101 protein-coding genes and 1 pseudogene (2 of these 102 cut by a window edge) are annotated in these 115343 nt (G+C 62.5%); 46 read left to right on the top strand and 56 right to left on the bottom strand.

Annotated elements, in window-relative coordinates; genetic code table 11:
- Together DSC91_RS04085 and DSC91_RS04080 are read left to right on the top strand one after the other, a co-directional pair.
- A protein-coding gene (locus DSC91_RS04085) for an MFS transporter (protein ID WP_115776947.1) crosses the window boundary here: on the top strand, positions 1-645 show its final stretch. The gene continues 657 nt to the left of window position 1, outside the view; the window shows 645 of its 1302 coding nt (coding positions 658-1302); its start codon lies off the left edge, out of view; the stop codon is at positions 643-645.
- Between the two features lie 160 nt (positions 646-805).
- Positions 806-2497: an MFS transporter gene (locus DSC91_RS04080; RefSeq protein WP_115776946.1), complete on the top strand. Its 1692-nt coding sequence runs from the start codon at positions 806-808 to the stop codon at positions 2495-2497.
- A 23-nt stretch (positions 2498-2520) separates the two neighbouring features.
- Here the strand turns inward: DSC91_RS04080 and DSC91_RS04075 are convergent, their stop codons facing one another.
- The 5 genes from DSC91_RS04075 to DSC91_RS04055 form a co-directional block, all read right to left on the bottom strand.
- Positions 2521-2793, bottom strand: coding sequence for a hypothetical protein (locus tag DSC91_RS04075; protein ID WP_115776945.1), 273 nt, complete (start codon positions 2791-2793; stop codon positions 2521-2523).
- Between the two features lie 66 nt (positions 2794-2859).
- Positions 2860-3291: a DoxX family protein gene (locus DSC91_RS04070; RefSeq protein WP_115776944.1), complete on the bottom strand. Its 432-nt coding sequence runs from the start codon at positions 3289-3291 to the stop codon at positions 2860-2862.
- Positions 3292-3572: 281 nt separating this feature from the next.
- The gene (locus DSC91_RS04065; RefSeq protein ID WP_115776943.1) at positions 3573-4037 is read right to left on the bottom strand and encodes an RbsD/FucU family protein; all 465 of its coding nucleotides are present in this window, start codon (positions 4035-4037) and stop codon (positions 3573-3575) included.
- Positions 4031-4417: a hypothetical protein gene (locus DSC91_RS38145; RefSeq protein WP_229758287.1), complete on the bottom strand. Its 387-nt coding sequence runs from the start codon at positions 4415-4417 to the stop codon at positions 4031-4033. The genes DSC91_RS04065 and DSC91_RS38145 overlap by 7 nt, the downstream gene beginning before the upstream one ends.
- Before the next feature lie 29 nt (positions 4418-4446).
- Entirely contained in the window at positions 4447-4815 is a 369-nt protein-coding gene (locus tag DSC91_RS04055; RefSeq protein WP_115776942.1) for a nuclear transport factor 2 family protein, read from the bottom strand.
- Between the two features lie 292 nt (positions 4816-5107).
- Here DSC91_RS04055 and DSC91_RS04050 point away from each other — a divergent pair, with 292 nt between their 5' ends.
- The 7 genes and pseudogenes from DSC91_RS04050 to flhC all read left to right on the top strand — a co-directional run bounded on the left by DSC91_RS04050 (position 5108) and on the right by flhC (position 9221).
- Positions 5108-5479: a type II toxin-antitoxin system RelE/ParE family toxin gene (locus tag DSC91_RS04050; RefSeq protein ID WP_115776941.1), complete on the top strand. Its 372-nt coding sequence runs from the start codon at positions 5108-5110 to the stop codon at positions 5477-5479.
- On the top strand, positions 5476-5778 hold the full coding sequence (locus DSC91_RS04045) for an addiction module antidote protein (RefSeq protein WP_115776940.1): 303 nt from the start codon (positions 5476-5478) through the stop codon (positions 5776-5778). The genes DSC91_RS04050 and DSC91_RS04045 overlap by 4 nt, the downstream gene beginning before the upstream one ends.
- A 166-nt stretch (positions 5779-5944) precedes the next feature.
- Positions 5945-6823, top strand: coding sequence for a helix-turn-helix domain-containing protein (locus DSC91_RS04040; protein ID WP_115776939.1), 879 nt, complete (start codon positions 5945-5947; stop codon positions 6821-6823).
- Positions 6824-6913: 90 nt separating this feature from the next.
- Positions 6914-7444, top strand: coding sequence for a GNAT family N-acetyltransferase (locus DSC91_RS04035; RefSeq protein WP_115779683.1), 531 nt, complete (start codon positions 6914-6916; stop codon positions 7442-7444).
- A 12-nt stretch (positions 7445-7456) separates the two neighbouring features.
- Positions 7457-7822 (top strand): annotated as a pseudogene (locus tag DSC91_RS04030) (YeeE/YedE thiosulfate transporter family protein); the annotation flags it as partial.
- Positions 7823-8316: 494 nt separating this feature from the next.
- On the top strand, positions 8317-8637 hold the full coding sequence (gene flhD / locus DSC91_RS04025) for a flagellar transcriptional regulator FlhD (protein WP_028194930.1): 321 nt from the start codon (positions 8317-8319) through the stop codon (positions 8635-8637).
- Between the two features lie 14 nt (positions 8638-8651).
- Positions 8652-9221, top strand: a complete 570-nt coding sequence (flhC, locus tag DSC91_RS04020; RefSeq protein ID WP_115776938.1) for a flagellar transcriptional regulator FlhC — start codon at positions 8652-8654, stop codon at positions 9219-9221.
- Positions 9222-9370: 149 nt separating this feature from the next.
- Here flhC and DSC91_RS04015 read toward each other — a convergent pair whose 3' ends face one another.
- The 10 genes from DSC91_RS04015 to DSC91_RS03970 all read right to left on the bottom strand — a co-directional run bounded on the left by DSC91_RS04015 (position 9371) and on the right by DSC91_RS03970 (position 23500).
- A complete protein-coding gene (locus DSC91_RS04015; RefSeq protein ID WP_115776937.1) occupies positions 9371-10699 on the bottom strand; it encodes an Nramp family divalent metal transporter in 1329 nt (442 codons plus the stop codon).
- A gap of 60 nt (positions 10700-10759) precedes the next feature.
- Entirely contained in the window at positions 10760-11929 is a 1170-nt protein-coding gene (locus DSC91_RS04010; RefSeq protein ID WP_229758286.1) for an acyl-CoA dehydrogenase family protein, read from the bottom strand.
- Positions 11930-11969: 40 nt separating this feature from the next.
- A complete protein-coding gene (locus DSC91_RS04005) occupies positions 11970-12626 on the bottom strand; it encodes a methionine ABC transporter permease (RefSeq protein ID WP_115776935.1) in 657 nt (218 codons plus the stop codon).
- On the bottom strand, positions 12619-13773 hold the full coding sequence (locus DSC91_RS04000) for a methionine ABC transporter ATP-binding protein (RefSeq protein WP_115776934.1): 1155 nt from the start codon (positions 13771-13773) through the stop codon (positions 12619-12621). Before DSC91_RS04000 ends, DSC91_RS04005 begins: the two co-directional genes overlap by 8 nt.
- A gap of 13 nt (positions 13774-13786) precedes the next feature.
- Positions 13787-15199, bottom strand: coding sequence for an LLM class flavin-dependent oxidoreductase (locus DSC91_RS03995; protein WP_115776933.1), 1413 nt, complete (start codon positions 15197-15199; stop codon positions 13787-13789).
- A gap of 42 nt (positions 15200-15241) precedes the next feature.
- Positions 15242-16081 (bottom strand): MetQ/NlpA family ABC transporter substrate-binding protein, encoded by an 840-nt coding sequence (locus DSC91_RS03990; protein WP_115776932.1) that lies wholly within the window; start codon positions 16079-16081, stop codon positions 15242-15244.
- 396 nt (positions 16082-16477) lie between these two features.
- The gene (locus DSC91_RS03985) at positions 16478-18115 is read right to left on the bottom strand and encodes an efflux transporter outer membrane subunit (RefSeq protein WP_115776931.1); all 1638 of its coding nucleotides are present in this window, start codon (positions 18113-18115) and stop codon (positions 16478-16480) included.
- Between the two features lie 13 nt (positions 18116-18128).
- Positions 18129-21314 (bottom strand): efflux RND transporter permease subunit, encoded by a 3186-nt coding sequence (locus DSC91_RS03980; protein WP_115776930.1) that lies wholly within the window; start codon positions 21312-21314, stop codon positions 18129-18131.
- A 74-nt stretch (positions 21315-21388) separates the two neighbouring features.
- Positions 21389-22600 carry an efflux RND transporter periplasmic adaptor subunit gene (locus DSC91_RS03975; protein WP_115776929.1) on the bottom strand — a complete coding sequence of 404 codons (1212 nt, stop codon included), beginning with the start codon at positions 22598-22600 and terminating at the stop codon, positions 21389-21391.
- A gap of 45 nt (positions 22601-22645) precedes the next feature.
- Positions 22646-23500 carry an alpha/beta hydrolase gene (locus tag DSC91_RS03970; protein ID WP_115779682.1) on the bottom strand — a complete coding sequence of 285 codons (855 nt, stop codon included), beginning with the start codon at positions 23498-23500 and terminating at the stop codon, positions 22646-22648.
- Between the two features lie 173 nt (positions 23501-23673).
- On the opposite strand from DSC91_RS03970, the gene DSC91_RS03965 reads away from it, so the two are divergent.
- Together DSC91_RS03965 and DSC91_RS03960 are read left to right on the top strand one after the other, a co-directional pair.
- Positions 23674-24678 (top strand): LysR family transcriptional regulator, encoded by a 1005-nt coding sequence (locus tag DSC91_RS03965; RefSeq protein ID WP_115776928.1) that lies wholly within the window; start codon positions 23674-23676, stop codon positions 24676-24678.
- Between the two features lie 223 nt (positions 24679-24901).
- Entirely contained in the window at positions 24902-25210 is a 309-nt protein-coding gene (locus DSC91_RS03960; protein WP_115776927.1) for a DUF4148 domain-containing protein, read from the top strand.
- Between the two features lie 1076 nt (positions 25211-26286).
- Here the strand turns inward: DSC91_RS03960 and DSC91_RS03955 are convergent.
- From DSC91_RS03955 to DSC91_RS03930, 5 genes are all read right to left on the bottom strand, one after another.
- Entirely contained in the window at positions 26287-27342 is a 1056-nt protein-coding gene (locus tag DSC91_RS03955) for a purine-nucleoside phosphorylase (protein WP_115776926.1), read from the bottom strand.
- 295 nt (positions 27343-27637) lie between these two features.
- Positions 27638-28543, bottom strand: coding sequence for a cation diffusion facilitator family transporter (locus DSC91_RS03945; protein WP_115776924.1), 906 nt, complete (start codon positions 28541-28543; stop codon positions 27638-27640).
- A 156-nt stretch (positions 28544-28699) separates the two neighbouring features.
- Positions 28700-33541 (bottom strand): NAD-glutamate dehydrogenase, encoded by a 4842-nt coding sequence (locus tag DSC91_RS03940; RefSeq protein ID WP_115776923.1) that lies wholly within the window; start codon positions 33539-33541, stop codon positions 28700-28702.
- 144 nt (positions 33542-33685) lie between these two features.
- Entirely contained in the window at positions 33686-34462 is a 777-nt protein-coding gene (locus DSC91_RS03935) for an alpha/beta fold hydrolase (RefSeq protein ID WP_115776922.1), read from the bottom strand.
- Positions 34459-35493, bottom strand: a complete 1035-nt coding sequence (locus DSC91_RS03930) for a M14 family zinc carboxypeptidase (protein WP_115776921.1) — start codon at positions 35491-35493, stop codon at positions 34459-34461. Before DSC91_RS03930 ends, DSC91_RS03935 begins: the two co-directional genes overlap by 4 nt.
- Positions 35494-35784: 291 nt before the next feature.
- On the opposite strand from DSC91_RS03930, the gene phnC reads away from it, so the two are divergent.
- The 4 genes from phnC (at position 35785) to DSC91_RS03910 (ending at position 39673) form a co-directional block, all read left to right on the top strand.
- Positions 35785-36702 (top strand): phosphonate ABC transporter ATP-binding protein, encoded by a 918-nt coding sequence (gene phnC, locus DSC91_RS03925; RefSeq protein ID WP_115776920.1) that lies wholly within the window; start codon positions 35785-35787, stop codon positions 36700-36702.
- Positions 36703-36744: 42 nt separating this feature from the next.
- Positions 36745-37722, top strand: coding sequence for a phosphonate ABC transporter substrate-binding protein (phnD, locus tag DSC91_RS03920; RefSeq protein ID WP_115776919.1), 978 nt, complete (start codon positions 36745-36747; stop codon positions 37720-37722).
- Positions 37719-38561: a phosphonate ABC transporter, permease protein PhnE gene (gene phnE, locus DSC91_RS03915; RefSeq protein ID WP_115776918.1), complete on the top strand. Its 843-nt coding sequence runs from the start codon at positions 37719-37721 to the stop codon at positions 38559-38561. Before phnD ends, phnE begins: the two co-directional genes overlap by 4 nt.
- A gap of 275 nt (positions 38562-38836) precedes the next feature.
- Positions 38837-39673: a DMT family transporter gene (locus DSC91_RS03910; protein ID WP_115779681.1), complete on the top strand. Its 837-nt coding sequence runs from the start codon at positions 38837-38839 to the stop codon at positions 39671-39673.
- 102 nt (positions 39674-39775) lie between these two features.
- Here the strand turns inward: DSC91_RS03910 and pdxR are convergent, their stop codons facing one another.
- Complete coding sequence (pdxR, locus tag DSC91_RS03905) at positions 39776-41287, bottom strand: MocR-like pyridoxine biosynthesis transcription factor PdxR (protein ID WP_115776917.1); 1512 nt, start codon at positions 41285-41287, stop codon at positions 39776-39778.
- A 138-nt stretch (positions 41288-41425) separates the two neighbouring features.
- On the opposite strand from pdxR, the gene DSC91_RS03900 reads away from it, so the two are divergent.
- Positions 41426-42709: a 4-aminobutyrate--2-oxoglutarate transaminase gene (locus DSC91_RS03900; protein ID WP_115776916.1), complete on the top strand. Its 1284-nt coding sequence runs from the start codon at positions 41426-41428 to the stop codon at positions 42707-42709.
- An 843-nt stretch (positions 42710-43552) separates the two neighbouring features.
- The gene (locus tag DSC91_RS03895) at positions 43553-45013 is read left to right on the top strand and encodes an NAD-dependent succinate-semialdehyde dehydrogenase (protein WP_115776915.1); all 1461 of its coding nucleotides are present in this window, start codon (positions 43553-43555) and stop codon (positions 45011-45013) included.
- 177 nt (positions 45014-45190) lie between these two features.
- Here DSC91_RS03895 and DSC91_RS03890 read toward each other — a convergent pair whose 3' ends face one another.
- A complete protein-coding gene (locus DSC91_RS03890; RefSeq protein ID WP_162831330.1) occupies positions 45191-46114 on the bottom strand; it encodes a class I SAM-dependent methyltransferase in 924 nt (307 codons plus the stop codon).
- A 556-nt stretch (positions 46115-46670) separates the two neighbouring features.
- Between DSC91_RS03890 and DSC91_RS03885 the strand changes: the two genes are divergently transcribed.
- Positions 46671-47507, top strand: coding sequence for a methyltransferase regulatory domain-containing protein (locus DSC91_RS03885; RefSeq protein ID WP_229758285.1), 837 nt, complete (start codon positions 46671-46673; stop codon positions 47505-47507).
- Between the two features lie 139 nt (positions 47508-47646).
- Here the strand turns inward: DSC91_RS03885 and DSC91_RS03880 are convergent, their stop codons facing one another.
- The 5 genes from DSC91_RS03880 to mdlC form a co-directional block, all read right to left on the bottom strand.
- A complete protein-coding gene (locus tag DSC91_RS03880) occupies positions 47647-48540 on the bottom strand; it encodes a hypothetical protein (protein ID WP_162831329.1) in 894 nt (297 codons plus the stop codon).
- A 727-nt stretch (positions 48541-49267) separates the two neighbouring features.
- Complete coding sequence (locus DSC91_RS03875; protein WP_115776911.1) at positions 49268-50404, bottom strand: porin; 1137 nt, start codon at positions 50402-50404, stop codon at positions 49268-49270.
- Between the two features lie 210 nt (positions 50405-50614).
- Positions 50615-51886, bottom strand: coding sequence for an MFS transporter (locus DSC91_RS03870; protein WP_229758292.1), 1272 nt, complete (start codon positions 51884-51886; stop codon positions 50615-50617).
- 354 nt (positions 51887-52240) lie between these two features.
- Entirely contained in the window at positions 52241-53692 is a 1452-nt protein-coding gene (locus tag DSC91_RS03865; RefSeq protein WP_115776909.1) for an aldehyde dehydrogenase, read from the bottom strand.
- Positions 53693-53747: 55 nt separating this feature from the next.
- Positions 53748-55367, bottom strand: coding sequence for a benzoylformate decarboxylase (mdlC, locus tag DSC91_RS03860; protein WP_115776908.1), 1620 nt, complete (start codon positions 55365-55367; stop codon positions 53748-53750).
- Between the two features lie 102 nt (positions 55368-55469).
- Here mdlC and DSC91_RS03855 point away from each other — a divergent pair, with 102 nt between their 5' ends.
- Positions 55470-56378: a LysR family transcriptional regulator gene (locus tag DSC91_RS03855; RefSeq protein ID WP_115776907.1), complete on the top strand. Its 909-nt coding sequence runs from the start codon at positions 55470-55472 to the stop codon at positions 56376-56378.
- A gap of 146 nt (positions 56379-56524) precedes the next feature.
- Here the strand turns inward: DSC91_RS03855 and DSC91_RS03850 are convergent, their stop codons facing one another.
- Both DSC91_RS03850 and DSC91_RS03845 read right to left on the bottom strand, forming a co-directional pair.
- Entirely contained in the window at positions 56525-56851 is a 327-nt protein-coding gene (locus tag DSC91_RS03850; RefSeq protein ID WP_115776906.1) for a DUF4148 domain-containing protein, read from the bottom strand.
- Between the two features lie 275 nt (positions 56852-57126).
- Positions 57127-58143 carry a GlxA family transcriptional regulator gene (locus DSC91_RS03845; RefSeq protein WP_167470488.1) on the bottom strand — a complete coding sequence of 339 codons (1017 nt, stop codon included), beginning with the start codon at positions 58141-58143 and terminating at the stop codon, positions 57127-57129.
- Positions 58144-58504: 361 nt separating this feature from the next.
- On the opposite strand from DSC91_RS03845, the gene DSC91_RS03840 reads away from it, so the two are divergent.
- The 5 genes from DSC91_RS03840 to DSC91_RS03820 all read left to right on the top strand — a co-directional run bounded on the left by DSC91_RS03840 (position 58505) and on the right by DSC91_RS03820 (position 63131).
- Positions 58505-59458 carry a choline ABC transporter substrate-binding protein gene (locus DSC91_RS03840; protein ID WP_115776905.1) on the top strand — a complete coding sequence of 318 codons (954 nt, stop codon included), beginning with the start codon at positions 58505-58507 and terminating at the stop codon, positions 59456-59458.
- Between the two features lie 101 nt (positions 59459-59559).
- Positions 59560-60489: a 3-dehydrocarnitine:acetyl-CoA trimethylamine transferase CdhC gene (cdhC, locus tag DSC91_RS03835; RefSeq protein WP_115776904.1), complete on the top strand. Its 930-nt coding sequence runs from the start codon at positions 59560-59562 to the stop codon at positions 60487-60489.
- Between the two features lie 76 nt (positions 60490-60565).
- Positions 60566-61531 (top strand): L-carnitine dehydrogenase, encoded by a 966-nt coding sequence (locus DSC91_RS03830; protein ID WP_115776903.1) that lies wholly within the window; start codon positions 60566-60568, stop codon positions 61529-61531.
- A gap of 99 nt (positions 61532-61630) precedes the next feature.
- The gene (locus DSC91_RS03825) at positions 61631-62155 is read left to right on the top strand and encodes a thioesterase family protein (protein WP_115776902.1); all 525 of its coding nucleotides are present in this window, start codon (positions 61631-61633) and stop codon (positions 62153-62155) included.
- Positions 62148-63131, top strand: coding sequence for an alpha/beta hydrolase (locus DSC91_RS03820; protein ID WP_115776901.1), 984 nt, complete (start codon positions 62148-62150; stop codon positions 63129-63131). The genes DSC91_RS03825 and DSC91_RS03820 overlap by 8 nt, the downstream gene beginning before the upstream one ends.
- Here DSC91_RS03820 and DSC91_RS03815 read toward each other — a convergent pair.
- From DSC91_RS03815 to DSC91_RS03805, 3 genes are all read right to left on the bottom strand, one after another.
- Positions 63125-63646 (bottom strand): cupin domain-containing protein, encoded by a 522-nt coding sequence (locus tag DSC91_RS03815; RefSeq protein ID WP_115776900.1) that lies wholly within the window; start codon positions 63644-63646, stop codon positions 63125-63127. The genes DSC91_RS03820 and DSC91_RS03815 overlap by 7 nt on opposite strands.
- A gap of 3 nt (positions 63647-63649) precedes the next feature.
- A complete protein-coding gene (locus DSC91_RS03810) occupies positions 63650-64492 on the bottom strand; it encodes an alpha/beta hydrolase (RefSeq protein WP_373291912.1) in 843 nt (280 codons plus the stop codon).
- Between the two features lie 224 nt (positions 64493-64716).
- A complete protein-coding gene (locus DSC91_RS03805; RefSeq protein WP_115776898.1) occupies positions 64717-65493 on the bottom strand; it encodes an NAD(P)H-dependent oxidoreductase in 777 nt (258 codons plus the stop codon).
- Positions 65494-65563: 70 nt separating this feature from the next.
- Here DSC91_RS03805 and DSC91_RS03800 point away from each other — a divergent pair, with 70 nt between their 5' ends.
- Positions 65564-66478, top strand: a complete 915-nt coding sequence (locus DSC91_RS03800) for a LysR family transcriptional regulator (RefSeq protein ID WP_115776897.1) — start codon at positions 65564-65566, stop codon at positions 66476-66478.
- A 22-nt stretch (positions 66479-66500) separates the two neighbouring features.
- On the opposite strand, the gene DSC91_RS03795 is transcribed toward DSC91_RS03800, so the two are convergent.
- The 3 genes from DSC91_RS03795 to DSC91_RS03785 all read right to left on the bottom strand — a co-directional run bounded on the left by DSC91_RS03795 (position 66501) and on the right by DSC91_RS03785 (position 68719).
- Positions 66501-67205: a hypothetical protein gene (locus DSC91_RS03795; RefSeq protein WP_115776896.1), complete on the bottom strand. Its 705-nt coding sequence runs from the start codon at positions 67203-67205 to the stop codon at positions 66501-66503.
- 118 nt (positions 67206-67323) lie between these two features.
- A complete protein-coding gene (locus DSC91_RS03790; RefSeq protein WP_115776895.1) occupies positions 67324-68328 on the bottom strand; it encodes an aldo/keto reductase in 1005 nt (334 codons plus the stop codon).
- A gap of 64 nt (positions 68329-68392) precedes the next feature.
- Positions 68393-68719, bottom strand: a complete 327-nt coding sequence (locus DSC91_RS03785) for a carboxymuconolactone decarboxylase family protein (RefSeq protein WP_115776894.1) — start codon at positions 68717-68719, stop codon at positions 68393-68395.
- 153 nt (positions 68720-68872) lie between these two features.
- Between DSC91_RS03785 and DSC91_RS03780 the strand changes: the two genes are divergently transcribed.
- Positions 68873-69790, top strand: a complete 918-nt coding sequence (locus DSC91_RS03780) for a LysR family transcriptional regulator (RefSeq protein ID WP_115776893.1) — start codon at positions 68873-68875, stop codon at positions 69788-69790.
- 43 nt (positions 69791-69833) lie between these two features.
- Here DSC91_RS03780 and DSC91_RS03775 read toward each other — a convergent pair whose 3' ends face one another.
- Entirely contained in the window at positions 69834-70715 is an 882-nt protein-coding gene (locus DSC91_RS03775; RefSeq protein ID WP_115776892.1) for an aldo/keto reductase family oxidoreductase, read from the bottom strand.
- A 116-nt stretch (positions 70716-70831) separates the two neighbouring features.
- Between DSC91_RS03775 and DSC91_RS03770 the strand changes: the two genes are divergently transcribed.
- The 3 genes from DSC91_RS03770 (at position 70832) to DSC91_RS03760 (ending at position 74588) form a co-directional block, all read left to right on the top strand.
- Positions 70832-71725, top strand: coding sequence for a LysR family transcriptional regulator (locus tag DSC91_RS03770; protein WP_115776891.1), 894 nt, complete (start codon positions 70832-70834; stop codon positions 71723-71725).
- A gap of 564 nt (positions 71726-72289) precedes the next feature.
- Positions 72290-74134, top strand: coding sequence for a S10 family serine carboxypeptidase-like protein (locus DSC91_RS03765; protein WP_115776890.1), 1845 nt, complete (start codon positions 72290-72292; stop codon positions 74132-74134).
- A gap of 49 nt (positions 74135-74183) precedes the next feature.
- Positions 74184-74588 carry a 2-oxoglutarate dehydrogenase gene (locus DSC91_RS03760; protein WP_115776889.1) on the top strand — a complete coding sequence of 135 codons (405 nt, stop codon included), beginning with the start codon at positions 74184-74186 and terminating at the stop codon, positions 74586-74588.
- An 82-nt stretch (positions 74589-74670) separates the two neighbouring features.
- Here the strand turns inward: DSC91_RS03760 and DSC91_RS03755 are convergent, their stop codons facing one another.
- Together DSC91_RS03755 and DSC91_RS03750 are read right to left on the bottom strand one after the other, a co-directional pair.
- Entirely contained in the window at positions 74671-75066 is a 396-nt protein-coding gene (locus tag DSC91_RS03755; protein WP_229758283.1) for a hypothetical protein, read from the bottom strand.
- On the bottom strand, positions 75063-76028 hold the full coding sequence (locus tag DSC91_RS03750) for a hypothetical protein (protein ID WP_115776888.1): 966 nt from the start codon (positions 76026-76028) through the stop codon (positions 75063-75065). Before DSC91_RS03750 ends, DSC91_RS03755 begins: the two co-directional genes overlap by 4 nt.
- 540 nt (positions 76029-76568) lie before the next feature.
- On the opposite strand from DSC91_RS03750, the gene DSC91_RS03745 reads away from it, so the two are divergent.
- Positions 76569-77855: a metallophosphoesterase family protein gene (locus DSC91_RS03745; RefSeq protein WP_229758282.1), complete on the top strand. Its 1287-nt coding sequence runs from the start codon at positions 76569-76571 to the stop codon at positions 77853-77855.
- Positions 77856-78097: 242 nt separating this feature from the next.
- Positions 78098-80353, top strand: a complete 2256-nt coding sequence (locus DSC91_RS03740; RefSeq protein WP_425272031.1) for a patatin-like phospholipase family protein — start codon at positions 78098-78100, stop codon at positions 80351-80353.
- A gap of 22 nt (positions 80354-80375) precedes the next feature.
- On the opposite strand, the gene DSC91_RS03735 is transcribed toward DSC91_RS03740, so the two are convergent.
- From DSC91_RS03735 to DSC91_RS03725, 3 genes are all read right to left on the bottom strand, one after another.
- Positions 80376-81506 carry an ATP-binding protein gene (locus DSC91_RS03735; RefSeq protein ID WP_115779679.1) on the bottom strand — a complete coding sequence of 377 codons (1131 nt, stop codon included), beginning with the start codon at positions 81504-81506 and terminating at the stop codon, positions 80376-80378.
- Positions 81507-81956: 450 nt separating this feature from the next.
- Positions 81957-82742 (bottom strand): alpha/beta hydrolase, encoded by a 786-nt coding sequence (locus tag DSC91_RS03730; RefSeq protein WP_162831328.1) that lies wholly within the window; start codon positions 82740-82742, stop codon positions 81957-81959.
- 185 nt (positions 82743-82927) lie between these two features.
- Positions 82928-83632: a response regulator gene (locus tag DSC91_RS03725; protein WP_115776884.1), complete on the bottom strand. Its 705-nt coding sequence runs from the start codon at positions 83630-83632 to the stop codon at positions 82928-82930.
- Between the two features lie 267 nt (positions 83633-83899).
- On the opposite strand from DSC91_RS03725, the gene DSC91_RS03720 reads away from it, so the two are divergent.
- Both DSC91_RS03720 and DSC91_RS03715 read left to right on the top strand, forming a co-directional pair.
- Positions 83900-84904 (top strand): DUF535 family protein, encoded by a 1005-nt coding sequence (locus tag DSC91_RS03720; protein ID WP_162831327.1) that lies wholly within the window; start codon positions 83900-83902, stop codon positions 84902-84904.
- Positions 84905-85151: 247 nt separating this feature from the next.
- Positions 85152-85532 (top strand): DUF2917 domain-containing protein, encoded by a 381-nt coding sequence (locus DSC91_RS03715; RefSeq protein WP_115776882.1) that lies wholly within the window; start codon positions 85152-85154, stop codon positions 85530-85532.
- 225 nt (positions 85533-85757) lie between these two features.
- Here the strand turns inward: DSC91_RS03715 and DSC91_RS03710 are convergent, their stop codons facing one another.
- From DSC91_RS03710 to DSC91_RS03670, 9 genes are all read right to left on the bottom strand, one after another.
- Positions 85758-86330: a hypothetical protein gene (locus DSC91_RS03710; RefSeq protein WP_115776881.1), complete on the bottom strand. Its 573-nt coding sequence runs from the start codon at positions 86328-86330 to the stop codon at positions 85758-85760.
- Positions 86331-86891: 561 nt separating this feature from the next.
- Complete coding sequence (gene pcaF, locus DSC91_RS03705) at positions 86892-88094, bottom strand: 3-oxoadipyl-CoA thiolase (protein ID WP_115776880.1); 1203 nt, start codon at positions 88092-88094, stop codon at positions 86892-86894.
- 460 nt (positions 88095-88554) lie between these two features.
- Positions 88555-89535, bottom strand: coding sequence for a D-erythronate dehydrogenase (gene denD / locus DSC91_RS03700; RefSeq protein ID WP_115776879.1), 981 nt, complete (start codon positions 89533-89535; stop codon positions 88555-88557).
- Positions 89536-89563: 28 nt separating this feature from the next.
- A complete protein-coding gene (gene otnI, locus DSC91_RS03695; protein ID WP_115776878.1) occupies positions 89564-90352 on the bottom strand; it encodes a 2-oxo-tetronate isomerase in 789 nt (262 codons plus the stop codon).
- 69 nt (positions 90353-90421) lie between these two features.
- Positions 90422-91756 carry an MFS transporter gene (locus tag DSC91_RS03690; protein ID WP_115776877.1) on the bottom strand — a complete coding sequence of 445 codons (1335 nt, stop codon included), beginning with the start codon at positions 91754-91756 and terminating at the stop codon, positions 90422-90424.
- 68 nt (positions 91757-91824) lie between these two features.
- The gene (gene otnC, locus DSC91_RS03685; protein WP_115776876.1) at positions 91825-92487 is read right to left on the bottom strand and encodes a 3-oxo-tetronate 4-phosphate decarboxylase; all 663 of its coding nucleotides are present in this window, start codon (positions 92485-92487) and stop codon (positions 91825-91827) included.
- Positions 92484-93794 (bottom strand): 3-oxo-tetronate kinase, encoded by a 1311-nt coding sequence (otnK, locus tag DSC91_RS03680; RefSeq protein ID WP_115776875.1) that lies wholly within the window; start codon positions 93792-93794, stop codon positions 92484-92486. Before otnK ends, otnC begins: the two co-directional genes overlap by 4 nt.
- A gap of 15 nt (positions 93795-93809) precedes the next feature.
- Complete coding sequence (ltnD, locus tag DSC91_RS03675; RefSeq protein ID WP_373291915.1) at positions 93810-94739, bottom strand: L-threonate dehydrogenase; 930 nt, start codon at positions 94737-94739, stop codon at positions 93810-93812.
- A gap of 10 nt (positions 94740-94749) precedes the next feature.
- A complete protein-coding gene (locus DSC91_RS03670) occupies positions 94750-95454 on the bottom strand; it encodes a FadR/GntR family transcriptional regulator (RefSeq protein ID WP_115776873.1) in 705 nt (234 codons plus the stop codon).
- Between the two features lie 279 nt (positions 95455-95733).
- Between DSC91_RS03670 and DSC91_RS03665 the strand changes: the two genes are divergently transcribed.
- The 4 genes from DSC91_RS03665 to DSC91_RS03650 all read left to right on the top strand — a co-directional run bounded on the left by DSC91_RS03665 (position 95734) and on the right by DSC91_RS03650 (position 102706).
- Entirely contained in the window at positions 95734-97239 is a 1506-nt protein-coding gene (locus DSC91_RS03665) for an efflux transporter outer membrane subunit (protein ID WP_115776872.1), read from the top strand.
- Positions 97240-97358: 119 nt separating this feature from the next.
- Positions 97359-98510: an efflux RND transporter periplasmic adaptor subunit gene (locus DSC91_RS03660; RefSeq protein ID WP_115779678.1), complete on the top strand. Its 1152-nt coding sequence runs from the start codon at positions 97359-97361 to the stop codon at positions 98508-98510.
- 12 nt (positions 98511-98522) lie between these two features.
- A complete protein-coding gene (locus tag DSC91_RS03655) occupies positions 98523-101591 on the top strand; it encodes an efflux RND transporter permease subunit (RefSeq protein WP_115776871.1) in 3069 nt (1022 codons plus the stop codon).
- Between the two features lie 290 nt (positions 101592-101881).
- Positions 101882-102706, top strand: a complete 825-nt coding sequence (locus tag DSC91_RS03650; RefSeq protein WP_115776870.1) for an IclR family transcriptional regulator — start codon at positions 101882-101884, stop codon at positions 102704-102706.
- A gap of 7 nt (positions 102707-102713) precedes the next feature.
- Here the strand turns inward: DSC91_RS03650 and DSC91_RS03645 are convergent, their stop codons facing one another.
- Together DSC91_RS03645 and DSC91_RS03640 are read right to left on the bottom strand one after the other, a co-directional pair.
- A complete protein-coding gene (locus tag DSC91_RS03645) occupies positions 102714-104015 on the bottom strand; it encodes an MFS transporter (RefSeq protein ID WP_115776869.1) in 1302 nt (433 codons plus the stop codon).
- A gap of 108 nt (positions 104016-104123) precedes the next feature.
- The gene (locus DSC91_RS03640) at positions 104124-105314 is read right to left on the bottom strand and encodes a M20 aminoacylase family protein (protein WP_115776868.1); all 1191 of its coding nucleotides are present in this window, start codon (positions 105312-105314) and stop codon (positions 104124-104126) included.
- A 129-nt stretch (positions 105315-105443) separates the two neighbouring features.
- Here DSC91_RS03640 and DSC91_RS03635 point away from each other — a divergent pair, with 129 nt between their 5' ends.
- A complete protein-coding gene (locus DSC91_RS03635; protein ID WP_115776867.1) occupies positions 105444-106352 on the top strand; it encodes a LysR family transcriptional regulator in 909 nt (302 codons plus the stop codon).
- Between the two features lie 6 nt (positions 106353-106358).
- On the opposite strand, the gene phnN is transcribed toward DSC91_RS03635, so the two are convergent.
- The 3 genes from phnN to phnF are packed head-to-tail and all read right to left on the bottom strand — an operon-like array spanning position 106359 to position 108513.
- Positions 106359-106949 (bottom strand): phosphonate metabolism protein/1,5-bisphosphokinase (PRPP-forming) PhnN, encoded by a 591-nt coding sequence (gene phnN, locus DSC91_RS03630; protein ID WP_115776866.1) that lies wholly within the window; start codon positions 106947-106949, stop codon positions 106359-106361.
- A 2-nt stretch (positions 106950-106951) separates the two neighbouring features.
- Positions 106952-107758 (bottom strand): DUF1045 domain-containing protein, encoded by an 807-nt coding sequence (locus tag DSC91_RS03625; protein ID WP_229758281.1) that lies wholly within the window; start codon positions 107756-107758, stop codon positions 106952-106954.
- Positions 107755-108513: a phosphonate metabolism transcriptional regulator PhnF gene (gene phnF, locus DSC91_RS03620; RefSeq protein ID WP_115776865.1), complete on the bottom strand. Its 759-nt coding sequence runs from the start codon at positions 108511-108513 to the stop codon at positions 107755-107757. Before phnF ends, DSC91_RS03625 begins: the two co-directional genes overlap by 4 nt.
- A gap of 180 nt (positions 108514-108693) precedes the next feature.
- Here phnF and phnG point away from each other — a divergent pair, with 180 nt between their 5' ends.
- The 7 genes from phnG to DSC91_RS03585 all read left to right on the top strand — a co-directional run bounded on the left by phnG (position 108694) and on the right by DSC91_RS03585 (position 114704).
- Positions 108694-109179, top strand: coding sequence for a phosphonate C-P lyase system protein PhnG (gene phnG, locus DSC91_RS03615; protein ID WP_115776864.1), 486 nt, complete (start codon positions 108694-108696; stop codon positions 109177-109179).
- The gene (gene phnH / locus DSC91_RS03610; protein ID WP_115776863.1) at positions 109179-109790 is read left to right on the top strand and encodes a phosphonate C-P lyase system protein PhnH; all 612 of its coding nucleotides are present in this window, start codon (positions 109179-109181) and stop codon (positions 109788-109790) included. Before phnG ends, phnH begins: the two co-directional genes overlap by 1 nt.
- Positions 109790-110977: a carbon-phosphorus lyase complex subunit gene (locus DSC91_RS03605; protein ID WP_115776862.1), complete on the top strand. Its 1188-nt coding sequence runs from the start codon at positions 109790-109792 to the stop codon at positions 110975-110977. The genes phnH and DSC91_RS03605 overlap by 1 nt, the downstream gene beginning before the upstream one ends.
- Positions 110974-111897, top strand: a complete 924-nt coding sequence (locus DSC91_RS03600; protein WP_115776861.1) for an alpha-D-ribose 1-methylphosphonate 5-phosphate C-P-lyase PhnJ — start codon at positions 110974-110976, stop codon at positions 111895-111897. Before DSC91_RS03605 ends, DSC91_RS03600 begins: the two co-directional genes overlap by 4 nt.
- Positions 111894-112664 (top strand): phosphonate C-P lyase system protein PhnK, encoded by a 771-nt coding sequence (phnK, locus tag DSC91_RS03595; RefSeq protein ID WP_115776860.1) that lies wholly within the window; start codon positions 111894-111896, stop codon positions 112662-112664. The genes DSC91_RS03600 and phnK overlap by 4 nt, the downstream gene beginning before the upstream one ends.
- Positions 112665-112672: 8 nt before the next feature.
- Entirely contained in the window at positions 112673-113464 is a 792-nt protein-coding gene (gene phnL, locus DSC91_RS03590; RefSeq protein ID WP_115776859.1) for a phosphonate C-P lyase system protein PhnL, read from the top strand.
- Positions 113465-113570: 106 nt separating this feature from the next.
- On the top strand, positions 113571-114704 hold the full coding sequence (locus DSC91_RS03585; RefSeq protein ID WP_115776858.1) for an alpha-D-ribose 1-methylphosphonate 5-triphosphate diphosphatase: 1134 nt from the start codon (positions 113571-113573) through the stop codon (positions 114702-114704).
- A 9-nt stretch (positions 114705-114713) separates the two neighbouring features.
- Here DSC91_RS03585 and DSC91_RS03580 read toward each other — a convergent pair whose 3' ends face one another.
- Positions 114714-115004, bottom strand: a complete 291-nt coding sequence (locus DSC91_RS03580; RefSeq protein ID WP_115776857.1) for a hypothetical protein — start codon at positions 115002-115004, stop codon at positions 114714-114716.
- Between the two features lie 94 nt (positions 115005-115098).
- Between DSC91_RS03580 and DSC91_RS03575 the strand changes: the two genes are divergently transcribed.
- Positions 115099-115343 carry the 5' end (the start) of a glycosyltransferase family 2 protein gene (locus DSC91_RS03575; protein WP_115776856.1) on the top strand. The gene runs 526 nt beyond the window's last position, so the window shows 245 of its 771 coding nt (coding positions 1-245); its start codon is at positions 115099-115101; the stop codon falls past the right edge of the window.

Here is a 115343-nt window from a genome sequence, read left to right as displayed (position 1 = left end):
CTGCATGAGACGCCTGTGTTCGCCGAGCTCAAGCAACGCAAGGCGATCGCCGCAGAAGTGCCGCTCAAGGCCGTGTTGCGCGATCACGGCCGCGCCGTGATCGTGTCGATGCTGCTCACGTGGATGTTGTCCGCCGCGATCGTCGTGGTGATCCTGATGACGCCGACGCTGCTGCAGAAGCAGTTTCATATCGCACCGGCCACCGCGTTGCTGGCGAATTGCGTGGCGACGCTGTGCCTGACGATCGGCTGCGTGATGGCGGGCTCGATCGCCGGCCGCATCGGCGCGGGACGCACGATCTTCATCGGCGGCCTCGCACTGGCCGTGACGTACTACGTAATGTTCCAGCAGCTCGCCGTCGATCCGTCGACGCTGGTGCCGCTGTACGCCGTGGCCGGCCTGTTCGTCGGTGTGATCGGCGCGATTCCGTTCGTGCTGGTCAAGGCGTTCCCGCCGGTCGTGCGATTCTCGGGCATCTCGTTCTCGTATAACGTCGCTTACGCGGTGTTCGGCGGCCTTACGCCCATCGCCGTTTCGCTGATGATGAAGTCGAACCCGATGGCCGCACCGCTGTATGTCGGCGCGATCTGCATTGTCGGCGCATTGACTACGCTGTTCATCAAAGACGCGCCGCACGCGCGTTAATCGATCTGCCTCCAACAGCGCACCGCGCGGTGCGCTGTTGTTTCCATCGGCTTCACGCCCCGCCTTTCCGGTAAATTCGACAATTCCGGTAATTCCGGCAATTTCGACACTTCACGCCGGACCGAAACGTCGTGCGTCGCATCGGCCTACGATGTGCCTCATGAACGCTTGCACTCCCCCTGTCTCGCCCGCCCTCGGCCGCGTCCTTGCGACCGTCAGCGTCGGCTTCGTCGTCACGCAACTCGACGTGACCATCGTCAACATCGCCCTGCCGAAGATTGGCGCCAACCTGCACGCGAATGTCGCGGGCCTGCAATGGGTCGTCGACGCGTACACGCTCGTGTTCGCCGTGCTGATGCTGTCGGCGGGCGCACTCGGTGACCGGCTCGGCGCACGACGCATGTACGCGGCCGGCATCGTGCTGTTTGCGTTCGCGTCGCTCGCCTGCGGATTGGCGCTCGATGCCACCATGCTGGTCGCCGCGCGCGCGGTGCAAGGCATCGGCGCCGCCGCCATGCTGCCGAATTCGCTGGCGCTGCTCAATCAGTCATACGGCCACGATCCGAAGCTCCGGGCGCGCGCAGTCGGGCTGTGGACCGCCGCGGGTGCGATTGCGATCGCGGCCGGACCGGTGCTCGGCGGCGTGCTGATCGCGGCGTTCGGCTGGCGCAGTATCTTTCTCGTCAATCTGCCGATCTGCGCAGCCGGTTTGCTGGCGACTTTGGTCTGGCTGCCGCGGCCTGAGTCCGCGCGCAAAGACGCGCAGCAAGTGGTCGGGGCTAAGGCTGGCGCCATGAGTGAGGCTGGCGCTGTGACAAGGGCTACGACCGGGCCTACTTCCGGCGCCATGACTGGGGCTGGCGCTACGACGAGAACTACGACACAGGCTGCAACAAGGGCTACGACCGGGCCCACGGCCGGCGCTACGACAGGGACTACGACAGGGACTACGACACAGGTTTCAGCAAAGGCTACGACCGAGCCAACAGTCGCCCCCACGGCTGAGGCGACCCCGCGCGGCATCGATCTGAGCGGTCAGACCCTTGCGATCGTCGCGCTCACCGCCTTCGTCGCCGCGGTGATCGAATGGCGGCCGCTGGGGCTGAGCCATCCGCTGGTCGCCGGGGGTTTCATACTCGCGCTGATCGCGACCGCCGCCTTCATCGTCGTGGAATCGCGCGTCGCGGCACCGATGCTGCCGCTCTCGCTATTTCGCAAGCGCACGTTCAATGCGGCGGTGTTGTTCGGCATCTGCGTGAATCTGACGTACTACGGCATGGTGTTCGTACTGAGCCTGTATCTGCAGCGCGTACGCGGCTATTCCCCGCTGCAGGCGGGTCTCGCATTCCTGCCGTTGACGGGCGGCTTTCTGATCTCCAACGTGGCGAGCGGCTGGGTGGTCGGGCGCTTTGGCGTACGTGTGCCGATGATCGCCGGCGCAATCACCGCGGGGCTCGGTTATGGCCTGCTGCATTTCGTGGATGCGTCCACGCCGTTGATCGGCTTGCTGCTGCCGTTCCTGCTGATTCCGTCCGGGATGGGCCTCGCCGTCCCGGCGATGACGACCGCCGTGCTGGCCTCCGTCGAAGCGAAGCGCGCGGCCACTGCGTCCGCCGTGCTGAATACCGCCCGGCAAGCAGGCGGCGCGGTAGGCGTCGCTGCCTTCGGCGCGTTGGCGAGCGGCGCGGCCGCCACGCAGATCGTCGTGGGGATGCAGGCCGCAACGGCTATCTCAGTCGGTCTGCTGGTGATCAGCGGCGTCATGGGCTGTCTGGTCCATCCGGAGCCGCACGCGTCGTCGGCCTCGAAACCTCGCATGACGGGTTCCCGGCACGTGGGTGAATCGCGCTGATCGTCCCACCCCGCGTTGCCGTATTACAGCGACGCTTCCTGAATTGTGCCAGTATCGATCGCGCGTTCGATCAACCCTTCGCTTTGCGCCTTGGCGATCGCGTCCGCGATCAGCTTTTCCGGCTGTTCGATTTCGGCCTTGATCGTGCCGATAAGACCGGATGCATCCAGGACGACCAATGTTTTCGCCGAGTCGGCAAAGCTGATGATGACGCGATGCGGCGTAGACCCTTCGCCAAGACTTGCGCACAACTGCGTAACCTTGCCACCAATGATTTGCTCGAAACTTTGAATCATCACTTGCTCCCTTGCTGCCGGCCGCAACCCAAAGCGGCCGGCACAGACTACGTCACAATTGCGTGATCAGAGATTCAGGCCGCCGCGTGGCGCACGCGCGCCGTCGATACTGATACGGCCCGCTCCGGTCACGAACAGCAGCAGGAAACCACCGGCAATACCGATGTTCTTCCAGAAGTGGATCACCATATCGCGTTGCAAAGCGGGATCGGTCACGTTCCAGAAATCGTGGCCCAGCACGGCGGCCGCCACGGTGTAGACGGCCAGAATGAGCGCGAGCGGGCGGATCTTGAAGCCGACGATCAGCAGCAGACCGCCGAGTGCCTCGATCACTGTTGCAATCGGCGCGGCGATCTGGACGAACGGCACCCCCTTCGCATGCAGATAGCCGACGAAGCCCGCGTAGCCCAGCAGTTTCATCACACCGCCCCACAAAAACAGCACGGCAAGCGCAATACGCGCGATGAGGATGACGCCGGAATCGACGGGACGCGTCATGAGGGGCTCCTGTAAATGAATAAGCAGCAGACCCGGCCGGGCGGCCGCAGTTCCCCACTTTGCACCTGAGCATAGGTGCGTTGCCCGCCTTTTCCAAGCACAGGCCGGTGTGAACCGCGCAATTCGTGTCGTGTCGAGGGGACGGAGAAGGTGTCCGGGCGCTCAGCGAGCGCCCGCTCTGGCCCGGCACGGACGGCGTGCCGGTTGTGCTTATGCAAGAGGACAGGTCGCGATTTCGATCGGATTGCCGCGCGTCATCGCCACGCTACCGGTGCGCGATGCTATTGCTGCGGCGCATCCGGCGCGAGCAAGACACCCTTGGTAAATACGAAGCAGCCATAACCGCGCTCTTCGCCGGTGGCGATCACGCAATAGGCTTTGCGCGCCCGCTCATAGAAAGCGAACCGTTCGACCGAAGCAAGCGGCACCTCGCGCCCTTCCGCCGCATCGATCTCGATCTGCGCTTCGCGCTGAACGGCCGGGATCGTATTCGGCTCGCCCACCACTTCCATCCGCGATGCCGGGCGTTCGATAAATGTATCCAGCGGCATCACCGACAGAATCGCGCGAATGGCACGCGGTGCGTTCACGCCATCGAGTCGCAGCAGCTTGCCCAACACCGTCTCCTGCGCGACGGACGCGCCCGGGAAGTTGGCGTCGCACACCACCAGTTCGTCGCCATGGCCCATCGAACGTAGCGCATGCAGCACGTCGGCATTCAGCAGCGGGTCCAGATTCTTCAGCACGGTGTCTCCTTGAGGTTCGATTGACGGCCAGCCGCCCGGGTTCGGGCGGATTGTCCCTGTGGCGCGTTGCGGCCGATTGTAGCAAGCCCGCGACGCACGGTCCGTTGCCCGCGGTTCATCGTCAAGCCGCTGTGCCGCACGATGCGGCGAGCGGCATCCCCACGACACTGCCACCGCAGCCATCCGACCAACGCGAGCAGCACGAGACCCGCGCCACCCAGCACCGGCTCGCGCCAGGCCAGCAACGCAGTGAAGGTGAACGCGCGTGCGCCGGCCAGCAGAGCGAAGCCGGCGATCGCGCTGCAGAGCGCGTCGACGGCGCCCGACAGGCGCGCGATCGTGAGGACAGTACCGGGAGCCGTGGCGGCGGACTCGTGCATGATCGTCTCCTTGAAAACACTGCGGGTGCTCAGGTGGCGGCAGGCACCTGGTCGAGGAAACCTGTCACCGCCTGCAGGCGGCCATGCGTGTCGAGCACGCCGAAGTCGGATCCCTTGACGATCGCCTCGCCGGCCGGCGTGGTGAGTGCCCACGAAAAGCGCAGGCGGTTCGCGAAGCCGTCGACCTCCGTCGTGCGGCGAAACGTGTGATGCGGAAAGCGTTCATGCACCGCGCGGATCATCGCGTCGATGCCGTCATGGCCCGCGCCGGCAAGCAGCGGATCGCGATAGTCGGCATCGGCAGCCCACGTCGCGGCGATCAGTTCGCGGCGGCGCAACGCATCCGTTTCATTCCATGCGTCGAAATAACGGTCGATCAGATCGGTATGCGCATTCATCTCAGACTCCTTGATTGGCATGACTGAGCACTACGCTCGGCAGACACGTTGTATGCGGCGGGCTCGGAGTGAAGATTGGCGGTTGGAGCGCGGCGAGTCGATTACGTGGGAGGTAAGCATCCGGGTGCGCCGTCGCGCGGAACCGCGCCTTTTTACCGTCGGATTGGCCATCTGGCCGAATCGTCAGGGGCGGCATCAGCCGCTAACCTCATGGCGGAAATGAGGGCCGCGCGGCGTTGACTCGCGGCATGTGACGAACTGAACGGGTGCGGACACGAGCCGCTTTTCTAATATGGTTTTTACACTTGCACGATCGTATCCAAAAGGATACACTCATCAACAAATCGGTTCACCGCCTGTGTACACGGTCAACCGCACCGAAGAATTCGACCGCTGGCTTGCCGGCCTCGCAGACTTGCGCGCGAGGGCGAAAATCCTGGTGCGGGTCCGGCGTGCTGAGCGAGGTCATTTCGGTGACGTCAAGCTGCTGGAAGACGGTGTGTCCGAGATGCGCATCGATTGTGGTCCCGGCTATCGGGTCTACTTCGCGCGCGAAGGGAGCATGGTGTACCTGCTGCTCTGCGGTGGCGACAAATCCACGCAGCCAGCCGATATCAGGCATGCCAAATCAATGTGGGCAGACATCAGAAAGGAACTGTCATGAGCAAAGTCAAAACCGCACGGTTCGACGCATCGCATTACCTCGATAGCGACGAGATGATCGCCGAGTATCTCAACGCAGCGCTTGAAGAAGGCGACGCCGATCTCCTTCTCGCCGCAATTGCCGACATCGCAAAAGCCCGCGGCATTGCGAAGGTCGCGGCCGACGCGGGGCTCGGGCGTGAAAGCCTCTATAAAACACTCGCACCCGGCTCCAAACCGCGCATGGATACAGTGTTCAAACTGCTGCGCGCGCTCGGCGTCAAACTCAACGCAGTGCCGGAAGGCGTGGCGCCCGCCTGATTCGCGACTGCCGTGTTGCCCCTTGATTGAACGCCCTGAATGAGCGGCGTATTCGTGAATGCTCCTACGCTTTCCCGGATATTCCCTGGTATTCACGGGTATTCTCGAGTATTCCATTACCTGTCAGGTAATGGATCGCTGACACGCTTTGGCTATCATCGGCAGCATGAACACACTCTCTCCAGCGCATACCCTCCCGTCGAACGGGCCAACGGCAAGCCGCACGGTCGGCGATCTGCTGCGCGAATGGCGGCAGCGGCGAAGAATGAGCCAGTTGTTGCTCGCGGCTGAAGCCGACATTTCAACGCGGCATCTGAGCTTCGTTGAATCGGGCCGCGCGGCGCCTAGCCGGGAAATGGTCATGCACCTCGCCGAGCGGCTCGACGTGCCTCTGCGCGCACGCAATGCGCTGCTGATCGCGGCGGGCTATGCACCGCTGTTCCGCGAACGTCCTTTGACGGACCCGCAACTGGCCGCCGCACGCGAGGCAGTCGAGTTGGTGCTCAAAGGCCACGAGCCGTATCCGGCACTCGCGATCGACCGTCACTGGACCATCGTTGCCGCGAACAATGCGCTTGCACCGCTGCTTGCAGGCGCAAGCCCGGAACTTCTGAAACCGCCGGTCAATGCGATGAGACTGAGCTTGCATCCGGAAGGCATCGCAGCGTCGATCGTCAACTGGCATGCGTGGCGCGCGCACGCGCTGTCCCGGCTCCAGCGACAAGTCGACGTGAGCGGTGACGACACGTTGAGCGCACTGCGCGACGAACTCGCCGCCTATCCCGCTCCGCCCGGCGCGGAAGCGGCCGACCAGGACGACGCCGCAGGCAGTCAGATCGCAGTGCCGCTGCGCTTGCGCACGCCAATCGGCGTGTTGTCGTTCTTCAGCACGACAACCGTATTCGGCACGCCGGTAGACGTCACACTGTCGGAGCTTGCTATTGAAGCGTTCTTTCCCGCCGATCAGCAAACCTCGGCGGCATTGCGCGAGTTTGCCGCGAGCCAACGCGCCGAGGGCCAAGAGGTTCAAGCCGCGAAACCATAGCAGGACCGCATAACCGCAGATACCCGAGCAACATCGAAAACGAGATTATTGCCGCTTGCGGCGCCATTCAAACAGAACGGACATACACATTTGATCGACAACGCCCCACTCATCCGCCAACTCGGTCCTGCCGACCGCGACGCCTACTTTCAGCTTCGCCTCCGTGGACTGAAAGCGCATCCGGAGTCCTTCGGTCAAAGCTACGAGGAAGCGGTGGCCAAAGGCGCCGCGCAACACGAGGCGATGTTGCAGGGCGCACGCGCAGCCGAAGGCGACTTTTTGCTCGGTGCCTATGAATCGGCGAATGCGCCGTTGATCGGCGTGGTCGGATTGCTGCGTAGCCGGAGCGACAAGGAACGGCACAAGGCCTCCGTCATCGGTATGTATGTCGCACCGGAAGCCGCCGGCCGCGGAGTCGGGCGCGCCTTGCTGAATGAGTTGCTGGCGCGGGCGGCACGGATAGAAGGCCTGCGGCAGATCCAGTTGATGGTGGGTAGCCGGAACGAGGCGGCACGCAAACTCTATGAGTCGCTTGGTTTTCGCAAATATGGCTGCGAGGCCGGCGCGTTGAACGTCAGCGGGGTGTTTCACGACGCCGATCTGATGGCGCGCTTCCTGTAGCAGCGATCGGCGGCGGCCCCTGTTACACATGACGTCATCACGGTGATGAACATCGGCATCACCCTCCGCGCAGCGCAATGACAGCCGCCATACTTGCCGCGCCATTACGCGCCGGTGTGGAAGGTGCCGGCCCGCTCACCGATCGCAGCGATAGTCGGCGGCCCGATGCGCGGCTACGGAGCCCGCCTGGCCTGCGGTTGTAACATCGGCGCCTATTTCAGCGGCAGCGTGTCAGGCAGCTTGAACAGCTGGCTGTGGCTGTTCGTCGCCCACGCCCGCAACGTACTCGACAGTCGCCTTCGCCCGGCGTTCGGCCTCGAAGCCGGACGGCTCCGCGCAAACGGTTGCCAGAAGTTACAAATGCGACCTCGTTTGTAACTGGGGCCGCACCAACCTGTTACACGCCTGATTTGTCCCCACAGCAGTGCCAATGAACGGTATTTATTACTTTCAATTGGACTCGCTTTCTATTCCCTTTCTGATTCAGTCCTGATTTTCCGGCTCTCGACCGGACATGCGCCATTACTCAGATGAAAGACGCAGGAGCCCACCACACAAGGGTTTTCATGGATCAGACGAAATTCTCAGACGACCAAAAATCTGCTAAGCATCGTCTATTACAGGACTGTGAAAGAGTTACCGAAATTCGATGTATCTTTTTGGGATATTTTTTTGAGAAGGGATTGATTTCTTGTTTTGCCCTTCATACAATTCGTCCCAAGCTGTTACGAAATGTAACGCGATGTATCAAAAAGTCGCCCTCTGTATCAAGTGGTGACATGTAGCCGGAGGACAACGTTTCCGGTGAGGCACAAAAGACATAACGGCAAAAAAAGCCGACATAGTAATTCGGGGCTTCGGAAACACAAAAAATGGACCGTAGCAGCGAGACGCTGGATTCAATCCGCGAGATCAACTTGTCTTACATCATGCTCGCGCAACGTATGTTGCGTGAGGACAAACCGGTCGGTATGTTCCGACTGGGACTGTCGTCGGAACTGGCTGATTTGCTTGCCGGGCTGTCGCTCGCGCAGATCGTCAAGCTGGCCGCTTCCGATCAGCTTTTGTGCTTCTTCCGCTTCAACGACCACTCGATGTTGTCGGCGTTGACGCAGACGACGAAGCATGCAGCCGTTGCACCGACTCACGCGGCGATCCTGCTTGCAGGCCAGCCTGCAGAGCAATTTGCTTAATCGAGGTGACCGCGATGCTCAAGCGTAGCCTGACGGAAGACGCACAAGAAGTTTTCCGTGCCATCGCGCTGATCGAACTCGGCGCGCGCATGCAGGTGCTCGAAAGCGAGTTGACGCTTTCGCGCGACCGCATGATCCGGCTGTACCGCGAGGTCAAGGGTGTGTCGCCGCCCAAGGGCATGTTGCCGTTCTCGGCGGACTGGTACATGACGTGGCTGGCGAATATCCACGCGTCGTTGTTCTACAACACGTACCTGTTCCTCAAGAACGAAGCGCGTTGCTCGCACCTGGATGCGCTGACCAAAGGGTATCGGCTGTATCTGGAACATTGTCAGCATAGCGACACCGAACCGGTGCTGGATCTGACGCGTGCATGGACGCTGGTGCGTTTCTTCGACGCCGATATCCTGCAACAGACCAAATGCTGCCGTTGCACCGGCAAGTTCGTCGCGCACAAGCACGACCTGCAACACAACGTGGTGTGTGGCGCCTGCCAGCCGCCGTCACGCGCGGGCAAGACCAAGAAGGCCGCCGCCGCTCGTCAGGAAGCGCTCGAAGCAGCGCAGATTGCGCAAGCCGCCTGAGTCGAGCGGAATCGATGAAGGCCGGTCCAGCCTGATTCGAACCGAAGCACCCAGAAAAAAGTCCGCGCGGTGCGCGGACTTTTTCATTTGACCTTCGCCATGACAGCCGGCATCGGACACCCGCCAGCTCAACACCGCCTACCCCCGCGTCAATCCACCAACCCCACCGTCTGCGCCACCAGCCACAGGTTCGCCGCACTGATCACTACAAACAGCGACCACGCGAGGAGCCGCGTCGGCAGCCTGTTGGCAAATTCGCCCATCAGCGAACGATCGTTGGTCATGCGGATCAGCGGATACAGGGCGAACGGCAGTTGCAGGCTCAACACGACCTGGCTTGCGACCAGCAGCTTGCCGACTGCGCCGTTGCCCATCATCTGCACACCGATCAGCGCCGGAATCAGGGCAAGCGCCCGCGTGATGAAGCGCCGCTGCCAGCACGGAATTTTCAGCTTCAGGAAGCCTTCCATGATGACCTGTCCCGCCACCGTGCCGGTGAAGGTCGAACTTTGTCCCGACGCCAGCAACGTGATCGCGAACAGCACCGCCGCGAAACCGGTGCCGACGATCGGCGCCAGCAGCTTGTACGCGTCTTCGATTTCGGTGACCTGATTGTGGCCGGTCGCATGGAACGCGGCGGCCGCGAGAATCAGGATCGCCATGTTGATCAGCAGCGCGATCACCAGCGAGACGATCGTATCGATGCGCGACATGCCGATCGCCGACCGGATGCTGGCCGGATCGCGCTTGACCGCGCGGGTCTGCACGATCGACGAATGCAGATAGAGGTTATGCGGCATCACGGTCGCACCGAGAATGCCGATTGCCAGATACATCGGCTCGCGGCTGCCGAGCGCCTGCCACGAAGGAATCAGTCCGTGCGCGACTGACGGCCAATGCGGCCCCACCAGCGCCAACTCGATGATGTAGCCGACACCGATAGTCGCGATCAGGCCGAGCATGATCGCTTCGAGATCGCGGAAATTCTTGCCCTTCAGGCCCAGCACGATCAGCGTGTCGAACGCGGTCAGCAACACGCCGGCGGTCAGCGAGCACTTGAAGAGCAGATGGAAAGCCAGCGCGCCGCCGAGCACTTCGGCCAGGTCGCAGGCCACGATCGACAGTTCGGCGAGCAGCCACTGAAAGCGCGCGACACCGGGCGAATAACGCAGCCTCGACAATTCCGCGAGGTCCCGCCCGGTGGCGATGCCCAGGCGCATGCTCAGACATTGCAGCGCCATTGCCGCAAGACTCGACAGCATGACGACGAACAACAGGCTGTAGCCGTAGCGCGAGCCTGCTTCGATATCGGTGGCCCAGTTGCCGGGGTCCATGTAGCCGATCGAAATCAGCAGGCCGGGCCCCGCGAATTGCAGGATTTTTTTCCAGAACGGCGCGCCTTGCGTGACGGCGACCGTGCCTTGCACCTCGGATGGGCAGAACGGCGCCGTTGCGGTGGTCGGTAATTTGAACTGCAAGCCGATGGTCTCTCGAAGGGGATAAACCGCGACGCCTCATGCCGGCCGCCGCGAACCGCCTCAAGTGTACAAAGAAACCTCAGGCAATGTCCCGCTCAGCGCATAACGGCCGACGTCGCGAACGCGATAGTCGAGCGGATCGTGCAGCGTATGCACGCGAGCGTTGCGCCAGAAACGGTCGAGCGCGAGCGGCGCGTGGGTGGCGCGCGCGCCGCAGGCGTCGAACAGTTTTTCGCTGACGTCGAGCGCGGCGCGGTGCGCGACGATTTTCGCCTCCGAGGTGGCGAGCGCCACGTGCGCGCGGGTTTGGGCGTCCAGCGCCGGGCCTTGTTGCCATGCGTCTTCGAGTGCGTAGGCGGCACGCGCGGCTAATGCCTCCGCGCTCACCGCCTGCAGACGCATCTCGCCGAAACGCTGGATCAGATACGGGTCGTCGGTGGCTTTGTCGACGCCGGAGGAGATCCACGGTTTGCCGTGCTGCGTGACGTATGCACGCGCTTCTTCGAGCGCGCCCTGTGCGATGCCGACGAACAGATTGGTCAGCACCTGCTGCGAGATCAGCGTGCGCAAACTCGCGTAGGGCGTGTCGGCCCGCTCCAGCACCTCATGCGGCTCGACCTTGACTTGCGCGAAGGAGACGCTGCCGCTATCGGTCTGCCGCTGGCCGATCGGATTCCAGTCTTCGTGAACGGTAATGCCCTCGCGCGTGGTCGGCACCACGGCGAACACCGCTTTGCCGGTGGACGGATCGTGCCCCGACACCGTCATCATGTGCGAGCCGCGCGTGCCCGAACAAAATCCTTTCTGGCCGTCGAGACGATAGCCGCCGTCACCGGTTGCGCTTGCAACGAGTCGCGTGTCGAGCGGATTGACCGCATTGCCCCACCACCAGCGCCCTTCCACAGTACCGCCCAGATAGCGCGCGCGTTGTTCCGGATTGCCCCACACATTGACGCTGACCACCTGCAGGCAGGTGAAGCCGAGCAGATGCGCGAGCGCGCTGTCGACTCGCGCGATTCGCCGGATCGTTTCGTAGATTTCAGGCCAGCGCGCGCCGGAACCGCCGAATTCATGCGGCACCGCAAGCGCGAGCAGACCGGCATCGGCGATCCATTGTTTTTCCCCGGCAGCATGGCCGCCGTCGCGATCACGCTGGGCCGCGCTGGCGCGCAACGCGTCGAGCAAGCCGGCGAGATCGCGTACCGTCGGCGCTGAAAGTGGGGGCCACATGTGCGTATTCGTCATGCAAGTTGCGGTCTGAGGGAGACGATCATGTGCGTTGCAAAAGGCGTCGCACGAAGCGGTCGCCGACGAACTGCACCGCCGTCACGATCGCGATCAGCAGCGCGATCACCGTGACCATCACGGTCGTATCGAAACGCTGATAGCCGTAGCGGATCGCCAGATCGCCGAGGCCGCCGGCGCCCACCGCGCCCGCCATGGCAGACGAACCGATCATCGCCACCACGGTGATCGTGAAGCCGCCGAGAATGCCTGGCAGCGCTTCAGGCAGCAGCACATGCCAGATGATATGCCGGCGCTGCGCGCCCATTGCCTGCGCGGCTTCGATCAACCCGCGGTCCACTTCGCGCAAGCTCACTTCGGCCACGCGCGCAAGGAAAGGAATCGCCGCGATACTGAGCGGCACGATGGCGGCCCATACGCCGATCGTCGTGCCGATCAGCAAACGCGTGAGCGGCAGCAGCGCGACCAGCAGAATGATGAAAGGCGTGGAGCGGAACGCATTGACGAGTGCGCCGAGCGTGCTGTTCACCGCACGCTTTTCAAAGATGCCGCCGCGCGTGGTGGTCACCAGCACCAATGCCAGCGGAATGCCGACCAACGCCGCGATGACGGCCGATACGCCGACCATGACGAGGGTGTCGCGAATGGCATCGGCGAGTTCCGAGAGCCAGAGATCAGACATAGCCGAGCACCTCGACATGATTGGCATAGTGACGCGCGCGTTCGAGCAGCGTCGCGATCTGCTTTTGCACCGTGCCGTCCGGATTCGCGCGCACTTCCGCCGACACCACAAGACGCCCTTGCGCATGCCCCTGAATCCGGTCGATGCCGCCATGCACGAAACTCACCCGGCCACCGTCGATGCTCAATGCAGACGTCAACGCGCCAAGGTCGGGTTCGCGGGCATCGGCGCCGGTGAAGCGCACGTCGAGCAGAATCCGCGCATCCGCTTGCGCGATCTCGTGCAACGGTTTGACACGCGCGGCGAGATCCGCAGGCAGGTCGTGCACCAGCGTGCGCAGCAACGCGCGTGTCGCGGCGTGCTGCGGGTCGCCGAATACGCGCCACACCGGCCCCGTCTCCACGACTTCACCACGCTCGATCACGGCCACCGTATCGCAGACTTCGCGAATCACCTGCATTTCATGCGTAATCAGCACGATGGTCAGGTTGAGCCGCTGATTGATATCGCGCAGTAACGAGAGAATGGATTGCGTCGTTTCAGGATCGAGTGCCGACGTCGCCTCGTCGCACAGCAGAATGTCCGGGTCGGTCACGAGGGCGCGCGCGATCCCGACGCGCTGTTTCTGGCCGCCGGACAAACTCGCCGGATAGGCATCGCGCTTGGTCGACAGGCCGACCAGATCGAGCAAGGCGTCGACCTTTTTGTCGATCGCGGCTTTAGGCACACCGGCGATCTTGAGCGGCAACGCGATATTTTCGCGCACCGTTTTGGCGGAGAGCAAATTGAAATGCTGGAACACCATGCCGATTCGCCGCCGCAGCGTGACCAGCCCGCGTTCGTCGAGCTCGCCGACACTCACGCCATTCACGCGCACGGCGCCGGAGCTCGGTTTTTCCAGGCCATTGACGAGCCGCAGCAGCGTCGATTTGCCCGCGCCGCTACGACCGATGATGCCGAAAACCTCACCACGCGCCACTTTCAGCGTGATGTTTGCCAGCGCCACGGCCTGCGCACCGCGGGTATTGGAGAACACCTTGCCCACATCGTCGAATACGACAGCTTCCTGCACAGTGTCGGCCGCGCGATTCAACGCGAGGGACGGCGCGTCTTCAATAAACTGCGGCACGTCGAATAGATGAGCCATGGCCTCGTTCCTCTCATGCGTCCACGGTGGATCGCGCGCCGATCCGCGCAATGGGTGCGTTAAGCCGATGCTGCGCGCCGGCATGCACCTCGGGCAATCGCGCGCGGCCGCCGCCGAATAGCTTTTCACGCAGCGTCGGCGCCGGGTCGTAGTCCTCCTTGTAGACGCCGCGATTCTGCAATTCCGGCACGACCAGATCGACGAAGTCTTCGAACGACTCGGGCATGACGGTGCGGGTCAGATTGAATCCGTCGACGCCGGCCTCTTCCACCCACGACACCAGTTCGTCCGCGATCTGCTGCGGCGAACCGACTACGGGCTTCGCGCGACCGCCGAGCGTCATCTGTTCGAGCACCTTGCGTTTGGTCCATACGCCGCTCACGCTCCTCTTAGAAATCGCTTCGACCGCCGATTGCATCGATTCGGTCTTCACATACGAAATCGGTTCATCCAGTTCGTATTGCGAGAAGTCGATACCGGTCGAGCTCGAGAAATGCGCAATGCCGCCTTCAGCGCTCGCATAGCGCCGGTATTCTTCGAATTTTTCCTGCGCGGCGCGTTCTGTTTCGCCGACTACAACGGTAATGCCGGCAAAGATCTTGATATCGTCGGGCGCGCGGCCGAAGCTCACCGCCCGTGCGCGAATGTCGTCGACAATGGAACGCGTGAGCTGCTTGTTCTGGCCGCCGACAAACACGCATTCCGCGTGACGCGCCGCGAAATCGACGCCCCGGCTCGACGAACCCGCCTGATACAGCACCGGCGTGCGTTGCGGCGACGGCTCGCTCAGATGAATGGCGTCGATCGAATAGTACGGACCGTCGTGTTTGACGCGATGCACCTTGTCAGGATGCGAGAAGATGCGCGCCGCGCGATCGCGCACCACCGCATCGTCTTCCCAGCTTTGTTCCCACAGCTTGTAGACCACGTCCATGTAATCGTCCGCGCGATCGTAGCGATCGTCGTGGCTGATCTGCTGCGCGAGACCCATGCCGCGCGCCGCGCTGTCCAGATAGCCGGTGACGATGTTCCAGCCGACCCGGCCCTTCGTCAGGTGATCCAGCGTCGACATGCGGCGCGCGAACAGATACGGCGGCTCGTAAGTCAGATTCGACGTGACGCCGAAGCCGATATGCCTGGTCACGTGCGCCATCGCGGGCACGATCAGCGATGGATCGTTGATCGGAATCTGCACCGATTCACGCAACGGCGTTTCCGGTCCACCTTGATAAACGTCGTACACGCCGACGATATCGGCGAGAAAGATCCCGTCGAACTTGCCGCGCTCGAGCGTTTGCGCGAGGCTCGTCCAATAGTCGAGGTCGGTGTAATGCGCGGAACGGTCGCGCGGATGCGTCCACAAACCGTGATTGATATGGCCGACCGCATTCATATTGAACGCGTTCAACAGGATCTTCTTCGCCATCGTGCGGCTCCTTGCTATTTGCAACGTTGCGAGCGGCGCGACTTACCAGGCGACGGCGTAGAGCGTGCCGAAGGCTTTGTCGAGCGCGGCGCGCACAGCGGGCGAATGCTGATAGATCGAGATGAACTTGCGGATACGCGGATCGTTTGCGCTTTCCGGACGCACGACCCACTGGATTGCGTAGTTCTTGTTTTCCAGGCCGTCGAACAACAAGGCGCTATTCGGATCGGTGGTGCCCGCGAGCTTGATGAAGCTCGGATAGCCTTGCGCGAGATCGACGTCGTCGAGCGAGCGGGCCAATTGCGATGCCTCGAGCTGAACGATCTTCAAATGCTTCGGGTTGTCGATGATGTCGAGTGTCGTGGCGCGGTAGTCGATGCCCGGCGTCAGCTTGATGAGACCGGCGCGTTGCAGCAGCAACAACCCACGACCGCCGTTGACCGGATCGTTGGCGATGGCAACAGTGGCGCCGTCTTTCAATTCGTCGAAGCGTTTGATCTTCTTCGAGTACAGACCGATCTTCATGATCGTGCCCGGGGCGATCGCAACAAAGTTATAGCCGCCCTGCTTCTTCGCGTTCTCGAGAAACGGAATGTGCTGGAAATAGTTGACGTCGATATCCTTGTTGGCGAGCGCCGCATTCGGTGTATTCCAGTCGGTGAACTCGATGATCTTCACATCGAGTCCTTGCTCCTTCGCTTCGCGTGCCGCCACTTTGAGCGCTTCGATTTGCGGGCTGGTGGCGATGCCGATTTTCAGCGTGGGCGTGTCTGCCGCAAATGCGGACGTAGCGGACAACGCGAGCGCGACGCCGAATGCGCCGAAGAGCGTCAGCGTCCGCGCCTTGAAAAAGCGCCTTGCAGTGGTCAGAGAAATGCGCATGGTGAACTCGTTGGAATGGGAGCGTGTGTGTGTTTCGAGGCGAGCCGATCCCACGGCATGCGGGCAGGCATGCCGGATTTGATCGGACAACGGAAATCCGCAACGCGCGGTTTAACCGGCGCGCAGCAGCAACAGAACGCGCGAGCGGATCAGCGCGGACAACGGCAGATCGGACAGGTCATCGCCTCTCTCCAGATGAGGTGCGAATCATCATAGACGGCGGGAAACTGGCGGTCTACGAACGGATTTTGGGAAGGAAAGCGGGAAAAACGATTTGGCGGATGGCCCCCGCCCGCCCACAGCTGTGCGCATCGCATCACGTCACCAAAGAAAAACGCCGGGTTGCGCATCAGCGCAACCCGGCGTTCGTCACCAGACAACTCACTAAAGCAAACCCTAGCGCGTCGCCACCTGAGCCGCGGGCTCAGACGCAGAGGCAGCAGCAGAGACAGATGAGGCAGCCGGACCCGAAGCCGGCGCAACCGCCCCCACCGCCTCGTCGCCCGCGGGCTTCACATCACCCCAGCCACCGCCCAGCGCGCGAATCAGATTGACCGTCGCCACGGCCTGCGTGCCGGACAGGTGACTCGCCTGCAGTTGCGACAGCAGCACCTGCCGCTCGCCGTCGATCACATCCAGATAGCTGACCGCGCCTTCCGTGTACTGCGTGCGCGACAGATGCGCCGCGCGCTGCGAGGCCTGGACCGCATCGTTCTGCTCGCGTATCTGATCGTCGAGCAAACGCAGATCGGCCAGGTTGTCCTCGACCTCACGGAACGCCACCAGCACCTGCTGACGATATTGCGCCACGTCCTCGTCATACTTCGAACGAGCTTGCGCGAGGTTGGCCTTGCGGCGTCCACCGTCGAACAAAGGCATCGTCAGCGCGGTGCCGGCCAGCGGCCCAAGGAGGAACGCGCGGCTCGACCACTTGAACAGATCGCCGAGCGTCGCCGACTCATACCCAAACGCGCCCGTGATATCGAGCTTCGGGAAAAACGCCGACTTCGCCAGACCGACTCGCGCATTCGCCGCCATCATCGCCCGCTCCGCCGCCGAAATGTCCGGCCGACGTTCGAGCAGCGCCGAAGGCAAACCTGGCGGCACACGCGCCGTCACCGGTGCGAGCGGCGCCTCCGCGAACGAGAAATCCGCCGGCGGCTTGCCGAGCAGAATCGCCAGACTGTGCTCGGAGGCCGCGCGCTGACGCGCCACGCCCACGGCGTCGGCACGCGCACTCGCCAGTTCGTTGCGGGCACGCGAAACATCCAGCTCGCCGATATCGCCTTCCTTGAAGCGGCGCTCGACCAGCTTCAGCGTGTCCTCGCGCAACGCCACGGTACGGCGGTACAGATCCTGATCCGTGTCGAGCTCGCGCAACTGGAAGTAGTTTTGCGCGACGTCAGCTTGCAACGACAACTGGACCGAGCGGAACAGCGCTTCGCTTTGCTGCTCGTCCGCCCGCGTCGCGTTCACATTCGAGCCGACTCGCCCGAACAGATCCGTCTCGTACGACGCGCCCACCTGTGCGCGCCAGATCGTGCCGGTCGTGCCGCCCGCGCTATCCGGCAGCAATTGCGAAGCCGCCGACGCACGTTCTCGCGTCGGGCCGAAGCCCGCGTCGAGCTTCGGGAACCAGTCCGATTTCGCGGCCTGCGTCACCGCGCGCGCCTGTTGCACGCGTGCCGCGGCCGCCTTCAGGTCCTGATTCGCGGCAGCAGCCTGTTGTTCCAGCGCGTTGAGCTGCGAGTCGCCGAAAATCGTCCACCATTCGCCGCGATGCGCGTCGTCGGCAGGTTGAGCCGGCTTCCACGTGCCCGCGTCCTGCGGCGACGTGGCGGATACAGCGGACGCAGCAGATGCAGCAGATGCAGCTGACGTAGCCGAAGCAGCCGGCGCTTCCTTGAACGCAGCCGGCGTATCCACCTCCGGCCGCTTATACGTGGGCTCAACGGAGCAGGCCGCGAGCAACGCCACCAGCAAACCGCTGGCAGCCGCTCTGCCCCACCCGCTTAAAGATTCAAAACGATTCATTTTTATTTTCTCCTCAGGCTTCCGTCGCCGGCGCCCCAAGGTGCGGCGCGTCTTTCTGCGCGACGTGAATCGTCCCGCCAGCCAACGTGCGCAGCACCACATAGAACACAGGGGTCAGCATCAGACCGAACAGCGTCACGCCGAGCATGCCGAAGAACACCGCGATACCCATCGCATGACGCATCTCCGAACCCGCTCCACTCGAGATCACCAGCGGCACCACACCCATGATGAAAGCGATCGACGTCATCAGGATCGGGCGCAGACGCAGGCGGCTCGCCTCGATCGCCGCCGCCAGCGGCGTACGTCCGTCATGTTCGAGTTCGCGAGCGAACTCGACGATCAGAATCGCGTTCTTCGCCGACAGCCCCACCAGCACCATCAAACCGATCTGCGTGAAGATGTTGTTGTCGCCCCCCGTGAGCCACACACCGGTCAGCGCGGACAGCACGCTCATCGGCACGATCAGGATCACCGCGAGCGGCAGCGTCAGGCTTTCATACAACGCGGCCAGCACGAGGAACACGAGCAGCACGCTGATCGGGAACACCCACAGACCCGCATTGCCGGCGATGATCTGCTGATACGTCAGGTCGGTCCATTCGAGCTTCACGCCATGCGGCAGGGTTTGCGCCGCCACGCGTTCGGCCGCGGCCTGCGCCTGGCCCGACGAGAAGCCCGGCGCCGGTCCACCGTTGATGTCCGCAGCGGTATAGCCGTTGTAGCGCACCACCATTTCCGGGCCATACGTAGGCGTCACCGTCACCAGCGACGACAACGGCACCATGTCGCCCGCGGCATTGCGCGTCTTCAGTTGCAGGATGTCGTCCGCACGTTGACGGAACGGCGCGTCAGCCTGCACCCGCACCTGATACACACGGCCGAAGCGGTTGAAGTCGTTCACATACAGCGAGCCCAGATAGATCTGCATCGTGTTGAACACGTCCGTGACCGGCACGCCGAGTTGCTTGGCCTTCACGCGATCCAGGTCGACGTTCAATTGCGGCACGTTGATCTGATAGCTCGAGAAGGTCGGGCCAAGTTCAGGCGTCTGCGCCGCCTTCTTCACGAACGCTTCCGCAGCCTTGTTCAACTCCGCATAGCCCACCGCGCCGTGATCTTCCAACTGCATCTTGAAGCCGCCCAGCGTACCCAGGCCGAGCACGGGCGGCGGCGGGAACACCGCGACGAACGAATCCTTGATCGCGCCGTACTGCTGGTTCAATGCACCGGCAATCGCACCGGCCGAGAGCTTCTTGCCGCCACGCTCCTTGAAAGGCTTCAACGTGACGAACACGATGCCCGCGCTCGAACTATTGGTGAAACCGTTCACCGACAAACCCGGGAACGCCACCGCGCTTTCCACGCCCGGCTGCTTCAGGGCAATCGCGCTCATATCGCGAATCACCTTTTCCGTGCGATCCAGCGAGGCGCCGTTCGGCAACTGCGCGAATGCGATCAGGTATTCCTTGTCCTGCGCCGGCACGAAACCGCCCGGCACGATGCGCGACATCAGCACTGTTGCGCCCAGCAGGATCGCGTAGACCGCGAGCATCGCACCTTTACGGCGCAGCACGCCTTTCACGCCACGGCCATACTCCGTCGAACCGCGATGAAACACCTTGTTGAAGCCCTTGAAGAAGCGGCCCAGCACGCGATTCATCACACGCGTCAGGACGTCTTCCTTCGCGCCGTGGCTGCGCAACAGCATCGCGGACAACGCCGGCGACAGGGTGAGCGAGTTGAACGCCGAGATCACCGTCGAGATCGCGATGGTCATCGCGAACTGCTTGTAGAACTGGCCCGTCAGGCCGGTCATGAAAGCGAGCGGCACGAACACGGCAACCAGCGTCAGCGCGATGGCGATAATCGGCCCGCTCACTTCCTGCATGGCCTTATAAGTCGCGTCGCGCGCACTGAGCCCGCTTTCGATGTTCCGTTCGACGTTTTCCACCACCACGATCGCATCGTCCACCACGATCCCGATGGCAAGCACCATTCCGAACAATGACAACGCGTTGATCGAGAAGCCGAATGCAAGCAGCAACGAGAACGTACCGACAATCGACACCGGCACCGCAATCAACGGAATGATCGACGCACGCCACGTCTGCAGGAACACGATCACCACGATCACCACCAGCGCGATCGCTTCGAGCAGCGTGTGAATCACCGCCTCGATACTCGAACGCACGAACTGCGTCGGGTCATAGACGATCTTGTATTCGACGCCCGCCGGCATGTCTTCCGCCAGTTCCTTCATCGCCGCACGAACCTGATCGGAAATCGCCAGCGAGTTCGCACCCGGCGCCTGGTTGATGGCGAGCGCCACCGCGGGCTTGTTGTCGAGCAGCGAACGCAGGCCGTATTCCGACGCCGCCAGTTCGATACGCGCGATGTCGCGCAGATACGTCACGCCGCCATCCGGCGCGGTTTTGACGATGATGTCGCCGAATTCGCCCTCAGTCTTCAAACGGCCACGCGCATTTACCGACAACTGCAGTTGCGTGCCCGGCACCGAAGGCGATGCGCCGATCACACCGGCTGCCACCTGAATGTTCTGCTCACGGATTGCGTTGACCACTTCGGTCGCCGTCAAACCGCGCTGCGCCACTTTCTGCGGATCGAGCCAGACGCGCATCGCATAGTCGCCCGAACCCCACAGCTGCACTTCGCCGACGCCCTGAATCCGCGCCAACCGATCCTTGACGTTGAGCAGCGCGTAGTTGCGCAGATACGTCATGTCGTAGCGATTGTTCGGCGAGATCAGGTGGACCACCATCGTCAGCGTGGGCGAACTCTTGATGGTCGTGATGCCGAGCCGCTGCACGTCTTCCGGCAGGCGCGGCAGCGCCTGGTTGACGCGGTTCTGCACCAGTTGCGTCGCCAGGTCCGGATTGGTGCCGAGCTTGAAGGTCACCGTCAGCGTGAGATTGCCGTCGCTATTGGCTTGCGACTGCATGTACAGCATGTTCTCGACGCCGTTGATCTGCTCTTCGAGCGGCGCCGCAACGGCCTCCGCGATCACTTTCGGATTGGCGCCCGGATATTGCGCGTGCACCACGACCGAAGGCGGCACGACTTCCGGATACTCCGAAATCGGCAGCTTGAAGAGCGAAATGACGCCCCCCAGCAGGATCAGTACCGATAGCACGCCGGCAAAGATCGGTCGATCGATGAAGAATTTGGATATGTTCATGGGAAGCTCTTAACGTTGGAGCATGCGCCCGCTACGGCCAGTCAAGAGGACTGGACGAGCGCGGCACACGAGGCTCACGAATTCTTGTCCGCTGCTTTTGCCCGCGTCTGCGCAAGCGGCGCGCTGTTCGGGTCCTGATCGGTGGTCATCGGCACCATGTGGGCGCGCACTGCATCACCCGGACGCACGCGCTGGATGCCGTTCACGACGATCCGGTCGGTCGCCTGCAAACCGCCCTTGACGATGCGAAGGTTGCCCTGCATGCCGCCCACGGCGATTTCCCGGTAGACGACGTGGTTGCTCTGGTCAACCACCAGCACGAATTTCTTGTCCTGATCGGTGCCCACCGCGGCGTCGTCGATCAGCAGCGCCGGATGCGGCTCGCTGCCGCCGACCTTCACGCGCGCATACAGACCGGGGATCAATGCGCCGTCCTGGTTGTCGAAACGCGCGCGCACCCGGATCGTGCCGGACGACGTGTCCAGCCGGTTGTCGACGGATTCGATCGTGCCGTCGCGCGAGTAGCCGCTTTCGTCCGCCAGACCCAGCTGCACCGGCACCTTGCTGCCATCCTTCGCGCGGTTCAGGTATTGCAGGTAGGTTTGTTCGTCAGCGTCGAACGATGCGTAGATCGGTGAAACCGACACCAGCGTGGTCAGCGGCGCCGAGCTTGCGCCCGCGGACACCACGTTGCCCACCGTGATTTCCGCCCGCGAGACGCGGCCCGAGACCGGCGCGACGATCTTCGTATAGCCGAGGTTGATGCGCGCGGTTTCGACGGCGGCTTGCGCGGCCTTCAGGTTGGCGCTCGCCTCGCGTGCGGCGTTCTGCTTCTCGTCGTAATCGCGCTTGGCGATCGCGTTGTCGGCGATCAGACGTTGCGCGCGCTCCCAATCGCTTTGCGTATAGCCTGTACGCGCCTGTGCTGCCGCGACCTGTGCTTCGGCGCGATCCACTTCGGCCGCGTACGGACGCGGATCGATCACGAACAGCGTGTCGCCCTTCTTCACGAGCGCGCCGTCCTTGAAGTTGACGGACACGATCGTGCCCGGCACCTGCGAACGGACGTCCACTTTTTCGACCGCTTCGAGGCGGCCCGAATAGCTCTGCCAGTCGGTGATCGTCTTTTGCACCACCGTGGCAACATCGACTTCCGGCACGATGGTCGGCGCCGCAGGCGAGCTCGCGTCGACGCGGATCGCGCCGAACGTGCCCAGCCCGGCCACCACGACGACAGCTAGAACAGCAATCGCCACACGGCGACGGGAAAGAGGAAGGATAGTCATGAGAAGCTCCCGGTATCGTTGATTAAAGTTCTGCTTGTTTGTGTCTCAGCGATGGGCGCGCGCATCGAAGCGCCACTGAAAAAATCGCACCGCTTCCTGCAAGGCGGGCGGATGGTCGGCCAACGCGGCGTGCGAGATGCTGGGATAGCGGACCACCTGGGTCAGCACACCCGCGTCGATCAGGCTGCTCGCGTACTTTTCCGCTTCCACATGCAGCACGTCGTTTTGCGCCGTCGCGATCAGCGTGGCCGGCAGGCCCGCGAGGCGCGACGATTCGAGCGGCGCGGCATACGGATGCATGCGTTGCGACGCTTGCGGCAGATACGCGCGATAACACGCGGCGCACTCCTTCGCGGTGATGTCCGAGCCGAGCCGCTGTTCGTCGCCGAGGCGCGTCAGGCTCGGATCGAGCATCGGTCCGAACAGCGCTTGCGCGGCAATGCGCACGTCGCCGCGATCGCGCGCGATGAAAGCGAGGCAGTTGGCCAGCTGTCCGCCCGCATCGTGGCCCGCCACGCCGAGCTTCTTGCTATTCCCGCCAAACGCGCGGGCTCGTGTCTGCACCCACAGCGCCGCGCGATGCGCGTCTTCAGGCGCCGCCGGAAACGGAAACTGCGGCGCCAGCGAATAACCGACCGACACGACCAGAGCCGGTAAGTGTTCTGCGAAATAACGTGCGGCGTAGTCGGCCTGGTCGATCGAGCCCTTGGTAAAGCCGCCGCCGTGGAAATAAAGCAATACCGGCAGTGCGGTTTTCTGGGCTTGCCGGTACAAACGCAACGTAATGTCCTGTGCGTGCCCTTCGATCTGCACGTCAGTGACGTCGAGTGCCGTGCTGTCGGCCTGTGCCGGGCCGCTGCCGGCGGGCACAAAGGAGTACGGCGGTTTAAATGCATCCATGTCGAGCCGCGCAATGCGCATAGAACTTCAATGCTGCGAATTGTGGGTTCGGCAGACTCGTAAATAAATGCCTATAATCCGGCAACACAATTCGGCGCCCCTGAACAATCGAATGCGATTGCTCTGCGGATTCGATTCCTGCTCAGTGCGCCCGCCCCTTTTGGAGGTTTGCAATGGACCGGCTTCAGGCCATGCAAGTGTTCACGCGCGTCGTCGACACCAACAGCTTTACCCGTGCTGCGGAAACGCTCGACCTGCCGCGCGCCTCGGTTACCACCATCATTCAGAACCTCGAAGCGTTCCTCGGCACGCGGCTGATGCACCGGACCACGCGGCGTTTGTCGCTGACGCCCGACGGTGCGGCGTACTACGAACGCTGTGTGCGCATCCTCGCGGACGTCGAAGAGACCGAGGCCAGCTTCCAGAGCGGCAACAAGAAGCCGCATGGCAAGCTGCGCATCGACATGCCGGGATCGATCGGGCGTTTGCTGGTGATCCCTTCGCTGTGTGAATTCCACACGCGTTACCCGGACATCGACCTGCAGCTCGGCTTGACGGACCGGCCCGTCGATCTGCTGCAGGAAGGCGTGGATTGCGTGGTGCGGGTGGGCGCGCTACAGGATTCCTCGCTGGTGGCGCGCCGTATCGGTTTGTTCGAGGGCGTGACATGCGCGGCCCCCGACTACATCAAGCGCGCGGGCATGCCGACTTCGCTTGAAGACCTCGATAATCACAAAGCAGTCAATTATTTTTCGAGCCGCACGGGGCGCACGATCGATTGGGCCTTCATGGTTGATGGCAAAGAAGTCGAAGTGAAGATGAAGAGCATTGTGTCGGTGAACGACGCCGATGCCTACGTAACCTGCGGACTGGAGGGCTTCGGCCTGATTCAGCCGGCGCTCTTCATGGTGCTGCCGCATCTGCGTTCGGGCCAGCTGGTTGAAGTGTTGCCGGAGCTGAAGCCTTTGCCTATGCCGATTTCCGCAGTCTATCCGCACAGTCGGCATCTGTCGCCTAAAGTCCGTGTTTTCGTAGACTGGATTGCCGAGCTGTTCGACCGTTGCCCGTTGCTGAGCGGACGCGGCAGTCTCGACGCGATGTGCACGAAGCGGACTTTCGAAGAACGCGAATCTGCGCCGATACTCGATACGCCGGTGATAACGGAGTGGGTCGCCTGATTCACGCGAGTTGAAGTACGGAAAATGGAAAAGTGAATTTCAACCGCGGCTCTAATGCCGCGGTTGTCCCGCAGTGACCGGGTAATGCGCGCGTCGTCGCGATTGTTCTAGATTCGCGACAATTCATTTCGCGAAAGCGAGATTTATCCGGATCACCTCGAAGTCTACATTTCACCCTGTCGCAGCACCGCTCGTGCTGCAAACGAATCGACAGGAGTGAATCATGAAACGCAATCTCTTAGCAGGTCTGACTCTTTCGCTGCTTGCCAGCGCACCGGTGTTCGCTCAAAGCAGCGGTGGCAGCATTGGCCGTGCGGGCACATACGAAACGCAACCTGTGCCGACTACAGTCGGCAAAACGCGTGCGGAAGTTAACGCCGAGTTGGTCGCGGCGTATCGCGACGGTTCGCTGCCTGCGCTGAATCGTACGTCGTATCCGAACAAAGGTCTGATTGGTCAGACGCAGGCTGCGCGCATTGCATTGCAGGAAGGTGGCAGCGGCGAGGTCACGCGCGTGGCCAATGGGCAGTAAGGCAAATGCGCCGCGATGATTCGGTTTCCAAAAGAAATTTTCATCGCGGTTTGTTTTTGCACTCTTTACAGAGGAGTTTGTTATGACACCGTCTGAACTTGATGATTGGGATGTGGATGTGGGGGTGTGGATGCCTTTTCGGGCGCCGCAACGGTAAAGGTTTGTTTTTTGCCTGATCGGCGGGTTTTTTTGTGCCTGCGGTGTTGGGTTTTTCTTGAGTTGGGTTTTGGGCCGTGTGTCTACGGCGTTGGTCTTTTGTTGAGCTGGCTTTGTTGTCTGTGCTTTTAGGGTGTTGGGCTTTCCTTGTATTGCTTGTGGTCTATTAGCGTTCGCCCCTGTGCGGGGCAGGCACCTACTTTCTTTGCCGCCGCAAAGAAAGTAGGCAAAGAAAGCGGCTCACACCGCTAATGCTAAGTGGGCACCGTAGCTCGCACGCGGTAGTGGTGCATCTGGAATCGGTGTTCGTGCCCCTGCTTGCTCTGGTGACAAGGGCGTCATTCTTCCGGCGGCGCTGCGCGCGCCGAAGCGTACTTCTTAAAACCACCCGCTACGTTTTCGCACTCGGGTTTTGATCGGGACTGCGACTCGCCGTTACATCGACACCGCCACCGCCACTACCGCCACTACCGCCACTATCACTGAGACTACGCTGCACCGACGTCTCAGTCGGTCGGCGAGTTCGCTCTTTCACTCGGTTGCGAAGCTCGTCTCCAAGATACTTGGGCACTTGCCGAGGCGAAGCCGACGGCCCCACTGACCTGAACCGAAGCCCCTGGTTTCCCATGCAGACCCGTCCGCGACGCACGCAGTGCGGAGTGGGAGCTGATGAGTCCTTTGTCACTAACAAATGAAGGTGCACGAGCACGGATTCCAGATGCACCACTACCGGTTGCGAACCACGGTGCCCGCTTAGCATTAGCGGTGTGAGCCGCTTTCTTTGCCTACTTTCTTTGCGGCGGCAAAGAAAGTAGGTGCCTGCCCCGCACAGGGGCGAACGCTAATAGACCACTAACAAATCAAGGAAAGGCACAAAAACCAGAACCACAGACAACAAAGCGCCGAGCAGGCAAAAAAACCTACCTCTTCGGCACCCCCTCCCGCCACTCTCCCCAATGAGCAGCAATATCCTGCACAAGCGGATTCCCAGACCTGTACAGGTTCTCAATAGCAATCGTAAAACCCCCTTGCGCAGCATAGTTAAGCAAATTATCCGCACTAGTCTGCCCATCGTAAGGCCGATCGAAATCAGACCCAGCCCGCAGCACCGCAACGCGATTCAAATCGACCTTATTCACCGAGGCCGCGCGCTTAAGCGCCTCATACGTCGCGTTATCCTCCTGCTGCGTGGTGCAATACACGCCGTTGCCGTCCGTCAGAATCCTGGTCCAATCCCGCGCCCGCTGCCCAAGCAGCGTCCCCGACCACCAGGTATCGCCCGCCAGCGTGTCGCATTGAATGACAGTCGGCGGCCGATTCGCAGGCGCATACGAATACTTGGCCCGCGCAGCCTGCGCCTGAGCGTTATCGGACAGCACAACATTACGCGACAAGGCAAATGCCGTATCGGCCAACTGGGTGTTCAACTGAAACACCTCCGTCCGATAGTCGAGCGGCGGCTTATCCGTAGGACTCTTGGTATTGATGCCCAGGTACCCGGTATTCCAGCCAGGCGGAATCTCCCGCCCATCGATCTCCCACTGAATCCCGAAGTCGACCAGATACTTCGCCCACGCCGCGGATCCGACCGTGCCTTGCTGCGGATCGATCCCGGCAATCCCCGCCACCATAAAGTACGTATGCCGCAAATCGAAACGCGGCGAGAAGGTCAACGCCATGATCGACGCGGCAGCGTTGCTATGCCCCATGCCAGTGGTCATGACGCACACGTCCTGCTTATTGCAGTGAACCGTCGGATAATCCGGCGATAAGCCGTCGACCGTAATGTCGCGCCATGGGCCAAGCCGGTCGAGCCATACCTGTCCCTCGGGTCCGAACATCGAAATGATCATCACCTTGACCGGCCGCCCGTGCGAGCCGCCGTCGTTGTCGTCCGCGCTGGCAGGGCCGGATGTAAAGGCGGCGCAAGCCGCGAGCGCAATTGCGGAGATCGCGCCGAGTGTGCGAGTCAGCATCTTAATCCTTCCTTTTTGCTTATGATGCAGATTGGGAGAGGGACCGCTTTCAAGCCGAAAGAAGTATAGATGCGAAGAAATTATTTTCCACTACGTATTGCGGCAATTCGCGCACCGGCCCCGATGTATTGCATCTTGGTCCCGGCTGCTTGAACCACCGCTTGCCCGCGCGGAGCACCCCCTCGCCGTCGGACGATGAAGCGGCACGCCCCGTCATCAAACAGGCGCTCGGTCACGACATCGATTTCTTCGATACCGCCAACGGTTATTTGGACGGCATCAGCGAAACAACGCATCAAACCCGCGGCACATCCGGTTCGAAAAATACCCAGCGCACTTGCGGAAATGTTGCCTGCAGGTCCGCTTCGATCACGTTGATCGCATCGACCATCGCGCGGCCGCTCGCGTAGTCGATCATTTCGGCCTGCACCGCCACCACCACATGACGGCCCCACTGCAGCGTAATCATGTTGATGATGCTGCGAATCTCGGAGCGGGCGCGCAGATGTGTCTCGATCGCGCGGCGCACTTCCGGGCTCGCCGATTCGCCGACGATCATCGACTTCACTTCGCGCGCCACCAGCCACGCAATCGCCATCAGCAGCAGGCCCACGCCGATCGAGCCCAATGCATCGTAGACAGGGTTGCCAGTCACCATCGTCAGCAACACGGCGACAAAGGCGATTGCAAGACCGGCCAACGCGGCAATGTCCTCGCCGGCCACCACCAGCAATTCGGACTCGCGCGTTTCGCGAAACCATCGCCACATGCTTTTATCAGGATGCGTCTTGCGGATTTCCTTAACCGCGCCCCACAAGGAAAGGGCTTCGAGCACCACGGAAACGCCCAGCACGACAAGCGCCACATACGCATACTGCAACGGCTCGCGCGCAAACAGACGATGCACGCCTTCATAAACCGAAAACGCGCCGCCGACAAAGAACAGCAGCAATGCCACCAGCAGCGAATAGAAATTGATCTCGCGGCCACCGCCCATGGGATGCAACGGGCTCGCCGGCTTGCGCGCTTCACGCAAGCCGAATAGCAGCAGGAGCTGGTTACCGCAGTCGGCGGTCGAGTGAATGGCTTCGGCGAACATCGAACCGGAACCGGTGAAGGCAGCCGCGGCGAACTTGCAGACGGCGATGCCGAGGTTGGCGGCGAGCGCATAGAAAATGGCTTTCGGCGATTCTTCTTTCATCGTCGTGGCGGGGGTCCGTGAGTTTGCAGAGCGCGTTCGGTTGGCAATAGTCCGTATTATGGACATGCCACACGGCATGCGTCCAACCCCGGCGCTGTGTTGCGCCGGGATCCGTGACGTATGCAGCACATCTGCCCGCTCTCGCGCTCCGTCGTGCTATGCCCTTTCGAGCGCGGCCATCTCACGCACGATCACCAGCAGCATCGACAAGCTCGCACCGCCCGTGGCCCGCAGATCGGCAAGCAGGCGCGCATAACGCTCGAGTTGCGCGGTGCGCTTCTCGCGCCATGCCTGAACCAATGCATCCGGCGTGGACGCCTCGTCGGCACCGGCCAGCGCGCTCGTGGTCAGCGCGCGTTTCAGGCGTGCGAGCTCGGCCAGCGCCGTGGCGCGCGCCAGCATGTCCCAGTGTGTAGGCGCCGGTAGCGCGGTCGCGCGCTCGCTGATCCAGCCGTAGTTCAGCAGCGTGCCTAGCGCGAAGTAGACTCCCGCCACGAGTTCGAGACTGCGCCCGCAGGTCGACGCCACCTCGGCGATGTCGAGCAAAGCCGCCGAGATCTCGCCGCTGGCGATTCGCACCGCCAGTTCGCTATCGACACCGGCGTCCACGAGCACGCGTTGCCGCTCGGACAGCGCGTCGAGATCGGCGCTCGGCAACAGCACCGGCCATTGCGGCGCGAGGCGCTGCGCCGCGTCGCGACAACGTGCGAGCAGGCCCGCGACATCGCCGTCGCTGACCGCCCCCGATTGCAACTGCCGCAGGAACCACAGCGCCGAGCGTTCGACGAGCCGCGCCACCTCGACGAACATGCGCGCCTGCACATCGTCGGCGACACGGTTATCCAGCGCATCGATACTGCGCCACACTTCGTCGAGATCGAACACGTCGCGCGCCATGATGCACGCGCGCACGATGTTGCCAGGCTGCGCATCGGTTTCCTCCATCAGCCGATGCACGAACTCGCAGCCCACGCGATTCACCAACGCATTGGTCAAATGCGTTGCGAGGATTTCGCGCCGCAACGGGTGACGTTGCATCGGTTCGCTAAAGCGCTGCCGCAACGGCTTCGGAAAATATTCGATCAGCATCTCGCTGACGAGTGGATCTTCCGGCATCGACGATTCGAGCAGCGCGTCGTACAACCACATCTTGCTATAGGCGAGCAGCACCGCGCGCTCGGGTGTGGTCAGCCCTTGTTTCGCGGTCTGGCGTTCGGCGACTTCTTCATCGCTGGGCAAGAACTCGATCACGCGGTTCAGGCGACCGGCGCGTTCGAGGTAGCGCATCAAACGCGCTTCGGCATCGAGCAATTCGACGCCGTAGCGTCCCGCGATCGAAAGCGCCTGGGTCTGGTAATAGTTGTCCTGCAAGACGAGCAGGCCGACTTCATCGGTCATTTCCGCGAGCAGCGTATTGCGCTGCTTCCCGGTCATTTCGCCGTCGGAGACGACCAGACCCAGCAGGATCTTGATGTTGACCTCGTGGTCCGAACAGTCGACCCCGGCGGAGTTGTCGATCGCATCGGTATTGATGCGGCCGCCGCGCTGCGCGAACTCGATACGTCCGAGTTGCGTGAGACCGAGATTGCCGCCTTCCGCGACAACCTTGCAGTGCAGATCGGCGCCGTTGACGCGAATCGCGTCAACGGCGCGGTCACCGACCTGCAGATGCGTTTCGCGGCTCGCCTTCACATAGGTGCCGATACCGCCGTTGTAGAGCAGATCGACGGGCGCCTGCAGAATCGCGCGCATCAATTCAGTGGGCGCGAGCGCCGGCGCGCTGATGCCAAGCACCGACTGCACGGCGGGAGACAACGGAATCGTCTTGGCGGTGCGCGGAAACACGCCGCCTCCCGCCGAGATCAGCGAAGGGTCGTAGTCCGCCCAACTCGACCGGTCCAGAACGAACAGGCGCCCACGTTCGGCAAGGCTGACGGCCGGGTCGGGATTCGGATCGAGAAAGATATGCCGATGATCGAATGCGGCCACCAGCTTGATATGTGGCGACAGCAGCATGCCGTTGCCGAATACATCGCCCGACATATCGCCGACGCCAACCACGGTGAAATCAGTCGTCTGCGTATCGACGCCCATTTCGCGGAAGTGACGCTTGACCGACTCCCATGCGCCGCGCGCCGTGATCGCCATTTTCTTGTGGTCATAGCCGACCGAACCGCCCGACGCGAAGGCGTCGTCGAGCCAGAAACCGTATTCCTGCGAGATCGCGTTCGCGTAGTCGGAGAAGGTTGCGGTGCCCTTGTCGGCGGCGACGACCAGATAGGGATCGTCGGGATCATGCCGCACCACGTCGGGCGGCGGCACCACGGCCGTGCCCGCAAGGTTGTCGGTCAAATCGAGCAGGCCGCGCAGGAACGTCTGATAACAGGCAATGCCTTCACGCATCCACGCGTCGCGTTCGCTCTGCGGCGGCGGATTCTTCACGACGAAACCGCCTTTGGAGCCGACCGGCACGATCACCACGTTCTTCACCATCTGCGCCTTCATCAACCCGAGGACTTCCGTGCGGAAGTCCTCACGCCGATCCGACCAGCGCAGACCGCCGCGCGCAACCCGTCCGCCGCGCAAATGCACGCCTTCCACACGCGGCGAGTACACCCAGATTTCGAACATCGGCTTCGGTTCAGGCAAACCGGGCACCTGCGCGGGATTGAATTTGAACGACAGGTACGGTTTCGGGTGGCCGTCGGCGTCGAAGCGATAGTAGTTCGTGCGCTGTGTGGCCTTGATGACGCCGAGGAATTGCCGGAGTATCCGGTCTTCGTCGAGATTCGGCACCTGATCGAGCGCGCTGTCGATCGTCTCCAGCAAGTTGTCGACGCGAGCCTCGCGCGAAGCACCGAGCACCGGATCGAAGCGCGCCACGAACAACTCCACCAGCATGCGGGCAATCGCCGGATTGCCGGTGACGGCGCGTTCGATATAAGCGTCGCTGAATGTCGAACCCACTTGCCTCAGGTACCTGGCATAAGCACGCAGAATCGTCACCTCGCGCGCACTCAGTTGCGCGCGCAACACGAGGCGATTGAAATCGTCGCTTTCGATTCCGCCGGTCCATACCTGTTCGAACGCATCTTCGAAAAGATCCTTCACGCGTTCGATATCGAATTCCGCATCGTCCGCGAGTTCGAGGCCGAAGTCGTGAATCCAGGCAGGCGTGGCGTCGAGCGCTTCGATCAGATAGGGCCGCTCTTCATCGACACGCACGCCGAGGTGTTCGAGCATCGGCAAACTGCGCGACAACGCAATGGGCAGACCCGCACGATAAACCTTGAAGCGGAACGCGCGAGGCCCTGCTTCGATTGGGCGGTACAGGTTCATGGCGAGCCGCTCGCTGCCCTGCACGCGTTCGATCAACTCGATATCGCGCACCGCGGTACGGGCCGGATAATCGTCGCGATAGCCGGGGGGAAACGAATCCGCATAGTGCTGCAGAAGACGGTTGCCCTGCTCTTCGCCGAATGCGTCGAGCAACGCGTCGGCGAGATCGTCCTGCCAGCGGCGCGTGACGTGCACGAGCCGCGCCTCGAGTTCACGCGTATCGACATTGGGCATGCCCCCGGGCTTCGCATGCACGACGAAATGGATGCGCGCAAGCGTCGATTCCGACAACAGCGGCGTGAATTCGACGCTTTCCCCGTTGAACGCATCGACCAGCAGGTTGGCAATGCGCTGCCGCAGATCGGTGTTGTATTTGTCGCGCGGTACGAACACGAGACACGACACGAAACGGTCGAAACGGTCGCGCCGCACGAACATGCGCGTGCGCTGATGCTCCTGCAAACGGAGCACACCCAGCGCGATATCGTAGAGCTGATTTTCCTCAGCCTGAAACAGTTCGTCGCGCGGATAGGTTTCGAGCACCGTCACGAGTGATTTGGCCAGATGCCCTTTCGGCAGAAAACCGGCCCGCCGCACGATGTTCGCGCATTTGCGCCGCACGATCGGAATCTCCGCGGCCGACACCAGGTACGCGGTGGACGTGTACAGGCCGATAAAGCGCCGTTCGCCGGTCACCTTGCCGTCCGCACCGGTCAGCTTGATGCCGACGTAATCCAGATAGCCCGGTCGATGCACCGTTGCACGCGAGTTGGCCTTGGTCAGGAAAATGGGCGACGAGCCGGAGATGATATCGACAGCCGCCGGCGGCAACGGCGTGACTTCGGCGGCGCCCGCAGTACGCAACTCATCGCGCAGAATGCCGAGGCCGGAGCCGGGTATCGCACGCAGGCCAAAGCCGATATCGTGCTGCACCAATTCATAGTCGCGCTGGCCGAGAAACGTGAAATGATCGGCCACCATCCATTCGAGGAACGCGCGGGCCTCGAGACCTTCCGGCCCCGCCTCGCCCGCCTTCATGCCTTTGACTGTGGCGCGCGCGAGTTCGACGATCTTCGGCCAGTCTTCCACCGCGGCGCGCACGTCGCGCAGCACCTTGGCGATCTCGTCACGCAACGCGTCGAGCTTCGCTGCGTCGCCGCAACGGTCGACCTCGAAGTGGATGAACGAGGCGAGCTGCGAGCGCGTATCGGCGGAGTCTTCAGCGCCCTGACCCACGCGCACGATGCTGCCGTCCGGTCCGCGCCAGATGCGAAACACCGGGTGCACGACTGAGTGCAGCGCGAGCCCGAGGCGGTTGACCGCCATCGATACCGAATCGACCAGAAACGGCATGTCGTCGTTGACGATCTCGACCACCGTGTGATCGGAATGCCAGCCGTGCTGTTCGAGTATCGGGTTGTAGACGCGCAGCCGTTCGCTGCCTGGCACGAAGCGCTGCGCGGTTTGCCAGTGGGCTAGCGCCGCGCCGTAGAGATCGGCGATCGAGCGGCTCTGCAGGTCGTCGGTGTCGACAAAGTCGTAGTAGTGCCGCAGGAAAGGCTCGACGACTTTGAAGGTCGGCTCCGGCAAGCGCCCTCGCGCAAATTCAAAGACATCGTTGAGCAGGTGCGTGACGGCTTCTTCATTCTTTGCTTGCATGATCAACTCCCTGGCGGGCGGCAATAGCGAGTATCGCTTGATTCGCATGCATCGTCTGAACCGGGATTATGCGCCTGCCGCCCGGAAAGCGATGCCCGAGCCGACTTAGGTAATACCCGCTGCCGGTGAACCTGCCGCCTCTGTTTAAAGCGCGGCCTTCGGTTCCCCAGCCTCCTGCTTAAGCCAAGCCTGAACCTGTTCGCTGGTCCAGGCCGGGTCGTCGTGAGGCAGGTCATGCCCCGCCCATTGATGCTCGCGATGCGTTGCACCCCATGCCGCAGCGAGCTTCGCCGAACACACCGGATTGACCAGCTTGTCAGCGCGTGAAGAAAGAATCAGCAACGGGCAACGCGGTTTCGCCGCCGCCGCGCTAAAGCGCGCGGCGGCCCAAAGCTGCCGTAACGCATTGCCCCGGCTCACCGGTGCGCTCCGGCGAATGTCGCTCCATGCATCGAGATCGGCGCCCAGCGTTTCGACGTTGTTGCACGTCAGCCGATGAATGCCGCTTTCCGCGCGCGGCGGGTCGCGCCAGTGCGTCGCGACGCCCAGCAGGCCCGGCCATGCCGATGGACGCAAGCGCTCGGGCATGCGGCTGAATGGCCGCATGCTGGTATTGATCAATACGAGCCGCTCGACCTCGCCGGGATGCCGTTGCGCCCAGTCGGTCGCCACCATGCCGCCAAGCGACATCGCCAGCACGCGATAGGGGCCTGTCGCGCCGGTTTGCAATGCAGCAATCCTCACGAAGCCCACCATGTCTTCTACCGCGGCCGGCGCGCGCAAGTGCGTGAACTCGCCGTTGCCGGGCAGATCGAGCAGCAACAGGCGATCCGTGCCGATCGCCTCGCGCAGCAAGCCGGGCAAACGACCCCAGTGGCGTGTTTCGCGCGTCAGTCCGCGTAACAGAATCCAGGTGCTCATGGCGCGTTCGGCGTGGTCCAATGGTCGATCGCGCTTTGCAGCAATTGCTCGCGGCGATTGCCTTGCGGCAGCCAGCGCTGCGACGAAAACGCCGCGCGCGCGAGAAAATCGAGCAGATTCGCGTGACGCCGCAGCACGCGTGCGGTGCGATGCGCCTTCACCGGATTGAACATGCCCTGACGGGAAAACAGCTGGCGCGGATTCTTCTTGATCCACAGCCACGAACCGAGTTCGAGCGTCATCGGCAGGAAGACGTTGGGCGGCGGCGTACGGTCGTACGCGAAGTCCCACAGATCGCCATGCAACAGGTACTGGTGACTCTGCGGTTCGAACGCGTAGCCATGATGCGGATGCGCACGCTCGAACATGGTTTTCAGCACGTACATTTCCGGCAGATGCGCCATCGGCTTGCGCGTGCGCGCGTACGGAAACCAGATGCTGTCACGCCAGCCGTACCCCGAGTGGCAGTCGAGGGCGATGCTCAGCGGCCGCGCGGCCATGTCGGTTTCGACCACCCGCAGGAGCGCCGCCGCCTCCGGCTCCATGGGATCGCCTTGCCGGCCGCGATACCAGGGCAACCATGCGCCCACCCGCTGCCCGCCGGCGAGCAGCGGCACGCGTTCGTCGGCATTCTGCGGCGCATTGCGCATCAGGTCCACACCGTTGGGATTGGCCCGTGTGGCAGCCCACATGCCGCCCGGATTGACGATCGGCATAAAAATCAGACGAATCGATTGCAGCTGCCGCACCAGCAACTCGTCCCATTCCAGCCTGGCGAGCAGCGCGCGCATGTAGTCGAGCACGAGTTGCGAGCCAATCCGTTCGAGCCCGTGAATGCCGCCGAAAAAACCGATTGCCGGCGCGAGCGGATCGGTTGAACCGATGCTTGCGGTGTGCACGGCGAATTGCCGGCCGCGCACCGTCGTCTCGCAGACGGTGCGGATCTCGAAGCTGGCGCTGCCCTGGTCGAGGATCGTCTTGAGATCTTCGTACTCCGCAAAACTGTCGGGAAGAAAACTCAAAGGCTGCATGACGACGTCGAATAGAACTGCAAGGTTATTGGGGACGGCACACCGATTGACGCAATATAGCCTGGCTGCAGGCGATCATGCGGAACGGAGCGCAGTCAATGCAAATCGTGTCATGCGGGTGTCATTTTTTATTCGAATGAATGACTTCTGCCTGCCTTTCCAGCGACGCAAAAAAGACACGTGAAGATATAGTCGTCTAGACGTTGCGACGCCTTCACTCAACCGTCACAGACGCTTCCTAGAATGAGCCTCACACAGGCTGGCGATAGCCGGATGCATCGAGGGGTACTTATGGACGCAATTCGGGAAGCAATCCGCATCGAACGGTTGAGCAAGACATTTGGCAACGGCCGCAAGGCGTTGGACGAAATCGATCTGCGCGTCGAACCGGGCGAAATGGTTGCATTGATCGGCGCCTCGGGCTCGGGCAAGTCGACGCTGCTGCGGCATATCGCCGGCTTCACGGCATCGGACGCGCAGCCGTCGCAGATCGCGATTCTCGGACGGCCGATCCAGCAGAACGGCCGCATCGTGCGCGAAGTGCGCAGCATTCGCCGCGATATCGGCTTCGTGTTCCAGCAATTCAATCTGGTGAACCGGCTTTCCGTGGAGAGCAACGTGCTGATCGGCGCGCTCGCACGGCTGCCGCTGTGGCGCCGTCTCACCGGACGCTTTCCGGGCGCGGAGCGGGCGCGGTCGTTGGCCGCGCTCAACGAAGTCGGCATCGGCGACCATGCGCGCGAACGTGCCGCCAACCTCTCCGGCGGCCAGCAGCAACGCGCGGCATTGGCGCGCGCGCTGGTGCAACGCGCGCGCATCGTGCTCGCCGACGAACCGATCGCCTCGCTCGATCCCGAATCGTCGCGCCGTGTGATGGAGATGCTGCGCACCCTCAACGTCGAGCATCAACTGACGGTGCTGGTGTCGCTGCATCAGGTCGACATGGCGATGCAGTACTGCCCGCGCACCGTTGCACTGCGCCGAGGCAAGGTGGTCTACGACGGCCCCTCCGCCGCGCTGAGCCCGGCCCTCCTCAAGAAACTCTACGGCGACGACGCCCGCGAACTGCTCGAAGAGACCGCTGCCGATAACACGGCCAATCATGCGGACAGCAACGCCAGCGGACCCGACACCGGCGCTTCGGCGCAAAACACCGAATCCACTTCAACGCGCTATGCGTTCGCCCTCAATCCGGCGCACTCGAGCTGAGCGCGCCCACCTACTCTGTTCACTCAACCGGACCTCAAAGCGATGAAATTCCTGCGTTCATTGATTACGCTGACCGTCGGCGCGGCCGCATTCGCCTGCGCCGTCGCGGCACAAGCCGAGGACATCAACCTCGGCATCATCTCGACCGACTCCTCCTCCGTGCTGAAACAGCGCTGGGAACCGCTGATCGCGGACATGAACAGGCAAACCGGCCTGAACGTGAAGGCGTTCTTCGCCACCGACTACGCCGGCATCATCGAAGGCATGCGCTTTAACAAGGTACAGGTCGGCTATTTCGGCAACGCGTCGGCGATCGAAGCAGTGGATCGTTCGCAAGGCGAAGTGTTCGCGAAGGTCCTGTATGTAAATGGCGACGCGGGTTACAAGTCGGTGCTGATCACCAACGTGAACAGCCGCTTCAAGACGCTCGACGACGTGTTTAAGAATACGAAGGACGTCACGCTCGGCTTCGGCGATCCGAACTCCACCTCGGGCACGCTGATCCCCGGCTACTACCTGTTCGCCCAGCACAACACGCCGGTCAACACCTCGTTCAAGGCCGTGCTGCCGTCGAGCCACGAAGCGAATCTGCTGGCTGTGGTGAACAACAAGGTCGACATCGCGACCAACAACACCGAGATGCTCGACACGCTGAAGAAGCAGCATCCGGACAAGTTCGCCCAGGTCCGCGTGCTGTGGACCTCGCCGCTGATTCCGTCGGACCCGCTGGTGTGGCGCAAGGATCTGCCGCAAGCCACCAAGGACAAGATCCGCACCTTCTTCCTCGGCTACGGCAAGACCGACCCGCATGAAAAAGCGGTGATGGCTGCCATCACGGGCTACGCCGGCTTCGCGGCATCGTCGGATGAGCAGTTGCTGCCGATCCGCCAGGTCGCGCTGTTCCAGCAGAAGCAGAAGATCGAGAGCGACACGCATCTTTCCGACGACGACCGCAAGACCCAACTGGCGGCGCTCGACGCGAAGCTGAGCGCACTCAACACCGCCATCGCCAAGCAATGAACACCGTTGATCTGATCACGTCGCCCACGCGCGCGAGCGAAGCGCTCGCCGCGCAGGCGGCGCGCCGTGCCGCCCCCGCTGCAGGCAAGCGCGGCTGGCTGTCGCTGATCGGCTGGATCGCCGTGCTTGCCGTGCTGGGTGGCGCCTGGCACGGCGCCGACATGCGTCCGCTCGACCTGTTCTCCGACTCCGGCAACATGGGCCAGTTCGCCAAGGACTTCTTTCCGCCGGACTTCACCGAATGGCGCAGCTATCTGCACGAGATGGCTGTGACGCTGTCGGTGGCGGTCTGGGGCACCGTTCTCTCGCTGGTGTGCGCCGTGCCGTGCGGACTGATGTCCGCTCACAACATGGCGCCGATGTGGATCGTGCAACCCATGCGCCGCATGATGGACGCATGCCGCGCGATCAATGAAATGGTCTTCGCGATGCTGTTCATCGTCGCGGTGGGACTCGGTCCGTTCGCCGGCGTGCTGGCGTTGTGGGTGCACACCACCGGCGTGCTCGCCAAGCTCTTCGCCGAAGCGGTGGAGGCAATCGATCCGCGTCCGGCTGAAGGCGTGCGCGCCACCGGCGCGACCAGTCTCGACGAAATCATTTACGGCGTGCTGCCGCAAGTTCTGCCGTTGTGGATCTCGTACGCGTTATATCGCTTCGAATCGAACGTGCGCTCGGCGATGGTGGTCGGCATGGTCGGCGCGGGTGGGATCGGCGTGGTGCTGTACGAGGCGATCCGTTCGTTCAATTACGCGCAGACGGCCGCGGTGATGATCATGGTAATCGTCGTCGTGACGGTGATCGATCTGGCGTCCGCGTGGTTGCGCGAACGCGTGACCTGACCGCTTCCCGACTTCTGAATGCCGAGGGTTGGCGAGACGCGCTTCGCCAACCCTCGTTCAGGCGGCTTCGCTACCGCGTGCCAGGGTGTAAGCGAGCCGCCCCACCAGCATTGCGCCGAGTTTGGGCGGCGGGCTTTTGCCGCCACAAATTACCGGCATTTGCCACATAAAGCCCCTTCACTTTAGTCGTCCACCCCGCCATTCCGGCGTTCTGCTGGAATAATCACGTGCTTGCGGCCGGCTTCCGGCCTTTCATTCCCGCTCCCTGGTCTTCGATGGACACCTTTGTCGTTTTGCTGGTGCTGCTCTCCGCGCTCCTTCACGCTACCTGGAACGCGTTTCTGCATCTATCCGAAGACCGTGTCTGGCTGCTCGGCATGATGGCGATTCCGTATTTCGCCGTCAGCGCGGTCGGTGTGATCGTGCTGCCCTTGCCTGAACCGGCGGCGTGGCCTTATATCTTCGCATCGGTCGTGCTCGAATTCGGCTACCTGCTGGCACTGATCCGCGCCTATAAGAGCGGCGATTTCGGGCAAATCTATCCGATTGCGCGCGGTCTTTCGCCGATGCTCGTATTCGTCGGGGCGCTGGTATTCGCGCACGAATCGCTCAAGCCATTGGCGGCCATCGGCGTGGCGCTGGTGTCGCTCGGCATCGTTTCACTGGCGTTCCGCCGCGGCATGCATTTTTCCGGCGAAAGCGTGCCGTTCGCGCTCCTGACCGGCTTCTTCATCGCGACGTATTCGGTCGTCGACGGAATCGGCGCGCGCGTGGCGGGCAACGGCCTGAGCTACATCATGTGGGTCTATCTGATCTGGAATGTCCCGCAGTTTCTGCTCGCCTGGCATTGGCGCGGCGGGGCAAAGGGCTTGTTCATCGGCCGCACGGTGGTGCTCAAGGGCATCGCGTCCGGCGCGCTCGCATTGACCGCTTATTGCCTGATCATCGAGGCCTACCGCTACCTGCCGATTGCGATGGTGTCCGCGCTGCGTGAGCTCAGTTCGATCTTCGCGGTGCTGATCGGCTGGCTGTTCATGCAGGAGAAGCTGACCACGCGGCGGATCGTGGCATGCGCGCTGGTGACGCTGGGGGCTGTGTTGATCCGGATTTGAGGCGGTGCGGCGCAATGTTGATGTGCATTGTCGCCGCGTCGTTGCTCCGCTTTGAAGCCGCTTTTGAGGCCGCTTTTGAGGCCGTGAGCACCGTCCCCCCGCTCACGCGAACTGCACAAGCGTCGCGTCGATCGCATCAGCCAGCGTATTGAACGCCGGTGCGATCTCCTCGTCCGGTACACACGCATAGCCGATCAGCAGCCCCGACGGCGCCAGCGCCGGTTGCGCGTAATAGCCCGACAACGGTCGCACGATGATATTGCGCTCCAGCGCCGCCGCAGCCACCGCGCGGTCATCGCTGCCTTCAGGCAACTGCATCACCAGATGCAAACCGGCATCGCCGCCCACCGCCGGCAGCGCGTCGCCATAACGCTGCGCGGCAGCATCCAGCAAGGTCTGGCGACGCTGGCCGTAGAGCGTGCGCATCTTGCGGATATGCGACGTGAAATGCCCTTCCGCGATGAACTCGGCAAGCATCGCCTGCTGCAACAACTGCCCTTCCCGATACAGTTCCGCGCTCGCGGTCGCAAAGCTCTCCGCCAGCGCTTCGGGCACGACCAGGTAGCCGATGCGCAGTCCCGGAAACAGCGTCTTGCCGAAGCTGCCCACGTAAATCACCTGCCCGGATCGATCCAGACCTTGCAGCGACGCCAGCGGCCGGCTGCCGTAGCGGTATTCGCTGTCATAGTCGTCCTCGATGATCCAGCACTGGTTCTGCCGCGCGTACTCCAGCAACATGCGGCGCCGCGCGAGGCTCATCACCATGCCGAGCGGATATTGATGCGACGGCGTGACGAGCATCAGCTTCGGCGGCTGAGCCAGATCGTCGGCAGAGGGATTGATGCCTTCTTCGTCGACGGCGATCGGCCGCGACTGCAGGCCGGACACGTGCAGCACACTGCGCACGCCCCAATAGCACGGGTCCTCAGTCCAGATGAGATCGCCCGGATCGGACAGCAGACGCACCGCCAGGTCGACGGACTGGTGAATCCCGGTCGTGACGATGATCTGCTCGGGCGTGCAACGCACCGAACGCGACGTACGCAGATAGTCGGCCAGCGCGTGCCGCAGCGAGGCCAGGCCGCCACCCGGCGCGTAGGTCAGCCAATCCGGGCGCGGCCGGCGCCAGTACTTGTTGTGCAGGCGGCTCCATACGCGCGACGGAAACTTCGTGACATCCGGCACGCCAGGCATGAACGCGCCCCATTGCCGCTTCGACACGCCCGCCCCCGCGATGAGCCTCGCGCCCCGCGCCGACAACGCGCGGCTGGCCTGCAACGGCGGCGGCAACGACTCGAGCGGCGCGGCCAGCGCCTCGGCGTCGGGCACGCCGACGATCTCGTCGGGCGCGCTTTCGGCGACGAACGTGCCGCGGCCGGTTGCCGAACTCACATAGCCTTCGAGCACCAACTGCTCGTACACCTGCGTAACGGTATTGCGCCCGATGCCCAATTCCTGCGCCAGCAAACGCGACGACGGCACCTTGCTGCCCGCCGGCAACTCGCGCGACAGAATCGCTTGCTGCAACAGCCGATGCAGCTGACGATAGATCGGCTGGCCGTTGCCACGGTCGAGGCGCTGCGCCAGCCAGTCGGACAAAACGCTCGCGCGCATGATTGGCTCCTACATTTTTATTGAAATGGCTCTGAAGTTAAGAGCCAAATCTCATTATAGTCGCTGCATGTGCTGCGCTGAGCGTGCGGCGTCCGTAGGCGGCACCCCCGCAAAAACCGAGGAGCGAAGGAGATAACCATGAAGAATGCTGACCTGAAGAGCCGCAAGGACGCCGCCACACCGCGCGGCGTCGGCGTGATGTGCGATTTCTATGCCGAGCGCGCGGAGAACGCCGAGCTGTGGGACGTCGAAGGCCGCCGTTTCATCGATTTCGCTGCGGGCATTGCGGTATGCAACACCGGCCACCGTCACCCGAAGATTCTGGCCGCGATCCGCGACCAGCTCGATCATTTCACGCACACCGCCTATCAGATCGTGCCGTACGCGTCGTATGTCGAGCTGGCTGAGAAGATCAACGCGCGCGCGCCGGGCGACTATCCGAAGAAGACCGCCTTCTTCACGACTGGCGCCGAAGCCGTCGAAAACGCGATCAAGATTGCGCGAGCCGCGACCGGCCGTCCGGGCGTGATCGCGTTCACCGGCGGTTTCCATGGCCGCACGATGATGGGTATGGCGCTGACCGGCAAGGTTGCGCCGTACAAGATCGGCTTTGGTCCGTTCCCGGCGGACGTGTTCCACGCCCCGTTCCCGAATCCGCTGCACGGCGTGACAACCGCCGATTCGCTGAAGGCCATTGAGTTTCTGTTCAAGGCCGACATCGACCCGAAGCGCGTCGCGGCGATTATTTTCGAACCGGTTCAGGGCGAAGGCGGTTTCTATCCGGCGCCGGCCGAGTTCGTTCGCGCGCTGCGTAAGCTGTGCAACGAGCATGGCATTTTGCTGATTGCCGACGAAGTGCAGACCGGCTTTGCCCGTACCGGGAAGTTGTTTGCGATGCATCACTATGACGTGGTGCCTGATCTGACGACGATGGCCAAGAGCCTCGCGGGCGGCATGCCGTTGTCGGGTGTGGTCGGCCGTGCCGATCTGATGGATGCCGCGGCGCCTGGCGGCCTGGGCGGCACCTACGCGGGTAACCCGCTGGCGGTTGCGTCCGCCCATGCTGTGCTCGATATCATCGATGAAGAGAAGCTCTGCGAGCGGGCTACGGTGTTGGGCGACCGCGTGAAGGCGAAGCTGATCGCGCTTCAGAGCGAGGTTCCGCAGATCGCCGACGTGCGTGGGCCGGGCGGGATGGTTGCTGTTGAGTTCTGCAAGGCAGGTGGCACCGAGCCGGATGCGGACTTCACCAAGCGGGTGCAGGCTCGGGCGCTTGAGCGCGGGTTGTTGCTGCTGGTTTGTGGTGTTTATTCGAACGTCGTTCGGTTCCTGTTCCCGCTTACTATTCAAGACTCCGTTTTTGATGAAGCGATGGGGATTCTTGAAGCTGTGCTTAAGGAAAGTGTTGCTGTAGCTGTTTGATGGTTTTTTTGCCTGCTCGGCGCTTTGTTGTCTGTGGTTCTGGTTTTTGTGCCTTTCCTTGATTTGTTAGTGGTCTATTAGCGTTCGCCCCTGTGCGGGGCAGGCACCTACTTTCTTTGCCGCCGCAAAGAAAGTAGGCAAAGAAAGCGGCTCACACCGCTAATGCTAAGCGGGCACCGTGGTTCGCAACCGGTAGTGGTGCATCTGGAATCCGTGCTCGTGCACCTTCATTCGTTAGTGACAAAGGACTCATCAGCTCCCACTCCGCACTACGTGCGTCGCGGACGGGTCTGCATGGGAAACCAGGGGCTTCGGTTCAAGTCAGTGGGGCCGTCGGCTTCGCCTCGGCAAGTGCCCAAGTATCTTGGAGACGAGCTTCGCAACCGAGTGAAAGAGCGAACTCGCCGACCGAATGAAACATCGGTGCAGCGTAGTCTCAGTGGTAGTGGCGGTGGCGGTGCCGATGTAACGGCGAGTCGCAGTCCCGATCAAAACCCGAGTGCGAAAACGTAGCGGGTGGTTTTATGAAGTGCTCTTCGGCGCGCGCAGCGCCGCCGGAAGAATGACGCCCTTGTCACACGCACGTGCAGGGGCACGAACACCGATTCCAGATGCACCACTACCGCGTGCGAGCTACGGTGCCCACTTAGCATTAGCGGTGTGAGCCGCTTTCTTTGCCTACTTTCTTTGCGGCGGCAAAGAAAGTAGGTGCCTGCCCCGCACAGGGGCGAACGCTAATAGACCACTAGCAATTCAAGGAAAGGCCAACACCGCAGGCAAACAACCAAAAAAGCCGCCCGCAGGCAAAAAACCTAAATTCAAAAACCCAGGAGCCCCCAAAAAATGCCGACACTAGACCTAAAAGACCCTTCCCTTCTAAAAACAAAATCCTACATAGCCGGCGAATGGCAATCCGCCGACAACAACGCCACATTCGAAGTCAAAAACCCCGCCACAGGCGAAACAATCGCCACAGTGCCCCGCATGGGCGAAACCGAAACCCGCCGTGCGATCGACACAGCCAACGCCGCATGGCCAGCATGGCGCGCCGCCACGGCAAAACACCGAGCCACGATCCTGCGCAAATGGCATGACCTCATGCTGGAAAACGCCGACGATCTGGCAAAGATCCTGACCACGGAACAAGGCAAGCCCCTCGCCGAAGCGAAAGGCGAAATCCTCTACGCCGCCTCGTTCCTGGAATGGTTCGCGGAAGAAGGCAAACGCGTCAACGGCGACACCATCCCCACGCCGGCAGGCGACAAACGCATCGTCGTGACGAAAGAACCGATCGGTGTCTGCGCCGCCATCACGCCGTGGAATTTCCCGGCAGCCATGATCACGCGCAAGGTCGGTCCGGCGCTCGCGGCAGGCTGCCCGATCATCGTCAAGCCGGCCGAAGCCACACCGCTCTCGGCACTCGCCCTCGCCGTGCTGGCCGAGCGCGCCGGTGTGCCGCGCGGCGTGTTCAACGTCGTCACCGGCGAGCCGAAAGCCATCGGTGCGGAAATGACCGGCAATCCGATCGTGCGCAAACTGTCCTTTACCGGTTCGACGCCGGTCGGCCGTCTGCTAATGGCGCAGTGCGCGCCGACAGTCAAGAAAGTGTCGCTCGAACTCGGTGGCAACGCACCGTTCATCGTCTTCGAAGACGCGGATCTGGATGCGGCCGTCGCGGGCGCCATCGCATCGAAATATCGCAATAGCGGCCAGACCTGCGTTTGCACGAATCGCTTCTACGTGCACGATAAAGTCTACGACGCATTCGCCGAAAAACTGCGCATCGCCGTCGAACAGCTCAAGGTCGGCCGCGGCACCGAAGACGGTGTCACGCAAGGTCCGCTGATCAACGAAGCCGCCGTGCTCAAGGTCGAATCGCATATCGAAGACGCCCTCGCCAAAGGAGCTCGCATCGTCACCGGCGGCAAGCGCCATGCGCTCGGCCACGGCTTCTTCGAACCGACCGTGCTCGCCGATGTCACGCCGGCCATGAAGGTCGCACGCGACGAAACCTTCGGCCCGCTCGCGCCGCTGTTCCGCTTCTCGTCGGATGAAGAAGTGATCCGCCTCGCCAACGATACGGAATTCGGCCTCGCGTCGTACTTCTATAGCCGCGATATCGGCCGCGTCTGGCGCGTTGCTGAGGCGCTCGAATATGGCATGGTGGGTATCAACACCGGCCTGATTTCGAACGAAGTCGCGCCGTTCGGTGGCGTCAAGCAATCCGGTCTTGGCCGCGAAGGTTCGCACTACGGCATCGACGATTACGTCGTGATCAAGTACATGTGCGTCGGCGGGATCTGAGCCTTTACTGTAAAGGCTCGAATATTGGAGTTACGCTGAAAGCTACGCCGACAGAAATCCGTTTGCGCGTAGCCTAACTGAAGTGCCCCTCGCGCGCGGACCAGTTCGTGCGCGAACTCCACTTTTCTATTTTGCGCCGCCGCCGAGAGGGCCAGGTGATGGAAGCAGCTATGTGCGTCAGCGAAGAGACTTTAGCGCGGTAAGGTAAGCGGTGCGCTCGGCCGTGACCAATCGGCGACCTTCAACTTGCGGGCGGAGGATCTGTTCGAAGAATAGTCGTTCGTCCACCGTGAACTGCGTCGCGAGAATGTCGCCGAGTCGCGGAGCCCAAGGGTGTGGCGAGCTGCCAAGGAGCACGTCCCAGGAGGCGACCGCGGCGGGGCGGACATCAATGTGGAACTCCATATGAACATCCGCGAACCCCGCATCTAAAGCGAAGCGAACCAGATCGCGTTCGCCGTAGTTGGCAATCGGACTCGCAGCAATTTTTCCCTCAGTATCGGGAAACTGAGCGGATTTCCAGCGATGCAGCAGGTGGAAGAAGTTGTCCCCGGCTTTCTCGGGCAGACCTTCAACGATTGTCCGCAGCGAGCTTGCCTCGATTGCATCGTCGCGCATAATCGGTTCGGAGATCGATAGCCGGCCACCGGGCCTGAGAATCCGATGAAATTCCCGCAGAGCGGCCATCTTGTCCGGGACATACGCGAGAACGGCTCGTGTCGTGACTGCATCGACGGCGCCATCCTCAATGCCATCGAGCGATTCGGCGGAGCATTGGATGAAGACGCACTGATCCCGAATGTTCCGCTGAACTGCGAGTGCTTCAGTGTGACGAAGCAGAGGTGCCGATATATCCGTCATAAGCACGCGCAGCGATGGGCCCACGCGGTCGATCGCGCTTAAACCGATCAGCCCATCGCCGGTACCGATGTCGGCGAGCGTCATGCCAGGGGTAAGCCTCGCGCCGGCCAGAACGCGGTCCATATGGTGTTTGAGTTCGTCGTGGAGAGCTCGTTCGTGCCCTGGATCGCCTCCGTGCCGAATATGTAACAACCAGTCGGACCACACATCGGATTGCAGCTGGGCGTCGGAGCTATTCATGTAGAAGGACGAATCTCGATTGGATAACGAGGTGTATCGAATGACCAAAGACTCGAACCTCATCCCAGATCAGCCGACAGGTAGCGTGGGTGCATCACCATCGGTGCATGAATGTAAAGGAAGTTACCTTATGAGAACCTGAATTAGTGTCATTCGTAAGGGAAACTGCATAGGAACATTCGGTACCGACTTCAACCCGTCGCATGCAAGCTTTGCACGGCAACTGACACAGTGCGCCGGATCGCAGGCGAGATTGTTCGCTGAAAGCTTCTCGGAATTCTGTGCGCGAGACGATTTGCCGAATTTTGATTTCATCGGCATGCACGGTATCTGGAGCTGGATTTCCGACGAAAACCGTGTGCTAATCGCCGATTTCATACGACGCAAACTCAATGACGGCGGCGTCGTGTATATGAGCTATAACACCCAGCCCGGGTGGGCCGCGATGTTGCCCGTGCGCGAATTGATGAACTGTCATTTCCAGGCGAGCGCGCGGTTGAATGCACACAGCGGTGTGCCCGCCGAAACGCAAGCCCGGACGCACATTGCAGCGGCATTGGACTTCGTCAAGACCGTGGTTGCGACGCAACCCGGCTACGCAGTGGTCAACCCGCAGCTGGATGAACGTGTCGACGCATTGTGCAAAGAGAACACGCACTACCTCGCACATGAGTACTTCAATCGCGACTGGCAGCCGATGACTTTCTCGCAGGTCACATCATCGCTTGCCGCGAGCGGTTTGACCTATGACTGTTCTGCGGACTATCGCGATCACGTTGACGAAATCAATCTCAACCCCGCTCAATGCGCCTTGCTGGCACTACCGAGAGCTTCGGTCCTGCTGACGGTACGCGGAGCGTTGGGAGAAGCGACGCTACCGGAAAGCTCATATGGTCCAATTCTCGACGCGCTTGCCAGCCATCAACCCGCACGCCTCGCCGTGATCGAAAACAGCGTCCGCGGAGTTGGGATTACGTTCCCCTTCATCGTCAAGGCGGTGACGTTGCTAGCGGGGGCCGGCGTGTTGCTGAATGTACAGGACGAGGCGCACGTTGACCTCGCTCGTCCGTCATCGGACAGGCTGAACGCCGCCATTTGCGAACAGGCGCTCCAGCATGGGGACGTACAATTCCTGGTCAGTCCGGTGTCCGGATCGGGCGTATTCATTCCACGTGTGCCGCAGCTCTTCCTGTTGGCGAGGCGACGTCATTTAAGGGAACCCACACAATGGGCCGAATTCGCCGAAGCTGCTTTACACACGAGCCCCACGCCGGCTCATGCCATGGAAGGTGTTTCCGTTAGCTCGCTGAACACCCGCAGCGATCTGATTGCGAAAGCGAATCGCTTTGCCGAAATACATCTACCGATATTGAAGGCACTGGGAATCGCTTGAGGAAGCGATACGGTCGGCGAGCGGATCGTGCTACCTTCATGACCGCGTCCGCTCCAGCGGACAGCCGGGCGTTCGGCCAACGCAATCGCCGCGAAACTGCTTACGGCGACCACGTAGTCCGGCAATCAACGCGCGGCCGTTACTGTTGGTCCTCTGTCGGTACAAAGGCCATGCCGTGCGGGCTGACCAGATTGGTCACCAAAGGAAGGAGTGCTCCGCTACGCAAATCAAGTTGGCCGACATAAGCCGGCACCGCCGGCGTACCGCTCGTAGCCGCCACGCCCGTCGATGCGGAGAACGCCGCGTCGCGCTGCCAGACATTCGCACTAATCTTGTACACCATGTTCGCCTTCGTATCGGACACGAGCAGGTAGCCCCGTCGCGCAGTGGCGAATACCGTGTCGTCAACCTGCACGTTACCGAGAAGCGGCAGATATTGCACTCGCGGTTCATCGCCCGACGAGCGCAACAGTACAAGCTGACCATCTCCCTGATCATCGAGCAGCACGTCACCCGACGGCGTCAGCGTCATCGAATCCGGATCGGTCAGGTTGAGGGTTGCCACCGTGCCAAACGGAATGTTGCTGGCGTCCAACGTGCCGCGCATTACCGGAGTGATGTCGATCGTGTAGGTGCTTGCATCAAGGTGCACAACGCGGACAATCGCGGGCCCCGTATTCTTACCACTAGCATTAAGAGTGGGATTGGACGCACTGAAATAGGCTTGGCCGTCCTTGAATACGATGTCATCGTAACCGCCGCCGTGCAGTGTCTTGCCGAATGAATACGGTTTGGATGCCTGGCCGGTGGCGGGATTTATTATGACCAGGTTTGGATTCGCATCCTCATTCTGCATCGCCCAGATCTCGCGCGTGTACGGATTGACTTTCAGGCCATCGTTGTGTCCCGCGACCTGGTAAGTCTTCACGACACTGCCGTCTGACGAGTATTCAACTATCGCGCTCATCGCGCCATTCGAACCATCCGGGGCACCGTTGTTTGCATAGCCGACCCAAACGTGACCATCGAGCACGGCCAGTGAGTCCGGTCCGCTGAGCAACCCGCCGGAGCCCGCCGCGAATACAGTCAGGCTAAAGCCCGGCGTGACTATCGGCTTCGCCGAGGTTTGCGCTTCGGCGCCGCCAGCCGCGAAACAGAGTGCGGCGAATGCCAGCGCGGTGCGACTGGAAATGCGGCTTACTGCACAAACTGATCGTATGCTGGGCATGTTCGTCTCCTGAAACAGGTATGCGGGGTGGAAGACAGCGGCACCGTCATTTGCGAGGTAGCCGGTAAGGGAACGTAATAGATAGAAACATGCGCGCGTGACTGAATGGTGACGGCTCTCAATGCGATGAGAAACCTTAAGCCAGTCTTATGAAAAAGACGCTTCTACGCGCAAGCGGGTTTATCCGGTCAACGTTCTCTTCTGGTCTTTTTAACTCTCCTTAAGAGATCCTTAAGATCACGGATAGTTAAAAAATAGGCTGCTCCAGCACTCACGATCGAGGTCGATAGACAGAACCCAGTACACACTTTTTTCTCTATCGGAAGACTGGGATGTCTATTCTGGAAATCGGTCAGTCTCGCATCGCTGCTCGGCCTGCTCAACGACGGCACGCCTGCACTGCCTTACGAGAGCAGCATTTTTTTGCTCAGCGCCATGATCATGCTGGCTCTGCGCCGGCGTGAGCGGCGAGCGTTCGACGCAGCGAAGCTCGCCCATGACAGATCAGCAATAGCTGACATCTGTGCACCACTCAGAACGAATGGCGAATGCCGGCCATCAGGCCGAGTTGCCCAATGCCAGGCGCCGGCGTCGTGCCTCCCCCACCCTGGCTTACCGTGTAGGCGGCATGCGGACTGTTGAACAGATACGCACCCTGCAGGTACACCGCGGAACGCTTCGACAGCAAATACGTCGTGCGTAGCGCGGCGATCGTGCCGCGCGTGTCGTCGGCGCGATTGATGATACGGTACACGCCGCCGTCCAGAATGAAGGCAGGCGTCACGTTATACGCGGCCGTGACGTAGTACAGATTCGAACGCACATCCGGCAATGCAGGGGATACCGTTTCGACATGACGTCCAAGCCAGCCTGCCCCGAGTTTTACCGGCCCGATGTGTCCGTAACCGTTCAACTGCATCCGCACGTCCTTGTCGCCGGATTGTGTCAGTGCAAAGGGGGCCGTGCCGTCGTACAGATTCGCGGCCGCGCCCGGGCCGCCGCGTTGCTCGTCGTAGGCGCTCGCCACGCCGTAGCCGTTCATGTCATAGCGCAACATCGCCGACCATTCGCGGCAACTCTGCGAACTGCCCGGAATCGACCCCACACAGGTGCCCTGCCCCGGCGAATTGCCCGTGCCGGCTGAATCGCGGCCGAACGAATAGGTCGCGCCGAACGTCAAGCCCGAGAACGTGCCCTTGTACGCAATCGTGTTGTCGCTGCGCGCGCTCGGCATGTACTGATCGAACGACCCCGTGCCGCCGTAGATGTCCGGGCCAAGCAGATCGGAATCGAGTATCGCCCAATACGTCATTGTGTACTGGCGGCCGAAAGTCAATGCGCCGTAAGGACTCTCCAGCCCTACGTAGGCTTGCCGCCCAAACAGCCGGCCACCCTGGTTGAGCGTGCCGCTTTTCGTGTTAAAGCCGCTTTCCAGCACGAAAACAGCGGACACTCCGCCGCCCAACCCTTCCTTGCCGCGAATCCCCCAGCGCGACGGGAATTCTCCCGTGACGCCAGGCACGCGCACAACGCTATCGCCTGCCGCGTTCGCATGCGTGACCAGTTCGATGCCGGTATCGAGGATCCCGTACAACGTCACGCTGCTCTGTGCCAATGACGAAGCGCTGATACCGAGCAGCATGCCGCCCAAAGCGAGTTTGTATTTCATTGTCTCCGTGTCTCCTGGAATAGTGCTTTGAGTGAGCGCATACCCATCCGTATGCGACTCGCACGCAGCGTTTTTATGTAGCGATGCTAATGACTGACGTGACGATACCGACCGCTATTCGAGCCGTCCGATACGCTAAAGATTGACTGCTTCAGATGGCGGCGATCCGCGTATCACGCTCGATCGCCGCGACTCAGGACATTGCGTCCCTCAAACGCCCGGCTTTGGAATATGACGCTTGACCAGCATCAGCGCGACCATTACGATCACCATCGCGATCCCGAGCATCCACAGGTACGACGATGCGCCGCCAGCCGTGATCACCACCGCGCCCGCGAATGCGCTGGCAATCGCGCCGAGCCTGCCGAAGGCAAGCGCCGATGCGGTACCGGTGGCGCGCACACGGGTCGGATAGACGTAAGCGCACAGCGCAAACATCGTCGACTGGACGGCGTTGACGAACAGGCCGTGCACGCCGAGACCGAAGATCAGCAAACCGGTGTGGTCGGCGATGTTCACGCCGAGCAGCAGCAACGCGCTCGCCGCACCACCTGCGCTGCAGAGAATCAACGGCCAGCGCGAGCCTGTGCGTGCGATCACGACGGCGCACAGCAACGCGCCCACCACGCCGCCCAGGTTATACGCGGTGAGCCCCGAGCCCGCCACCGACACGGACAAGCCCTGCGTGCTCAACATCGTCGGCAGCCAGCTGAAAGCGCTATACACCGCCAGCAGGCACATGCAGAACGCGCACCAGATCGCCACCGTATCGAGCGCCAGGCCGTCGCGGAACAGCGCGGTAATGCCCGTGTGCTTTTCGACAGCCTGCTCGCGAATGTCGGTAAAAACGCAGCCGCTGGCCACCGGACGCGACATCCGCCCAAGCAGGCGTTTGAGTTCCGGCCAGCGCTGCGGCCGCCGGGCGAGAAAGCGTGGCGACTCGGGTAACGTGAAAAGCAGCAACACACCAAGCGCCAACGGCAGCACGCCGCCGATCAGGAACAGCCAGCGCCATCCGTACGTCGGCAGGATTTCATGCGCGAACAATCCCGCCACCATGCCGCCGAGCGGTACGCAGACGATCGTCGCGGTGACCGCCAAGGTGCGGCGGCGAGCCGGCGTGAACTCCGCGGTCATGGTCGTCGAACTCGGCAACGCGCCGCCGATGCCGAGTCCGGCAACAAAACGCAGCACCGCAATCGTCACGATATCGGGCGCGAAGCTGATGCCGCAGGTGGCGGCGCCGAACACCAGCACGCTGCCGATCACCGCCCAGCGGCGGCCGAAGCGATCGGCCAGCAGCCCGGCACACGCGCTGCCGATGCCCATGCCGATCAACCCGGCGGCGACCACCGGTGCGAAAGCCGCACGCGTGACGCCCCATTCCTTGATCAGCACGGGAATCGCAAAGCCGATCAACTGGCTATCGAAGCCGTCCAGGACGATCGACAATGCCGCGAGCAACACCACGATCTTCTGCATCGTGGTGTAAGGACCTTCGTCGAGCGTGCGGCCGATGTCGACGGTATGGCGCCCCTCCTCGACTCCCACCTGATGGCCGGCAAGCGGCGCATTGGCCTCGCCGCTTGCCGCCCTGGCCGAGCCGGCCGGCGGTACATAACTGGTCATGAAGCTGTCTCCTGGTTTGTGTGCGCGATCTGAACGCCGCGCTTTCGAGGTCACGTTTTTAGTCAGTATGGGAGCGAGCGAACGGCTTTTGATATTGCCGTTTCGCGCAAAACCCATGACACGTATGCATGGCTTTCGCGGCGCTGCATACCGCTACGAAAAAATTGCGCGCGGCGATACGCAGCGACTACAAGGACACGCCGCCCTTCAGAACGGGTAATGACGCGGTGTGGTCTGCACGGTAATCCAGCGCAAATCCGTAAACTCGGCGATCCCCGCCTGCCCACCGAAGCGCCCAAAGCCGCTGCCCTTCACGCCACCAAAGGGCATGTGCGCTTCGTCATGAACGGTCGGCCCGTTGACATGGCAGATGCCCGATTCGATGCGTCGCGCGACATTCATCGCGCGCGCGAGATCGCGGCTGAACACCGCTGACGAGAGTCCATATTCGTTGTCGTTCGCACAGGCCACGGCTTCATCTTCGCCGTTCACGCGCACGATGCCCTTCACCGGCCCGAACGATTCGTCGCCATAGATGCGCATGGCGGGCGTGACGTGGTCGAGCAGCGTGGCGGGCATCAAGGTGCTGTCCGCCTTGCCGCCGCAAACGAGCGTGGCGCCTTTGGCCAGCGCGTCGTCGATCAGCGCATTGCAGCACTCCACCGTGCGCATATCGACGACCGATCCCAACACCACCGGCCCTTTGCGTGGGTCGCCGAGCGGCAGGCCGCGCGCTTTCTGCGCGAGCCTGGCGACGAACGTGTCGGCGATCCGCTCATCGACGACGATCCGCTCCGTCGACATGCAGATCTGCCCCGAGTTGGCGAATGCGCCGAACGCAGCGGCGTTGACGGCTGCATCGAGATCCGCGTCGTCGAGGACGATCAACGGCGCTTTTCCGCCAAGCTCCAGCACCGACGGCTTCAGATAGCGCGCGCACGTGGCCGCGATGATCTTGCCCACATGCGTGGAGCCGGTGAAATTGACACGCCGGACTTTCGGATGCGCGATCAGTGCATCGACTACTGCGCCTGCATCGGCCGGAGCGTTGGTGACGAAATTCACCACGCCTTTCGGCAAACCCGCTTCCTGTAGCACTTCGACAATCAGTCCGTGGGTGCCGGGGCAGACTTCCGAACCCTTCAATACGACCGTATTGCCGCATGCGAGCGGCAACGCAATCGCACGCACCGCGAGGATCACCGGTGCGTTCCATGGCGCGATCCCGAGCACGACGCCGGCTGGCTGACGCACACCCATCGCGAGACTGCCGGGCACGTCGGATGGAATCAGTTCGCCACCGATCTGCGTAGTGAGCGCCGCCGCTTCCATCAATCCGCCGGCGGCGAGATGCACATTGAAGCCGGCCCACATCGCCGATGCGCCCGTCTCCGCTGCCATCACCGCGGCGAACGCCTCGCTGCGCGCTTCCAGCGCATGCGCGGCCTTCATCAGCAGCGCACGGCGCTCGCCCGGCCCCAGCGCGGACCATGCCGGAAACGCCGCTGCCGCGGCATCGGCGGCGGCTATCGCATCGGCGGCCGTCGCCGCGGGGGCGCGCGTCGCGACTTCGCCGTCGAGCGGATTGCGGCGCTCGAAGGTGGCGCCGTTGCTCGCTTGCACGGCGGCGCCGTTGATCAGCATCGATATGCTCTGCATCGTGTTTGTCTCCTGCGGAAAGTTTTATGAATGCGGGCAAGACACTCGCCCGAGATCAAGCGACGACGACTTCGACCAGCATCGGCGCGGACGACGCCAACGCGTCGCGCAGCACGCCGTGCAGGCGTTCGGCATCGGTCACGCGCGTGCCTTGGCAACCCATGCCCGCCGCAAGCGCCACGAAGTCGAGCCCCGGCAGATCGGTGCCTTGCACAGGATCGGCCGGACCAAAGCCGAATTCCGGAGCAAAGTCCTGCAACGCGGCATAGCGTGAATTGTTCAGGATCACGAACGTGATCGGCAGCTTCATCTGCACGGCGCTATAGATGGCCTGGATCGAATACATGCTGGAACCGTCGCCGATCAGGCCGATCACGCGCGTGCCGGGTTTCGCCAACGCCACGCCGACGGCCGCCGGCATGCCGTAGCCGAGGCCGCCGCTGTCCATCGTGTAGAAGGTGCCGCTGCGTGTGAACCGCAGATAGCTCTGCATCACCGGCCGCGAGCTCGGTGCTTCCTCGACCACGATATCGTCCGCGTGGCGCACCTCGGCGAGGGTTTGCAACGCGAACGCCACGGACATCAACGCAGACGGTTCTGCGCGTGGCGATGCGGCGCGTGGTGCGGGCAAGGGGCGTGTTTTCGGCGCGGGCTGCGTCAGCAGATCGGCCACGCCGAGGCGAATATTGCCGACCGCCGCGGTACCGGTCGGCGCCCACGCCGCGATGGCCGGATCGTCGATCAACTGGCACAGCGTTGCGCCGGCAGGCAGATGCGGGCCGTAACCTTCGACGTGATACGTGAAGGCCGGCGCGCCGATCACGAAGATCAGGTCATGGCCGCCGAGCAGTTCGACGATCTTCTCGCGCATGGCCGGCAAGAAACCGGCGAACAGGCGATGGTCTTCGGGGAACGCGCAGCGGCCCGTCATCGGCGCGACGAATACGCGGGCGTTGTGGCGTTCGGCGAGACGCACGACTTCGTCCCAAGCGCCGGCCCTATCGACTGCGCCGCCCACCACGAAAGCCGGCCGTGCGCAGGTATCGAGCGCCGCGCCGATCTGCGCCAGCACAAACGGCTCCGGCCGCGTCTCGGCACTGACTACGCGTGCCGGCACCGGCTCCGCGGCGCGATCCCAATCGTCGACGGGAATCGACACCAGCACCGGCCCGCGCGGCTCCTGCATCGCCACGTAGTAGGCGCGCGCGATCGCCAGCGGCACGTCTTCGGCGCGTGCCGGCTCGATGCTCCACTTGACGTAGGGCTTCGGCAGCTCGGTGGCTTGTGTCGAGGCGAGAAACGGATCAAACGGCAGAATCGAACGGGCCTGCTGCCCGGCGGTAATCACAATCGGCGTGCGGTTGCGAAACGCGGTGAAGATATTGCCCATCGCGTTGCCCACGCCTGCCGCCGAGTGCAGATTGACGAACGAAGCGTTGCGGGTGGCCTGCGCATATCCGTCGGCCATGCCGACCACGACCGCTTCCTGCAAACCCAGCACATAGCGGAAATCTTGCGGGAAATCGCGGAACAGCGGCAATTCCGTCGAGCCCGGATTGGCGAACACCGAAGTCATGCCGAGGCGCCTCATGAGATCGATCACGGCGTGGCGCACGGTAGACGTGGTGTGTTGAGAGGATCCCGATACGTCTGAACGGGGCGCGTTGCTGATCATCCATGTCTCCCTTTGATGAGCGCCGTTTCTTGATGGCACATTATCGGAAGCTCGAGGTTGATTGAAAATTGCCTTTTTTGAGAAAAGGCATTACTTTTGCGCATGACTTTCAATCTTCAGCAATTGCACGCGTTTGCAACCATCGTCGCAAGCGGCAGCCTGGGCCGTGCCGCGGAAGTGCTGCACGTCACGCAACCCGCGCTGAGCCGCACCATCAAGCGGCTCGAGGATCAGGTCGGCGCGCCGTTGTTCGAACGGCACTCGAAGGGCATGCAGCTGACTGCGATCGGCAGCGCGCTGCTGCCGCACGCCACGCTGCTGCAACGCGAAGCCGATCACGCGCGCGAGGAGATCGACGCGATGCGCGGCCTCGCGAAAGGGACGATCCGCGTCGGCGCGGTGGCGAGCATTGCGACGCTCGTGCTGCCGCTCGCGGTGAGCGGCGTGCTGGCGCGCTGGCCGAATCTGCGCGTGGAAATCATCGAGGGCGTATGGGACCGGCTCGCGGACAGTCTGATGAAACACGAGATCGATCTCGCGCTCAGCATGGCCTTGCCGGACACGGAAGAGATTGTCGCGATTGCCGATTGCAGGTGGGAAGACACGAGCTATGTGGTCGCCGCGCTCGATCATCCGCTGCGAAACAAAGCGGATTTATCGCTTGCCGACACGCTCGATCAGCAGTGGTGTGTGCCGCCGCGTGGAACGGGTCCGTTCGAGCATATGCAGCAACTGTTTGCCGAGCATGGACTCGGCATGCCGCAGATTGCCGTCGAGACGCGCTCGATCACGGTGCTGAAAAGCCTGGTGACGCGTGCTGGATTTCTGAGCTGGATGGCCACGCCGATGTACGACACCGAAAGCGCGGCTGGCGTGTTCGATACGCTGCCGATTCCTGGCGTGGTCGCGCGCCGCACGTTGACGGCCTTTCGGCGCCGTCAGGGTATCTTGCCGAGTCCGGCCGTGAAGCTGCTGGAGCAACTCCGTCAGTTGACTGCCGTTCAGGGCTAAGTGCCCGCCTGAGGCCAGCAGCGCCGCCGGCTTCGTTCAACGCCCAACAGCACAGCGCCCCCGCTTTCACATTGAAGTGAAAGCGGGGGCGCTGTCTACCGCAGTCAATCAGGCGGGCGCGAACCTATTGCTCGCGCCACCGCCTATTAATGACCGAAGTTCACAACCGGAGCCGAATACGAGCTCGGTGTCGTTTCGGTGCGGCTGCCTGCTTGCGACGAGCCGTTCGTAGCCGAACCATAACCGCTGGTTTGGGCTACGCCGTTTTGTGCAGCGACGCGGGCTTCAGCAGCCTGAATGTTTGCCGGGTAGTCATCCGCATTCGACAAAGCCGGGTTGTAACCCGCTTTTTCCAGTTGCACCAGCTCCGCACGCACCTGGGCGCGGGTTACCGGCTGACTGGTTTGGGCAAAAGCGGCGAGCGGCGCAGTGATGAGGGCGGCGATAACAACAGCTTCGATCAGGGATTTCATGACGACTACCTCCAGAGATTGTTTTTTGCCGTGCTGCAAACCGTTTGTTTGCAGCCAGTGGAGACAGTCTAGGAGTCAGCGAATATAGGGTAAACCCCTAATCCACGAATTCACTGTTGCTGAAATCAGCACAATCACAATGGAATGTCGTTAGAAGCTCAGCGACAAAGCCGCCTCTCGATGTTCGACGCCTGATGCGTAACGCACCGCCTGAACCGGACGAGCAAGCCCCGGCGAAGCAGCCAGCGGCCCATAACCGTTAGTGCGCAACGAAATCAGCCTTCCGACAATGCCGCCGCCGACGCCTGCGCCGCCTCGCTCGACGACGACACCACACTGCCATTTCTGCCGCCCGTCACCTGACGGTCGCTTCTCGGACTCACGCCGAACCGCGCGCGATACGTCCGCGAAAAATGCGAAGGCGACTCGAATCCGCATGCGACGCAAATCGATGTGATCGACATGTCGGTCTGTTGCAGCAACTCACGCGCACGGCTGAGGCGCAGTTGCAGATAGAAATGCGTCGGCGTGTCCTTCAGCGAAGCGCAGAACAGCCGCTCCAGTTGCCGTCGCGTCACGCTGATTTCCTGCGCGAGCTGGTCGGGCGTCAGCGGCTCTTCCATGTGCTGCTCCATTGCGCCGATCACCTGAATCAGCTTGCGGTTGTGCACGCCGTAACGCGCCGCAATTTCCATCCTCTGGTGATCCGAACGCTGCCGGATCCGGCTCACGACGAACTGTTCCGAGACCGCCGAGGCCAACGCTGCACCGTGCTTGCGGCCGATCAGATCCAGCATCATGTCGATCGACGCCGTGCCGCCCGCACAGGTGATGCGCCGCGCGCCGATCTCGAACAGCTCCTGGCTTGCATTCAGCGAAGGATAGCGCTCGCTGAACGCCGACAGCGCTTCCCAATGCACGGTCACGCTGTCCGAGCCGCTCAGGAGTCCGGCTTCTGCAAGGATGAAGCTGCCCGTGTCGATGCCACCGAGCGTCGCGCCCGCGCGCTCGAGCCGCTTCAGGCAATCGCCGAGTACGCGCGTATAGCAGGCGAGCGGCTCGAAGCCCGCGACGACGAATACCGTCCGCGCCTCGTGGATGTCGGCGATTGCCGCATCGGCATTGATCGAAATACCGTTGCTGGCCGCGACCGGCGCGCCGTCGAGGCTCAGAATGCGCCAGCGGTAGAGATCGCCGCGAAAGCGGTTCGCCACGCGCAACGGTTCGACCGCCGACATGAAGCCGATCGCCGAAAAGCCAGGCAGCAACAGGAACGACACATCTTCGGACATCGTGCGCAGACTCGATCAGGGGCACAGAGGGACACAAACCGCAAGCGAACGCGGGATTCCGGGCGAGCGTAGCAAGCAGCGCGCAAGCCGGCAAGGCGCATCAAAATTCACCGCCGCAAATCGATGCTGCACCGCAATGACAAACAATGCTGGTTTTCCCTCGCTGTCGCGTGGGAGCAAGAACGGGTCGCTGGCGGTCGCTTTGGCAGGAATATGGGGCATTAACGTTACGTCACTCGTGCAGCTCAAGCCTTGCTCAAGCATGACTCGAGCCGTATCGCGCAGGTCCGGGGGCCGCTCGGTTTTACTCGCCGCGGCCATTTCGCAACACGCTGTTCAACGTGTCCGAAGAGGGAACGTCATGAAGTCACGCGTCAAAGCCTTGTTTACCCATCTTGCCTGTCTGGCGGCCGTCGTCGCCGCGTCGCCGGTCTTCGCGCAGGATCCCTCCACCTGCCGCGCGGTGCATTTTGCCGATATCGGCTGGACAGACATCACGTCGACCACGGCGCTCGCATCGACCGTATTCGAAGGACTCGGCTATCAACCTGTTACGACCGTCGCGTCGGTGCCGATTTCGTTCGCGGGTCTGAAGAGCAAACAGTTGGACGTGTCGCTCGGCTACTGGTGGCCGGTGCAGGAGAAAGCGATTGCACCGTTCGTCGATTCGAAATCGATTCAGGTGCTGCAACCGCCTAACCTGACTGGCGCCAAAGCGACCTTCGCCGTGCCGAGCTACGAGTACGACGCCGGCCTGAAGACGTTCGCCGACATCGCCAAACACCGCGATCAGCTCGACGGCAAGATCTATGGCATCGAACCGGGCAGCAGCGCGAATGCGGCGATTCAGAAAATGATCGCCAGCAATCAGTTCGGCCTCGGCGGTTTCAAGCTGATCGAATCGAGTGAAGCAGGCATGCTGGTTTCCGTGGATCGCGCCATTCGCGAGAAGAAATGGGTGGTGTTCCTAGGGTGGGAACCGCATCCGATGAATATCCAGATCGACATGAAATACCTCACCGGCAGCGAGGGCGTATTCGGTCCGAACGATGGCGAAGCACGCGTTTATACGCTGACGTCCCCCGACTTTCTGACGCGGTGCCCGAACGCGGGCAAGCTCGTGAGCAATCTGCGCTTTTCGACGCAACTGGAGAACGTGGTGATGCAATCGGTGATGAACAAGGAGAAGCCCGCCGATGCCGCCAAAGCGTATCTGAAGAAGAACCCGCAAGTACTGGATGCGTGGCTCGCAGGCGTGAAGACGTATGACGGTAAAGACGGCCTGCCCGCGGTGAAAGCCTATCTCGGGCTTTGACGGGGCCGCCCGGGCGCGGTCGGCTTAAGCGCCGTCGGCTCCGACCCGGTCCAGCTTGCGTCCATCCAGTCGCGCATTTCAATCCACAGGAATTAGCACGCATGAATCATGAAGTCATCGTGACCTGCGCGGTCACCGGCGCGGGCGATACGGTCGGCAAGCATCCGGCCATCCCCGTTACGCCGAAGCAGATCGCCGACGCCGCTATCGAAGCCGCGAAAGTCGGCGCCACCGTCGCGCATTGCCACGTGCGCGATCCGAAGACCGGCCGTGGCAGCCGCGATCCGCAGTTGTATCGAGAAGTCGTCGACCGGATCCGCTCGTCGGGCACCGACGTGATCATCAATCTGACGGCGGGCATGGGCGGCGATCTCGAGATCGGTCCCGGCGAAGATCCGATGCGCTTCGGCGCGGGAACCGACCTTGTGGGCGGCTTGACGCGGCTTGCGCACGTCGAGGAATTGCTGCCCGAAATCTGCACGCTCGATTGCGGCACGCTCAATTTCGGCGACGGCGACTACATCTATGTGTCGACGCCCGCGCAATTGCGGGCCGGCGCTCAACGTATTCAGGAACTCGGCGTGAAACCGGAACTGGAGATCTTCGATACCGGGCATCTGTGGTTCGCGAAGCAATTGCTCAAGGAGGGTTTGCTCGACGCGCCGCCGCTGTTTCAGATCTGCCTCGGCATTCCCTGGGGCGCGCCCGCCGATACCACGACGATGAAGGCGATGGCGGACAGCCTTCCGCCCGGCGCGCAATGGGCCGGTTTCGGCATCGGCCGCATGCAGATGCCGATGGTCGCGCAGGCAATGCTCCTCGGCGGCCACGTGCGCGTCGGCCTCGAAGACAACATCTGGCTCGACAAAGGTGTGCCCGCAACGAACGGCACGCTGGTGCAACGCGCGGTCGAGATCATCGAACGGCTCGGCGGACGCGCGCTGACGCCCGCGGAAGGCCGCCGCAAGCTCGGCTTGCCCGCACGCGGCGAACGGCAGTTGGAACGGCGTGTTGCGGGACAGTACGCATGACCATGTCGCGTATCCGTTGCGCTCGATACAGCGCGTTTCGGAACCTGAGAACTCATAGGCAAAGGAAGCATCAGCAATGGCAGTGATCGTCGATATCAAAACATTTGCGGCCATCGGCGCGGGCGTGATCGGCAGCGGCTGGGTCGCGCGGGCGCTCGCGCACGGGCTCGACGTCGTCGCGTGGGACCCCGCTCCTGGCGCGGAGAAACAGTTGCGCGAGAACATCGCCAATGCGTGGCCGGCATTGGAACGCGTCGGTCTCGCCGAGGGCGCGACACCCGACAGGTTGCGTTTCGTCGAGACGATCGAAGCCTGTGTCGAGCAGGCGGATTTCGTTCAGGAGAGCGCGCCCGAACGCGAGGAGCTGAAGCTCGCCTTGCACGAGCAGATCAGCCGTGCGGCAAAGCCGGACGCGATCATCGCCTCGTCCACCTCCGGCCTGCTGCCGAGCGATTTCTATGCACGGGCGGTGAATCCGCAACGTTGCATCGTCGGGCACCCGTTCAATCCGGTGTATCTGCTGCCGCTCGTCGAAGTGCTCGGCGGCGAACGTACCGCACCGGCAACCATCGACGCGGCGCTACAGGTGTATCGTTCGCTCTCGATGCGACCGCTTCTCGTGCGCAAGGAAGTGCCCGGTTTTATCGCCGACCGTTTGCTCGAAGCGCTGTGGCGCGAGGCGCTGCATCTGGTCAACGAAGGCGTGGCGACCACGGGTGAAATCGACGATGCGATCCGCTTCGGCGCGGGCATCCGCTGGTCGTTCATGGGCACGTTCCTGACGTACACCCTGGCGGGCGGCGATGCGGGGATGCGTCACTTCATGCAGCAGTTTGGGCCGGCTTTGGCGCTGCCGTGGACTAAACTGGTTGCACCGCAGCTAACTGACGAATTGATCGACCGGGTGGTGGACGGGACGTCTGAACAAGTCGGGCCGCGCTCGATCAAACAGCTTGAGCGCTATCGGGACGATTGCATTACGAGTGTGCTGGCGGCGATTGGGGAAGCCAAGGCGCGGCACGGTTTGCTTCCCGGGGAGTGATACTGCGTGCAGGAATACGCCCGGCCCCGTCTGGATGCACCGGGCGCACATGATCGCGGCGGACAGCCCCATTCATAGGGACAAAGGAAACGATTGCATATGCCAACGCCGGACCTCGCTTCACTGCCCTGCTATCGCGATACCGTACGCGCCGAGTGGGTCGACTACAACGGTCACTTGCGCGACGCGTTCTACATGCTGATTTTCAGCTTCGCAACCGATGCGTTGATCGACGCGATCGGGCTGCCCGATGTGGTGCGCAAAGAACGTGGCCGCTCGATCTATACGCTCGAAGCGCATATCAACTATCTGCATGAAATCAAGGAAGGCGCGCAGGTTCGCGTCGATATGCGCGTGCTTGGGCATGACGCGAAGCGGCTGCATCTGTACCTCGACATGTTCGCCGACGAGGGCGTCGAACCGGTGGCCGCGGGTGAACAGATGCTGCTCCACGTCGATACCGGCGGACCACGCGCTGTTGCCTTCGACCCGGATGTCGAAGCGCGCGTGCGGGCGCTGGCGGAAGTGCACGCCGTGTTGCCGGCCGCCAGGTTTGCAGGCCGCGTGATCGGCTTGCCTGTCAAGACGACACGTAATGGCAGCGCGGGGAGCGAGCATGCTTGAACCGGAAATCGCTGCGTTCATCGAACGGACCGCTGCCATCTATGCGGGGCATTCCACTTCATTGCCGCCGAGCAAACAGCGCGCGATTTACGAGCGCTATGCGGCGGCACTCACGCCGCCTTTACCCGCGGATGTGATAGCCGAAGACGCTGTGTTTCAGGCGAGCGCCGGGCATCGGATCGGACTGCGACTCTATCGACATCGCGGAAAGACGGGCGGGACACCTGACAGCACGGTGCTGTACTTTCACGGTGGCGGCTTCGTGCTCGGCTCGCTGGATAGTCACGAGCTCGTGACAGCGCGTATTGCCGCGGATACCGGACTCGATGTGATTGCGGTCGATTACCGGCTTGCTCCGGAACATCACGCTCCCGCCGCGCATGAGGATTGTCTGGAGATTACGCTCGCCGCATTGGCCGGCCGGTTGCCGTTCGATTCCCGGGCGGAAGGCGCGCTGCAATTGGCGGGCGACAGTGCCGGCGCCAATCTCGCTGCCAGCGTCGCGATGCGGTTGCGCGACGACGGCATTCAAGGCGTGCACAGCCTTGCACTGGTCTATCCGATGCTCGGCACCGAGCCGCAAATGCCTGCGCGCGAAAGCGAAGCGCATGCGCCGATGCTTACGCTTGCCGATGTCCATGCGTTTCGCGATCTTTATTGGGGCAAAAGCGGGGGCGAACAGCCACCCTATCCTGCGTGGACGATACCCCTCGATGCGTCGCGCTTCGACGGCCTGCCGCCAACGCTTGCCATCGGTGTCGAACACGATCCGTTACGGGACGACGCGAGGGTGTTTGTCGAGCGCATTAATGCGGCCGGCGGACACGCGCAGTTATGGATTGGAACCGGGCTCGTACATGGATGCTGGCGTGCGCTCGAATCGAGTCCCGGCGTAAAGGCGCTGCATCGCACTGTCTGCCAGTTTCTAGGCGCGCATTCCTCCGCTTCGTCGTTCCGCCCAACACGGGATCAATGAAGCGGATCCAGAAACGGCGTATCCGGATCGCTCACATAGAAGACAACGACGCGCAGCGAGTCGCTATTGCTCCGGTTGTAGCCTGTCATCCTCACGTGCGGCGGCTCCATCATTGCCTGCCCCTGGCTTACCTTGACCGGCGCCATGCCCTCCATTTCCAACGTGAAGGCGCCCTCCAATACATAAACAGTCACCGGAAACCGATGCGTATGAAACACGGTTTTATCTCCGGGTTTGAAACTCGCCGTCAGGACGCGTACTTCCTGTTTTTCGCCTTTCGGCATGCCATCGACGGTTTGCTGAAGGAGCGTTCGAGGCTTCACGGTTCCCGGCTCCTGCGCAGAACAGGGTATGCAAAACATCAAGGCAGTGGCGACGCTTAGGCCGAGGTTCAAACGAGTGGTTATTTTCATTTTTACTCTCCCATAGACGGAAGTGGTTGCGAGTACAACCATCAATCCGCCATCCCGCAAGAACAACCCGTCAATCCGCCATTGGCGAATCAAGCCATTCATGTCTCAAGTCTGCGCCGCGCCCCCATTCCGCCTGAACGAACTGGCAAAGAACAGCACCTGGTATTGCACCGCATTCGCCCAATACTTCCACGTATGCCCGCCAGGCCGTTCCGCGTAATCATGCGGCACGCCCAACTCGACAAGCCGGGCATGCAGCATCCGGTTCGACTGAACAAGCGAATCGTTCACCCCGCAGTCGATCGTCAGCGCAATATGCGCATTCGCCAGACTGCGCGCGTTCTCGACAATCGCCTCGTTGTTCCAGAAGTCGGCGTGACGAGCTGGATCCCCGAATACCTGATCGATCCCCGGCTCATCCTCGCACCCGCGCGGATCGACCGCTCCGCTGATACTGCCTGCCGCGCCGAACTCGTCCGGTCGGTCCAGCGCAATATGCAATGCTCCGAACCCGCCCATGCTCAGCCCCGTAATCGCCCGCGCCTGGCGGGTCGCAATCGTGCGGAAATGCGTATCGATGTATCCGACGACTTCGGTACCGACGTAAGTTTCGTAACGGCTGTGCGAATCGACAGGACTGTCGATGTACCAGCTCTCGTGACCGCCGTCCGGCATGACGAGGATCACGTGATAGCGGTCGGCCAGTTTGCCGATGTGCGAATTCGCGGTCCAGTCGGTGTAGTCGCCGCCCGAGCCGTGCAGCAAATAGACGACAGGGAAGCGATCGGCCGCCTTGCCGCGCATGTACTGATCGGGCAGCACCACCGTCGCCTCGAGCGACTTATGCATGGCCGCGCTGGGAATGGTGACGACCCTGGACTGAAACGCCCAGACCGGGTTCGCGAAAAGCAGCGCCAGAACGAGCCAGAACGCAGAATTCATTTTCATGGTTTGTCGCTCTCCCCTTTCTATGTGTCCGAAGAACACTGTCCGGCATCTGGCGGCAAAATTCTGTCAACGACTCTAACAACGGCGACTTACAACCAAATTTCAGCGAAGCATACGGTCCCGTCAGCTTGGCGCCGCTCCAAGGGGAGCCGGACCGGGCCAAACCGAACGCCTATTCAGCGATTGCCGTTGCTCTGCACGTGAATGCGGGAACGGCGACGCGTCTATTCAATATGCGCTGAAAAGCCGATCTGATCCGGCGCAATATCGGACCGCAGTGTGAGCGCCGGGATGTCGTACGCACCGGCGTTCTGCGGGCGAAACGGTATGGGTGCGGTGTTCCAGAGGTCGTCGAGACGCTGCCCGAGCGCGTCGCGCACCTCTGAAAATCGTGCTTCGTCGATCCGGCTTGTTCGATGGATCACGAACGGCGGCAATACGTCGAAGCCCGGGTAATACAGAACGCCATGCTGGATGGGGAACAACACGTCGTCGATCGGCCCGTTGATACCCCGCGGGCTGTAATGCGACTCCCAGCCACCGGTTGTCACGACCAGCATCGCCCGCTTGCCTGACATGCTGCCTTCCCCATAGCGGTCGCCCCAGCGCGCGTCGGAGTGCTCCCCGACTCCATACGCGAAGCCATATGCATAGACGCGCTCCACCCAGCCTTTCAGGATCGCGGGCATCGAGAACCACCACAACGGAAACTGCAGAATCACAGCGTCCGCCCACTTCAGCTTCTCCTGTTCAAGCGCGATGTCCTGGCTTTGCCGCCCGTCCCTGAAAGCACGCTTCGAGTCGAGAGAAGGATCGAAACGCGCGCCGGGCTGCCTGTCCAGGCTGTCATTTGCGTCGAGCGATGCTTTCCAGCTCATCGCATACAGATCGGATACCTGCACGACGTGCCCGGCATCCTCGAGATGCCTGACCGAAAAATCCTTGAGGGACCCGTTCAACGACCGGGGTTCCGGGTGCGCATAGACGAGAAGAACATTCATGACCTGACCTCCATTGCGAGAAAGCACCACAATAGGTCTTCGTCCGGTATATTGGAAATGAATAACCTACATGTCAGGTATTGCTGTGAATAATCTCAGAAGACTGGATCTCAATCTGCTGGTGACACTCGACGTCCTGCTGTCGGAGCACAACGTGACCCGCGCGGCCGAACGCCTGAATTTCTCCCAACCGTCGGTGAGTGTGCATCTTGCCAAGCTGCGCGATGTCTTTGGCGACCCGCTGTTGCTGCCGGGACCCCGAGGCATGCGCCCTACTGCGCGGGCCGAAGAACTACGCGAACCTTTGCGCCAGGCGCTCGATGCACTTGAGCACGCAGTGTCGCCGGCCAGCCCATTCAATCCAGCCGAAGCGAGTCATACATGGCGCATTGCCGCGACCGACTATGCCGAATCGACGATCCTGCTGCCCCTCCTGCCCGGTTTGCGCGCGGCGGCGCCCGGCACGAGAGTCGCAATCGTGGAAGCGGTTCCGCCACGCCTCGCGAAGCAGGCCGAACAGGGCGACATCGATCTGGGATTCCATACCAGCGAAGGCGCGCCGCCCGGATTACGCGGGCGGGTGCTTTTCAAGGAGCGGTATGTGCTGGCAGGTCGCGCGGATCACCCGCGCCTGAAACGCCGGCCAACGCTTGCGCAGTTCTGCAAACTGGAGCACGTGATCGTGTCGCCGGATGGCGGCGGGTTTAGCGGCGTCACGGACGACGCGCTGGCTGAAGCAGGCCTCACGCGCAGGGTTGTGCTTTCGGTGCCGCACTTCCTGTTCATGATGTCAGTCCTCGCGAACACGGACCTCGTGGCGATGGTGCCGGCGCGATTGGTGCGCGGCAATGACGCGCTCCGGGTCGTCGAGGCGCCGGTTGACGTGCCGGGTTATGAAATGACGATGCTCTGGCATGAGCGCTCTCATCGCGACCCGGCACACCAATGGCTGCGGGAGCGCATCGTGGATGCGGTGGCAACGTGAACACCCGGGCAAGTGCCGCAGCCTAGCTCGGCGCCAACCCAATGAGCGGTTGAAAAAACAGGTGCGTTGCCGCATGCGCGGCGATCGCCACGCTCAGTCCATGACGTCGATACAGATACGCCCACAAGAGACCGGGCACAAAAAAACGCAGCGTGTCATAGGCCAACGCGGATGCTTCAAACGGCACATTGATCGCCAGATTGAGCGCATGAGCAAGGATCAACCCCAACCAATAAGCCCCGGGAGCAATCGCGCCATCGTGACGCCACACGCGGCCGATCAGAAACACGAACGCCGAACCGAAAAAAAGCTGGTAGACGATGCCCTCGTTCACGCTGCGCAACACGTAGTAAATCAAACGCACCGACAGCGCCACACCCGGCAACGATTCCGCATGATCGCCGGTCAATGCGGCGCGAAAAACAGCATCGACGAGCAGCAGATACGCTGCGACCGACGCACCGGCAATGAGAGAAAACCGCACGGGATGCCTGAGCCCGTGCGGCACGATTTCAAGCCCGCAACGCCGCGCGCAATAGAGTCCTGCCATGCCAGTCGCGAGCATGAGCAACGCTCGTACTGCGGCGAGATACGCGGTTGCATGAGGAAATGGGAAGCATGGCGGAACGAGCACGGCAAGCACCGCGCCGGTAACCAGCAAAGCGGCCGGAACTGCGTCACGCGCGGTGATGCGCTGAACCGTGGAGCTCGGCGCTGGCTCTTTCATCGTGTCCCCCGGTTGACGCTGAACGGGTTGAGCAACGTGTCATGTTCAACGTCTTATCGCCCGATTCTATCGCGAGGCTTGAGTCGACAGTCCTTCAATCCCGCGGGCGCTCAGGGTCTCACGCCACACGCCGCCCTTCAACCGGATAGCCAGGATCGGTGTAGCCGGGCGTGGAAGCATGGCCGGGCGCAACGAGGCTGTCGACCAGTTTCTCGTCGTCCGGTCCGAGCTGCAATCTCAACGCGTCGACATAGCTGTCCCATTGCGCTTCGGTACGCGGTCCGGCAATGGTGCTGCTAACGCTCCGGTTCTTGAGGACCCACGCCAGAGCGAACGCAATCGACGTCGTGCCGCGCTCGGCCGCATGCCCGGCGATCGCCTGGGCGATCCTGAGCGACTCCGGCCGCCACTCGGTCTGCTGGATGCGCGGATCGCCGCGACCGGCGCGCGAATCGGCCGGTGGCGCGGCATCCACAGCATATTTGCCGCTGAGCACCCCACGCGCGAGCGGGCTATACGAGACGACACCCAAACCGTAGTGATGCGCCGCCGGCAACTGTTCGACTTCCGCGGTACGGTCGACGATGTTGTAAAGCGGCTCGCTGGCGACAGGCCGGTCGATTCCAAGCTGATCGGCAAGGCGCGCGACCTCGGCAATGCGCCAGCCCGGGAAGTTGGACACGCCGAAGTAGCGGACCTTGCCCTGACGGATCAGATCGCCGATGGCACGCACGCCCTCTTCCAGCGGTGCATCGGCAAGCGCCCGGTGAAAGTACAGGATGTCGATGTAGTCGGTGCCGAGCCGTTTCAGGCTGGCTTCGACCGACTGGATGATCCACTTGCGCGACTGGCCCTGCTGGTTCGGAGCTGGCGCGCTCGGGAAACCGAACTTCGTCGCCACGACCCAGTTGTCCCTGCGCTCGGCAATGGCACGGCCGACAATCTCTTCCGAACGGCCTGCGTGATAGACGTCAGCGGTGTCGATGAAATTGACACCCTGGTCGTATGCCTTGTCGATGATCCGCTTTGAACTCGCCTCGTCAGTCTCGCCGCCGAACATCATCGCGCCGAGACACAAGGGGGAAACCTTCAGGGCGCTGCGCCCCAGATACCGATAGTCCATTTATTGTGTGCTCCGTTCAGGCTTTGCCTGAAATAGAAATAACCGGGAGACTCGACCCGGCCGGTCAGGCGTCACGGCTCTCGAAAACCCGTCTCGCAATCGGCAGCGCAGTGTTGGCCGTCGGCCACCCCGAGTAGAAGGCAAGGTGCGTTATCAACTCGACCAATTCGTCGCGGGAAACACCGTTGTCGAGCGCCTTGCCGATGTGAAAAGGAAGCTCGTTGGTGCGGTAAAGGGCGACGAGGCTTGCGACGGTAATCAGACTGCGATCACGCGGCGAGAGCTCCGGGCGCGCCCACACGTCGCCGAACAGCACCTTGTCGGTATAGTCCGCCAGTGCGGGGGCGAAATCGCCAAACGCCTTGCGTGCAACGGTGGATTCATTAGCCATGAAATCATCTCCAACTCAGATCCGGATTGCGATCCGCCATACGGACACCGTGCGTCCATGCCGGCTCGATCACTTGCGACACTCAATTTACCGGCTGCGGAGACAGGCGACTAGACGGTAGAATCAACAAACACTTATGAGTGAGATTCATGAATGGCGCGCGAAAACCTGAACGATCTGCTGGCCTTCCTTGCAGTCGCACGTGAACGCAGCTTTACCAGAGCCGCGGCGAAACTGGGTGTGTCGCAATCGGCGCTGAGCCACACCATCCGCGGGCTGGAATCGAGGCTCGGCATCCGCCTGCTGACTCGAACAACGCGAAGCGTCGCGCCGACACCGGCCGGCGAGCGGTTGCTGGCCACCGTAGGACCGCGTTTCGATGAAATCGACGAAGAGCTCGCGGCATTGAGCGAGCTTCGGGATAAGCCCGCCGGCACTATCCGGATCACAACAGACGAGCATGCGGCGAACTCGATTCTTCAACCGAAGCTGACGCAGCTTCTGTCCGAGTATCCGGACATCAAGGTCGAAGTTATCGTCGACTTTGGCTTGACCGATATCGTCGCGCAGCAATACGACGTTGGCATACGTCTCGGCGATCAGGTGGCGAAAGACATGATTGCGGTACGCATTGCGCCCGACCTGCGCATGACAGTCGTCGGCGCGCCCGCCTACTTTGCGAAACGTTCGCGGCCGAAGGCGCCTCGGGACCTGACTGACCATAACTGCATCAATCTTCGGCTACCGACTCACGGCGGCTTATATGCCTGGGAGTTCGAAAAGTCCGGACACGAACTGAACGTACGCGTGGAAGGCCAACTGGTGTTCAACGGAACCAGCCAGATGCTCCATGCCGCGCTGGCTGGCTGCGGTCTCGCCTATATCCCGGAAGATCTGGCGCGACCGCATATCGCCGAGGGGCAACTCAAGCAGGTTCTCAAGGACTGGTGCCCGACCTTTCCGGGCTACCACCTTTACTACCCGAGCCGCCGTCAATCGTCACGCGCCCTGGCTGTGCTGGTCGACACGCTGCGCTACCGGGCCGGTCCATCCGCGCAACGACATCGATAGCACCGGCCCGATGCGGGCCGTGTGCGCAATCTGACCGGTGCGATCACGCCTCTGCATTCCCGCCGCCAATCGCATCCAGTTCAGCCAGCACCTCGTCGGTCAGGCTCAAGCTTGCCGCCTGCATGTTTTCCCGCAGATGCCCGAGCGACGACGTGCCCGGAATCAGCAGAATGTTGGGCGCACGATGCAGGAGCCAGGCGAGCGCCACCTGCATCGGCGTCGCACCGATCGTTTGCGCGATCGTGGACAACGCCGACGACTGGATCGGCGTGAATCCGCCCAGCGGGAAGAACGGCACGTACGCGATGCCCTTCGCCGCCAGTTCATCGACCCATGCATCGTCTGCCCGGTGAACCAGGTTGTAGTGATTCTGTACGCAGACAATCTCCGCGATGCCCCGTGCCTCGGCGACCTGAGCCGCGGTCGCGTTGCTCAAGCCAATATGGCGAACCAGCCCTCGCCGTTGAAGTTCGGCAAGCGCGGTCACCTGCTTTTCGATCGACCCTTCGGCAGGCGCGTGCACGCTGCCCATCAATCGCATGTTGACGACGTCGAGTGCGTCCACACCGAGATTGCGAAGGTTGTCGTGGACACCGCGCTCGATATCTTCCGGCTCGGGCGCCGGCAACCAGGAGCCATCGTTGCCACGAACCGCGCCGACCTTGGTGACGATCACGAGCTCATCCGGATAAGGATGCAGTGCTTCGCGAATCAGCTGGTTGGTGACGTGAGGTCCGTAGAAGTCGCTCGTATCGATGTGATTGACGCCCGACGCCACCGCCTCGCGCAGCACGGCGATCGCTGCATCGCGATCTTTCGGCGGTCCGAATACACCGGGTCCGGCCAGTTGCATGGCGCCGTAGCCCATGCGTCGCACAGGGTGGCCGGCCAGCGGAAATGTGTTCGCAGGGGTGAAGTTCGACATGGCGCGCTCCTTGACGTGAGATGAGGTGAAGGGTTGAGCAGCAGTATGACGGCGATTGCGTTGTTCGATAATCCGGCCTAAATTGCACAGGTTGTTAAATATTTCGAACAATGGTCATGGAATTCAACGATCTTGCCGCTTTCGTTTCGGTCGCCCGCGCCGGCGGCTTTCGCGACGCCGCGCGCATCAGCGGCGTCTCCGCCTCCAGCCTGAGCATTGCTGTGCGCCGTCTCGAATCGAAGCTGGGGATGCGCCTGCTCAACCGGACCACACGCAGCGTGGCCCCGACCGAAGCCGGCCTGCGTCTGATCGACAAGCTGACGCCGTTGTTCAGCGAGATGGAAGCCGCGCTGGACGTCCTCAACCTGTTCAGGGACAAACCGAGCGGCACACTCAAACTCAACGTGCCGTCGAGCGCCGCGCGCATCGTATTGCCGACCGTCATTCCCCGGTTTCTGAAGGCCTATCCGGACATACGCGTGGAGGTCGTGGTGGAGGATGGCTTCGTCGATGTGTTGTCGATCGGTTGCGATGCGGGCATTCGCTATGACGAGCGGCTCGAGCAGGACATGATCGCGATTCCAATCGGTCCGCGTGTGCAGCGGTTCGCGACGGCTGCGGCGCCGGGCTATCTCGACACGCATGGCAGACCCGGGCATCCGCGCGACCTGCTCGCTCATGCGTGCTTGCGGGGTCAATTTGCCGGCGGCGCTACGCCGACCTGGTATTTCGAGCGCGACGACGAGGTGGTGCAGTTGAACCCGTCGGGACCGCTTCTCGTCAGACCGGGCGCGGCAATCGACCTTGCGGTCAGTACAGCTATCGCAGGCGTGGGGGTGATTCATCTTTTCGAGGACATGCTGCGGCCGCATCTCGATAGCGGCGCGTTGGAGCCGATTCTGGAGCCGTGGTGGCAGCGCTTTTCGGGGCCGTTTCTTTACTATCCGGGACGTCGTCACTTACCGGCGCCGTTGCGCGTCTTTGTCGATTTCCTGAAGGCGGGTGGTTAGTGCGAGCCTTTTAACTACACCCTATATCGGGTCGACTGTCGAGAAGCAATATACCTGCGGACCTGGTGCCGGCCGAAACCAAATAACCGCCTGCCGGCAGCGCGACGCCAGAATCGGACGATCAGGACACTTTAATTATTACGATTAACAAACAAACACATTCCGCCTCGTAATAAACACTCAACTAACTCACACCCGCGCCGCACGAGCCACACGCTGGCTAATTGACGCCCACGCGAATTCACGCGCAACTTTCCGAAGTTGCATTTACGGAAATCCGGTACATCCTTGACAAGGGATGGCAGCGTCACCTATTTTTCATCTGCCGCCAATATACGAATATCCGATTGCGGAAAATGCCCCGAAAAGAACCGGAATATCCAAACCAGATATTTAGTTATTCTACGCATATTGCATAGAGATCTGAATCTATGCGCCTTGAAGTAAGTTGGTCTCACCGCTGCATGCCGACGATGCACCATCGATATTTCGAACTCCGATATATTTTCATCGGCGATAGCGGCCTTTGTGAAACGGTATCTGAACCCACCACCAAGGATAGAGATGAAACGAGACGAGCGTCTTTCCGGCAATAGCCAATATCGCCACAGCAGGCTGCCGGGCCTGGGAACGGGCATGGCAACATTAACGGTCGCGATCACGCTTCTCGGCGGATGCGGCGGAGGGGACGGCGGTTCGTCCTCCGGTACGGCTGTGAGCATGCAGCAGACCGCCGCGAATCAGCAGCTCAGCGCGCAGCAGGCCGCCGCGCAATCGCCAACGGGCAATCAAACCTATGTCGACCCGGTCGCCTATTCGGGCAATGCCACAGATGGCCTCGCACCGGCTCAGGCCTCCGAGAAGGCTGCGGTCATGCACTACCAGTGGACCCTGGGTAAAACGCCGATCAACTACACCACGACGACTGGTCATTTGACGGCCACCGATTCGAGCGGCAACCCCGAAGCCACGATGTCCTATGTCGCGTACACCGCGCCGGGTGCGAACGGCTCGCTGCGTCCTGTCACGTTCGTCTACAACGGCGGCCCGGGCTCCTCCTCGATCTGGCTGCGGCTCGGCTCGTTCGCGCCGACGCGGGTCGCCACGCCCGATCCCGTGTTCGGGAACTGGCCGAACTATCCACTCGTCGACAATAAGGACAGCCTGATCGACACCACGGACATGGTCTTCATCGACCCGCCCGGAACAGGTCTTTCCGAAGCGATTCTGCCGAATACCAACCAGAAATTCTGGACGACCGATGCAGATGTCAACATCATGCGCGACTTTATCCAGCGCTATCTGACGGTCAACAATCGCAGCAGCTCGCCGATTTATCTGTACGGCGAGTCGTATGGCACGCCGCGCACCGACATGCTTGCATTGGCGCTCGAATCGGCCGGCGTGCATCTGACCGGCATCGTCCTTCAATCTGCAATCCTGAACTACTTCGCGGATGCGATCGAGGCCGTCGCCATCACGAACTCGACGAGCGCGCTGGCATTGGATACGGATACGCTGGCCGGCTATTTCCCCGGCTACGCGGAAGTCGCGGCTTACTACAACCAGGTGTCGCCGGCGCCGCTCAATCAGGACCTGTACGCATACCAGGCGAGTCTGTTCGTCACAGCCGAATACAACCGCTTCAGACGGTATTCGCAATCGTGGGTGCTCAGTCAACTCGGCGCGCCGGACGCGCTGGGTACGCCGGTGTTTCCCAATGCCAAAACGCTTCAGTCCTGGACCTTGCCATCCGGTCTGACCTTGCAGGCGCTGCAGGGCTACTTCGGCGCCAACCCGTTCTCGACGAGCCTCCTGCCCGGCACGACGATCGGCCGATACGACGGACGCGTGTCATTGCCGAATTCGGATCCCCGGCTGCAAAACGACGGAGACCCGTCCGACATCCTGATCTCCCAGCCGTTCACCACGGCGCTGGCAACGCAGATGCCTGACTACCTGGGATACACGGCGCCGAACGCGACCTATTTGCCGCTGAACGACAACATCATCCAGGTGTGGGATTTCTCGCATGACGGTCAGCCCCTGCCCGACACGATCCCGGATCTGCTGGGCGCGCTAACGCTCAATCCGCAATTGAAGGTGCTCTCGGAAAACGGCTTTCACGACCTGGCCACGCCGTTCTTCAATACCGAGAAGCAACTGGCACGACTGCAGACGGTGCCCGGTCTGAATCCGGACTTGCAGGTCAACTTCTTCCAGGGCGGACATATGATCTATCTGGATGACGTCGCCCGTCCGCTGATGAAACGGGATCTGGTGCGCTTCTACCGCGGCACACCACTCCCAGATGCGCTCGCCCTCTGGACGCTGCCGCCGCCGTGGCGCGACGAAAGCCCCGCCAGTCAGCCGACCGCCACTGCCACGGCGCAAGCCACGGCACCCTGACTGAACTGACGCGATGTGCCTCGTTCGCGATACTCTATTCACTCAATCAATGCGAGTCATCATGTCCATTTTCGATATGTTGCGGCGTGCCTCCCCGTTGATCGCCCTCGGCTGCTTTGTTGGCAGCGCCTATGCGTTGCCGCCGCAAGCGGTGGCGCCGGCAACGCCGCCAAACGGAGCCAGAGGCGTCGACGGCCCGTTCTTCCCTCAAAACCGTGCCGTCCCCGTCACGCCGTCGACCGGCACGGCACTGCAACAGGAAGCTCAGCAGCGGCTGGAAGCGCGGCTGGGGGCGAACACGGCCCTCAGCAATGGCGCGGCGGTCACGAAAACGCAGGCTCAGACCGCGGGGCTCGGCTACGTTGCCAAGCACTTCGATCAGATCGATACGAGCCATAAAGGAAGTGTGACCCTGAGCGACGTCAGACAGTATCTGCAGCAGCAGGGCCGTTAGCGCGCCATCATTGGCCCAGGCGGTGCTTCTCTGGAAGACCGCTTTCGACACGTGCGAATGGCCGCTGCGGCCATTCGCGCACCTACCTCGCCCCGGCGTACCTGCCAGTCGGCAAACACTCGCGCATGGCGCCGCCGCGGTCGCTCAGTCCTCGCATCACAACCTCCGATGATTTGCCATCGCGTCTCGCCAATTCGGCGAGGTCGAGCAACGCTGCATATTTCGCCGAGCAGTCCGATTCGGATTCAATCGTTCGGTGCACAGTTTGCATGTCGACGCTTGTGATGTGCTCACCCACTGCGATCGCTACACCCGTAGCAACGATCATCGTTGCCAACGCAGTTGCCTTGAACAGCGTCCATGTACGTACCGCTTTGAAACGTGGCCGCACCACCGGCGCGCTTGCGTGCCCGCTCATCCACTCTGGACCGATTCGGCCGGCGTCCTTCGCGGTCCTCATTCGCACGTCGTCGCTCATGACCAGTGCGCCGGCACCCAGACACGCCCCACCCAATGTCCCGGCACCCACACCACAGGGCGCGGCGCAGGAGCCGCATACACGACGCGCGGCGCGACATACACAGCAGGCGGCGGGGGCGGCGGCGGAACGTAGACAACCGGAGGTGGCGGCACGTACGCGACCGGCGGCGGAACAACGACCGGAGGCGGAACGACAACCACAGGCTTCGGCGCCACCACCACCGCCGTGCTACCCGTCGTGACGACGCCGGTAGTCGTAACCGTTCCGCTCGTCGTTACCGTGTTGCCGTGCGTGCCGGTCGTGCTCGTCGACGTCGTCACGACACCCGGCGCTACACGCGTCGCCGTGCCGGAATGATTGACGGTCCCGCCATCGGAGCCGGTCACCGTGCCGGAACGTGAGCATGAAGCGCCCGCGCAGTTGGTCGATGCCGAGTGGTCGACCGTGTTGCCGTTCGAACCTGTGATCGACCCGGACGATGAATACTGGCCAGGCGCGGTTCTGCTCACATCGCCGGAAGTCGTGGCCGTTTTGCCGTCGGGTCCGGTAAGCGTGCCGGTGTGGGAACACGTGCCGCCCGCACAACTGGTGTCACCGGCATGCTGAACCTGGTTGCCGTAGCGCCCCGTCGCAGTGCCCGAATTCGAGAACTGACCCGGCGCGTTGCGAGTCACCGTGCCGGTGTTGGTCGCCAGGCCGCCGTAGGGGCCGACCACGCCGCCGGCATGCGAACAACTGCCGCCGCTGCACGAGCCATAACGCGCGCCGTTGTAGGTGCCATGCGACGTGTAGGCGGTGCCGTGCTGCGACCAGGCGAAAGCGGAAGCGCTGCCGAGCGTGAGCACGGTGACGGTCGCGGTGAGGACGAGCTTGCGCAGGGCGCCGCGCACGGATGCGGGCGCGGTTACGGAAACGGGGAAAGCGGCGGTCGCTGCGACGACGAACGAACAGTTTTTCACGGTATGTCCTTCTTGAATTCGGGCCACTTCTGCGCACTGCAGCGTGGCGACAAACGGACTATAGGAGGACGCCTGAATTTAATCAGCAGCGAAGATATGTCACCCTGTTTCACCCCGGCAGAAGGCTGACAGAAGCCCACTGGGCAAGGCTTTCCGGTTCATTCAAAGGCGCTGTGACATAGGCTGACATAAATTGTTTCAGGTCGGCTCCGCTCGCGCCGCGCGCGGAGCCGAGCGTGCCGGCAAACCCGGCTCGACACTGCCGCGACACTTTTCCGAAACACGCATGTCGTAGGGTTCGATGAACGCGACGGCGGAAGCCGCTTGCGTATGACCCCGCTTACTCTTCTACAAGAGGTGCTCATGTCGGCAGAACGCGAGTCGAAATCCAAAGCCAAGGCAAAAGAAAGCGCGGCGAAAGCAGAAGGCAAACGAAAGCCTGCAAGCAAAGCCGCCGCATCCGGCAAACAGGCCACTGCGCTCGCCGGCAGCCCAAGCCAGCCCGCTGGGGCTTCCACTGCGACAGCATTGCGTCCACGGATGCTGGACAAACCCGTGTTCGCGCAACCGCAGCCGACCGCGGACCCGACGGTGTTTCGCGTACCCCATCCATCGGACGATGCGGCCTATAAGGAAATCGACAAGCTCAATGCCGAGCACAAACTATTTCCGTTGCCGTTTCCCGCACCGAGAGGCGGCGTAGAGCCTCAGCTCACTCTCGCGGAAGTCATGGGCGGCAACGCAAGCACCATCGACAGAATCACAGCCGGCGGACAGCTGGTGTTTCACGCGCTAGGAGATTGCGGCAATACGAAAGGCCCGGCGACCCAGAATGAAGTGGCCGACAAATTGACGGCCGACTTCAACGAAGCCAACGCGAGTGAAGTGCCGCAGTTCGCCTTGTTACTCGGCGACGTCGTCTATAGCTTTGGCGAGAGCCAGTACTATTACGATCAGTTTTACGAACCGTATCGAGACTATCCGGCACCGATCCTCGCCTGCGCCGGCAATCATGACGGGATGGTTTCGCCGGAAGCGCACGCCGCGAGTCTCGCCGCGTTCCTGCGGAATTTCTGTGCGGAGACGTTTGCCGTTACACCCGAAGCCGGCGGCTTGTCGCGCACCGCGCAAATTCAGCCTGGCGTGTTCTTCACGTTCGAGGCGCCGTTCGTACGCGTGCTGGTGATTTACAGCAACACGCTCGAAGATCCGGGCGTGATTTCGGATCCGAACATCGGGCGCACTCAGCTCGACTTTCTCGATGCCGCGCTCAAGCGGGTCAAAGCCGAGCAGTTCAGCGGCGCACTGCTGATCGCGGATCATCATCCGCCGTACTCCGCGGGCGGACACGGATCGAGCGTCGACATGCTCGCGCAGATCGACAAGGTGTGCGAAGCCAATGGTGTGTGGCCGCATGCGTTTCTGTCCGGCCACGCACACAATTATCAGCGCTTCACACGCACGCGCAATGCGGACGGCACGCAGATTCCCTACCTCGTGTGCGGCAACGGCGGACACGGTTTGATCAAGCTCGCCGCACGCGGTGCACCCGCCCTCCGCGCCCCGCAAATCATGCAGGCGGCGTCGGCCACCACCGATCAGGTCGTACTGGAAAACTACGACGACACCAATTACGGCTATCTGCGCATTGTCGTCACCGCGACGCAGTTACGTATCGAATATCATTCGGCGTCCGACGGCCTCAACACAAAAGCCCCGAACGACTATGTGACGGTCGACCTCGCCGAACGGAAAGTGGCTCACTTCGTTGCGTCGGATCTGGGGCATCCCATGGCGGCGAGAGCCGTGCGCGCGCTGGTGCGCTAGCGATCGGGAACGCGGGGCCTTCACGACCGCAAAACACACGGCACCGCGACGCCAGATAAAAAGCATCACGGCTACGCTTTTTTGCAAACCGACACTTTCACAAAATCACGCGCTTTTACCGGGGTAAAACCATGTAATCTCTCGGTTTTCTTTCTGCATCAAAACCGATGAGTCGAGCGTTGGCGAGCGAACAATTTCAACAAACGGCGGCGCACACTCGGCGTCGGCTTATCGTTCTCCGCTTGCGCTGCATCGTGGCGCTACTGGCGTGCGGCATCGCCGCCTTCGCACGTCCCGCTCTCGCAGCCGGGGCCGCGTGCGGCGCACAAGCCGGCCCGGCCGGCCGCCCCTCTGTCGGTCTCGTGCTGTCGGGCGGCGGCGCACGCGGCTATGCACACCTCGGCGTGCTGAAGGTACTCGAGGAAAACCGCATTCCGGTCGATTGCATCGCCGCCACCAGCATGGGCTCCGTGGTCGGCGGCCTGTACGCGAGCGGGATGACGGCGCAGGACATGCAAAACCGCCTCACGGGCATCAATCTCGCGGACATCGCGTTCGACGTCACCGACCGCGCCGACCTGCCGCAATCACGTCGTGAAGACGAGCGGCTCTATGTGAACAGCCTTTCGCTCGGCTACGGCGCCAATGGCTTCCGGCTGCCGGTCGGGCTCGTCCAGGGCAATCGTTTGCAAGCGCTGCTGCAGGACTGGACGTCCGCCGTGCCGGGCAACGCTTCCTTCGACCGGCTGCCGATCCCCTATCGCGCGATCGCAACCGATCTGCGCACCGGCCAGGAGGTGGTGCTCGACCACGGTTCGCTGCCGCAGGCGATTCGCGCCAGCATGGCATTGCCCGGCCTGTTCGCGCCGGCCGATATCGACGGGCGCACACTGGTGGACGGCGGGATCGTCAGCAATCTGCCCATCGGCACGGCGCGCGACATGGGCGCGAGCGTCGTGATCGCGGTCGACATCGGCTCGCCGCTGCGGCCGCTGGATGCGTTGGCTTCTCCCGCCGACGTGATGCAGCAGATGATCGGCATTCTGATTCACCAGAACGTCGCGCGCCAACGCGAACAGCTGCAAACCGGCGACGTACTGATCGAACCGGCGCTCGGCTCCTTGAGCTTCACCGATTTCGCCAATGCAAGCCAGGCGATCGCGGCCGGCGCCGCCGCCACGCGTGCGGCGATGCCGCAGCTTCGGCATCTGGCGCTCTCGCCCGCCGACTACGCCGCATGGCGCGCCCGGCACGGTGTGCCCGTCATGCATCCGGTGCGGATCACGCAGATCGAGATCGCCTCGCAAGGCGCGGTGCCCGAGGCGCGCATTCGCGCCGCGCTGCACGTCAAAACCGGCGACGTCTACGATCCGGTCGCGCTCAACAAAGACTTGCTGGCGCTCACCACCGCGGGCGACTTCGACAACGTGAGCCAGCAACTCGTCGACGACGGGGACAAGCACACACTCATCGTCTCCGCGCAGCAAAAGCTGTGGGGACCGAATTTCCTTCTGTTCGGGCTGGGTTTGTCGAGCAGTTCAACGGATGAAGGCGGCTTCCGGCTGCATCTCGGCTATCGCCGGCCATGGCTCACGCCGTCAGGACTGGAAGGACGCGTGGATGGGACTGTCGGCAGCGATCTGATCAACCTGCACGCGGAGCTGCGGCAGCCGCTGTCGAGTTCTTTCGGCTATTACGTCGCGCCCTATCTCGAGTTTCAGCGCCGCTACGCCAATCTCTACGACGACTCCGGCAACATCAAGATCACGCAATACCGCTTGCAAACCGAGCGAGTCGGGTTCGATTTCGGCTTGCCGCTCGCGCGTCTCGGCGATTTCCGCATCGGTGTGGCATACGCGCATGGCTTCGCGTCGCCGCAATACAACTTGCCGATCGATGATCAGCCCAACTCGCCGCTGCTGTTCCCCGACATCTACGGGCGGCAGCTTAGCGCGCGCGCACGTCTCGTGATCGATCAGCTCGACGACCCGTTGTTCGCCCGCAAAGGTTACTTCGGCGAACTACGCGTGGAGCGTTCGTTGTTCGCGGGCAGCGACAGTTTCACCGAGGTATATGGCAAGGGCATTGTCGCGGCGAGCTACGGACGGCACAGCATCAACGCGAGCATCGAAGCGGGCAACGACTTCGGCGGCACCAATCTGACGAATCCGTTCGGCTTCACGCTGGGCGGTTTCCAGCATTTGTCCGCTTATGCCGCCGACCAACTGTCCGGCAACTCGATGGCGTACGGCCAGATCACCTACATGAATCAGCTTGCCACGTTCAATGCGTCGCCGATTCGCGGTTTGTTTGCGGGGCTGAGCATTGAAGCCGGCAACGTCTGGAACCGCGATTCGGAGTTCGGCAGCGGATCGCTGAAGCGCAGCATAACGGCTTTCACGGCGCTGACCAGTTCGTTTGGACCGATATATCTAGGCGTAGCGTTCGCACCGGGCGGCCGCCATAACTTCTACTTTCAGCTGGGACATACCTACTGATGTGACGTAGGAACGGCGTATTTCACGCCGCTGTGCCCACCGGCCAGCTCAGTTCGAAACGTGCGCCGCTCAGCATCGAGGGATCGGTGACGGCGATGCGGCCGTGATGGGCGCGCAGCACCTGTTGCGTAATCGCGAGACCCAGCCCGTAGCCGCCGGTCTGACGGTCGAGCCGCACGAAGGCATTGAAGATGTGTTCGCGCTGGTCGGGCGGCACACCGGCGCCATCGTCTTCCACGTAGATTTCCACATTGCCGTGCCTGACGCTCAGGCCGACCATGATCCGCGAATGAGCGTATTTGCTGGCATTGCGCAGCAGATTTCGCATCGCGTAGGACATGAGGCGCTTGTCCATCACCACGCGTAGCGACGTGTCGACGTCTACCTGCGCGACGAGTTGCTTGTCCGCGTAAAGCAACGTGGCGTCGGTGATCTGGCTGTCGAACCATGCCGTGAGCAACGTCGATTCGAGGTTCGATTGCAGGGAGCTGTATTCGAGGCGCGCGTAGGTCAGACTCATGTCGATGAGCTCGTCGAGCTCGGTGACGTCCTGGTCGATGCTTGCCAACGCGCTGTTGTACTCGGCCGCGGACGCGGGTTCGCGAAGGTTTTCCAGGGCGAAGCGCACACGGGCCAACGGTGTGCGCAGTTCATGGGAGATGCCGTTGGTGAGTTCGCGCTGCGCGGCGATCAGGCGTTCCATGCGCTCGGCCAAAGCGTTTAACGTGCGGGCCAGGGGGCCGATTATCACGCTGTGCGATTCGCGTGCGCGGGTGTTGAAGCGGCCGCCGGTGAAGTCGATTGCGCGTTCGCGGACCATGACCAGGTCTAGCCAGACTGGGCGCATCCAGCGGTACGCTGTGATTGCCGGCAGCAGTAGGGTTAGCAATGCGATTGGGATCGATGCTTTTGCTGTTGTTAGTGTTTGCCAGATCGTTGGTGATGCTTTTAGTGTCAGGCTCAGGGTTGCGATCGATGCTGCCAGTACTAGCGCTGTTAGTGTCAACAGGCGCGTGTAGACGCGAACGTATAGCCGCGACCAGCTCGGGATTCTGTCTGCCCGGGTGTCCGTCCAGGAGCGGCGGAAATGGTGCCAGCGCCATTTGGCATAGCGGTAGAGGGGTAAGGTTTTTTGCTCCGCTGGAGGTGGCATTTTTTTCTCTTCGCTTCTTTTGATGCTGTTGTGGGTCATTGGGGTTCGCCACGTGTGCGGTTATGGTGTTGGTCCTTTCTTGATCTGGCTTTTGTGCCTTTTCTTGTATTGTTAGTGGTCTATTAGCGTTTGCCCCTGTGCGGGGCGGCACTTACTTTCTTTGCCGCCGCAAAGAAAGATAAGCAAAGAAAGCGGCTCACACCGATCTTGCTAAGTGGGCACCGTGGTTTGCAACGGGTAGTGGTGCATCTGGAATCTGTGTTCGTGCCCTGCTTGCACTCGTGACAAGGGCGTCATTCTTCCGGCGGCGCTGCGCGCGCCGAAGCCCACTTCTTTAAACCAGTCTGGACTTTGGCCTGGTTCCTTCTGCGATCTGCTCGTTGCTCGTTGCTGGTTGCTGGTTGCTTACTTCGCTTGGACCCGGTTTTAGCTCGCTGTTCCGTTTGGCTTCTATGCCCTCTGTACGAATGCCAGTGTTTGTTCCGCTACCGTGTCGCGCTCGTTGTCTAGTGTGATCATGTGGTAGCTGTCGGTCAAGCGCACGAAAGTCACCGAACGGCTTCCCAGATTCTCGCATACGAATTCGGCGGAGCGGATGCTCGTCACCTCGTCCTCCTCCGAATGCATGACCAAGGTCTCGCATGTTACGCGGCCCAAAGCTCGCTTCACCGCGAAGCGCATCCAGTCGACCTGCTCGATCGCCGCCAGTGGAACGTACGGGTAGTGGATGCCGCTCCCTTTCTGCAGATGACGGCGAATCAGATTGCGAATGCGCGCGTTCTTGATGCCGAACGGTTCGCCCTCCGGCACTCGAATCAATCGGCGCAGCCCCGGCACGCAATACATCAGATAGCGCAACGGACGAAGGCGCGAACCGCCCCAGCCGTCGAGGAACAACGGCGGCGACAGCAGAATCAGGCGCCCCGTCGTCATGCGCTCGCGCGCACTCAACATCAATGCCAGCAACGCCCCCATCGAAATTCCCGCGACGTCGACTCGCTCATAACGCTCAACCAGTTCGCGGTATGTGCGGCTCAGCAATTGCATGTAGTCACTCAACGTCACGCGGCTCAACGCGTCAGGGTTCGAGCCGTGGCCCGGCAGCGACGGCAGATGCACGTCGCAACCGATCTGCTCGAACTTGCGGTCGAGCGCGCCGAAATCATGGCGTGTGCCACCCAAGCCGTGAATCATCAACACGGCACGGCGGGAAAGCGGGGAAACGCGAGCGGACATCGCTAAGCCTGTCATTAACAAGCTTGCGATGCTAATCATCCCCGCCTCGCACGACTGTCGATTTGCTACCGCGTTTGTAGAGTTTTGTCGGCCGATATTTCGACGTATTACTCAATCGACACTCGAGATCGACCCAGCCGAACTGCAACCGCAACTCAACTCAACCGCGACCGCAGCAAGCGTCTTCAATCCCATGCCAGCTTGCTGAACTGATAGCCCTTGCCGCGCACGGTCTTGATTCGCTGCGGCGTGGCGGCGTCGTCATGCAGCTTGCGGCGCAGCTTGGAAATGCCGCCGTCGATCGTGCGGTCGAGGCCGTCGAACTCGATGCCGCGCAATTGCCGCATCAGCTCGTCTCGGCTCACCACCTCGCCCGCGCAACTCACCAATGCCCACAGTAAATCGAATTCGGCCGATGTCAGATCGGGCAAGCTGCCGTCCGGCAGTTTGACCGTGCGGCTTGCCCGGCTGATCTCGAACTTGCCGAAGACATAGCTCTCAGGTTGGGCAGCCTCCGGCGCACGCGCGCTCACGCGGCGCAACTGCGCCTTGATGCGCGCCAGCAGCACGCGTGGTTCGACAGGCTTGTGCACGTAGTCGTCCGCACCGAATTCGAGGCCCAGCACTTCGTCGAACTGCTCGTCGCGCGCGGTCACCATGATGATCACGCCGTCGAATTGCTCGCGCGCCTCGCGGCAAATCTGGAACCCGTCCTTGCCGGGAAGATTCACGTCGAGAATCACCAGATCAGGGCGGCGCTTGAGAATCGCCGGCACGGCGTCGTTGCCGTGCAGCACCGTCTCGACTTCGTATTCGTGTTTGCGCAAATATCCGGCGACCAGCGCGGACAGGCGGTCATCGTCTTCGACAAGCAGGATCCGGAATGGCATGGGACGAATCGTTCAGGGCTAACTATCTTGATAGCGGCGGGCAATAGTACAACGCGCTGCACGGCACGGTTACCGCTCCGCATACGCATCCACACGGCCCCGGCACGGCAAACGAACCGGACAAGCCGGCTCGACGCACAGCATAGCGGATGCGTCACGCATCATGCGACACGCTCGACAAAACTCGACAAACGCGCAAGCAATTCGACACGGAGGCGCGAGCCCCGCCACTAGCATCGCCTCGTTGAAATAGCCAGGGGATCCGCCGTGACGACCGTTTCCAACCAGGGGGTTCGCGCCCGTTCGCCGTGGTTCGCGAGAGCCACGGCGTCCTTTGCCGTCATTCAGCAGGCCGCTCATGCAGTCTATCCCGGCACCAGCGTATTTCACCGCTGGCGCCGCCTGCGACTATGGCTGCGCTCGCTGACGTCGTGGCGCTCGACGCAAGTATGGCTCAAAGGCTGCGCCATTTCACCCTTGCATGATCTGGTGCGACGTCACCCCACCGCGCTCGAACGCATGCATCGGCCGTTCCTTCATACGCGCTTCAGCCCGCGCGAACGCCTCACGGCGAGCCTCGATCATCACGCGCTGACACAGCAGCGCGTGCCGCAACTCGCCGCGCGCATCGCCGCCGTCGGCTCGGCTCCGATCGCATCGTTCGGGGTGGGTGCCGAGCGCTGGTATGTGTCGCTCGAGTCGATCGAACAGTTTCAGAAGGAAGGCGACTGGACCTTGTGCATCCGCGATGCGCGGGACCAGCGCCTTGTCTCCTGCACGTTCAGCCTCGCCTTTCTCGGCGGCAAAGTGCGGCGGCCGCGTCTGTGCATCGGCTCCGTGCAAGGACCGGACGCCTCGGTCAACGGCCGCGAGCTGTTTCGCGCGCTCACCAAACGGTGGCACGGACTGCGGCCGAAAGTGCTGGTGATTTACCTCGCGCAATGTGTCGCCGCGGCGCTCGATGCGGGCGGCACCTTCATCGTCTCGAAGCAGGCGCACATCTATGCGAACTGGCGTTATTGCCTGAGAAAGCGTCGCGTGGCCGCGGACTATGACCAGCTGTCGATCGAGTGCGGAGCGCTCGCGCGCTGGAATGGCTGGTTCGTCCTCGCGCCGCCGGCACGCTATCTGGCCGAACGCCAAGGCGACGATACCGGCAACGCAACGCGTCGCAAGCGGTACGCATTGCGACGCGCCCTCGCCGCGCAAATTCGTCTCAGCGTTGCGGCAAGCAAGACACCCCGCCCCTGCGTGCCTCGCCTTGTCGCTTGAATTCGTTGCGATTTTTTATTGACAAGACATGCGGCAAAACGGCACACTCATTCTCATGTTGACGCACACCTCCATCGCTGTCGCGATTAAAAACCGAACAATGCATGCCATCATCGGCAGGCGTTTGGGAGCATGTGCGCGTTAGCAGTCTGAATCTGCAAACAAGACCCAAAGGCCCCGCCGGTAACGGAAGGGGCCTTTTGTTTTGTGGGCGCCTCCGTCCGCCGGCTCGATGACGGAGAGCAAGATGGATCAGGCAAGCCCGCAGTGCAAGGATGACGACTCAAGTCTGTCCGGATATCAACCGGACGAGCGTCTGCCGAAGATAGTGCTGCATTTTTCCGTAGTGCCTGGCGCAACGCTGACATGGCGTGTCGATGCCGACTGCACGCTCAGCGTTCAGGGCGCGCGCTTATGGCTCACGCGCGTCAACGCGCCTTACGATCATTGGCTCGAACCGGGTAACGCATTCAGGCTGCACCGCGGCGAACGCGTGTGGCTCAGCACGGATGGCGAACGCACCGCGCGCGCGTCGTTGACTTGCGTGTTGCCTGCAAAGCGTGGTTTCGTCAGGCGATGGCTGGAGCGTCTCGCATGGTTGGGCCTGGAGGCACCGGCGGCCCGGTAGCACGCCTCTTCGCGACTCGATGGTCGAACGTCCGTATCGTAGAGAAGCAAACACCCCTGCAATGAGGGGTGTTTGCCGATCAGCCATGCCGGCTGCGAGGAGACAGTCATGCCGCGTTGCGTGGCTGCCTGGTATTGCTTCAACGCGGATTGCCTGAACGTGGATTGCTTAAGCGCAAGCTGCCTGAACACGTGCCCCTTACCGACGTGGTATTGACTGCACCATTTATTGCGGCGTCACCTGCACGGCCGCTGCCGAAACGAATACCGCGTGAACCGTATCGCCGACCTTGACGCCCTTCAGATCGACCTCCGGACCGACTTCGAGCGTTTGCGTCTGATACGCACCGCGCAGCGTGACGAGGCGCTTCTTGTGATCGATCTTCTGCACAGTGGCGAGCACTTCGACCTGACGCGCGGATTCAAAGCCGCCCGATGCCGGGGCATACACCTGCGTATCGACGCGCGCACGAATGCCCTTATCTGCGCCGGTGACCTTGTCGGCCTTCACCAGCAGCGCATTCTTGTACAGCACATCCACCCGATCGCCGACCTTCAGCTGATCGAAGCCCGCAACCTCCTGGCTCACCAGCACGACCACCACGTTGCCGCCCGGCCCTTTGAGCGTGAGCGTGCGGCTGCCCGGATCGATACCGACGATCTGCGCCTTCACGTGCACCGGTTGCACTGCGCTGACGATGCCCTGCGCTGCACTGGCCATCGCGTCTTGCGCCCACGCCGGTTGTGCCGCGGCGAAAGCCGCTGCCATCAACGCTGCTCCAATCGTCGCTATCTTCATTTACTTTCTCCTCGATAAATTGTTCGATCCGGCGTGACGGCGATCTGAAATCGCAGGATGCCGATTAACGCCACGAATGCATACCGCCTCAGCGTGTCCATTACTAAATCGGTACGGCGCAACGATTGTACATGCCTTACAAGAAGCTACAGCTGTTAAATGTGATTTTCAAATCAGTGAGCGGCATCTTGCAAAATGCTGCATCGTCGCGCCGCAGCGGCATCTTGCCGATCGACCGCACTGCTTTAATCTGCCAGGCCATCCATATAAGGCGACAATACCCAATATGCATAAAACATTAAGCGGATACTGCGCGACAATGCGATTACCTCATTATTATTTATATCGACAGCATTCACCGCCATGCAATCGGAAACCGCATTAACACCGATTAAACAGCAATTCAATGCCCGGTGAATTCATCCGACGCGCAAAACAAAACAGCCCCGTCGCCGAAGCGAAGGGGCTGTTCATCATGCGGCCAGCGGAGCGCTGTGCGCGAAGCGCCGGGATTCAAGACGCTGCAACGCTTCCCTGCACGAGCGCTAAACCGCTAAACCATTACACACGTTCGATCGCGATCGCGATGCCCTGGCCGACGCCGATACACATCGTGCACAGCGCGAAACGGCCTTGCGTGCGGTGCAGCTGATACATCGCGGTGGTGACCAGACGCGCGCCGCTCATGCCGAGCGGGTGGCCGAGCGCGATCGCGCCGCCGTTCGGATTCACGCGTGCGTCGTCATCCGCGACGCCGAGCGTGCGCAGCACTGCAATACCTTGCGAGGCGAATGCCTCGTTCAGCTCGATCACGTCGAACTGGTCGATGGTCATGTTCAGGCGCGCCAGCAGTTTCTGCGTGGCCGGCGCCGGACCGATGCCCATCACGCGCGGCGCGACGCCTGCCGTTGCGATACCCAGCACACGCGCACGCGGCGTGAGGCCGAAGCGCTTCGCGGTTTCTTCGTTGGCAAGCAGCAGCGCCGCCGCGCCGTCGTTCACGCCCGACGCATTGCCTGCCGTGACCGTGCCGTCCGGGCGCACCACGCCCTTCAGTTTGGCGAGCGCTTCCAGACTGGTTTCGCGCGGGTGTTCGTCTTGCAACACGGTGATCGGATCGCCCTTTTTCTGCGCGATGGTCACACCGACGATTTCCTGCGCGAGCGTGCCGTCGCGTTGCGCCCGCGACGCTTTCTGCTGACTGCGCAGTGCAAACGCATCCTGATCGGCACGGCTGATCTTGTAGTCGGTCGCGACATTTTCGCCGGTCTCAGGCATCGAATCGACGCCGTACATCTGCTTCATCAGCGGGTTCACGAAACGCCAGCCGATCGTCGTGTCGAAGATATCGGCCTGGCGCGAAAATGCGCTGGTGGCCTTGCTCATCACGAACGGCGCACGGCTCATGCTTTCGACACCGCCGGCCACCATCAACGCGGCCTCGCCCGACTTGATCGCACGCGCGGCAATGCCGACCGCGTCCATGCCCGAACCACACAGCCGGTTCACCGTGGAACCCGGCACGCCTTGCGGCAAACCGGCCAGCAACAGCGACATGCGCGCGACGTTGCGATTGTCTTCACCGGCCTGGTTCGCGCAGCCGTAGATCACGTCGTCGATCGCGCTCCAGTCGACGTCCTTGTTGCGCTCCATCAGCGCTTTAAGCGGCACCGCGCCCAGATCGTCGGCGCGAACCGACGACAGCGAACCCGCATAGCGGCCGATGGGGGTGCGAATCGCGTCGCAAAGGAATGCTTCGGTCATGTGATGTCTCCAGTTGGTGTGCTGCATGCGCTGCGCCGGTAGCGGATACCTGCTAGCGGCGTCTGCCGCTAGCGCCTCCCGCGAGCCGGATGCTCCGCGGCATCGACCCGGCGAGTGCAATGGGAAACGGCCGCACGGCAGCCGTCACTTCGGTTCAGCTTAGCGCAGGATGATGAACGATGGGCTCGGAATCGCGGCCACTTGTTCTATATACGAACATAAGGTCATATATCGAACAACTAGCCTCGATAATAGACGTGTGCCCGAAACCATGTCAAGCGAAGCCGGCCCAGAACCAGGGAATACCTGCGGGCCGGTGGCGTCGGGCAATGATGGGTTAAAAGATCTGAAGATTGACACGCTGGTGCCGGCAAACGTGTTCTTACGTCTGCCGGCACGAGGCTTGGGATCGTCCAGCTGTCCGGGATGCCTTTGCGGCACCAGCCGAATACGCAGGTTATCAGCGGATCTGAATACCTTCGTCCGCGATATAAGCGCGAATCACATCGGCGAAGCTGCGATCGCCAGTCAACCCGAACCGTTCGGCACGCGAGGGATCCCACTGCCCCGGCCAACTGCCGACGATCTTCTCCACACGCGCATCGGGCTGCCATAGGATCCGCCTGGCGGCTTCGTCCCCTGCGACTTCACTCAGCGCCGCCACCATCTCGTCGACGCTCACCGAAATCCCCGGCAGATTCAGCACGCGCTGGTTACCGAGCGCAGCGGAATCGAGTTCGAGTCCGGCGATCAGACTTTCGACGGCTTTGCGCGGCGACAACAGCCACAAACGCGTCGTGCCCGCTACCGGGCATACCGCCGTTTCGCCGTTCAAAGGCTCGCGAATAATGCCGCTCGCAAACGAAGACGCCGCTGCATTCGGCCTGCCCGGCCGCACGCTGATGGTGGGCAGCCGCAACACGCGGCCGTCGACGAAACCCCGCCGGGTGTAGTCGTTGAGCAGCAATTCCGCAATCGCCTTCTGCGCGCCGTACGACGATTGCGGATTCAGCGCGGTATCGTCCCGCACGACCTCGGGAAGATCGCCGCCATACACGGCCACCGAACTCGTGAACACCACGCGCGGTGTATGCCCACGCTGCCGGCACGTTTCCAGCAGCAGGCGCGACGCGTCCAGATTGATGCGCATGCCGAGATCGAAATCCGCCTCGGCCTGCCCGCTCACGATCGCGGCAAGATGGAAGATGGCCGACGTCTTGTCGTCGATCACGCGCTCGAGCACGCTGCGTTCGGCGATGTCGCCCACTTCCGTGCGTACGCGCGCGTCGCCGAAATCGCTTCCGTGTACCACGTCGAGCAGCACCAGTTCGGTAATCGCTTCCGGCTTGCCGTGCGCGTCCTTCACTGAACCGCGCGCCAGCAGTTCGCGCGCGAGACGTTGACCGAGAAAACCCGCACCGCCGGTAATCAGTACTTTCATGATCTGCTTTGTCCTTCTCTGGTTCTGGTTAGCGAGCGGCGTTCAGATACGGCCTGAGCCAGCCGAGCCCCTCCGACGTGCCGGCGCGCGGCCGGTATTCGCAACCGATGTAGCCGTCATAGCCCAGCGTGTCGATCAGATCGAACAGATAGGGATAGTTCAGTTCGCCGATATCCGGCTCGTGGCGCTCCGGCACGCCCGCGACCTGAATATGACCGATGCCCGCCATATCGCGTTTGAGCTTCACTGCCAGGTCGCCTTCGACGATCTGGCAGTGATAGCAGTCGAACTGCACCTTGAGATTCGGCGCGCCCACTTCCGCGCAAATCGCCTGCGCGTCGTCCTGGCGGTTCAGAAAGAAGCCCGGCATGTCGCGTGGATTGATCGGCTCGATCACGACGGTAATGCCGTCCGCTTGCGCGGCCTTCGCGGCATACGCGAGATTCTTCAGATACACCTCGCGATGCTTCGCCCGCGGTTGATCCGCGCCGATCAAACCGGCCATCACGTGCAGTTTGCGATTGCCGAGCACGCGCGTGTAATCGAGCGCGGTTTCGATGCCGCGGCGAAATTCGTCTTCACGGCCAGGCAGCGAAGCAATGCCGCGTTCGCCCGCGGCCCAGTCGCCCGGCGGGGCGTTGAAGAGCGCCTGGGTCAGACGGTTGTCGTCCAGCCGCGCCTTGATATCCACGGCGGGGAAATCGTAGGGAAACAGAAACTCGACCGCCTCGAACCCGTCTTTTGCCGCAGCGGCAAAACGGTCGAGGAAAGCGTGTTCGTTGTACATCATCGTCAGGTTGGCGGCGAACCGGGGCATGGCAGCAACTCCTTGAAAACAGTCAATTCCGCGTGCGGCAACGGCAACAGGCGGCACGCGGCATCCGATCTAGCGATTGACCAGCCGGGCCGGTGTCAGCCACGTGGCAATCGCGCCGATCACCAGCATGCCGGCCAGCACATACATGCCGGTCTGCGTGCTATGCGTGAGGTCCTTCAGATAGCCGATCATGTAGGGACTCGCAAAGCCCGCGAGATTGCCGATCGAATTGATGATCGCGATGCCCGCAGCAGCGCTCGCGCCGGACATGAATGCGGTCGGCAACGACCAGAACAGCGGCGCACAGGTCAGCACGCCCGCTGCGGCCAGCGAGAGAAATGCGATCGACACGACCGTATTGTCCGCAAACGAAGCGGCCACCGTAAAACCGATCGCGCCGAACAGCGCCGGCACGATCAGATGCCAGCGGCGCTCGCGGCGCTTGTCCGCGCTGCGGCCCATCAGGTTCATCACGACGATCGCGCACAGAAACGGAATCGCGCTGAGCAGGCCGATATTGAATGCGCCGCTCACGCCGGTCGATTTGATGAGCGTCGGCATCCAGAACGTCAGGCCATATTGCCCGGTGACGAACGCAAAATAGATCAGCGACATCCACCACGTGCGCGGATCGCGGAACACCGCGCCGACCGAATGCGCCTCTGCTTTTTGTTGCGGCTGCGCGGCGGCGATCTCATCGGCGAGCAAACGCTTTTCGTGCTCGCTCAGCCATTTTGCGCTGGAGATGTTGTTGTCGAGATACAGGATCGTCGCGATGCCGATCGCAATCGCGGGGATCGCCTCGATCAGAAACATCCATTGCCAGCCCGCGAAACCCGAGTTGTTGTGGAACGACTGCATGATCCAGCCCGACAGCGGATTGCCGAAAATCCCCGAGACCGGAATTGCCGACATGAACACCGCGATGATCTTCGCGCGCCGATGCGACGGAAACCAGTACGTCAGATAGAGAATCACGCCGGGGTAGAACCCGGCTTCCGCCAGCCCCAGCAGGAAGCGCAAGATATAGAACTGCATCGGTGTCTTAACGAACACGAACAGCGCCGACATCAGGCCCCACGTGATCATGATCCGCGCGATCCAGATCCGTGCGCCGATCTTGTGCATCAGAATGTTGCTCGGCAACTCGAACAGGAAGTAGCCGATAAAGAACACGCCGGCGCCGAGACCGAACACCGTTTCGCTGAACGCGAGGTCTTGCGACATTTGCAGTTTCGCAAAGCCGACATTCACACGGTCCAGATACGCAACCACGTAGCACAGCATCAGGAATGGCACGATGCGCCAGAAGACCTTCTTATAGGTGCGCTCGACCTCGGCAGCGCCGGGTTGTCCCGCAGCGGCTGCAATGGGGCGGCTCGATGCCGTCTGATAGGAACTCATGCATTGTCTCCTTCTATTGATAGCCTGATGCGGCGCGTGCGGCCGCCTGGCTTTGTTGATGTCGGGTTCTACCAGCGGATGCCGAACACGGTGCGCAGTTCTTCGAGTGCGGCTTCGTCGAGCGGCGCGGGCCGTGGATTCGTCATCAGCCACAGGCGCGCGGTCTCTTCGAGTTCTTCGAGCGCATACGCAGCCTGGGCAACCGAGCGCTCCCACACCACGGGGCCGAGGCGTTCGAGCAGGACGGCACGTACGGTGTCGGCAAGCGCGGCGATCTGCCCGGCCACGTGTGGATCGCCTGGCCGCCTGTAACGAATCAGGGGGACGTGCCCCACTTTCATGACGTAGTACGGGGTGATCGGCGGCAACACGTCCTGTTCGCTCCAGACGCCGGCCAGCGTCAGCGCAACCAGATGCGTCGAGTGCGTATGGACGATGCCGCGCGCTTCGCCGTTGCGCGCGTAGATGCCGCGATGCAGCGCCAACGTCTTCGACGGTTTGCCGCCGGATACCGCGTTGCCGGCCAGATCGACTTTGGCGATGTCGGCGGGATCGAGCCGGCCCAGACACGCATCGGTCGGCGTGATCAACCAGCCGTCATCGAGGCGCGCGCTGATGTTGCCGGCCGTGCCCACGGTGTAGCCGCGCTGATAGAGACTCGCACCGGTCACGCAGATGTCTTCGCGGACCTTCGCTTCGTTCGTCATGTGGAGTGCGGGCGTGCCGTTCATTGCACCGCTCCGTCGAGATGGCGCAGCGCTTTTTCGAAGAAATCGGTCGTGCCGAAGTTGCCGGATTTCAGCGCCAGCGCCAGCGGCACAGCGCCGGTCGTCGCGGTGGCCGGCACGCCGGGATCGATCTGGGCGCCGATGCGCAGTGTGCGCACTTCGAGCGCCTGCACCACCGCGCCCGAGGTCTCGCCGCCCGCCACCACGAACTTGCGCACGCCGCGTTCGCGCAGGCCGCGTGCGATCGACGCCAGGGTCGTTTCGACCAGATGCCCCGCCTCGTTGACACCGAGTTCGCGCTGCACCGCCTTGACTTCGTCGGGCGTGGCGGTGGCGTAGATCAGCACCGGCAGGGCTTTATCGAAGTGCTCCTGGGCAAACGCCAAAGCCTGCTCGACCACCGGCTCACCGCGCGCAACCGCCAGCGGATCAATGCGGAACGAAGAACGCGTTGCGCGCCACGCCGCCACCTGGGCGTTAGTCGCCTTGGATGCGCTGCCGGCGAGTACAACCGACAACCCTTCGACGCGAGGCAACTGCGCGGCATCGGCTTGTTCCGCGAGCAAACCGGCACGGCGGAAATTGCCGGGCAAACCCAGCGCAATACCCGAGCCGCCCGTGATGAGCGTGAGATCGGTGCACGCTTCGCCGAGCACGTAAAGATCCGCATCCGACACCGCATCGGCAATCGCTATCCGCACGCCGTCGTTGCGCAAAGCGTCAAACGATTGGCGCACCGTGGAGACGCCCTTGGCGACGGCGTCGTAACGCACCAGGCCGATTTTCGACCCGGTCTGCCGCTGCAGCACGCGAACGAGGTTCGCATCGCGCATCGGCGTGAGCGGATGGTTTTCCATACCCGACTCGTTGAGCAAGGTATCGCCGACGAACAGATGGCCTCGATAGATCGTGCGGCCATTCTCGGGAAACGCGGGGCAGGCGATCGTAAACGCCGTTGCTTCCGGGTCCGCGCGCAACGCATCGAGCAACGCATCCGTCACCGGGCCGAGGTTGCCCGCGTCGGTCGAATCGAAGGTCGAGCAGTATTTGAAGAAGAACTGGCGGCATCCTTGCGCGCGCAACCAGTCGAGTGCGGCAAGCGATTGCGCGACCGCGTCGGCGGCGGGAATCGTGCGCGATTTCAGCGCGACGACCAGCGCGTCAGCCTCGAGCGCTTCGTTCGACTCGGGCACGCCGATCGTCTGGACGGTGCGCATGCCGCCGCGCACCAGCATGTTGGCGAGATCGGTGGCACCGGTGAAATCGTCGGCGATACAGCCGAGCAACGCGCGTTTGGACGTGATGGTCATGAGCGGCTCCCGCGCTTATTTCGCCGCCGGCACGTCGATGCCGGGAAAAATCTTGATCACGGCAGAATCGTCTTCACCGCCGTGACCGGCCGAGGACGCCATCATGAACATCTGGTGCGCCGCCGCCGAGAGCGGCAAAGGAAACTTCGAACGGCGCGCGGTATCGAGCACGAGGCCGAGATCCTTGACGAAGATATCGACCGCCGACAGCGGCGTGTAATCGCCGTTCAGAATGTGCGGCACGCGGTTCTCGAACATCCACGAATTGCCCGCGCTATGCGTGATGACCTCGTACAGCGCATCGGCATCCACGCCTTCGCGCAAACCGAGCGCCATGGCCTCGGCAGCCACCGCAATATGCACGCCGGCCAGCAACTGATTGATGATCTTCACTTTCGACCCGGCGCCGTGCGCCGAACCGAGGCGATACACCTTGCCGGCCATCGCGGCCAGCACGTCCTCGCACGCGGCATAGGCCGCGTCCGGACCGGACGTCATCATCGTCATCTCGCCGGATGCGGCGCGCGCCGCGCCACCCGACACCGGCGCATCGAGCATGTGCAAACCGGCCGCCTCGAGCCGTTGACCGAGGTCGACCGCGAAGTCCGGCGCGACGGTCGCGCTGGCGATCACGACACCGCCCTTCTTCATGGCGGCGACCGCGCCTTGCGCACCGAACAGCACCGCTTCGGTCTGCGCGGCATTGACGACGAGCGTGACGACCACCCCGCATTGCGCGCCGAGCTCAGCCGGCGACGCGCAAGCCACACCGCCCTCGGCGACGAACGCTTGCAGGACCTGACTGCGCAGATCGCACGCGTGAACCCGAAAACCCGCCCGCAACAACGAACGCGCGACACCCAGACCCATTGCACCAAGACCGATGACACCGACACTTCTGGACATACCTGACCTCTGAAAATTCGTTAGCGGCTGGCGCCGCAAGCGCTCGCGCTCAGCAAATACCCGCTTGCTCGAGCCGCCGCGCCGCGTTGTACATATGGGTGCGCGCCGCATTGCGCGCCGCCATCGGATCTCCCGCGCGAATCGCGGCGACGATCGCCGCGTGCTCTTCGCGCACCTGACGCGAGAAGTCCTCGCGCAGCGCTTCATTGCGCCGCGTCACCACCGTGCCCGCTTCGAGGTACTGATTCAGGAACGTGAGCGTCTTGAGGAAATACGGATTGCCGGTGGCCGCGGCGATGGCGCGATGAAACGCGACGTCTTCGGCGACGCCGTCCTCGCCTTCTGCCACGGCTTCGTCGATCCTGGCGAGCGCGGCATCGATCGACACCATATCGGCGTCGCTGCGCCGCATCGCGGCTTCCGATGCGACTTCGGCTTCGATCGCCCGCCGCAGCGCGAGGATTTGCAGCACCGAGCCGGCCTCGACGGCTTCCGCGTAATCGATGCGCAGTGGCCGGATCGCGCCGTGCGCGGCGACGAACACACCGCTGCCCTGACGCGGCTCGACCACGCCTTCGTTCTTCAGCCGCGAAATCGCCTCGCGAATCACCGTGCGGCTCACGCCGAACTGCTGTGCCAGCACCGCCTCGGTCGGCAGCTTGCCGCCGCGCTCGAAGGTGCCTTTGTCGATCTGCTTGAGGAGCTGCTGCGCGACCGTGTCGCTCAGTGCCCGCGCAGGAATCTTGTCGAACATCGATTACCTCGATTGATCATGTTATCGGGTCATCATACAAATTTTTGGTCGTGGCTACATCCATGCAAACCCTGAGTACCGGCGGCGAGGCGCGAGGCGCACCGACTACGTGATCTCGTGCGCCGCGCGCAGCGATCGGCCATGCTAGGCTACGCGCAGATATGTCCCGCATGGTATAAATTCCGTCGGCAGGAAAAGAAACATCGAAAGTTCACGTTGCCTGAATATCCGCGTCCGCTCCCTCGTTTAGGTTGAACGCAGGCGATATAAGGTGGATCGATGATCGACGTTATCCAGCGTATTGTCCGGCAGCGGCGCCTGTGCATCGCGCTATGCGGTTGCGCCGCCGTCGCCGGCTGCATGGTCGGTCCCGACTACCGCACGCCCCCCGCGCCCGCTACCGACACCTACACCGCCTCGCCATTGCCCGAGCAGACCGCCTCTTCTCCAGGGGCCGCCGGCTTGCCGCAGCGCTTCGCGCCGGGACAGGACATTCCCGCCGCCTGGTGGGCGCTCTTTCATTGCGAGCCGCTCGACGCGCTGATCCGCCAGGCCCTCGTCAACAGCCCGAACATCGCCGCGGCGCAAGCCGCATTGCGGCAGGCACGCGAAAACTTCTCGGCGCAAGCCGGCGGCACCCTTCTGCCCAGCGTCGACGCGCAACTCGGCGCCACGCGCGAAAAATTGAACGGCATCGCCTTCGGCCAGCCCGGTGTGATCGATGAGTTCAATCTGTACAACGCATCGGTGAACGTGTCCTACAAACTCGACGTGTTCGGCGGTGCACGGCGCGAGCTCGAAGCGTTGCACGCGCAGATCGACTACCAGCGTTTCCAGTTGCAGGCCGCCTATCTCGCGATGTCGGCCGACATCGTGACCGCGGCAGTCAAGGACGCGTCGCTGCGCGCGCAGATCGAGGCAACCGAGCGGATCGCCGCGGAAGAAGACGAGCAACTGGGCGTACTCGGCAAACAGTTCGAACTGGGGGGCGTGGGCCGCACGGCAGTGCTCGCGCAGCAGACTCTGTTGGCGCAGACCCGCGCCACGCTGCCGCCGTTGCAACAACAACTCGACCAGGTGCGCCACCAGCTCGCGGTGCTGGCCGGCAAACTGCCCAGCGACGCCGCGTTGCCTGAATTCCGGCTCGAGATGTTTTCGTTGCCCGAGACGCTGCCCGTCAGCCTGCCGTCGGCGCTGGTGCAGCAGCGGCCCGACATCCTCGCCGCCGACGCCGTGCTGCATCAGGCCAGCGCGCAAATCGGCGTGGCGACCGCGGCGATGTATCCGCAGATCACGCTGTCCGCCAGCTACGGCGCCGAGGCCCTGACACCGGCCCAGGTGTTCAAGGCCGGCAGCACGATCTGGAGCCTGGGCGCCAACCTGCTGCAACCGGTCTTCCACGGCGGGCAACTGAGCGCGCAGAAGCGCGCGGCCGAGGCGGCGTACGAGCAGGCCGATGCGCAATATCGCGAAACGGTGCTGCTGGCGTTCCAGAACGTCGCGGACACGCTGCGCGCACTCGATCACGACGCGACCGGCCTGAAAGCGCAGACGGACGCCTGGCGCTCCGCCAGCGATTCGCTGGAACTCACGCGCGGACAGTATCGCGTCGGCGGCGTGAGCTACCTGTCGCTTCTCGATGCCCAACGCCAGTACCAGCAAACGGTGGTGAGCCTCGCGCAGGCCCAGGCGTCCCGCTACGCCGATACCGCGGCCCTCTTCCAGGCGCTCGGCGGCGGCTGGTGGAACGCCGCCGCGCCGGCCACCGCCGCAACGACGCATTGACTGACGCATCGACATAGCCAGGCAGAACGCTCGCGGTACCGCTCTTTGCAACACACGCTGTCAGACACGAAGGCATGCAAGGTCCGGCGCCTCGCCCAATGCCGTGCAAGGACATCACGATGACCGAAAGAAAACCGATGACGAAGCGGATGGTGATCATGCTGATCTGTGTCGGCCTGCTGCTGGCCGCACTCGTCGGCTTCAACCAGTTTCGCTCGTACATGTTCGCCAAATTCATGGCGGGCAACGCGGCGCCGCCCGCCACCGTCTCGGCGGTCGTCGCCCGCTATCAGTCGTGGCAACCGCAGCTTGCGGCGGTCGGCAGCCTGCGCGCCGTGCGCGGCGTCGATGTCACCACCGAAGTCGCGGGCCTCGTGCGCGAGGTGGCGTTCAGCTCGGGACAGGAAGCGAAAGCCGGGCAAGTGCTGGTCAGGCTCAATGCCGACAGCGACGTGGCGCTGCTCCAGTCGCTCCAGGCCGCGGCGGAACTCGCGCAGACGGTCTACACGCGCGACAAGGCGCAGTACGACATCAAGGCGATCGCCAAGGCGCAGCTCGACGCCGACGCCGCCGACCTGAAGGGCAAGAAGGCGCAAGTCGCGCAACAGGCCGCGCTCGTCGACAAGAAGACCATTCGCGCGCCGTTTGCGGGGCGCCTCGGCATCACCACGATCAATCCGGGCCAATACATCAATCCGGGCGATGCGATCGTCACGCTGCAGGCGATCGATCCGATCTACGCCGATTTCTACCTGCCGCAGCAACAGCTCGGCCAGCTCGCGATCGGCCAGGCCATCGTGGTCGACACCAATGCGTTCAGCGGGCAAACGTTCGTGGGCAAGATCCAGTCGCTCAGCCCGAAAGTCGACAGCGCCACGCGCAACGTGCAGATCGAAGCGAGCGTGGACAATCACGAGCGCAAGCTGCTGCCCGGCATGTACGCGAACGTGAAGATCGACGCGGGCGCCGGACAGCGCTACCTGACGCTGCCGCAAACGGCCATCACCTACAACCCCTATGGCGCGACCGTGTTCGTCGTCAAGCCGGGCACGCAACCCAATGCGCAAGGCAAGACGCTGCCCGTCGCGCAGCAGGTGTTCGTCACGCCAGGGCCGACGCGCGGCGATCAGGTTGCGATCCTCAAAGGTGTCGACGCCGGCACGCAGGTCGTGACGAGCGGGCAACTCAAGCTCAAGAACGGCACGCCGCTCGTCATCAACAACAGCGTGCAGCCGTCGGACAGTCCAAACCCGACGCCGCAGGAACAATAGAGAGACCGCGCGATGACATTCACCGATCTCTTCATCCGGCGGCCCGTGCTCGCATCGGTCGTCAGCCTGTTGATCCTCGTGCTTGGGCTGCGCGCGCTGGCCACCCTGAAAGTCAGCCAGTATCCGCAAACCGAAAACGCCGTCGTGACGATCAGCACGGCCTACTATGGCGCAAACGCCGACACCATCGCCGGTTTCATCACGCAGCCGCTCGAAGCGGCGATCGCCCAGGCGCAAGGCATCGACTATCTGTCTTCGACGAGCAGCACCGGCGTGTCGACGATTACCGCGACATTGCGCCTGAACTATGACGCGAACCGCGCGCTGACCGAGATCAACACGCAGATCGGCTCGGTGCGCAACCAGTTGCCGCCGCAGGCGCAGCAGCCGGTGCTGACGGTACAGACCGGGCAGACCACCGACGCGATGTACATGGGCTTCTACAGCGACGTGCTGCCGAGCAACAACGTCACGGATTACCTGCTGCGCGTCATCAAACCCAAGCTCGATTCGATCGAAGGCGTGCAGACAGCCGAAATTCTCGGCGGCCGGCAGTTCGCGTTGCGCGCGTGGCTCGATTCGACGCGGCTCGCCGCCCACGGCGTGACGGCAACCGACGTTTTCACGGCGCTCGGCAACAACAACTACCTCGCGACACTCGGCACGACCAAGGGGCAAATGGTCAGCGTGGACCTGAACGCAGGCACGGACCTGCATACCGTCGACGATTTCAAGCAACTCGTCATCAAGCAGAAAAACGGCGCGATCGTGCGCCTCGAAGACGTCGCGAACGTCGTGCTCGGCGCCGACAGCTACGACTTCAACGTCGCGTTCAGCGGCAAGCGCTCAGTGTTCATCGGCATCAAGGTCGCGCCGGACGCCAACATCCTCGACGTCGCCAAGCGCGTGAAGGCTGTCTTTCCCGGGTTGCAGAAGCAGTTTCCAACCGGCATGACGGGGGAAATCGTTTATGACGCGACCGATTTCGTCAACACGGCAATCGTCGAAGTGATCAAGACGCTGGTCGAGGCGCTGCTGATCGTCACGGCGGTGATTTTCCTGTTCCTCGGCAGCTTCCGCGCGGTCATCGTGCCGCTGATCGCGATGCCGTTGTCGCTCATCGGCACATTCTTCGTGATGCAGGTGCTCGGCTATTCGATCAACCTGCTGACGCTGCTCGCGCTCGTGCTCGCGATCGGGCTCGTCGTGGACGACGCGATCATCGTCGTCGAAAACGTCGACCGGCATATGAAGGAGGAAGGCAAGGCGCCGCTCGATGCCGCGCTGATCGCCGCACGCGAACTCGGCGGACCGATCCTCGCGATGACCGTCGTGCTGATTGCCGTGTATGTGCCGATCGGTTTTCAGGGCGGCCTGACAGGCGCCCTCTTCACCGAGTTCGCCTTCTCGCTCGCCGGCGCGGTGACGGTGTCCGGCGTGATCGCGCTGACGTTGTCGCCGATGATGTGCTCGCGCTTTTTCCGTATGGAGCAGGAATCCGGGCGTTTCACGCGCTTCGTCGACCGCCAGTTCGAACGCGTCCATCGTGGCTACGGCCGCCTGTTGCACGCGACGCTCGACACCTGGCCCGTGTTCACCGTGATGGGCGCGCTGCTGCTCGGCGGCACGGTCTATCTGTTCATGACCTCGAAAGCGGAGCTCGCGCCGCAGGAGGATCAGGGGATCGTCCTGTCGCAGATCCAGGGGCCGCCGAACGCGACCATCCAGCAGATGCAGATGTATGCGGACCAGGTCTTCGATATCTCCAAAGCACTGCCTGAATATGCGCAGATGTTCCAGCTCACGGGCGCGCCGACCCTCAACCAGGGGATCGGCGGCGTGCTGTTCAAGACGTGGGACCAGCGCAGCAAGGGCGCGACCGTTTTGCAACAGGAATTGCAGCAGAAATGGAATCAGATTGCCGGTGCGCGCGTGGCCGCGTTCCAGTTTCCGCCGCTGCCGGGTTCGCAGGGCTTGCCGGTGCAGTTCGTCATCAGCACGACGGAGCCTTTCGAGAATCTCAACGAAGTGTCGCAGGCAGTCCTGCAAAAAGCCCGCGCGAGCGGGATGTTTTTCTTTGTCGACAGCGATCTCAAGCTCGACAAGCCGGAGGCCACGCTCGTCGTGGACCGCGACAAGGTCGCCTCGCTCGGGCTCTCGCAGAGCGACGTCGGGCAAGCGCTCGGTTCGGCGCTCGGCGGCGGCTATGTCAACTACTTCTCGATCGCCGGGCGCTCGTACAAGGTGATTCCGCAGGTCTTGCAGACCGACCGCCTGAATCCTTCGCAGGTGCTCGACTACTACCTGCGCACGCCGGACGGCAGTGTCATGCCGGCTTCGACGATTGCGCATCTCGAACACAACGTCGTGCCGGAATCGATCAACCACTTCCAGCAACTCAACTCGGCGACGATCTCTGGCGTGATCGTGCCGGGCGTGTCGCAAGGCGAGGTGCTCGATTTTCTGCGCAAGGCGACCACCGAGGTTGCGCCAGCAGGCTATGCAGCGGACTACTCGGGCCAGTCGCGGCAGTTCGTGCAGGAATCGGGCGGCTTCGTCATCACGCTGCTGCTCGCGACGATCATTGTGTTCCTGGCGCTGGCGGCGCAATTCGAGAGTTTCCGTGACCCGATCGTGATCCTGGTGTCGGTGCCGATGGCGCTGTTCGGCGCGCTCATCTTCATCAACATCGGCCTGACGACGCTGAACATCTACACGCAGGTCGGGCTCGTCACGCTGATGGGGCTCGTCAGCAAGCACGGCATCCTGATCGTGCAGTTCGCCAACGAGCTGCAACACGCCGGCAAGTCGAAGCGCGACGCCCTGGAGGAAGCGGCGGCCGTGCGGCTGCGCCCGATTCTGATGACGACCGCGGCCATGGTGCTTGGCGTGGTGCCGCTCGTGATCGCCTCGGGAGCGGGCGCCGCGGGCCGCAATGCGATGGGGCTCGTGATCTTCACGGGTCTGTCGATCGGCACCCTCTTTACGTTATTCGTGGTGCCCGCGATGTATATGTTCCTCGCCGCCGATCATCATCGGGACGCTGGCGCGCGGGACCTTGGGGCGCAGGAGGCGGGTTAGCGTTGAACCCGTCTTCTGCGCTCCGCTCGAGGACACCCGGGCAACACGGCTCGCGTCAGGCCACCTTTATTCGCGGCGGGGGCAACGCCCTTCTGGCCAACGAGTTATTTATAATCAATGACTTATCCAATTGACGCCGAGCAGATTTCAGGCGCGGCGAGCGGAGGGCAAAAGCGCGCAAAGTTGGCGAAACGGAAGGCTTAAGCTATCGTCACGCCTTTGCACCGCATCGCGCCGGCCGAATCGCGCGAACGCTATGCGCCCTTCCTCGAACGCATCTTTCAAGGTCCATGAGCAAAGCCCTGCCACCGCCTTCCGCCGATCCTGTCAGCGCCGAACCGGCCGCGGACAAACCGGGCGACTCGTATGTGCAGTCGTTCGCGCGGGGCCTCTCGGTGATTCGCGCGTTCAACGCCGCCCGCCCCGAACAAACGCTCACTGACGTCGCCGCCGCCACCGGCCTGACACGCGCCGGCGCACGCCGCATTCTGCTGACCCTGCAGACGCTCGGCTACGTGGAAGCCGAAGGCCGCCTGTTCCGCCTCACGCCGAAGATTCTCGACCTCGGTTTCGCCTATCTGACCTCGATGCCGTTCTGGAATCTCGCTGAACCGGTGATGGAAAGTCTGTCGGCACAGGTTCACGAGAGTTGCTCGGCGGCCGTGCTCGACCGCACCGAGATCGTCTATGTGCTGCGCGTGCCGACTCATAAGATCATGACCATCAACCTGTCGATCGGCAGCCGTTTGCCGGCGTATTGCACGTCGATGGGCCGGGTGCTGCTGTCCGCGCTCGACGACGAAACGCTCGACGCGACCCTGAATTCGACGCCGCTCTACGCGCACACGCCGCGCACGGTGACCGACAAGGAGGAGCTGAAAAAGCTGATCGCGCAGGTGCGCCGTCAGGGATGGGCGATTGTCGACCAGGAGCTGGAAGGCGGTCTGATTTCGCTGTCCGCGCCGATTCGCAACCGCCAGGGGCGCGTGATCGCGGCAATGAATATCAGCGGCAACGCCCAGCGCAATTCGGCCAAACAGATGGTGAAGGCGTTTCTGGAGCCGCTGCAGCAGGCCGCGCAGACAGTCTCGGACCTGGTGGCGCGGCGCGGTTGATGACAGGTCAATCAATCGGCTTGTCCGCCGTCTCTTTCAGCAGCGACACCGCGATCAACGACACCACCACGCACGCCGTCACGTAGCCGGCCGGCGCCAGCTTGTTGCCGGTCAGTTTGATCAGCCACGTTGCGATCAGCTGCGCGGTGCCGCCGAATACGCACACGCTCAGCGCGTAAGCGATCGAAATACCGGTGGCGCGCACACGCCGCGGGAATGACTCGCACATCAAGGCGAATTCCGACGCCGATCCCATCGAGTAGAACAGCAGCATCAGCGCGGTCAGGGACATGATGACGGGCACCTGCGGAAAGCGGTTGATCAGCATGAAGGACGGAAACAGCAGCAACACCAGTACGCCACGCCCGAGCAGAATCGGCCGCTTACGGCTGCCGATACGATCGGACAGCATGCCGAACAGCGGACACATGACGAGCACCACGACGCCCGACGCGACGCCGACCAGCATCGACAGCGACATCGGCAGGCCGAGCGTGTGGATCGCATAGGTCGGCATGAAGAAGGTCAGGATGTAGGTGGAGACCGTGCCGCCCATCACCGTGAGCGTAATCAGCAACAGCGGGCGCAGGTGCTCGGTGAAGAGTTCGTGCAGCACGCCGCGTTCAATGGCGTGGCTGTGCGCGCCTGCGGAATCGTCCGCGAGACGGCGGCGCAGATACATGCCGACCGGCGCGATCAGCACGCCGATCAGAAACGGAATGCGCCAACCCCAGCTTTCCAGCGACTCCTTCGGCAGAACGGCCGAAAGCGCCGCCGCCATGCCCGAACCCATCAGCACCGCGCCGCCTTGCGTCGCCAGCTGCCAGCTGGCGCGAAAACCACGCCGCGTGCCGCCGCCCTGCTCCAGCAAGGTGGACGTCGCCGCGCCGAACTCGCCGCCCTGCGAGAAGCCTTGCACGAGACGCGCCAGCACGATGAGCAGCGGCGCGGCGAGACCGATCTGCGCATAGGTCGGTGCAATCGCGATCGTGCCGGTGCTCACCGCCATCAGCATGATAGTCAGACTGAGCGCCGCCTTGCGGCCTTTGCGGTCCGCATACACGCCGAGCATCACGCTGCCGAGCGGCCGCGTGATGAAACCTGCAGCGAAAGTCGCCACGGACAACAGCAGCGAGGTCGTCGGATCCGCCGACGGGAAAAACAGCTTACCGATAATCACGGCAAAAAAGCCGTACACAGTGAAATCGAAAAACTCGAGCCAGTTGCCGATCACTGCGGCGGCAATGGCGCCGCGGCTGGTGGTGCGGGTGGTGTGGACGGCGCGGCTCGCATCCGTTGTGGCGTTCATCGCAGGTCTTCCTCGTCGTTATGGTTGTGGGGCTGGCGGTACGAACTCAAGGCGTGCGCATCGGCAGCTCATTGGCGTCCGAGGCGACTCACTAGCGCCTCAGGTGCTTCATTGCCCCAGATACCGCTCCACCAGCCGTGTCCAGAATGCCGCACCGATCGGCAAATTACGGTCGTTGAAGTCGTAATGCGGGTTGTGCACCATGCAACCGTCTTCGCCCGCGCCGTTGCCGATCCGCAGGAACGTGCCGGGCCGTTTCTGAAGCATGAAGGCAAAGTCTTCGCTGCCCATCAGGATGTCGGTCTGCTCGACCACTTTGTCGTCGCCAACCAGCTCACGCGCCACCTGCACCGCGAAATCCGTTTCGGCATCCGAATTGATCACCACCGGATAGCCTTCGATATACTCCACCACCGCCTTGCCGCCAAAGCTCGCGGCCTGGCTTTCGGCGAGTTCGGTAATGCGTTTCTTCAGCAGCGCGCGCACGTCGGGGCTGAACGAACGCACGCTCAATTCCAGCCTCGCGCTGCTTGAAATCACGTTGTTCGCGGTGCCGGCGTGCATCGAACCGACCGTCACCACCGCCGGCTGCGAAGGATCGACGTTACGCGCGACGATCGTCTGCAACGCCATCACGATGCTCGCCGCCACCACCACCGGATCGACCGTCAGATGCGGGCGCGCCGCATGACCGCCGACGCCCTCGATCGTGATGATCGCCTTGTCGCCCGCCGACATGAACGGCCCCTTGCGGAACAGCATCACCCCCGGCTCCTCGCCCGGATGGTTGTGCACACCGAACACGGCGTCGCACGGGAAGCGCTCGAACAGGCCGTCGTTGATCATCTTCAGCGCGCCGCTGTCGATGCCGCTCTCTTCGGCCGGCTGGAAATACAGATGCACGGTGCCCGAAAAATTGCGTGTGGCGGCAAGGCGCTGCGCGGCGCCCAGCAGCATCGTCGTGTGGCCGTCGTGGCCGCATGCGTGCATCTTGCCGTGCGTACCGCTCGCATACGGCAACCCGGTTTGTTCGATGATCGGCAGCGCGTCCATGTCGGCGCGAATGCCGATGCTGCGCGTGCCGTTGCCCACCTTCAGCGTGCCCACCACGCCGGTTTGACCGACGCCGCGCGTGACCTGCCAGCCCCATTGTTCGAGCTTCCCGGCCACCAGCGCGCCGGTTTGCACTTCCTCGTAGGCGAGCTCCGGATGGCGATGGATGTGATGGCGGATCTCACGCAGGCTCTCGGTTGCAGGCGCCAGGTCGGACAGTTCGGTAAAACGCGCGGCTTCGCTCATCTATCGCTCCATGGAATTCACGCCGCATCGCGCGGCAAACAGGCAAGCACTATAGCCACGCCGTTTTGTTCGAATAAGATGCTGTTTTTTTCACCCCGATTAACACGCTTTATATACGGGATTACCCTCATGAAGCTGCAACAACTGCAAGCCTTCGTCGCGGCCGCCCATCACCGCAGTCTGCGCGCCGCCGCGCGCGAACTCGGCGTGACGCAACCGGCCGTCACGCATTCGATTCGCGAGCTGGAGAGCGCGCTCAATGCCGGATTGATGGTGCGCAGCGTGCGTGGCATCGAGTTGACGGCGTGCGGGCTTGCGCTGTTGCCGCGCGCGGAACAGTTGCTGGGCGATATGCGCCGCACCATCGAAGCGGTCGAACAGGTGAAGGGGGAACTGGCCGGCAAGGTGAGTGTGGGCACGATGCCGTCGATCGCGTTGACTGCCCTGCCGCACGCGGTTTCGAAGTTTCGCCGCGCGATGCCGCTCGTGAGTCTGCATCTGGAAGAAGTCACGATTCCGGATGCCGTCGCGCGTTTGCGCAACGGTGCGCTCGATATCGCGGCGATCCATCACGTGCAGGCACTCGACGGCGATCTGGTGCAGGCGCCGCTCTACTCCACGCAGTTCGTCGTCGCGATGCGCGCCGGGCATCCGCTGGCGAACGTCACGCGTCTGCACGAATTGCTCGACGCGGAGTGGATCGTGACCGTGGGCGCGGATCACTTTCCGCATAGCGTACTGATGGCGATGTTCAACGCGCACGGCTTGCCGGTGCCGAAGCGGCTGGTGCGCGCACCGTCGTCGTTCTCGGTGGCGCTCGGGCTGGTGTCGCAAACGGACGTGATCAGTTGCTTTACGAGGCCGCTTGCGCAGATGGTTGCGCCGCTAGGGATACGCATCGCGCAGATTGAAGAGGCGCTGCCAAGTTACGATCTCAGCATCATTTCGCGGCGTGACTTGCTGCCTACGCCGGCGGTGCGGCAGTTTGTATCGTGTCTGGAGGAAGCGACCCGCGAGCGGATGGCGGCGACCGGGTAGTCGAATCTATCGAACCTGGCGAACGTGGCGAACATCGCGAATGCCGGGAATGCCGGCCTCCGCCTGCAAAAAGGCGATCAGCGCGTGCCCTGCGTCTTCCAGCGCCCCGGAGTTATCGATCGTCGTGCAGCGAAGCCCTTGCGGCAATGAAAACGGCGCCCGTCGTGCAAGCCTCGCCGCAACCTGTTCCGCCGACTCACGCGCCCGCGCGCCGAGCCGGGCTTCGAGAATATGCGGCGCGGCGTCCACATGCACGACTTCCGTGTGCGGATAACGCGCCAGCGTATGCTGCAAATGCTGACGCGACCCGTTGACGACAACCGTGCAACCGCGTGCAAGCCATGCATCGAGTTCGATACCGATGCCGTAACGCAGCGAATGGCTCGACCATTCGAGCGCGAACAGACCGAGCACCGAACGCGCCGCGAATTCTTCGACGCTCAACGCAACATGCGCTTCACCGTTGCCACTCGGCCGCGTGATGTAGCGATGCGCAAACAGAATCGGCTCGCCCATCAGGCGGCTGCGCGCAAAACCCAGCAATGAATCCTTGCCCGCGCCGGACGGCCCCATCACATAGACCAGACGACCTGCCATTGTCACTTCACCTCGCGGGTCTGAAACGGCACGCGCTGCCACAGGACGAACGGCTCACCAGGCGCGGGCTCGACAAAGAGCGCCGCGTGATCGATAGCGAGCGGTCCGAGCGCGGGCGTTTGCGCCTGCCACCACGCAACCAGCGTGGCGCGCTCGTCGGCCTGAGTGAGAGAGCTGGACAGCGTCATGTGAAAACGAAATTCGTCGAAGACGTACGGATAACCCCATTCGATCAGCAGCGTACGTTGCCGATCACTCAACGGCGCGGCGAGACGGCGTGCGAGATCGGTCGCGGACGGTCTCGCGCGCAGTGCATCGAGCGAGCGCAAGGCGCTTGCGGCAACGGCGCCAATGGTCGCGTCACCGTCCTGATCCGCCGGACGCAGCGCGACGAAGTCGCCGAGCGTCGTGGCCTCCACCGGTAACGCGAACGCGCTTTGCGTGTGCGCCCATCGACGCGTCGCTTCCAGTACATCCTGTTGAGTCACGCCTTCAGCGAGACAAAACGGCGCGACCAGCGTGCCGTGCCACCCATAGCGACGCGGTGCTTCGGTCAGATCGGCCAGCGGACGCGTCAAGCCTTCCGGTTGCGGCGATACGCATCGTTCGCCGCTCTGCGCGTCACGCCCCAGCCATGCCGAACCGGCGCGCCACCATGACGACTCGCTCGACGGCGCGTAATACACCGCGAATCGTGCGTGGGTGCTCCATTCGACCTGATCGCCGGCGCTCCCAGCCGCGGTGTTCGTTGCAGTGTTCGTCGCGGCGCTCATCGCGGTGTCCGTCGCATTGCTCATCGTGGCGCTCATATTTCGTGCTCCACCAGCAACTGCACACGGTCCGCCGCAAAATGCGTGAAGCCGTATTTAATCGGTGTGCCTTCCAGATCGACGTCGACGTTTTCGACCCACAGCACCGGCTGCTGACGGTTGATATTCAGGCGCCGCGCCACTTCCGGCTCCGGCAGCACGCTGCCGATACGGCTCCACTTACGCAGATAATCGGTCACGCCCAATTCGGCCATCGCCTTGGTCACGCCACCAGTGCGCGCCAGCACTTCCGGCAAGTCCGGAAAACGCGCGGCCGGATACCAGTTGCGCGCGAACGTCAGCGGCACGCCGTCCGACTCGTGCAACGATTCGATCCGGTAGACCGGCGCGCCCGCGCGCAGACTGAGCGCCTTCGCGACATTCGGCTCGGCCTTCACGCGCGCGGCCGACAACATCGTGCCCGCCGCCGCGTGATGCTGCTGCCGCAAGTTTTCTGTAAACCGCGTGCGCCGGCCAATCGTGTAGTCGATCGCGCCGGGCTGCACGAACGTGCCGCGTCCCTGCTCGACGCTGACGAGGCCCAACGCGGCAAGACCGAGCATGGCGCGGCGCACGGTATGCCGGTTCACGTCGAAGCGCCTGGCCAGTTCGCCCTCGCTCGGCAAACGGCCGTCTTCGCCGAAGCCGCTCGCGGCGATTTCCGCCGCCAGAATCTGCTCGATCTGCCGCCAGACGGCAACGCCCGCGCCGCGTTCGAGCAGCGTGCCCGACGTCGCGTTGTCGTTCGATGTCATGGTGCTGTCATTCCCTTGGGTTCAAATATTCGCTATGCCATGCATTGTAGTGCGCAAGCCGTGATGGAAATGTGAAACGGCGCCATGCACGACAACGCCCGGCAAGCATACTCCTAAACGTCTAGACGTTTAGATGAATAGATGCTTAAATGTCCACTCGCTGGATCAACAGGAATTTCGATGAGCGCCACTTCCGCCTCGCCTTCCTCCGCCGTGCGGCGCGCATGGATGGCCGTGCTGGCCCGCACCCCGCGCGCCGATCTCGAAGCCGCGCTGGAACGCGCGCTGCAAGGCGTTCCGCCCCCTGCTTACGACTGGCTGCGGCCACCCGAAATCGGCCTCGCGATGGTGCGCGGCCGCGTTGGCGGCAGCGGCGACCCGTTCAACCTCGGCGAAGCCACCGTCACGCGCGCCACGCTGCGTTTGCGCGTGACGGGTGACACAGCCGCGGCCGTCGGCGTGGCATGCCATCTGGGCCGCGACCGCCGCCGCGCCGAACTGGCTGCGCTAGCGGATGCGCTGCTGCAAATGCCCGAGCATCACACCGCCTTGCACCGGCAATTGATCGAACCGCTTGCCGAACAGCAAGCCGCGCAACGCGCCGGCCGCAGACGGGACGCCGCAGCCACACGCGTCGAATTCTTCACGATGGTCAGAGGCGATTGATGGAAAACTCGCGGATTGCATTGTCTACCTTGACGCCCGGTTTCGCAGACCCGGTCCACGACACTCAAGCGGTATTCCGCACGCTGCTCGACGCCTTGTCGCGTCCGGGCACCGTGGGCATCGTCGAAAACGGTCTGCCCGAAGTGCGGGCCACGCCTGCCGCACTCGCGGCATTCGCCGCGTTGCTGACCCTGTGCGACTACGCCACGCCCGTATGGCTCGCGCAACCCGATACGGCGCTGGGTTCGGCGCTGCGCTTTCATACCGGCGCGCCGCTCGTCGACGAACCGGGACTGGCGGCCTTCGCCTATATCCACGATGCAGGCGCAATGCCGGCGCTGGAGAGCTTTGCACTCGGCGAAGCGGAATCGCCCGAGCATGCGGCGACGTTGCTGATCCGCGTCGAAGCGTTGACAGGCGGCGCACCGATCGTGCTCAGCGGCCCCGGCATTCAGCACACCACGACGATCGCACCGGTCGGCCTGCCCGAGCACTTCTGGCGCGAACGCGCCGCCCTCGCGCCGCTCTTTCCGTGCGGCATCGATTGTTATCTCGTCTGCGGCAGCACGTTGATCGGCCTGCCGCGCACAACTCAAGCGAAGGTGAACTGATGTACGTTGCCGTCAAGGGGGGAGAGCGGGCGATCGAAGCGTCGTGGCGTCTGCTCGACAAGGCGCGCCGCGGCGATACGCAGCTGGCCGAACTCAGCGTCGCGCAGATTCGCGAGCAATTGCGCCTCGCCGTCGCGCGAGTGATGACCGAAGGTTCGGTCTACGACGAAGAACTCGCCGCGCTCGCGATCAAGCAGGCCGCGGGCGATCTGGTCGAAGCGATCTTCCTGCTGCGTGCCTATCGCACCACGCTGCCGCGTTTCGGCTACACGCAGGCAATCGACACGGAAGCCATGCAAGTTGAGCGCCGCATTTCGGCAACGTTCAAGGACGTGCCCGGCGGCCAGCTGCTCGGCGCGACTTACGATTACACGCAGCGTCTGCTGGATTTCGCGTTGCTCGCCGAAGGCGATGGCGGCGCAGAAGGTGAAGCCGAAGCCGATGCCGGAGCCGATACGGCCGCCACCCCAGCGTCCATTCAGGCCGGCCAGTCCGCAGCCGAGCCCATGCCGCGCGTGGTTGCGCTGCTCGACAAGGAAGGCCTGATCGAGCAGGAACGCCCCACGCCGGACGCGCCGGAACCCGGCGACCTCTCGCGCGAACCGCTCGCGTTCCCCGCAAGCCGCGCCACGCGTTTGCAGAATCTCGCACGCGGCGACGAAGGCTTTCTGCTCGCCATGGGCTACGCCACCCAGCGGGGCTACGCGCACACGCATCCGTTTGCCGGCGAGATCCGCTTCGGCACCATCGCCGTCGAAATGGAACTCGACGAACTGGGCGAAGCCGTTGAAATTGGCGACATCGATGTCACCGAATGCCAGATGATCAACCAGTTCGCCGGCAGCGGCGAGGTGCCGCCCGCTTTCACGCAAGGCTATGGTCTCGCGTTCGGACATTCGGAGCGCAAAGCGATGGCGATGGCATTGGTGGATCGCGCATTGCGCGCCGAGGAACTCGGTGAAACGCTCGCCTCGCCGACGCAGGACGTCGAATTCATGCTCTCGCACAGCGATAACGTCGAAGCGTCCGGCTTCGTTCAGCATCTGAAGTTGCCTCATTACGTCGACTTCCAGTCCGAACTCGAACTCGTGCGGCGTCTGCGGGCGCGACACAGCACCGAGCGCCTCGATCAGGACAACAAGGACAGGCAGGACAAGAATCACGATCAGCAGGAGCAAGCCGCATGAACGCGCCGGCCACCTCTCTCAGCACCGCGTCGTACGACAGCGCCGCGGATGGCTACAACTTCGCCTACCTCGACGAACAGACCAAGCGCATGCTGCGCCGCGCGCTGCTCAAGGCGGTCGCGGTGCCGGGCTATCAGGTGCCGTTCGGCTCGCGGGAAATGCCCTTGCCCTACGGTTGGGGCACGGGCGGCATTCAGGTGACGGCAGCGATCATCGGCAGGAACGATACGCTGAAGGTCATCGATCAGGGCTCCGACGAAACCACCAACGCTGTCAACATCCGCCGCTTCTTCGCGCGCACCACGGGCGTGGCGACCACGCGCCGCACGACCGAAGCGACGATCATCCAGACACGTCACCGGATTCCCGAAGCGCCGCTCACCGACAGGCAGATCCTGGTCTATCAGGTGCCGATGCCCGAACCGCTATATCGCCTGGAGCCGCGCGTCGCCGAGTGCAAGAAGCTGCACGCGCTGGCCGACTACGGGTTGATCAGCGTGAAGCTGTACGAGGACATCGTCCATCACGGCAGCATCGCCACCACGTACGACTACCCGGTGATCGTCAACCACCGCTATCTGAGCTCGCCATCGCCGATTCCGAAGTTCGACAACCCGAAGATGCACATGAACCCCGCGCTGCAATTGTTCGGCGCCGGCCGCGAACGGCGCATTCACGCGATCCCGCCGTACACCGCCGTGCGCAGTCTCGACTTCGACGATCATCCGTTTGAAGTGCAGAAGTGGCAGCACGCCTGCGCGTTGTGCGGATCGACGGAAAGCTTCCTCGACGAAATGATCGTCGACGACGCCGGCAAGCGCATGTTCGTTTGCTCGGATAGCGACTACTGCCACGAACGCCGCGGCGACCAGGACCTCGAACTGCCGGCATACGAAGCGCGCAAAGGAGAATCCGCATGACGCCGCTGTTGAGCGCCCGTTCGCTCACCAAACAATTCGGCGGCCGCAACGGCTGCAGGAACGTCAGCTTCGATCTGTATCCGGGCGAAGTGCTGTGCATCGTCGGCGAATCGGGCTCGGGCAAGACCACGCTGTTGAACGCACTCGCCCTGAAAACCGACGCCGACAGCGGCTCACTCCACTACACGGCCACGCATGGCGAGAAGCTCGATCTGCTCGCCCTGTCCGAGCCGCGCCGGCGCCTCTTGATGCGCACCGAGTGGGGCTTCGTGCAGCAGAATCCGCGTGATGGACTGCGCAGCGGCGTCTCCGCCGGCGCGAATATCGGCGAGCCGTTGATGGCCGTCGGCGCGCGCCACTACGGCGATATCCGCCACACCGCGACGCAGTGGATGGAGCGTGTCGAACTCGACGCCACCCGCATCGACGAATTTCCGGCGGCGTTTTCCGGCGGCATGCAGCAGCGTTTGCAGATCGCGCGCAATCTCGTCACCGGTCCGCGGCTCGTTTTCATGGACGAGCCGACCGCCGGTCTCGACGTCTCAGTGCAGGCGCGTCTGCTCGATTTACTGCGCACGTTGACGTCCACGCTGCATCTGTCGGTGCTGATCGTCACGCACGATATCGGCGTGGCGCGACTGCTCGCGCATCGTTTGATGGTCATGCAAGGCGGCGAAGTGGTCGAGTCGGGCCTGACGGACCAGGTGCTCGACGATCCGCAGCATCCGTACACGCAAACGCTGGTTTCCTCGGTTCTGCCGGTTTGAGGCTCACAATGCGATCCATTGAAACAGGCAAGGCATCCCACGCCGCAGAACGCGCGTTCATCGAGAACAGCGCGCTCATGCTGCGCGCGGTCGGCATCGGCAAGACCTTCACGCTGCACGGCCAGGGCGGCGTGCAGATCGAAGCGCTCGCGGGCGTCTCGCTCGATGTCGAACGCGGCGAGTGCGTCGTGCTGATCGGACCTTCGGGCGCGGGCAAGAGCACGCTGCTGCGGTGTTTGTACGGCAACTATCTGGCCAGCGCGGGCTCCATTGTCATGCGCGACACCACGGCGGATAACGGGCCGCCGGTCCCGATCACCGGCGCCGAGCCGCACGACGTGCTGCGCCTGCGCCGTGGCGTGGTCGGCTACGTCAGCCAGTTTTTGCGCGTGATTCCGCGCGTGCCGACGCTCACGCTCGTCGCCGAACCGCTGCTGTCGCGCGGCGTGGCCGAACACGAAGCCCGTGCGCGTGCCGCTGCTCTGCTGGCGAGATTGAACGTGCCCGAGCGGCTGTGGTCGCTCGCGCCCGCCACCTTTTCCGGCGGCGAACAGCAACGCGTGAACATCGCCCGCGGCCTGATCGCCGAACATCCGCTGCTGTTGCTCGACGAGCCCACGGCCTCGCTCGACGCGGAGAACCGCGACGTGGTCGCCGATCTGATCGTCGAAGCACGCGAGCGCGGCGCGGCAATCGTCGGTATCTTTCACGACGAAGATACCCGGAACAAAGTGGCCACACGCCGCCTCGAACTCCAGACGCCGCTACGTCCACTGCTACATCCGCCGCTACGTCACTAACTGACACGAAACGGCACTAAACTGAACCACCAAGCTGAAACTTTGAGCCGGGCACTGAATCGAAAAACTACGGTGCAACGCTCAGGACAGACTACGGAGCAAGTCGATGTTGATCAGGAACGCTCGCATCGTGACGCGAGACGAAGTATTTACCGGTGTGATACGCATCGAAGACGGCGTGATTCGCGACGTCGAGCGTGGCACGACGTCGGCGCGCGAAGCGGAAGATTGGGACGGCGACTATCTGCTGCCGGGTCTGATCGAACTGCACACGGACAACCTCGAGAAACATCTGGTGCCACGTCCTGGCGTGCAATGGAATACCGATGCCGCCTTCGTGATCCACGACGCGCAAGTGGCGGCGGCCGGCATCACCACGGTGTTCGACGCCCTCGCGATCGGTTCGCGCTCGAACGTCGGGCTGCGCGGCCGCGATATGCAAATGCAATGCGCCGAATCCCTCGCACGCTTCGCCGAGCGCAAGCTGCTGCGCGCCGAACACTTTCTGCATCTGCGCTGCGAGATCGCCACCGCCGACGTGGTCGAGTTGTTCGATTCGTTGTGCACGCATCCGCTGCTGCGGCTCGCCTCGGTGATGGATCACACGCCCGGCCAGCGTCAATGGCACGACCACGAGCAATGGCGCCGCTTCCAGGAGCGCAACGGCAAGCTGACCGACGAACACGTGGCGACCGCGTTGGCCGAACTGTCCGTCGAACAGGAACGTTACGCCGACGCGCACCGCCATGCGATCGTCGCGCGCTGCAACCGGCTCGGCATTCCCGTGGCGAGCCATGACGACACGCTGATCGAGCATATCGAACAGGCCAAGGCCGAAGGCATCGTGCTGGCCGAGTTCCCGACTACCCGCATCGCCGCCGAGGCGGCACGCGAGCACGGCATTTCGACCATCATGGGGGCGCCGAATATCGTGCGCGGCGGTTCGCATTCGGGCAACGTGTCGGCCCTCGAGCTGGCGAAGGCGGGCTTGCTCGATATCCTGTCCTCGGACTACGTGCCGTCCAGTTTGATGACGGCTGTGTTCGACCTGGTCAACAAGGCCGGCTGGACCCTGCCGCGCGCCATGGCGACGGTTTCCGCCGAGCCGGCCCGCACGGCGGGCCTGCATGACCGCGGGGCGATCGAAGCGGGTTTGCGCGCGGACTTCGTGCGCGTCACGATGCTCGACGCGCTGCCGGTGCCGCGCGCCACGTATCGCACCGGCGCGCGGATCGTTTGACGATGGTGTTCATGCCTCGCTGGTTACGGGCAGCAGCGGTTCCACCGCCACCCAGCGCGTCCAGCGGGGTGTCTGGTCAGGCGCTTCGACGCGCAGGGCGCGCGAGCCGTCACCGAAAACCAGCGATTCGATATTGAATGCGCCTGCCTCTTCGATACCGGCGTCGCGCACGTGACCGGACTGGTAGGTGAAACTCAGATTGCCTTCGCGCAACAACTCGAGGTAGACGTCGAAGTCAGTCGTTGACGAACGTGCGGTCCAACGATTCAGGAGGGTGGCGGCGATTTCGGCGTCGTACATTCTGGACCTCTCTGGACATAGCCGTGTCCCGACTATAGCTGAAAAACATGCATTGTGCTGCAGCGCACCATAACGGTTCTTTACTGCCCTTCCCATGACAGCTCGCGCCCCGCTCAGACCGCCCACACGAATTTCCTGTGTCATTTGCGCTTACAACGAGGCGCCCCGCATCGGCAGGGTGCTGGCGGTGGCCTGCGCGCATCCCTTGCTTGCCGAAGTCATCGTGGTGGACGACGGGTCGACCGACGGCACCGCTGACGTGGTCGAGCGTTTCGCGTCGGCGCAACTGATCCGATGCTCCGAGAACCGCGGGAAAAGCGCCGCCATGGCAGCCGGGAT

This window comes from Paraburkholderia caffeinilytica (assembly GCF_003368325.1).
Lineage (GTDB): Bacteria > Pseudomonadota > Gammaproteobacteria > Burkholderiales > Burkholderiaceae > Paraburkholderia > Paraburkholderia caffeinilytica.
The sequence above is the reverse complement of the archived record's forward strand: the minus strand, read 5'-3'. Positions and strand labels throughout refer to the sequence as shown.

Coding starts and splice junctions, on each gene's coding strand:
- otnK (WP_115776875.1), bottom strand. CDS start 93,794: ATGACCATCACGTCCAAACGCGCGTTGCTCGGCTGTATCGCCGACGAT.
- DSC91_RS03910 (WP_115779681.1), top strand. CDS start 38,837: ATGGACACCTTTGTCGTTTTGCTGGTGCTGCTCTCCGCGCTCCTTCAC.
- DSC91_RS04000 (WP_115776934.1), bottom strand. CDS start 13,773: ATGGCTCATCTATTCGACGTGCCGCAGTTTATTGAAGACGCGCCGTCC.
- pdxR (WP_115776917.1), bottom strand. CDS start 41,287: ATGCGCGCGAGCGTTTTGTCCGACTGGCTGGCGCAGCGCCTCGACCGT.
- DSC91_RS03580 (WP_115776857.1), bottom strand. CDS start 115,004: ATGTACGACGCCGAAATCGCCGCCACCCTCCTGAATCGTTGGACCGCA.
- phnG (WP_115776864.1), top strand. CDS start 108,694: ATGAGCGCCACTTCCGCCTCGCCTTCCTCCGCCGTGCGGCGCGCATGG.
- DSC91_RS03805 (WP_115776898.1), bottom strand. CDS start 65,493: ATGAATGTTCTTCTCGTCTATGCGCACCCGGAACCCCGGTCGTTGAAC.
- DSC91_RS03955 (WP_115776926.1), bottom strand. CDS start 27,342: ATGCTGACTCGCACACTCGGCGCGATCTCCGCAATTGCGCTCGCGGCT.
- DSC91_RS03875 (WP_115776911.1), bottom strand. CDS start 50,404: ATGAAATACAAACTCGCTTTGGGCGGCATGCTGCTCGGTATCAGCGCT.
- DSC91_RS03735 (WP_115779679.1), bottom strand. CDS start 81,506: ATGCCACCTCCAGCGGAGCAAAAAACCTTACCCCTCTACCGCTATGCC.
- DSC91_RS03935 (WP_115776922.1), bottom strand. CDS start 34,462: ATGAGCACCTGGATTCTGTTACGCGGACTGACGCGCGAAACACGCCAC.
- phnK (WP_115776860.1), top strand. CDS start 111,894: ATGACGCCGCTGTTGAGCGCCCGTTCGCTCACCAAACAATTCGGCGGC.
- DSC91_RS03650 (WP_115776870.1), top strand. CDS start 101,882: ATGAGCAAAGCCCTGCCACCGCCTTCCGCCGATCCTGTCAGCGCCGAA.
- DSC91_RS03930 (WP_115776921.1), bottom strand. CDS start 35,493: ATGCAGCCTTTGAGTTTTCTTCCCGACAGTTTTGCGGAGTACGAAGAT.
- DSC91_RS03690 (WP_115776877.1), bottom strand. CDS start 91,756: ATGAGTTCCTATCAGACGGCATCGAGCCGCCCCATTGCAGCCGCTGCG.
- DSC91_RS03850 (WP_115776906.1), bottom strand. CDS start 56,851: ATGAAATCCCTGATCGAAGCTGTTGTTATCGCCGCCCTCATCACTGCG.
- flhC (WP_115776938.1), top strand. CDS start 8,652: ATGCTCAAGCGTAGCCTGACGGAAGACGCACAAGAAGTTTTCCGTGCC.
- DSC91_RS04040 (WP_115776939.1), top strand. CDS start 5,945: ATGAACACACTCTCTCCAGCGCATACCCTCCCGTCGAACGGGCCAACG.
- phnH (WP_115776863.1), top strand. CDS start 109,179: ATGGAAAACTCGCGGATTGCATTGTCTACCTTGACGCCCGGTTTCGCA.
- phnF (WP_115776865.1), bottom strand. CDS start 108,513: ATGACATCGAACGACAACGCGACGTCGGGCACGCTGCTCGAACGCGGC.
- DSC91_RS03965 (WP_115776928.1), top strand. CDS start 23,674: ATGGACCGGCTTCAGGCCATGCAAGTGTTCACGCGCGTCGTCGACACC.
- DSC91_RS03815 (WP_115776900.1), bottom strand. CDS start 63,646: ATGAATGGCTTGATTCGCCAATGGCGGATTGACGGGTTGTTCTTGCGG.
- phnD (WP_115776919.1), top strand. CDS start 36,745: ATGAAATTCCTGCGTTCATTGATTACGCTGACCGTCGGCGCGGCCGCA.
- DSC91_RS03975 (WP_115776929.1), bottom strand. CDS start 22,600: ATGACTATCCTTCCTCTTTCCCGTCGCCGTGTGGCGATTGCTGTTCTA.
- DSC91_RS03900 (WP_115776916.1), top strand. CDS start 41,426: ATGAAGAATGCTGACCTGAAGAGCCGCAAGGACGCCGCCACACCGCGC.
- DSC91_RS04075 (WP_115776945.1), bottom strand. CDS start 2,793: ATGATTCAAAGTTTCGAGCAAATCATTGGTGGCAAGGTTACGCAGTTG.
- DSC91_RS03655 (WP_115776871.1), top strand. CDS start 98,523: ATGACATTCACCGATCTCTTCATCCGGCGGCCCGTGCTCGCATCGGTC.
- phnL (WP_115776859.1), top strand. CDS start 112,673: ATGCGATCCATTGAAACAGGCAAGGCATCCCACGCCGCAGAACGCGCG.
- DSC91_RS03640 (WP_115776868.1), bottom strand. CDS start 105,314: ATGAGCGAAGCCGCGCGTTTTACCGAACTGTCCGACCTGGCGCCTGCA.
- DSC91_RS03980 (WP_115776930.1), bottom strand. CDS start 21,314: ATGAACATATCCAAATTCTTCATCGATCGACCGATCTTTGCCGGCGTG.
- DSC91_RS03990 (WP_115776932.1), bottom strand. CDS start 16,081: ATGCGCATTTCTCTGACCACTGCAAGGCGCTTTTTCAAGGCGCGGACG.
- cdhC (WP_115776904.1), top strand. CDS start 59,560: ATGAATCATGAAGTCATCGTGACCTGCGCGGTCACCGGCGCGGGCGAT.
- DSC91_RS03745 (WP_229758282.1), top strand. CDS start 76,569: ATGCTGGACAAACCCGTGTTCGCGCAACCGCAGCCGACCGCGGACCCG.
- DSC91_RS04045 (WP_115776940.1), top strand. CDS start 5,476: ATGAGCAAAGTCAAAACCGCACGGTTCGACGCATCGCATTACCTCGAT.
- DSC91_RS03760 (WP_115776889.1), top strand. CDS start 74,184: ATGCGAGTCATCATGTCCATTTTCGATATGTTGCGGCGTGCCTCCCCG.
- DSC91_RS03960 (WP_115776927.1), top strand. CDS start 24,902: ATGAAACGCAATCTCTTAGCAGGTCTGACTCTTTCGCTGCTTGCCAGC.
- DSC91_RS38145 (WP_229758287.1), bottom strand. CDS start 4,417: ATGCACGAGTCCGCCGCCACGGCTCCCGGTACTGTCCTCACGATCGCG.
- DSC91_RS03770 (WP_115776891.1), top strand. CDS start 70,832: ATGGAATTCAACGATCTTGCCGCTTTCGTTTCGGTCGCCCGCGCCGGC.
- denD (WP_115776879.1), bottom strand. CDS start 89,535: ATGAAAGTACTGATTACCGGCGGTGCGGGTTTTCTCGGTCAACGTCTC.
- DSC91_RS03605 (WP_115776862.1), top strand. CDS start 109,790: ATGTACGTTGCCGTCAAGGGGGGAGAGCGGGCGATCGAAGCGTCGTGG.
- pcaF (WP_115776880.1), bottom strand. CDS start 88,094: ATGACCGAAGCATTCCTTTGCGACGCGATTCGCACCCCCATCGGCCGC.
- DSC91_RS04010 (WP_229758286.1), bottom strand. CDS start 11,929: ATGTGGCCCCCACTTTCAGCGCCGACGGTACGCGATCTCGCCGGCTTG.
- phnN (WP_115776866.1), bottom strand. CDS start 106,949: ATGGCAGGTCGTCTGGTCTATGTGATGGGGCCGTCCGGCGCGGGCAAG.
- DSC91_RS03970 (WP_115779682.1), bottom strand. CDS start 23,500: ATGGATGCATTTAAACCGCCGTACTCCTTTGTGCCCGCCGGCAGCGGC.
- DSC91_RS03855 (WP_115776907.1), top strand. CDS start 55,470: ATGACTTTCAATCTTCAGCAATTGCACGCGTTTGCAACCATCGTCGCA.
- DSC91_RS03845 (WP_167470488.1), bottom strand. CDS start 58,143: ATGTCCGAAGATGTGTCGTTCCTGTTGCTGCCTGGCTTTTCGGCGATC.
- DSC91_RS03840 (WP_115776905.1), top strand. CDS start 58,505: ATGAAGTCACGCGTCAAAGCCTTGTTTACCCATCTTGCCTGTCTGGCG.
- DSC91_RS03890 (WP_162831330.1), bottom strand. CDS start 46,114: ATGAATAGCTCCGACGCCCAGCTGCAATCCGATGTGTGGTCCGACTGG.
- DSC91_RS03985 (WP_115776931.1), bottom strand. CDS start 18,115: ATGAATCGTTTTGAATCTTTAAGCGGGTGGGGCAGAGCGGCTGCCAGC.
- DSC91_RS03825 (WP_115776902.1), top strand. CDS start 61,631: ATGCCAACGCCGGACCTCGCTTCACTGCCCTGCTATCGCGATACCGTA.
- DSC91_RS03865 (WP_115776909.1), bottom strand. CDS start 53,692: ATGCAGAGCATATCGATGCTGATCAACGGCGCCGCCGTGCAAGCGAGC.
- DSC91_RS03765 (WP_115776890.1), top strand. CDS start 72,290: ATGAAACGAGACGAGCGTCTTTCCGGCAATAGCCAATATCGCCACAGC.
- DSC91_RS03600 (WP_115776861.1), top strand. CDS start 110,974: ATGAACGCGCCGGCCACCTCTCTCAGCACCGCGTCGTACGACAGCGCC.
- DSC91_RS03945 (WP_115776924.1), bottom strand. CDS start 28,543: ATGAAAGAAGAATCGCCGAAAGCCATTTTCTATGCGCTCGCCGCCAAC.
- DSC91_RS03585 (WP_115776858.1), top strand. CDS start 113,571: ATGTTGATCAGGAACGCTCGCATCGTGACGCGAGACGAAGTATTTACC.
- DSC91_RS03725 (WP_115776884.1), bottom strand. CDS start 83,632: ATGCCATTCCGGATCCTGCTTGTCGAAGACGATGACCGCCTGTCCGCG.
- DSC91_RS03645 (WP_115776869.1), bottom strand. CDS start 104,015: ATGAACGCCACAACGGATGCGAGCCGCGCCGTCCACACCACCCGCACC.
- DSC91_RS03870 (WP_229758292.1), bottom strand. CDS start 51,886: ATGCAGAAGATCGTGGTGTTGCTCGCGGCATTGTCGATCGTCCTGGAC.
- DSC91_RS03790 (WP_115776895.1), bottom strand. CDS start 68,328: ATGGACTATCGGTATCTGGGGCGCAGCGCCCTGAAGGTTTCCCCCTTG.
- DSC91_RS04080 (WP_115776946.1), top strand. CDS start 806: ATGAACGCTTGCACTCCCCCTGTCTCGCCCGCCCTCGGCCGCGTCCTT.
- DSC91_RS03995 (WP_115776933.1), bottom strand. CDS start 15,199: ATGGCGAAGAAGATCCTGTTGAACGCGTTCAATATGAATGCGGTCGGC.
- DSC91_RS04055 (WP_115776942.1), bottom strand. CDS start 4,815: ATGAATGCGCATACCGATCTGATCGACCGTTATTTCGACGCATGGAAT.
- DSC91_RS04070 (WP_115776944.1), bottom strand. CDS start 3,291: ATGACGCGTCCCGTCGATTCCGGCGTCATCCTCATCGCGCGTATTGCG.
- DSC91_RS03800 (WP_115776897.1), top strand. CDS start 65,564: ATGTCAGGTATTGCTGTGAATAATCTCAGAAGACTGGATCTCAATCTG.
- DSC91_RS03940 (WP_115776923.1), bottom strand. CDS start 33,541: ATGCAAGCAAAGAATGAAGAAGCCGTCACGCACCTGCTCAACGATGTC.
- DSC91_RS03775 (WP_115776892.1), bottom strand. CDS start 70,715: ATGTCGAACTTCACCCCTGCGAACACATTTCCGCTGGCCGGCCACCCT.
- phnE (WP_115776918.1), top strand. CDS start 37,719: ATGAACACCGTTGATCTGATCACGTCGCCCACGCGCGCGAGCGAAGCG.
- DSC91_RS03730 (WP_162831328.1), bottom strand. CDS start 82,742: ATGTCCGCTCGCGTTTCCCCGCTTTCCCGCCGTGCCGTGTTGATGATT.
- DSC91_RS03780 (WP_115776893.1), top strand. CDS start 68,873: ATGGCGCGCGAAAACCTGAACGATCTGCTGGCCTTCCTTGCAGTCGCA.
- DSC91_RS03785 (WP_115776894.1), bottom strand. CDS start 68,719: ATGGCTAATGAATCCACCGTTGCACGCAAGGCGTTTGGCGATTTCGCC.
- DSC91_RS03895 (WP_115776915.1), top strand. CDS start 43,553: ATGCCGACACTAGACCTAAAAGACCCTTCCCTTCTAAAAACAAAATCC.
- DSC91_RS03755 (WP_229758283.1), bottom strand. CDS start 75,066: ATGAGCGACGACGTGCGAATGAGGACCGCGAAGGACGCCGGCCGAATC.
- otnC (WP_115776876.1), bottom strand. CDS start 92,487: ATGAACGGCACGCCCGCACTCCACATGACGAACGAAGCGAAGGTCCGC.
- mdlC (WP_115776908.1), bottom strand. CDS start 55,367: ATGATCAGCAACGCGCCCCGTTCAGACGTATCGGGATCCTCTCAACAC.
- DSC91_RS03635 (WP_115776867.1), top strand. CDS start 105,444: ATGAAGCTGCAACAACTGCAAGCCTTCGTCGCGGCCGCCCATCACCGC.
- flhD (WP_028194930.1), top strand. CDS start 8,317: ATGGACCGTAGCAGCGAGACGCTGGATTCAATCCGCGAGATCAACTTG.
- DSC91_RS03795 (WP_115776896.1), bottom strand. CDS start 67,205: ATGAAAGAGCCAGCGCCGAGCTCCACGGTTCAGCGCATCACCGCGCGT.
- DSC91_RS03810 (WP_373291912.1), bottom strand. CDS start 64,492: ATGAAAATGAATTCTGCGTTCTGGCTCGTTCTGGCGCTGCTTTTCGCG.
- phnC (WP_115776920.1), top strand. CDS start 35,785: ATGGACGCAATTCGGGAAGCAATCCGCATCGAACGGTTGAGCAAGACA.
- DSC91_RS03670 (WP_115776873.1), bottom strand. CDS start 95,454: ATGTTCGACAAGATTCCTGCGCGGGCACTGAGCGACACGGTCGCGCAG.
- DSC91_RS03665 (WP_115776872.1), top strand. CDS start 95,734: ATGATCGACGTTATCCAGCGTATTGTCCGGCAGCGGCGCCTGTGCATC.
- DSC91_RS03625 (WP_229758281.1), bottom strand. CDS start 107,758: ATGAGCGCCACGATGAGCAATGCGACGGACACCGCGATGAGCGCCGCG.
- DSC91_RS03660 (WP_115779678.1), top strand. CDS start 97,359: ATGACCGAAAGAAAACCGATGACGAAGCGGATGGTGATCATGCTGATC.
- DSC91_RS04005 (WP_115776935.1), bottom strand. CDS start 12,626: ATGTCTGATCTCTGGCTCTCGGAACTCGCCGATGCCATTCGCGACACC.
- DSC91_RS03830 (WP_115776903.1), top strand. CDS start 60,566: ATGGCAGTGATCGTCGATATCAAAACATTTGCGGCCATCGGCGCGGGC.
- DSC91_RS03715 (WP_115776882.1), top strand. CDS start 85,152: ATGGATCAGGCAAGCCCGCAGTGCAAGGATGACGACTCAAGTCTGTCC.
- DSC91_RS03710 (WP_115776881.1), bottom strand. CDS start 86,330: ATGAAGATAGCGACGATTGGAGCAGCGTTGATGGCAGCGGCTTTCGCC.
- DSC91_RS04050 (WP_115776941.1), top strand. CDS start 5,108: ATGGTTTTTACACTTGCACGATCGTATCCAAAAGGATACACTCATCAA.
- DSC91_RS03820 (WP_115776901.1), top strand. CDS start 62,148: ATGCTTGAACCGGAAATCGCTGCGTTCATCGAACGGACCGCTGCCATC.
- otnI (WP_115776878.1), bottom strand. CDS start 90,352: ATGCCCCGGTTCGCCGCCAACCTGACGATGATGTACAACGAACACGCT.